Source organism: Flavobacterium sp. PS2, from assembly GCF_046250155.1.
GTDB lineage: Bacteria > Bacteroidota > Bacteroidia > Flavobacteriales > Flavobacteriaceae > Flavobacterium.
The window spans coordinates 3,748,647-3,863,989 of sequence record NZ_CP176426.1 but is presented as its reverse complement, the minus strand read 5'-3'; the positions used below and the strand labels follow the sequence as shown (position 1 = coordinate 3,863,989).

General features: G+C 32.6%; 110 protein-coding genes and 3 tRNA genes (2 of these 113 cut by a window edge). 64 read left to right on the top strand and 49 right to left on the bottom strand.

Annotated elements, in window-relative coordinates; genetic code table 11:
• The 13 genes from ACJ6WR_RS17065 to ACJ6WR_RS17005 form a co-directional block, all read right to left on the bottom strand.
• On the bottom strand, nucleotides 1-648 hold the 5' portion of the coding sequence (locus tag ACJ6WR_RS17065) for a multicopper oxidase domain-containing protein (protein ID WP_039115991.1). It extends 1,605 nt beyond the left edge of the window; 648 of the gene's 2,253 nt are visible here — the first part of the coding sequence; it begins with the start codon at nucleotides 646-648; the stop codon falls past the left edge of the window.
• Nucleotides 649-658: 10 nt separating this feature from the next.
• Entirely contained in the window at nucleotides 659-3,385 is a 2,727-nt protein-coding gene (locus ACJ6WR_RS17060) for a heavy metal translocating P-type ATPase (RefSeq protein WP_409415912.1), read from the bottom strand.
• A 90-nt stretch (nucleotides 3,386-3,475) separates the two neighbouring features.
• A complete protein-coding gene (locus tag ACJ6WR_RS17055; RefSeq protein ID WP_039115993.1) occupies nucleotides 3,476-4,036 on the bottom strand; it encodes a helix-turn-helix domain-containing protein in 561 nt (186 codons plus the stop codon).
• Nucleotides 4,037-4,900, bottom strand: coding sequence for a DUF3347 domain-containing protein (locus ACJ6WR_RS17050; protein WP_409415911.1), 864 nt, complete (start codon nucleotides 4,898-4,900; stop codon nucleotides 4,037-4,039).
• 119 nt (nucleotides 4,901-5,019) lie between these two features.
• Nucleotides 5,020-5,388, bottom strand: coding sequence for a hypothetical protein (locus ACJ6WR_RS17045; protein WP_323491065.1), 369 nt, complete (start codon nucleotides 5,386-5,388; stop codon nucleotides 5,020-5,022).
• Nucleotides 5,389-5,753: 365 nt separating this feature from the next.
• On the bottom strand, nucleotides 5,754-7,013 hold the full coding sequence (locus tag ACJ6WR_RS17040) for a Y-family DNA polymerase (RefSeq protein WP_409415910.1): 1,260 nt from the start codon (nucleotides 7,011-7,013) through the stop codon (nucleotides 5,754-5,756).
• A gap of 141 nt (nucleotides 7,014-7,154) precedes the next feature.
• Complete coding sequence (locus ACJ6WR_RS17035) at nucleotides 7,155-7,607, bottom strand: LexA family protein (RefSeq protein ID WP_409415909.1); 453 nt, start codon at nucleotides 7,605-7,607, stop codon at nucleotides 7,155-7,157.
• 75 nt (nucleotides 7,608-7,682) lie between these two features.
• Complete coding sequence (locus ACJ6WR_RS17030) at nucleotides 7,683-8,300, bottom strand: HPP family protein (RefSeq protein WP_039115999.1); 618 nt, start codon at nucleotides 8,298-8,300, stop codon at nucleotides 7,683-7,685.
• Nucleotides 8,301-8,308: 8 nt separating this feature from the next.
• Entirely contained in the window at nucleotides 8,309-9,586 is a 1,278-nt protein-coding gene (locus ACJ6WR_RS17025) for a chloride channel protein (RefSeq protein WP_052259557.1), read from the bottom strand.
• Between the two features lie 117 nt (nucleotides 9,587-9,703).
• The gene (locus tag ACJ6WR_RS17020) at nucleotides 9,704-10,093 is read right to left on the bottom strand and encodes a VOC family protein (protein WP_409415908.1); all 390 of its coding nucleotides are present in this window, start codon (nucleotides 10,091-10,093) and stop codon (nucleotides 9,704-9,706) included.
• Entirely contained in the window at nucleotides 10,093-10,668 is a 576-nt protein-coding gene (locus ACJ6WR_RS17015) for a sugar O-acetyltransferase (RefSeq protein WP_409415907.1), read from the bottom strand. The genes ACJ6WR_RS17020 and ACJ6WR_RS17015 overlap by 1 nt, the downstream gene beginning before the upstream one ends.
• 8 nt (nucleotides 10,669-10,676) lie before the next feature.
• Nucleotides 10,677-11,135 (bottom strand): YciI family protein, encoded by a 459-nt coding sequence (locus ACJ6WR_RS17010; RefSeq protein WP_409415906.1) that lies wholly within the window; start codon nucleotides 11,133-11,135, stop codon nucleotides 10,677-10,679.
• Between the two features lie 8 nt (nucleotides 11,136-11,143).
• Nucleotides 11,144-11,611, bottom strand: coding sequence for a DinB family protein (locus ACJ6WR_RS17005; RefSeq protein WP_409415905.1), 468 nt, complete (start codon nucleotides 11,609-11,611; stop codon nucleotides 11,144-11,146).
• 140 nt (nucleotides 11,612-11,751) lie between these two features.
• Between ACJ6WR_RS17005 and ACJ6WR_RS17000 the strand changes: the two genes are divergently transcribed.
• The 6 genes from ACJ6WR_RS17000 to ACJ6WR_RS16975 all read left to right on the top strand — a co-directional run bounded on the left by ACJ6WR_RS17000 (nucleotide 11,752) and on the right by ACJ6WR_RS16975 (nucleotide 17,860).
• Nucleotides 11,752-13,959: a TonB-dependent receptor gene (locus ACJ6WR_RS17000; RefSeq protein WP_409415904.1), complete on the top strand. Its 2,208-nt coding sequence runs from the start codon at nucleotides 11,752-11,754 to the stop codon at nucleotides 13,957-13,959.
• A gap of 329 nt (nucleotides 13,960-14,288) precedes the next feature.
• Nucleotides 14,289-14,909 carry a hypothetical protein gene (locus ACJ6WR_RS16995; protein WP_039117807.1) on the top strand — a complete coding sequence of 207 codons (621 nt, stop codon included), beginning with the start codon at nucleotides 14,289-14,291 and terminating at the stop codon, nucleotides 14,907-14,909.
• A 75-nt stretch (nucleotides 14,910-14,984) separates the two neighbouring features.
• Nucleotides 14,985-16,322, top strand: a complete 1,338-nt coding sequence (locus ACJ6WR_RS16990; RefSeq protein WP_409415903.1) for a 2TM domain-containing protein — start codon at nucleotides 14,985-14,987, stop codon at nucleotides 16,320-16,322.
• A complete protein-coding gene (locus tag ACJ6WR_RS16985; RefSeq protein ID WP_039116006.1) occupies nucleotides 16,322-16,627 on the top strand; it encodes a 2TM domain-containing protein in 306 nt (101 codons plus the stop codon). Before ACJ6WR_RS16990 ends, ACJ6WR_RS16985 begins: the two co-directional genes overlap by 1 nt.
• A 17-nt stretch (nucleotides 16,628-16,644) precedes the next feature.
• The gene (locus ACJ6WR_RS16980; RefSeq protein ID WP_039116007.1) at nucleotides 16,645-17,004 is read left to right on the top strand and encodes a 2TM domain-containing protein; all 360 of its coding nucleotides are present in this window, start codon (nucleotides 16,645-16,647) and stop codon (nucleotides 17,002-17,004) included.
• An 88-nt stretch (nucleotides 17,005-17,092) separates the two neighbouring features.
• Entirely contained in the window at nucleotides 17,093-17,860 is a 768-nt protein-coding gene (locus ACJ6WR_RS16975) for a LytR/AlgR family response regulator transcription factor (RefSeq protein WP_409415902.1), read from the top strand.
• A gap of 147 nt (nucleotides 17,861-18,007) precedes the next feature.
• Here the strand turns inward: ACJ6WR_RS16975 and ACJ6WR_RS16970 are convergent, their stop codons facing one another.
• The 4 genes from ACJ6WR_RS16970 to ACJ6WR_RS16955 all read right to left on the bottom strand — a co-directional run bounded on the left by ACJ6WR_RS16970 (nucleotide 18,008) and on the right by ACJ6WR_RS16955 (nucleotide 22,287).
• The gene (locus ACJ6WR_RS16970; RefSeq protein WP_409415901.1) at nucleotides 18,008-18,808 is read right to left on the bottom strand and encodes a CDP-alcohol phosphatidyltransferase family protein; all 801 of its coding nucleotides are present in this window, start codon (nucleotides 18,806-18,808) and stop codon (nucleotides 18,008-18,010) included.
• A 252-nt stretch (nucleotides 18,809-19,060) separates the two neighbouring features.
• Nucleotides 19,061-19,570 carry a TonB-dependent receptor gene (locus ACJ6WR_RS16965; RefSeq protein ID WP_409415900.1) on the bottom strand — a complete coding sequence of 170 codons (510 nt, stop codon included), beginning with the start codon at nucleotides 19,568-19,570 and terminating at the stop codon, nucleotides 19,061-19,063.
• 19 nt (nucleotides 19,571-19,589) lie between these two features.
• Nucleotides 19,590-20,618 (bottom strand): COX15/CtaA family protein, encoded by a 1,029-nt coding sequence (locus ACJ6WR_RS16960; RefSeq protein ID WP_039116011.1) that lies wholly within the window; start codon nucleotides 20,616-20,618, stop codon nucleotides 19,590-19,592.
• Between the two features lie 235 nt (nucleotides 20,619-20,853).
• On the bottom strand, nucleotides 20,854-22,287 hold the full coding sequence (locus tag ACJ6WR_RS16955; protein ID WP_409415899.1) for a CCA tRNA nucleotidyltransferase: 1,434 nt from the start codon (nucleotides 22,285-22,287) through the stop codon (nucleotides 20,854-20,856).
• Nucleotides 22,288-22,831: 544 nt separating this feature from the next.
• Here ACJ6WR_RS16955 and yaaA point away from each other — a divergent pair.
• Entirely contained in the window at nucleotides 22,832-23,590 is a 759-nt protein-coding gene (yaaA, locus tag ACJ6WR_RS16950) for a peroxide stress protein YaaA (RefSeq protein ID WP_409415898.1), read from the top strand.
• A gap of 81 nt (nucleotides 23,591-23,671) precedes the next feature.
• On the opposite strand, the gene ACJ6WR_RS16945 is transcribed toward yaaA, so the two are convergent.
• The 4 genes from ACJ6WR_RS16945 to ACJ6WR_RS16930 all read right to left on the bottom strand — a co-directional run bounded on the left by ACJ6WR_RS16945 (nucleotide 23,672) and on the right by ACJ6WR_RS16930 (nucleotide 28,495).
• On the bottom strand, nucleotides 23,672-25,555 hold the full coding sequence (locus ACJ6WR_RS16945) for a M1 family metallopeptidase (protein WP_409415897.1): 1,884 nt from the start codon (nucleotides 25,553-25,555) through the stop codon (nucleotides 23,672-23,674).
• Between the two features lie 217 nt (nucleotides 25,556-25,772).
• Entirely contained in the window at nucleotides 25,773-26,396 is a 624-nt protein-coding gene (locus ACJ6WR_RS16940; protein WP_409415896.1) for a hypothetical protein, read from the bottom strand.
• Between the two features lie 134 nt (nucleotides 26,397-26,530).
• Entirely contained in the window at nucleotides 26,531-28,111 is a 1,581-nt protein-coding gene (locus ACJ6WR_RS16935; RefSeq protein ID WP_409415895.1) for an NADP-dependent glyceraldehyde-3-phosphate dehydrogenase, read from the bottom strand.
• 72 nt (nucleotides 28,112-28,183) lie between these two features.
• Nucleotides 28,184-28,495: a rhodanese-like domain-containing protein gene (locus ACJ6WR_RS16930; RefSeq protein WP_039116017.1), complete on the bottom strand. Its 312-nt coding sequence runs from the start codon at nucleotides 28,493-28,495 to the stop codon at nucleotides 28,184-28,186.
• Nucleotides 28,496-28,808: 313 nt separating this feature from the next.
• Here ACJ6WR_RS16930 and ACJ6WR_RS16925 point away from each other — a divergent pair, with 313 nt between their 5' ends.
• The 4 genes from ACJ6WR_RS16925 (at nucleotide 28,809) to ACJ6WR_RS16910 (ending at nucleotide 32,564) form a co-directional block, all read left to right on the top strand.
• Entirely contained in the window at nucleotides 28,809-29,609 is an 801-nt protein-coding gene (locus ACJ6WR_RS16925; RefSeq protein ID WP_409415894.1) for a hypothetical protein, read from the top strand.
• A 33-nt stretch (nucleotides 29,610-29,642) separates the two neighbouring features.
• Nucleotides 29,643-30,269 carry a Crp/Fnr family transcriptional regulator gene (locus ACJ6WR_RS16920; RefSeq protein ID WP_323491052.1) on the top strand — a complete coding sequence of 209 codons (627 nt, stop codon included), beginning with the start codon at nucleotides 29,643-29,645 and terminating at the stop codon, nucleotides 30,267-30,269.
• Nucleotides 30,270-30,599: 330 nt separating this feature from the next.
• The gene (locus ACJ6WR_RS16915) at nucleotides 30,600-31,385 is read left to right on the top strand and encodes a sulfite exporter TauE/SafE family protein (RefSeq protein WP_039117818.1); all 786 of its coding nucleotides are present in this window, start codon (nucleotides 30,600-30,602) and stop codon (nucleotides 31,383-31,385) included.
• A 141-nt stretch (nucleotides 31,386-31,526) separates the two neighbouring features.
• Nucleotides 31,527-32,564, top strand: a complete 1,038-nt coding sequence (locus ACJ6WR_RS16910; RefSeq protein ID WP_409415893.1) for an SMI1/KNR4 family protein — start codon at nucleotides 31,527-31,529, stop codon at nucleotides 32,562-32,564.
• Nucleotides 32,565-32,808: 244 nt separating this feature from the next.
• On the opposite strand, the gene cydB is transcribed toward ACJ6WR_RS16910, so the two are convergent.
• Nucleotides 32,809-33,885, bottom strand: coding sequence for a cytochrome d ubiquinol oxidase subunit II (gene cydB / locus ACJ6WR_RS16905; protein ID WP_409415892.1), 1,077 nt, complete (start codon nucleotides 33,883-33,885; stop codon nucleotides 32,809-32,811).
• Between the two features lie 2 nt (nucleotides 33,886-33,887).
• Nucleotides 33,888-35,219 (bottom strand): cytochrome ubiquinol oxidase subunit I, encoded by a 1,332-nt coding sequence (locus ACJ6WR_RS16900; protein WP_039117822.1) that lies wholly within the window; start codon nucleotides 35,217-35,219, stop codon nucleotides 33,888-33,890.
• A 498-nt stretch (nucleotides 35,220-35,717) separates the two neighbouring features.
• Here ACJ6WR_RS16900 and ACJ6WR_RS16895 point away from each other — a divergent pair, with 498 nt between their 5' ends.
• The 29 genes from ACJ6WR_RS16895 (at nucleotide 35,718) to ACJ6WR_RS16755 (ending at nucleotide 63,509) form a co-directional block, all read left to right on the top strand.
• Entirely contained in the window at nucleotides 35,718-37,133 is a 1,416-nt protein-coding gene (locus tag ACJ6WR_RS16895) for an MBL fold metallo-hydrolase (RefSeq protein WP_409415891.1), read from the top strand.
• Nucleotides 37,134-37,298: 165 nt separating this feature from the next.
• Complete coding sequence (locus ACJ6WR_RS16890) at nucleotides 37,299-37,868, top strand: YeeE/YedE family protein (protein WP_039116026.1); 570 nt, start codon at nucleotides 37,299-37,301, stop codon at nucleotides 37,866-37,868.
• 10 nt (nucleotides 37,869-37,878) lie between these two features.
• Nucleotides 37,879-38,295 carry a DUF6691 family protein gene (locus tag ACJ6WR_RS16885; protein WP_081912428.1) on the top strand — a complete coding sequence of 139 codons (417 nt, stop codon included), beginning with the start codon at nucleotides 37,879-37,881 and terminating at the stop codon, nucleotides 38,293-38,295.
• 62 nt (nucleotides 38,296-38,357) lie between these two features.
• Nucleotides 38,358-39,134, top strand: a complete 777-nt coding sequence (locus ACJ6WR_RS16880; protein WP_409415890.1) for an alpha/beta hydrolase family protein — start codon at nucleotides 38,358-38,360, stop codon at nucleotides 39,132-39,134.
• A gap of 323 nt (nucleotides 39,135-39,457) precedes the next feature.
• A complete protein-coding gene (locus ACJ6WR_RS16875) occupies nucleotides 39,458-39,919 on the top strand; it encodes a MarR family winged helix-turn-helix transcriptional regulator (RefSeq protein ID WP_039116029.1) in 462 nt (153 codons plus the stop codon).
• A gap of 14 nt (nucleotides 39,920-39,933) precedes the next feature.
• Nucleotides 39,934-40,566 (top strand): NAD(P)H-dependent oxidoreductase, encoded by a 633-nt coding sequence (locus ACJ6WR_RS16870; protein WP_323491045.1) that lies wholly within the window; start codon nucleotides 39,934-39,936, stop codon nucleotides 40,564-40,566.
• A 32-nt stretch (nucleotides 40,567-40,598) separates the two neighbouring features.
• Entirely contained in the window at nucleotides 40,599-41,165 is a 567-nt protein-coding gene (locus tag ACJ6WR_RS16865; protein ID WP_409415889.1) for a YceI family protein, read from the top strand.
• A gap of 260 nt (nucleotides 41,166-41,425) precedes the next feature.
• Nucleotides 41,426-42,703 (top strand): hypothetical protein, encoded by a 1,278-nt coding sequence (locus ACJ6WR_RS16860; protein WP_039116032.1) that lies wholly within the window; start codon nucleotides 41,426-41,428, stop codon nucleotides 42,701-42,703.
• Between the two features lie 302 nt (nucleotides 42,704-43,005).
• Entirely contained in the window at nucleotides 43,006-44,406 is a 1,401-nt protein-coding gene (locus ACJ6WR_RS16855; RefSeq protein WP_039116114.1) for an anthranilate synthase component I family protein, read from the top strand.
• A gap of 100 nt (nucleotides 44,407-44,506) precedes the next feature.
• Nucleotides 44,507-44,965, top strand: a complete 459-nt coding sequence (locus ACJ6WR_RS16850; protein ID WP_409415888.1) for a hypothetical protein — start codon at nucleotides 44,507-44,509, stop codon at nucleotides 44,963-44,965.
• 97 nt (nucleotides 44,966-45,062) lie between these two features.
• Nucleotides 45,063-45,629 (top strand): aminodeoxychorismate/anthranilate synthase component II, encoded by a 567-nt coding sequence (locus ACJ6WR_RS16845; RefSeq protein ID WP_039117830.1) that lies wholly within the window; start codon nucleotides 45,063-45,065, stop codon nucleotides 45,627-45,629.
• 93 nt (nucleotides 45,630-45,722) lie between these two features.
• Complete coding sequence (locus ACJ6WR_RS16840) at nucleotides 45,723-46,130, top strand: GNAT family N-acetyltransferase (RefSeq protein ID WP_039117831.1); 408 nt, start codon at nucleotides 45,723-45,725, stop codon at nucleotides 46,128-46,130.
• 57 nt (nucleotides 46,131-46,187) lie between these two features.
• A complete protein-coding gene (trpD, locus tag ACJ6WR_RS16835; RefSeq protein ID WP_409415887.1) occupies nucleotides 46,188-47,198 on the top strand; it encodes an anthranilate phosphoribosyltransferase in 1,011 nt (336 codons plus the stop codon).
• Nucleotides 47,199-47,209: 11 nt separating this feature from the next.
• Nucleotides 47,210-47,671, top strand: coding sequence for a four helix bundle protein (locus ACJ6WR_RS16830; protein WP_409415886.1), 462 nt, complete (start codon nucleotides 47,210-47,212; stop codon nucleotides 47,669-47,671).
• A gap of 64 nt (nucleotides 47,672-47,735) precedes the next feature.
• On the top strand, nucleotides 47,736-48,515 hold the full coding sequence (gene trpC, locus ACJ6WR_RS16825) for an indole-3-glycerol phosphate synthase TrpC (RefSeq protein ID WP_409415885.1): 780 nt from the start codon (nucleotides 47,736-47,738) through the stop codon (nucleotides 48,513-48,515).
• A gap of 83 nt (nucleotides 48,516-48,598) precedes the next feature.
• Nucleotides 48,599-49,222, top strand: coding sequence for a phosphoribosylanthranilate isomerase (locus ACJ6WR_RS16820; protein WP_039117834.1), 624 nt, complete (start codon nucleotides 48,599-48,601; stop codon nucleotides 49,220-49,222).
• Between the two features lie 55 nt (nucleotides 49,223-49,277).
• Nucleotides 49,278-50,459: a tryptophan synthase subunit beta gene (gene trpB, locus ACJ6WR_RS16815; protein WP_039116046.1), complete on the top strand. Its 1,182-nt coding sequence runs from the start codon at nucleotides 49,278-49,280 to the stop codon at nucleotides 50,457-50,459.
• Nucleotides 50,460-50,624: 165 nt separating this feature from the next.
• Nucleotides 50,625-51,260: a LysE family translocator gene (locus tag ACJ6WR_RS16810; RefSeq protein WP_409415884.1), complete on the top strand. Its 636-nt coding sequence runs from the start codon at nucleotides 50,625-50,627 to the stop codon at nucleotides 51,258-51,260.
• A gap of 18 nt (nucleotides 51,261-51,278) precedes the next feature.
• A complete protein-coding gene (locus tag ACJ6WR_RS16805) occupies nucleotides 51,279-52,016 on the top strand; it encodes a carbon-nitrogen hydrolase family protein (RefSeq protein ID WP_409415883.1) in 738 nt (245 codons plus the stop codon).
• 58 nt (nucleotides 52,017-52,074) lie between these two features.
• On the top strand, nucleotides 52,075-52,836 hold the full coding sequence (trpA, locus tag ACJ6WR_RS16800) for a tryptophan synthase subunit alpha (RefSeq protein ID WP_039117836.1): 762 nt from the start codon (nucleotides 52,075-52,077) through the stop codon (nucleotides 52,834-52,836).
• A 229-nt stretch (nucleotides 52,837-53,065) separates the two neighbouring features.
• On the top strand, nucleotides 53,066-53,746 hold the full coding sequence (locus ACJ6WR_RS16795) for a 2'-5' RNA ligase family protein (RefSeq protein ID WP_409415882.1): 681 nt from the start codon (nucleotides 53,066-53,068) through the stop codon (nucleotides 53,744-53,746).
• Nucleotides 53,747-53,933: 187 nt separating this feature from the next.
• Complete coding sequence (locus ACJ6WR_RS16790; RefSeq protein WP_039116052.1) at nucleotides 53,934-54,563, top strand: TetR/AcrR family transcriptional regulator; 630 nt, start codon at nucleotides 53,934-53,936, stop codon at nucleotides 54,561-54,563.
• Nucleotides 54,553-55,884, top strand: coding sequence for a TolC family protein (locus ACJ6WR_RS16785; RefSeq protein WP_039116054.1), 1,332 nt, complete (start codon nucleotides 54,553-54,555; stop codon nucleotides 55,882-55,884). The genes ACJ6WR_RS16790 and ACJ6WR_RS16785 overlap by 11 nt, the downstream gene beginning before the upstream one ends.
• 12 nt (nucleotides 55,885-55,896) lie before the next feature.
• A complete protein-coding gene (locus ACJ6WR_RS16780; RefSeq protein WP_039116055.1) occupies nucleotides 55,897-56,976 on the top strand; it encodes an HlyD family secretion protein in 1,080 nt (359 codons plus the stop codon).
• Between the two features lie 76 nt (nucleotides 56,977-57,052).
• Nucleotides 57,053-58,633, top strand: coding sequence for an MDR family MFS transporter (locus tag ACJ6WR_RS16775; protein ID WP_409415881.1), 1,581 nt, complete (start codon nucleotides 57,053-57,055; stop codon nucleotides 58,631-58,633).
• Between the two features lie 272 nt (nucleotides 58,634-58,905).
• Nucleotides 58,906-59,445 carry an IS1096 element passenger TnpR family protein gene (locus ACJ6WR_RS16770; RefSeq protein ID WP_409415880.1) on the top strand — a complete coding sequence of 180 codons (540 nt, stop codon included), beginning with the start codon at nucleotides 58,906-58,908 and terminating at the stop codon, nucleotides 59,443-59,445.
• A 93-nt stretch (nucleotides 59,446-59,538) separates the two neighbouring features.
• Nucleotides 59,539-59,898 (top strand): four helix bundle protein, encoded by a 360-nt coding sequence (locus ACJ6WR_RS16765; protein WP_039116060.1) that lies wholly within the window; start codon nucleotides 59,539-59,541, stop codon nucleotides 59,896-59,898.
• Nucleotides 59,899-59,941: 43 nt separating this feature from the next.
• Nucleotides 59,942-61,000 (top strand): nucleoid-associated protein, encoded by a 1,059-nt coding sequence (locus tag ACJ6WR_RS16760; protein WP_039116062.1) that lies wholly within the window; start codon nucleotides 59,942-59,944, stop codon nucleotides 60,998-61,000.
• A 145-nt stretch (nucleotides 61,001-61,145) separates the two neighbouring features.
• Nucleotides 61,146-63,509: a GAF domain-containing protein gene (locus ACJ6WR_RS16755; protein ID WP_039116064.1), complete on the top strand. Its 2,364-nt coding sequence runs from the start codon at nucleotides 61,146-61,148 to the stop codon at nucleotides 63,507-63,509.
• A 187-nt stretch (nucleotides 63,510-63,696) separates the two neighbouring features.
• Here the strand turns inward: ACJ6WR_RS16755 and ACJ6WR_RS16750 are convergent, their stop codons facing one another.
• The gene (locus ACJ6WR_RS16750) at nucleotides 63,697-64,878 is read right to left on the bottom strand and encodes a Pycsar system effector family protein (RefSeq protein ID WP_409415879.1); all 1,182 of its coding nucleotides are present in this window, start codon (nucleotides 64,876-64,878) and stop codon (nucleotides 63,697-63,699) included.
• Between the two features lie 25 nt (nucleotides 64,879-64,903).
• Here ACJ6WR_RS16750 and ACJ6WR_RS16745 point away from each other — a divergent pair, with 25 nt between their 5' ends.
• A complete protein-coding gene (locus tag ACJ6WR_RS16745) occupies nucleotides 64,904-68,638 on the top strand; it encodes a metallophosphoesterase (protein ID WP_409415878.1) in 3,735 nt (1,244 codons plus the stop codon).
• Here ACJ6WR_RS16745 and ACJ6WR_RS16740 read toward each other — a convergent pair whose 3' ends face one another.
• Nucleotides 68,639-69,499 (bottom strand): hypothetical protein, encoded by an 861-nt coding sequence (locus ACJ6WR_RS16740; RefSeq protein ID WP_409415877.1) that lies wholly within the window; start codon nucleotides 69,497-69,499, stop codon nucleotides 68,639-68,641.
• Nucleotides 69,500-69,519: 20 nt separating this feature from the next.
• Nucleotides 69,520-70,572: a hypothetical protein gene (locus tag ACJ6WR_RS16735; protein WP_409415876.1), complete on the bottom strand. Its 1,053-nt coding sequence runs from the start codon at nucleotides 70,570-70,572 to the stop codon at nucleotides 69,520-69,522.
• 98 nt (nucleotides 70,573-70,670) lie between these two features.
• Here ACJ6WR_RS16735 and ACJ6WR_RS16730 point away from each other — a divergent pair, with 98 nt between their 5' ends.
• From ACJ6WR_RS16730 to ACJ6WR_RS16720, 3 genes are read left to right on the top strand one after another with little or no spacing between them, the layout of a single operon-like run.
• Nucleotides 70,671-71,582, top strand: a complete 912-nt coding sequence (locus tag ACJ6WR_RS16730; RefSeq protein WP_039116072.1) for an ABC transporter ATP-binding protein — start codon at nucleotides 70,671-70,673, stop codon at nucleotides 71,580-71,582.
• 3 nt (nucleotides 71,583-71,585) lie between these two features.
• On the top strand, nucleotides 71,586-72,422 hold the full coding sequence (locus ACJ6WR_RS16725; protein WP_039116074.1) for an ABC transporter permease: 837 nt from the start codon (nucleotides 71,586-71,588) through the stop codon (nucleotides 72,420-72,422).
• 26 nt (nucleotides 72,423-72,448) lie between these two features.
• Nucleotides 72,449-74,824, top strand: coding sequence for a choice-of-anchor L domain-containing protein (locus ACJ6WR_RS16720; RefSeq protein WP_409415875.1), 2,376 nt, complete (start codon nucleotides 72,449-72,451; stop codon nucleotides 74,822-74,824).
• Nucleotides 74,825-74,983: 159 nt separating this feature from the next.
• On the opposite strand, the gene typA is transcribed toward ACJ6WR_RS16720, so the two are convergent.
• Entirely contained in the window at nucleotides 74,984-76,780 is a 1,797-nt protein-coding gene (gene typA, locus ACJ6WR_RS16715; RefSeq protein WP_039116078.1) for a translational GTPase TypA, read from the bottom strand.
• A gap of 172 nt (nucleotides 76,781-76,952) precedes the next feature.
• Here typA and ACJ6WR_RS16710 point away from each other — a divergent pair, with 172 nt between their 5' ends.
• A complete protein-coding gene (locus ACJ6WR_RS16710) occupies nucleotides 76,953-78,665 on the top strand; it encodes a PAS domain-containing protein (protein ID WP_039116079.1) in 1,713 nt (570 codons plus the stop codon).
• Nucleotide 78,666: 1 nt separating this feature from the next.
• Complete coding sequence (locus ACJ6WR_RS16705; protein WP_039116081.1) at nucleotides 78,667-79,083, top strand: response regulator; 417 nt, start codon at nucleotides 78,667-78,669, stop codon at nucleotides 79,081-79,083.
• A 106-nt stretch (nucleotides 79,084-79,189) separates the two neighbouring features.
• Here the strand turns inward: ACJ6WR_RS16705 and rpsT are convergent, their stop codons facing one another.
• The 5 genes from rpsT to proS all read right to left on the bottom strand — a co-directional run bounded on the left by rpsT (nucleotide 79,190) and on the right by proS (nucleotide 81,457).
• Complete coding sequence (gene rpsT, locus ACJ6WR_RS16700) at nucleotides 79,190-79,441, bottom strand: 30S ribosomal protein S20 (RefSeq protein ID WP_035622425.1); 252 nt, start codon at nucleotides 79,439-79,441, stop codon at nucleotides 79,190-79,192.
• 154 nt (nucleotides 79,442-79,595) lie between these two features.
• Nucleotides 79,596-79,667, bottom strand: a tRNA-Glu gene (locus ACJ6WR_RS16695).
• Nucleotides 79,668-79,712: 45 nt separating this feature from the next.
• A tRNA-Glu gene (locus tag ACJ6WR_RS16690) sits at nucleotides 79,713-79,784 on the bottom strand.
• A 46-nt stretch (nucleotides 79,785-79,830) separates the two neighbouring features.
• Nucleotides 79,831-79,902, bottom strand: a tRNA-Glu gene (locus ACJ6WR_RS16685).
• A gap of 76 nt (nucleotides 79,903-79,978) precedes the next feature.
• Nucleotides 79,979-81,457, bottom strand: a complete 1,479-nt coding sequence (gene proS, locus ACJ6WR_RS16680; RefSeq protein WP_039116082.1) for a proline--tRNA ligase — start codon at nucleotides 81,455-81,457, stop codon at nucleotides 79,979-79,981.
• Nucleotides 81,458-81,558: 101 nt separating this feature from the next.
• Here proS and ACJ6WR_RS16675 point away from each other — a divergent pair, with 101 nt between their 5' ends.
• The 5 genes from ACJ6WR_RS16675 to ACJ6WR_RS16655 all read left to right on the top strand — a co-directional run bounded on the left by ACJ6WR_RS16675 (nucleotide 81,559) and on the right by ACJ6WR_RS16655 (nucleotide 87,283).
• Complete coding sequence (locus ACJ6WR_RS16675; protein WP_409415874.1) at nucleotides 81,559-82,635, top strand: hypothetical protein; 1,077 nt, start codon at nucleotides 81,559-81,561, stop codon at nucleotides 82,633-82,635.
• Nucleotides 82,636-82,678: 43 nt separating this feature from the next.
• Nucleotides 82,679-84,259, top strand: coding sequence for an OmpP1/FadL family transporter (locus ACJ6WR_RS16670; RefSeq protein WP_409415873.1), 1,581 nt, complete (start codon nucleotides 82,679-82,681; stop codon nucleotides 84,257-84,259).
• A 226-nt stretch (nucleotides 84,260-84,485) separates the two neighbouring features.
• The gene (gene rimO / locus ACJ6WR_RS16665) at nucleotides 84,486-85,799 is read left to right on the top strand and encodes a 30S ribosomal protein S12 methylthiotransferase RimO (RefSeq protein ID WP_409415872.1); all 1,314 of its coding nucleotides are present in this window, start codon (nucleotides 84,486-84,488) and stop codon (nucleotides 85,797-85,799) included.
• A gap of 46 nt (nucleotides 85,800-85,845) precedes the next feature.
• Nucleotides 85,846-86,349, top strand: coding sequence for a hypothetical protein (locus ACJ6WR_RS16660; RefSeq protein ID WP_039116094.1), 504 nt, complete (start codon nucleotides 85,846-85,848; stop codon nucleotides 86,347-86,349).
• A 34-nt stretch (nucleotides 86,350-86,383) separates the two neighbouring features.
• Nucleotides 86,384-87,283: an N-acetylmuramoyl-L-alanine amidase gene (locus ACJ6WR_RS16655; RefSeq protein ID WP_039117584.1), complete on the top strand. Its 900-nt coding sequence runs from the start codon at nucleotides 86,384-86,386 to the stop codon at nucleotides 87,281-87,283.
• 150 nt (nucleotides 87,284-87,433) lie between these two features.
• Here ACJ6WR_RS16655 and ACJ6WR_RS16650 read toward each other — a convergent pair whose 3' ends face one another.
• The 4 genes from ACJ6WR_RS16650 to ACJ6WR_RS16635 form a co-directional block, all read right to left on the bottom strand.
• Nucleotides 87,434-88,519 carry an outer membrane beta-barrel protein gene (locus tag ACJ6WR_RS16650; protein ID WP_409415871.1) on the bottom strand — a complete coding sequence of 362 codons (1,086 nt, stop codon included), beginning with the start codon at nucleotides 88,517-88,519 and terminating at the stop codon, nucleotides 87,434-87,436.
• A 788-nt stretch (nucleotides 88,520-89,307) separates the two neighbouring features.
• Complete coding sequence (gene yajC / locus ACJ6WR_RS16645; RefSeq protein WP_039115484.1) at nucleotides 89,308-89,580, bottom strand: preprotein translocase subunit YajC; 273 nt, start codon at nucleotides 89,578-89,580, stop codon at nucleotides 89,308-89,310.
• Nucleotides 89,581-89,611: 31 nt separating this feature from the next.
• The gene (gene nusB / locus ACJ6WR_RS16640) at nucleotides 89,612-90,523 is read right to left on the bottom strand and encodes a transcription antitermination factor NusB (protein ID WP_086895232.1); all 912 of its coding nucleotides are present in this window, start codon (nucleotides 90,521-90,523) and stop codon (nucleotides 89,612-89,614) included.
• Between the two features lie 255 nt (nucleotides 90,524-90,778).
• A complete protein-coding gene (locus tag ACJ6WR_RS16635) occupies nucleotides 90,779-91,885 on the bottom strand; it encodes a Glu/Leu/Phe/Val family dehydrogenase (protein ID WP_409415870.1) in 1,107 nt (368 codons plus the stop codon).
• 202 nt (nucleotides 91,886-92,087) lie between these two features.
• On the opposite strand from ACJ6WR_RS16635, the gene ACJ6WR_RS16630 reads away from it, so the two are divergent.
• From ACJ6WR_RS16630 to ACJ6WR_RS16620, 3 genes are all read left to right on the top strand, one after another.
• Nucleotides 92,088-93,866: an ABC transporter ATP-binding protein gene (locus ACJ6WR_RS16630; RefSeq protein ID WP_039117586.1), complete on the top strand. Its 1,779-nt coding sequence runs from the start codon at nucleotides 92,088-92,090 to the stop codon at nucleotides 93,864-93,866.
• A 69-nt stretch (nucleotides 93,867-93,935) separates the two neighbouring features.
• Nucleotides 93,936-94,310: a PUR family DNA/RNA-binding protein gene (locus ACJ6WR_RS16625; RefSeq protein WP_039115487.1), complete on the top strand. Its 375-nt coding sequence runs from the start codon at nucleotides 93,936-93,938 to the stop codon at nucleotides 94,308-94,310.
• An 87-nt stretch (nucleotides 94,311-94,397) separates the two neighbouring features.
• A complete protein-coding gene (locus ACJ6WR_RS16620) occupies nucleotides 94,398-94,949 on the top strand; it encodes an RBBP9/YdeN family alpha/beta hydrolase (protein ID WP_039117587.1) in 552 nt (183 codons plus the stop codon).
• Between the two features lie 92 nt (nucleotides 94,950-95,041).
• Here ACJ6WR_RS16620 and ACJ6WR_RS16615 read toward each other — a convergent pair whose 3' ends face one another.
• Entirely contained in the window at nucleotides 95,042-95,377 is a 336-nt protein-coding gene (locus tag ACJ6WR_RS16615; RefSeq protein WP_409415869.1) for a tRNA-binding protein, read from the bottom strand.
• Between the two features lie 131 nt (nucleotides 95,378-95,508).
• Here ACJ6WR_RS16615 and ACJ6WR_RS16610 point away from each other — a divergent pair, with 131 nt between their 5' ends.
• The 3 genes from ACJ6WR_RS16610 to ACJ6WR_RS16600 all read left to right on the top strand — a co-directional run bounded on the left by ACJ6WR_RS16610 (nucleotide 95,509) and on the right by ACJ6WR_RS16600 (nucleotide 97,879).
• Entirely contained in the window at nucleotides 95,509-96,402 is an 894-nt protein-coding gene (locus tag ACJ6WR_RS16610; protein ID WP_039115492.1) for an alpha/beta fold hydrolase, read from the top strand.
• 125 nt (nucleotides 96,403-96,527) lie between these two features.
• Nucleotides 96,528-97,082, top strand: a complete 555-nt coding sequence (locus ACJ6WR_RS16605) for a thioredoxin family protein (RefSeq protein WP_039115493.1) — start codon at nucleotides 96,528-96,530, stop codon at nucleotides 97,080-97,082.
• A gap of 401 nt (nucleotides 97,083-97,483) precedes the next feature.
• Nucleotides 97,484-97,879 (top strand): GreA/GreB family elongation factor, encoded by a 396-nt coding sequence (locus ACJ6WR_RS16600; protein WP_039115494.1) that lies wholly within the window; start codon nucleotides 97,484-97,486, stop codon nucleotides 97,877-97,879.
• A 114-nt stretch (nucleotides 97,880-97,993) separates the two neighbouring features.
• Here the strand turns inward: ACJ6WR_RS16600 and ACJ6WR_RS16595 are convergent, their stop codons facing one another.
• The 12 genes from ACJ6WR_RS16595 to ACJ6WR_RS16540 form a co-directional block, all read right to left on the bottom strand.
• Entirely contained in the window at nucleotides 97,994-98,296 is a 303-nt protein-coding gene (locus tag ACJ6WR_RS16595; protein WP_409415868.1) for a c-type cytochrome, read from the bottom strand.
• A gap of 91 nt (nucleotides 98,297-98,387) precedes the next feature.
• The gene (locus tag ACJ6WR_RS16590; RefSeq protein WP_409415867.1) at nucleotides 98,388-99,320 is read right to left on the bottom strand and encodes a peptidylprolyl isomerase; all 933 of its coding nucleotides are present in this window, start codon (nucleotides 99,318-99,320) and stop codon (nucleotides 98,388-98,390) included.
• A 60-nt stretch (nucleotides 99,321-99,380) separates the two neighbouring features.
• Nucleotides 99,381-100,511: an MFS transporter gene (locus tag ACJ6WR_RS16585; RefSeq protein ID WP_409415866.1), complete on the bottom strand. Its 1,131-nt coding sequence runs from the start codon at nucleotides 100,509-100,511 to the stop codon at nucleotides 99,381-99,383.
• Nucleotides 100,512-100,642: 131 nt separating this feature from the next.
• Nucleotides 100,643-101,515 (bottom strand): sugar phosphate isomerase/epimerase family protein, encoded by an 873-nt coding sequence (locus tag ACJ6WR_RS16580; RefSeq protein WP_409415865.1) that lies wholly within the window; start codon nucleotides 101,513-101,515, stop codon nucleotides 100,643-100,645.
• 34 nt (nucleotides 101,516-101,549) lie between these two features.
• Nucleotides 101,550-101,897: a cupin domain-containing protein gene (locus ACJ6WR_RS16575; RefSeq protein ID WP_409415864.1), complete on the bottom strand. Its 348-nt coding sequence runs from the start codon at nucleotides 101,895-101,897 to the stop codon at nucleotides 101,550-101,552.
• 19 nt (nucleotides 101,898-101,916) lie between these two features.
• The gene (locus tag ACJ6WR_RS16570; RefSeq protein ID WP_409415863.1) at nucleotides 101,917-102,453 is read right to left on the bottom strand and encodes an NADPH-dependent FMN reductase; all 537 of its coding nucleotides are present in this window, start codon (nucleotides 102,451-102,453) and stop codon (nucleotides 101,917-101,919) included.
• Nucleotides 102,454-102,466: 13 nt separating this feature from the next.
• Complete coding sequence (locus tag ACJ6WR_RS16565) at nucleotides 102,467-103,165, bottom strand: aspartate/glutamate racemase family protein (RefSeq protein WP_039115501.1); 699 nt, start codon at nucleotides 103,163-103,165, stop codon at nucleotides 102,467-102,469.
• A gap of 117 nt (nucleotides 103,166-103,282) precedes the next feature.
• Nucleotides 103,283-103,675, bottom strand: a complete 393-nt coding sequence (yiaA, locus tag ACJ6WR_RS16560; RefSeq protein ID WP_035622373.1) for an inner membrane protein YiaA — start codon at nucleotides 103,673-103,675, stop codon at nucleotides 103,283-103,285.
• A gap of 30 nt (nucleotides 103,676-103,705) precedes the next feature.
• Entirely contained in the window at nucleotides 103,706-104,386 is a 681-nt protein-coding gene (locus ACJ6WR_RS16555) for a TIGR02117 family protein (RefSeq protein ID WP_039117593.1), read from the bottom strand.
• 133 nt (nucleotides 104,387-104,519) lie between these two features.
• On the bottom strand, nucleotides 104,520-105,374 hold the full coding sequence (gene blaOXA / locus ACJ6WR_RS16550; protein ID WP_409415862.1) for a class D beta-lactamase: 855 nt from the start codon (nucleotides 105,372-105,374) through the stop codon (nucleotides 104,520-104,522).
• Between the two features lie 105 nt (nucleotides 105,375-105,479).
• Nucleotides 105,480-106,346 (bottom strand): archaemetzincin, encoded by an 867-nt coding sequence (locus tag ACJ6WR_RS16545; RefSeq protein WP_409415861.1) that lies wholly within the window; start codon nucleotides 106,344-106,346, stop codon nucleotides 105,480-105,482.
• A 45-nt stretch (nucleotides 106,347-106,391) separates the two neighbouring features.
• A complete protein-coding gene (locus ACJ6WR_RS16540; protein ID WP_409415860.1) occupies nucleotides 106,392-107,126 on the bottom strand; it encodes a hypothetical protein in 735 nt (244 codons plus the stop codon).
• A 463-nt stretch (nucleotides 107,127-107,589) separates the two neighbouring features.
• On the opposite strand from ACJ6WR_RS16540, the gene trmD reads away from it, so the two are divergent.
• From trmD to ACJ6WR_RS16505, 7 genes are all read left to right on the top strand, one after another.
• The gene (gene trmD, locus ACJ6WR_RS16535) at nucleotides 107,590-108,264 is read left to right on the top strand and encodes a tRNA (guanosine(37)-N1)-methyltransferase TrmD (RefSeq protein ID WP_039115508.1); all 675 of its coding nucleotides are present in this window, start codon (nucleotides 107,590-107,592) and stop codon (nucleotides 108,262-108,264) included.
• A gap of 175 nt (nucleotides 108,265-108,439) precedes the next feature.
• Nucleotides 108,440-108,790, top strand: coding sequence for a 50S ribosomal protein L19 (rplS, locus tag ACJ6WR_RS16530; protein ID WP_039115571.1), 351 nt, complete (start codon nucleotides 108,440-108,442; stop codon nucleotides 108,788-108,790).
• 278 nt (nucleotides 108,791-109,068) lie between these two features.
• Nucleotides 109,069-111,297, top strand: a complete 2,229-nt coding sequence (locus ACJ6WR_RS16525; protein ID WP_409415859.1) for an NADP-dependent isocitrate dehydrogenase — start codon at nucleotides 109,069-109,071, stop codon at nucleotides 111,295-111,297.
• Between the two features lie 128 nt (nucleotides 111,298-111,425).
• Nucleotides 111,426-113,807 carry a TonB-dependent receptor gene (locus tag ACJ6WR_RS16520; protein ID WP_409415858.1) on the top strand — a complete coding sequence of 794 codons (2,382 nt, stop codon included), beginning with the start codon at nucleotides 111,426-111,428 and terminating at the stop codon, nucleotides 113,805-113,807.
• A gap of 36 nt (nucleotides 113,808-113,843) precedes the next feature.
• Nucleotides 113,844-114,665 carry a DUF4249 domain-containing protein gene (locus ACJ6WR_RS16515; protein WP_409415857.1) on the top strand — a complete coding sequence of 274 codons (822 nt, stop codon included), beginning with the start codon at nucleotides 113,844-113,846 and terminating at the stop codon, nucleotides 114,663-114,665.
• An 8-nt stretch (nucleotides 114,666-114,673) separates the two neighbouring features.
• Nucleotides 114,674-115,156 carry a GyrI-like domain-containing protein gene (locus ACJ6WR_RS16510; protein ID WP_409415856.1) on the top strand — a complete coding sequence of 161 codons (483 nt, stop codon included), beginning with the start codon at nucleotides 114,674-114,676 and terminating at the stop codon, nucleotides 115,154-115,156.
• Nucleotides 115,157-115,294: 138 nt separating this feature from the next.
• Nucleotides 115,295-115,343: the start of a RidA family protein gene (locus tag ACJ6WR_RS16505; RefSeq protein WP_409415855.1), read on the top strand. It continues 410 nt past the right edge of the window; the window shows 49 of its 459 coding nt (coding positions 1-49); the start codon lies at nucleotides 115,295-115,297; its stop codon lies off the right edge, out of view.

Below are 115,343 nucleotides of genomic sequence, written 5' to 3'. Positions count from 1 at the left end.
TACATCCATTGCCATCATACGTTTCCATTCGTTGTTGACTTTAGTTTTAAAATGACCTGCTTTTATAGCCTCAGTATAACTTTGGGTTGTTCCTTTTTTAATCGCAAACCAGTCCGAAGCATTATGTAGCATTCGGTGTACATTATCTGGATTGTAATCTGTCCATTCGCTTATCATTACAGGGATTGTAGGCAAATCATCGATTCCTTTTCTAAAATCAGGATCATCTATTTTCTTCTTCATTATCAAAGAACCATACATCCCTATTTGCTCCTGCAAACCACTATGACTATGATACCAATGTGTACCATTTTGGACAACAGGGAATTTATACACATAAGTTTCCCCTGGCTTTATAGGCATTTGTGTAAGGAAAGGAACTCCATCTTCCTGATTTGGCAAAAAGATACCGTGCCAATGCAAAGATGTACTTTCCTTTAACTGATTATGCACATGAATATCGGCGATATCTCCCTCGGTAAAAGTGAGCGTCGGCATCGGGATTTGTCCATTTACAGCAATTGCTCTTTTGGACTTTCCTGTAAAATTCACCAACGTATCTTTTACGTATAAATCATACCTCACAATTTTTTGTGCAGTCGTGCTTATCGCAAAAAGCAACAATATGAGTATTGAATAAATTTTCATTTTTTAGTTTTTAAAGTTTCAAACTTCTTAATCGCAATGCATTCACAATAACAGATACAGAACTAAAACTCATTGCCAAAGCAGCAATCATAGGAGAAAGCAATATTCCGAAAAACGGATATAAAACTCCCGCAGCAACAGGCACACCTAATACGTTGTATATAAAAGCAAAAAATAGATTTTGTTTGATGTTTGCCATTACAGCGTGGCTCAGGTTTTTTGCTTTTACAATTCCTTGCAAATCTCCTTTTACCAAAGTAATCTTGGCACTTTCTATCGCAACATCGGTTCCTGTTCCCATCGCAATCCCAATATCCGATTGTGCCAGAGCTGGCGCATCATTGATACCATCTCCCGCCATGGCTACAATTTTTCCTTCGGCTTGTAATTTCTCAATTACTTTTAGTTTATCTTCTGGCAAACAACCTGCCTGAAATGAAGTTAAATGCAGTTCGTCGGCAACCGCTTTAGCAGTATTTATATTATCTCCCGTAAGCATAATTACCTCAACTCCTTGTCGCATTAATTCTTTTATAGCGGCAGCACTGGTTGCTTTTATAGCATCGTTTATAGTAACAAATCCTACTACATTTTTATCTACAGCGATATAAGAAACTGTTTTTCCTAATTTCTGTTCAGCAATAATTTTCTCTTCGATAGCTCCAGAAACAATTACTCCTACTTGCTCCATTAATTTTTTATTCCCTAATGCAACCTTTTTATCAATCGCAGTTCCAATAACTCCTTTTCCTGCAATGTTTTCAAAATCATCTACTTTTATTAAAGAGATGTTTTTAGCTTTTGCAAATTTTACTACGGCTTCCGCCAAAGGATGTTCGCTATACTGATTTAAAGAAGCAATGTATTGTAACAATTCATCCTCTGAATATTGCAACGCAACAATTTTCTCTACCGAAGGTTTTCCCTCAGTAATTGTTCCCGTTTTATCAGTAATCAGAACATTTACTTTGTCCATTTTTTCTAAAGCTTCTGCATTTTTTATCAGAATTCCCGATTGGGCTCCTTTTCCAACTCCTACCATTACAGACATTGGTGTTGCTAAACCCAATGCACACGGACAAGCAATTATCAATACTGCAATTGCATTAATAAATCCGTAAACCATTGCTGGTTCAGGACCAAATTTTGCCCAGATAAAAAAGGTAAGTACAGAAATAATAACCACAATTGGCACAAAGTATTTAGCAATACTATCGGCTAGTTTCTGGATTGGTGCTCTGGAACGACTGGCATTATTTACCATTTGTATAATTTGCGAAAGCAAAGTTTCTGAACCTACTTTTTCAGCAATCATAACAAATGATTTGTTTCCGTTTATAGTTCCCGAAGACACCACATCACCTGTTTTTTTATCAACAGGAATAGGCTCTCCAGTAATCATCGATTCGTCTATCGTACTTTCCCCATCGGTAATTTTTCCGTCTACAGGAATTTTATCTCCGGGTTTTACTCTAAGTAAATCTCCTTTTTTAATATCGTGAATTGCAATTACTTTATCGACTCCATCAATTACCAGAGTCGCTTCTGTAGGAGCGAGTTTTAATAATTCTTTTATCGCACCACTAGTCTGGCTATGTGCTCTTGCTTCTAGTAATTGCCCTAATAAAACCAATGTAATAATTACTGTTGCAGCTTCAAAATAAAGATGAATTGTTCCGTGTCCCGATTTAAATTCTTCTGGAAATATATCAGGAAAAAACATTCCTACGATACTAAATAAAAATGCCATCCCAGTACCAATCGCGATAAGGGTAAACATATTTAAGTTCCAAGTCACGATTGATTTCCATCCGCGAACGAAAAACATCCAACCTGCATAAAAAATTACAGGAAGCGAGAAAAGCAGTTGCACCCAATTCCATTTCCCAACATCCATTATTTTTAGCAAAGGATTGTCATGCATCATTTCAATCATGGCTATAAAAAAGATAGGAACAGTAAAGAGTATTGCTATTTTCATTTTTCGCAATAACTCTTTATAGACCTTATTCTCTTCGCTATCTGTTGGTTCCATTGGTACTAAATCCATACCGCAAATTGGGCACGAACCTGGCATATTACTTATAACCTCTGGATGCATCGGGCATGTATATTGCTGAACCTGAATAGCTGCTGGCTCTTGTATTAAATCCATTCCGCACACAGGACAATCTCCCGCTTTGTCATACATTTTATCGCCTTCACAATGCATCGGGCAATAATATTTTCCTCCTACATGATTATGTGGTACAGCTTCTTTTTTATGCTCATGTTTATGTCCGTCAGCACTGCAACACGATTTCTCGGCTGGCTTTTCGTGTGCCTGAACTGTTACTGGTTCTTGTACTAAATGCATTCCGCACACAGGACAATCTCCCGCTTTGTCATACATTTTATCGCCTTCGCAATGCATCGGGCAATAATATTTTCCTCCAGCATGATTATGCGCTACAGCTTCTTTTTTATGCTCATGTTTATGTCCGTCAGCACTACAGCATGATTTCTCGGCTGGCTTTTCGTGTCCATGATTCATAGTCATTTCAATGGTGTACTTTCCAACCGCAGTTAATGCTTCTTGCAGTTGCTCCGTCGGAATATGCTTTTCCATCGTAATCGTTGCCAATGGTGGTTCCAAAGTAACACGTGCCTCGATTCCCTCGATAGCATTTAATGTTTTTTCTACTTTAGTACGACATCCATCGCAAGTCATTCCTGTGATTGTATAAGTATGAGTCATTGCTTTATTTTTTTTATGAATTTTTCTTTAACAAATTTCTAAAATAACGCTTCAATAAGCTTGTACAATTTTGGTTATGATTTATAAGATTTACAAATCCTCGATTTGTTTTCGCTTTTTGTCTTTCAACTTTTTATAATAACTTGGTGAAAATCCGGTTACTTTTTTAAATTGATTACTCAAATGTGCCACACTACTATATTGAAGCTGATAAGCAATTTCGCTCAGACTTAATTCATCGTATATAAGTAACTCTTTTACCTTCTCAATTTTCTGAGAGATAAAATATTTTTCAATAGTTGTCCCTTCTACTTCCGTAAAAAGATTACTTAACGAGTTATAATCGTGTTGTAAATTAGTCGATAAATAATGGGATAAATTAGTGCTGAGGTCGTTATTTTTATAATGAACCAATTCGATGATTAAGGTTTTAGTTTTCTCAATAGTCAAACTTTTTTTATCATCTATAAGTTCAAATCCCAAAGAATGCAAGACATTTACTAAATCTTCTTTTAATGAATTTATCTCTTTTTCTTCTATTTCTACCTCACCCAGCTCTACTGCAATCGGATGAAGCCCGAGTTTTTCCAACTCAGACTTCACGACCATTTTACAGCGACTGCAAACCATGTTTTTAATGTATAGCTTCATTTACTTGATAGTTTCTACAGTATTACCACAGCTCAACATTTTCGAACCATAATATGGGTTTTTAATGGTACTTTCTTTACTCAACCAGTTGGCACCTTTTCCGTTATTTGCCATTGGGCAAAACTGATAATAAGTTGGTGTTTCCCCTTTTGAAACTTTTAATAACGCATATACATTTTTAGATAATGTTCCAAAATGGTCTCTTTGATGTGTTGCATCTTTTGTATCAGCAATATGTTCGGCATCTTCTTTTAAGTCTTTCAAAACTTTCATCCAAACCATGTGAACATCCATTGGTAAACTTTCCATTTTTACCCCATCAATAGCTGTTACTAATGTTTTGGCTTTCGCCGAAGCAGTAGCACCGTCTGTTTTTACCAATGCATCTTTGATTCCGAAATACGCATCAAAAACTGGTTTTAGAATATTTGCTTTTTGATCCACATCCGAAGAAGTCATTTCGTGACCAGAATGCGCTTCATGGTTCATTTTCTCAGCAGGAACAACCATTGCCATTTTTTTATTATTTCGCTCATATTGGCAACATTCAGGAAGTTTAGCATACGCATCATTTGGTGCTAAAAACTCATTGCTATCATATCCCGCTAAAGCAATACGTTTTAATATCTCCTCTTTGTTTGTTTTGGTAGCATCATAAGTAAGCGTTGCCATTTTAGAATCTTTATTCCAATCTACTTCGGCACTATTTTTTAAGTTACCTGCTTTCTCGATTGTTTTTTTACACATTTCGCAATTACCAAATATTTTTACAGTTTCGGTTTTTGCGTTTTTTATTTTTGCATCACATGCAGTAAATGATAACAATGCAACGATTGCTACCAATAAAGTTTTTATCGATCTCATTTTTTTATAGATTATCTGTCAAGAATGTAAAACTCCTGAACGTTATTTGATATTTATTTTTTGAATACTTAAAGTTAACATTTTCTATTAGACGCACTTATGGCTATCACAGAAAACTTTTAGCTTATTTTTGGCGGAGACCAGATACTATAAAAGCCTGAAGATAAAGCGGCTTCATGAGACTGAAAGAATTGTTTTTTATTCGAAAAATTAAAACAATTTAATGTAGTTTCATTCCATTTTTCGGAAGTAAACATCGAAATAACTGTAACACAACGGCAATTAGAATGATTGCATTTATCGGCACAACCATCTTTTCCTTTTTTATTAGAGCTTGAATCACAACAACCATCAGTTGATTTTGTTTGCGATTTTTCGGTTGTATGCTTCTTTTTTTCAGATTTCATACCGCACGCTTCTACTTGCGTTGGCATCAAAAAGAAACCAAGCAAGAAAACAAAAAATAATATGTGCGTTTTTGAAATCATCTAAAATTTTGAAATTCAAAGATACAATATATTTTTTTTAATGATAAAATTATGTGGTTGCTGTGAAAATGGAACGCGGATGACGCGGATTTACTAAAGTAAAGACGCGGATAAAAACGGATTTTTAAAGTAATCCGTAAAGAAAAAAATCCGTTTTTATCCGTGTTTTCGCGATAGCGAATCCGCGTCATCCGTGTTCCGTGTTTTTTTTTGCCACAGATTAAAAGATTAAAATGATTCCTCTCGAAATTTAAAACTTTAAAAATCCGTTTTAATCCGTGTTTTCGCGATAGCGAATCCGTATCATCCGCGTTCCCTTTTTAGACAATCAAAAGAAACACAATACAATTTGAAATTAAAAAAAACTAAACCTCAATCGTAATAACATCTTTAAGTTTTGTAGAGAATTTGGGAGATAATCGTTCTTGTTTCATTTTCCATTGTCTGCCTAATGATTGTACTCCAAATTTGACTTTGTTATCGCCATAACTTAAATTCATCTTATCGATAACACTCATCAATGGCTGATGTTTCGGGTTGGATGTACTGAATAAATTAAGCTGTGTTTCGTCATTTGGCGTTAAGCCCATAACAACAACTCCGGCTCTTTTATAGGAATATCCAGTTTTATAAATTTCCTTTAATCCTCTTTGTGCGGCTTGATTTAGCTCGATTGTAGAGTTGGTCGGAAAGTCGGTATTTATAGTAATACTACGCGAATATTGTGATTGGTCGTTTGCTAAATAATTCGTCTGAATAAAAACCGTCACCATATTGCAATGGCAACCTTGGCGTCTTAATTTCTCGGCACACGAAGCTGTAAAGGTGCTTACTCGTTCCGAAATCTCATCGTAAGTAGCATATTTAGTTTCGAATGAGCGTGTAGTCGCAATCATTTTTTTATTTCGAGGTGCCTCTAAATCTAATGTTGGTTTTCCTTCTAGCTCATGTTTTAGTCGAAGTCCCACAACAGCCATTTCTTTACGCACCCAAGCATCAGATAATTGTGTAAACTGATACGCTGTCAGGATATTTTTTTGTTTCAGGCGTTTGGCATGCTTTCTTCCTATTCCCCAAACATCTTCTATTTTTGTCCATTTAAGCGCTTTGATTCTTTTCTCATCGTTATCAATCGAATACACATTCTGAGTTCGTTCAGAAAATTTCCTGGCAATTTTATTTGCCACTTTTGCCAAAACTTTCGTTGGAGCAAAACCTACACTTACTGGAATTCCTGTACCTCTTGTAATCTTTTTTCGCATGTCGAGTCCCAAATTATGCAAATCGAATAATTCGAAACCTGAGAATTTCAAGAAAGCTTCGTCGATACTATACAGTTCAATATCGGGAGTATACGTTCTAAGCATATTCATTACCCGATTGCTCATATCGCCATACAAAGCATAATTAGAAGAATACACATAAATATTCTTTTCTTTAAACAATGCTTCAAATTTAAATGCGGGCGCTCCCATCGGAACTCCTGCTAACTTTGCTTCATCAGAACGCGCAATAACGCAACCATCATTATTAGAAAGGATAACGACTGGTTTTCCTATCAAATGTGGTTCGAATACCCTTTGGCAAGAGGCATAAAAATTATTACAATCAACTAAAGCAAACATTGTTTATTATTTGAGGTTAAAACTACACCTATAAATGGCACGCGGATTAAACAGATTCGCTATCGCGAAAGCGCTGAAAAAAAACGGATTTTTTTAGAATATTAATAAAATCCGTTTAATCCGCGTTCTATTTCAATACAATTAAAAAGATTTTATCGAATGAACTACAATTCCCCAAATCAAAAGTTCATTTTCGGCTGTCACTTTTATAGGTTCGTAATCTTCATTTTCGGCGATAAGCCAAACAATATCTTTTTCTATTTTAATACGTTTTACTGTGAATTTACCATCGACTTGGCAAACTGCAATTTTGTTATTTTGTGGTTCTAAACTTTTATCAATAATCAACAAATCACCATCATTTATCCCGACATCTTTCATGGAATGTCCTTTTACTTTGGCAAAAAAAGTAGTGTCTTTGTTTTTAATAAATTCTTTGTTGAGGTCTATCGTTAGCTCGATAAAATCATCGGCTGGAGATGGAAATCCTGCGCTAATTCCCACATCAAAAAAAGGAATTTCTAATTTTGATGAGTAATCCGGAATATAAAATTCTAGGGTTGTGTCGTCGTTATTTAAACTTCGTAATTTCATAGTTTCACAAAATTACGGAAGTTATATTTTCGCTGTTAGTATTTAACACTAAATAGTTATCAACGATACCTATCTTTAATTATTTGGAGATGTTTTCTTGCTTAATCTTCTTCGGAATTTATGATACGTATTATGGTATTTATTATGACTTGGATATTTACGATATGAAGTAAGATTATTAAATATCAAAGCTATAATAAGCAATACTGTAACTCCTGTTAATACTGGCGAGATAACATACCAATACCCCAAATCTTTTATCTGGCTGGAACCTGTAACGGCGATAAGTGCAGTTGCTCCTCCTGGTGGATGTAATGTTTTGGTTACTTGCATACAAACAATAGAAAGTGATACTGCCAATGGTGCTGTAATCCAGATAATATCTGGTGCTAGTTGTTGTACTGTTACTCCTATAATTGCCGAAATAACATGTCCTCCTACAAGGTTACGAGGTTGTGAGAACGGACTTCTAACTTCTCCATAAACCAAAACACTCGAAGCTCCAAACGAACCAATTAAGTACACTAAATCTGATCCTGTAAAATGTTGGGTTTGGGTATAAGCAATCAATCCGATACCTACAAATGAGCCTAAGAATGACCAGAATATCTCTTTAGAATTAACTAAAGTTTCTTTGTAAAGTATATATCTTGTTTTGCGGTAGCTTCTTTTTATTTTGGTAACACCCCCCATAAATTATTTTATTTTGATATGCTTGGTAAAAATGTATAAACTGTATGCGGATAAATCATTTTTGCTGTGTACTTAGAAATCAAGCAAACAACTAAGATTGGCAAAAATAAAGTGTAATCATTCGTTAGTCCGCAAACTAAGAATATTGCTGTAAATGGTGCATGAATACTAGCGCTTAAAACGGCTGCCATACCAATTACCATAAAATTTAACGGAATTACTTGTGCATTAAAAAACGTATTTAAAACTGATGCCAAAAGCAATCCCAAAAATGCCCCGATAAAAAGACTTGGTGCAAAAACACCTCCGTCGCCACCAGAAGCCAATGTTATAGAAGTTACGATAGGTTTTAAAAGTAAGATCCCGATAAAGGTGAAAGTTAATGTAAGCGTTAACGGAATTGCTGAATTTGTAAAAATTCCATTTATTGCATGATATCCTTCTCCATAAAGTTGTGGAAATATAAATAAGGAAACGCTAAGAACAATCGAACCTAAAATGATTTTATAATAATGTGTTTCTATCTTAGAGAACTGCCCTTTAAAAAACAAAACGCAACGAGTTAAATAAACTGAATTTATTCCTGCTAGAATACCTAAAAGGATAAAATACGGAATCGCCTTTAAGTGCCAAGTTGTAATATTTACAGCAAATAATGGTCCTTCGTTTAAAATTGTAATTAATCCGAAAGCAATAGAAACTGCAATTAAATTGGAGATTATAAAAGCTCGGGTTACTTTTCTTGAAATTACTTCGATTGCAAATAAAATCCCTGCAATCGGGCTGCTAAATAATGCTGTAACTCCTGCCGCAACTCCCGCACAAATTAATTCAGTTTTATATTGGCGAAAAATATTTTCTTTTTGTTGTGCTACCGAACCAATCGTTGCTGTTGCGACAACGGTAGAAACTTCGATTCCTGTAGAACCTCCAAAAATAACCGTCAATAATCCATTAATAAAATGTGATGGAATTTTATAATTAGGTAAGTTTTTAGACTTTGATTGGGTACTTTCAAAAACTTCTTTGATCCCTTTATTTTCTTTTTTCTTGAATAAATACTGACGCAAGAAATAAATTACCGAAAGTCCAAAAACAGGGAAAATCACATAAAAAATCGGATTTACCGTAGCTTGGTGAAAAAATATTTCTTCGTAATACTCCGTTATTTTCTTGAGAGAAATCCCTAAAAATGCCGAGAGAAAACCAATTAAAACAGAAACAATAACTAATTTTCGAAATTTAATAAATTGATGATTCTTTTTGATTTGCGCCGTTTTGTTCATCAGAAGTTTGAAGTTTAAACTCACTTTTTATAAGTGGTTTGCAAATTTAGAGAAACAGAACCATATTCGATTTAAAACATACGAATATTGCATTTTTTTAACAGTAAAGTAAGAAAATTACCTTTCATAAAATTCTAACGGTAAATCATCTGGGTCGGCGATAAAAATAAATCTTTTTTGGGTAGTTTCGTCAATTCGTATTGCTTCATAAGCGACATTCTTTGATGCTAAAAATGCAATTGTTTCGTCTAGATCAGACACCTCAAAAGCCAAATGCCGTAAGCCTGCTCCTTCTGGTCTAGAAGTTCTTGCTGGCGGATTTGGGAACGAAAATAACTCGACAATATACTCTCCATTTAATGCTAAATCAAGTTTATACGACTGGCGTTCTTCGCGATAAATTTCTCTGATTATAGTTAAACCCATAATCTCGGTATAAAACAATTTGGACTTATTATAATCACTACAAATAATAGCAATATGGTGTACTTTATTTAATGAAAGCATTATTTATTATTTTCTGATTCTTGATTTAATTTTCGGATAATTTTTGCCGGATTCCCAACTGCAAGCGAATTATCAGGAATATCTTTTGTAACAACCGATCCCGCTCCTATTACGCAACCTTTCCCGATGGTTACTCCCGGACATATTACTGAGTTTCCTCCAATCCAGCAATCATCTCCTATAGAAATTGGCAACGCATTTTCGAGTGTTTTTCTTAATTCTGCGTCAAGCGGATGTGTAGCCGTATAAATTTGAACATTGGGTGCAAAAAATACATTCGACCCTATAGTTACCGGAGCACAATCCAGAACAACACAATTTACATTAAAGTAAACATTATCGCCACAAGTAATATTGTATCCATAATCGCAATGAAACGGTGGTTCTATATAAAAACTCTTGCCTGTATTGGGGATTAATTCTTCTAAAATTAGTTTGGCTTTTTTAGTCAAACGGTATTCTGTTACATTTAAACGATGCAGTAAATTTTTAGCTCTTCTACGATCTTTTACTAAAATTGAATCACCAGCTAAGTAGTAATCTCCTGCAATCATTTTTTCTTTTTCAGTTTTCATAAATAGTATTACATTTTTTTCTTGGCGATTTTTTCATGAATCTTTAATGTTTCCTGCAAAGCTGCAGTTGCGTACCAAGGTACTAATTCGGCTTCAAGCAAATTTGCATTTATTGCGGGATCTGTTGCTACAAGTGCTTTTGCCTCTTCGATAGTTGCTACATTAAAAATATAAATCCCTCTATAATTTTTATCGTTCTTCATAAAAGGTCCAGCTACAACTAATTTTCCTTCTTTGGCTAATTTGCCAATATTAGCCATATGTCCTTCAAATAATTTCTTGGTTTCTTCTTTTGAAGCTGTTGTATTTGTTCCTGATTTTAAAAGACAGAATACGTATTTCTTCATTCCGTAATCGTCCGCATTTAGAGATTTTGCTAAATTCTCATCAAACTTAACTTCCGTTTCCTGCGAAAATACGATAACATTCATAAATAAAAACACGAGTAATACTATTGCTTTTTTCATAAAGTGGATTATAACGTTTTGAGCATTTTTTTAAGAATAACAATTTGACCTAAATGATAAACATCATGCTGAATGATTCCATGAATATGCTCATAATAGGTATGATTATTATTGACATATATTTTATCTAAATCGGCATCATCAAAATCATCTAAAAATGAATTCCATAATTCTTGCGATTTTGCCAGACTTTGAAGTGATTGCTCCCAAGCTGCTTCAGATGAATCTAAAACAGGTACAAAATAATTATGATCAGGAGTAGTGACTGTTTCTCCCTGAACGCGTCTTAAAATGTTTCTTCTCCATTGTATAAGATGATTGACAATTTCCCAAATCGTATTTAAATTAGGATTTATTTTCCTGTATGCCTGATCTGCACTTACATCTTTTAATGTATTTGCTAAATTAACTTCTAGCCAAGGATTTCCATTATAAATAGACTGATATAGATTTGAAATTCTTTTATTTTCTGACATAATAAAACGTTTTTTGAAATACAGAAGCTAAGATACAAATAAGTATTTTACAACTCATCCTCAAAATTCTACAATTGGGTTACTTAATATTTTAATGTTAAAATTAACAAAATATATTTGTCTCATCAAAATCAAAAAACATGAAAACCAAGTGTCTAGAATTAAATAAAAACGGAATAGGATTAAAAATCAAATCCCTTTTTACAATCTTATTTTTAGTAATAAGTTCAGTTATTTTTGCCCAAAATACACTTTCGGGAAAAGTAGTTGACGGAAAAGGAAAGCCAATCGCTGGGGCAAACATATATATAGATGGTACTTACGATGGTGCTACAAGTGCCGAAAATGGAGAGTTTTCATTTACAACCGAAACTTCAGGAAATCAAATATTAATAGTAAGTTTTTTAATTTATGAAACTTCAACTACATCAATAGATCCTGCCAATTTTAAAAATCAAACTATAAAGCTAAAGGAAAACGTAAATTCATTAGATGCCGTTGTTATTACTGCCGGAACTATGGAGTCTGGCGATAAAGCCAGGGTTTCGGTCTTAAAACCTTTGGACATTGTTACCACTGCTGGTTCTGCAGGAAATATTATTGCTGCACTACAAACCTTACCAGGAACTCAAAGTGTGGGCGAAGATGGGCGTTTATTCGTTCGTGGTGGAGAAGCCAACGAAACACAAACATTTGTTGATGGTATTAGAGTTTCTCAGCCATATGGCGCAACGGTTCAGAACTTACCTACTCGTGGTCGTTTCTCTCCTTTCTTATTTAGCGGAATTGCTTTTTCTACAGGAGGTTATTCGGCAGAATATGGCGAAGCTTTATCGAGTGTATTATTATTAAATACTCAGGATGAACCTGACCAAAATAAAACAGACATCGCTATGATGACTGTAGGATTGGGAGTTGGACATACAAAAAAATGGGATAAAAGCTCTTTAAGCGTAAATGTGAGCTACATCAATCTGGCACCTTATCAGGCGGTTATAAAACAAGATGTCGATTGGAACCAACCCTATCAATCTATATCTGGAGAAAGTGTATATCGTTATCATTTTGCTAACGGAACTCTGAAATTATATGCCGCTTTTGATACTGAAAAAATCGACCTTAACCAGAAAAACATCAATTTTGAAGATAAAATAAGAGTCAATTTAGTAAACAACAACTTTTACTTAAACACAGTTTATAATGGAACATTTGGTAGTAACTGGCAAATTACTTCGGGATTGAGTTATGGGTATAGCAACAATAAAAAAGATATTGATATTGATCATTTAAACGATGATGAAAATGCTGCTCATCTTAAATTAAAATTAAAAAAGAGCCTTTCCAACAGAGTGAAACTATCATTTGGTGCTGATTATTTTATTACTAAATACAGCGAAGATTTTCAGGATAATGTAACACCTACAATTACTAATGGTTACGACTCTAACATTGCTGCTATTTATGCCGAAACTGAAATTTCGTTCTCTAGCAAACTAGCTGCAAAAGTTGGACTTAGAGCTTCTAACAATAGTTTACTTGATGAAACTGCATTAGCTCCAAGAGTTTCATTAGGATATAAAGTGGCAAAAAACAGTCAGTTTTCTCTTGCTTATGGAGACTTTACACAAACTCCAGTTGTTGATTACATCAAATATTCAAAATATCATCAGTTTGAAAGCGAAAAAGCAGCGCATTATATTTTAAACTTTCAATACAATAAAACGGGACGCACTTTTAGAGCCGAAGCCTATTACAAAGATTACAGCAATTTGGTCAAATACGACACGCAAAACATTCAATACAATTCGGTTTTTAATAACAATGGTTCTGGTTATGCTAAAGGAATCGATATATTCTGGAGAGATAGTAAATTATACAAAAATCTGGAATACTGGATTTCCTACTCCTACATTGACACCAAAAGAGATTATAAAAATTTCCCAACAAGTGTAACTCCCGATTTTGTTGCCGACCAAAACTTATCGGTTGTAACTAAATATTTTATTACCGATTGGAAATCGCAAGTTGGCTTAACAAATAGTTTTAGCACAGGAAGACCTTACAACAACCCAAATGAAACAAAATTCATGAACGGAAAAACAAAATCATACAATAGTTTAAGCCTTAGCTGGGCGTATTTATTAACAACTCAAAAGATTTTATACTTCTCGGTTTCGAATGTATTAGGAACTCAAAATGTATTTGGATACGATTATGCCAAAAATCCAGATGCAACCGGAGTTTATAACCGACAAGCCGTAACGCCTACAGCAGACCGTTTTTTCTTTATTGGTTTCTTCTGGACTATTAGTGATAATAAAAATGAGAATCAGTTGAAGAATCTTTAGAGGAAAGCTACTGAGGTTCTGAGAGGCAAAGGTTCAAAGGTTTTACCAATATTGTGTAGAAGAGGTTCTGAGAAACTAAGTGACTAAGTTACTCAGAATCTAAAAAACTTAGTACCTCAGAACCTTAGCCACTTAGAACCTTAAAGAAAACCTTTGAACCTTTGAACCTCTCTTTTAAACCTTTGAACCTTCCTCAAACAACTCATCCCTAAAAATCAACAACTCAGTAACATAAAATTTAAAGAGAATAAAATCTATAATACTTTTGAAGTATAAATTAACAAACGTTTCAATCATCAAAAAACAACTAAACCTTAAAACAAGAAATCATGACAAAATTTATTACCGCGATTACATTATTTATTTGCAGCTTTTTATCTGCTCAAACTCAATTTGAACAAGGAATGGGAAAAGCTTTTGGGCTTTGGAAAGAAGGAAAAAATACGGAAGCATCAGATTTGTTTGAAAGAATCGCTGCTGCGGAAAAAACAAGCTGGTTGCCTAATTATTATGTTGCATTAGTAAATACAACATCGGCTTTTAAAACTCAAGATAAAACACAAATAGATTTGTTACTTACAAAAGCGCAAAATGCATTGAATATCGAAATGATAAAAGATCAAAACAATGCAGAACTTTACGTTTTACAAGCTTTAATTTACACTGCTTGGGTTGTAGCTGATCCTATGACTAACGGAATGAAATATTCGGCTAAAACGATGGAAACATATAACAAAGCTGAAGCATTGGCTCCAGATAATCCTAGAGTTGTTTTTGGCAAAGCCGATTTTCAATTGGGTGGTGCAAAATGGACAGGAGTTGACACGAAACCTTTGTGTGCTCAGGTTGAAAAAGCTATCGGACTTTTTGCTACTTTTAAACCTGAAACTCCTTTTTCTCCAAAATGGGGTTTAGACAGAGCGCTTGAAGTTCAAAAAACTTGTAAATAAAATTTTAGCATAAAATATTGGGAAGGAAGTTAATCTGTTCGCTATTCTTCCTTCCAAATTTATTAAAAAAACAAAATGAATAAAATATATAAAGACTTCCCCAGAGTACTGTACTTATCAATTGCAATTTTTGTAGTTGTTCAATTTATAGGTTTCCTATCTGGTCAAACTATTCATTTTGATTTACAATTGTTCATTTACTTTCTGTTTACATTTCTTTATACGCTCTCATTATATATTGCAAACACAACCTTATTCAGTTATTTAGATGTAGTATTTGAAAAAAACAGGTTCTCGGCAAAAAGGATAATAATTGGTTTTATTGGCTCTTTTCTAGTCACTTTGTTTGTGATTTTTTTACTTCGAATTCTTGAAGAGGTTATTATCAATAAAAAGTCTTTTGAAGTTTTCTTAACAAATGAAAACCTCTCCAATTATATCGGTTCTATTATTATTACTTTTTTTATAACCTTATCATTATACGCCTTTTATTTTTACAAATTATATAATGAAAATAGAGTTAAGGAACAGAAAATTATTGCGGGAACAGCTTCTGCAAAATTCGAAAGCTTAAAGAATCAAATCGATCCACATTTTCTTTTTAATAGTTTAAATGTACTAAGTTCTCTGATAGAAGAAAACCCAGATAATGCGCAACGTTTTACGACATCATTGTCTAAAATTTATCGTTACGTTTTAGAACAAAAAGACAAAGAACTGGTATCGGTAGAAGATGAATTGGCTTTTGCCAAAACGTATATGAATTTGTTAAAAATGCGTTTTGAGAACAGTTTGTTTTATGAACTACCAACTAAAGATATTAATCCAGAAGCAAAAGTAGTTCCGCTATCCTTACAACTTTTACTAGAAAACACGGTAAAACATAATGTAGTAAGCGAACAGAAACCGTTACATATCCGAATATTCATTGAGAAAGATTATTTAGTCGTTCAAAATGATTTTCAAAAGAAAGAAGTATTGCAAGACCGCCAAGGTGTAGGATTGCAAAATATTGTAAACCGCTACGGCATTATTACCAATCGAAAAGTATTGATTGAGCAAAATGCAGCAACATTTACCGTTAGAATACCAATTTTAACAAAACAAATTACTGTTATGGAAACAACATCCGATTATAGCGAAAATAGTGCTTATTACAGAGCCAAAAAAAGAGTGGAACAACTTAAAGGTTTTTATGGAAACTTGATTTCCTATTGTTGTGTAATTCCGTTTCTAATTTTTGTAAACTTACAATTTTCACCAGGATTTCAATGGTTTTGGTTCTCTGCCTTAGGTTGGGGATTTGGATTACTTATGCATGCTTTCAAAGTATTTGGATATAGTACTAATTGGGAAGAAAGAAAAATTCAGGAGATTCTAAGAAAACAAGAGAACAAACAAAACTGGAAATAATGGAAGATAATAATCAACATGACGACCGTTATCTAAAAGCTAAAAAAAGAGTTGAGGACATTAAAGGATTCTATAGTAATCTGGCTTCATTTATAATAGTCAACCTTATTTTACTTTTTATTAATTTAAACTACAGCCCTAATCATTTATGGTTTTATTGGCCATTACTATGGTGGGGATTAGGAGTATTATTTCACGGATTAAAAGTTTTTAATTGTTTTCCTGTTTTTGGTAAAGAATGGGAAAAACAAAAAATAAAAGAATTAATGGATAAAGAAAAATCCAAAAATGAAAAATGGCAATAACATTAAATTAGATCAAGATGGGACGATTTAGAAAACGCATGTTTGAAGATTACGATGATTATGACGGAAACATAACAAATGACGAACGTTATAATTTAGCATACAAAAGAATGAAAAGGATAAAAGGTTTTTACTCTCACCTAATGATATATGTTCTGGTAAATATATTCATTCTTATCGCTAGTGCAAATCGAGGTATTATAGGTAATGAAGAGTTCTGGAGATGGGAAACATTCTCTACAGCAATATTTTGGGGTATCGGTCTGGTAATTCATGCTTTTACAGTATTTGGAAGAAACATATTCTTTAGCATAGACTGGGAAGAACGAAAAATAAAAGAATTTATGAAAAAAGAAGCCAACCAAAAATGGGAATAATCCTCATTTAAATAAAAAGATAAAAATATTTTCTGATTAAATTTTAACTACTACTTTTAACCAACCAAAACTTTTGCCAAACCAAAAAATGAGAACAATAATTATAGAAGACGAAAAGCCAGCCGCGCGGTTATTACAACGTAAGCTTGATAAAATAAATGTTCCCGTAGCTGTAATGCTTCACTCAGTTGTAGAGGCAATTGATTGGTTTTCGCAAAACGAACATCCAGATTTAATATTTCTTGATATTCAGTTATCCGATGGATTATCGTTTGAAATTTTTGAAAAGATTGATATCAAAAGTGCCGTAATTTTCACAACTGCTTATGATGAATATGCCTTAAAAGCTTTTAAACTCAATAGTATTGATTATCTCTTGAAACCAATAGACGAAGATGATTTAGAAGTGGCAATTTCTAAATTTAAATCTCGGTTGCCAAAAGTAGAAAACACTCCCCAAAACCTTGAAATAGATTTTGAGCAGATTAAAAAAATGCTTTCGAATCCATTCGAGAAAATCTATAAAAAAAGATTCACCGTTAAAATTGGACAGCATTTAAAAGTAATAGGAACTGATGAAGTAGAATGTTTTTTTAGCGAAAACAAAGGCACTTATTTACATACTACAGATAATAGAAATTACTTAATCGATTCTACTCTAGAAATTCTGGAACAAGAACTTGATCCAAAAGATTTTTATCGCGTAAGCCGTAAGTTTATTATTCCGCTTCCTGCAATCAAAGAAATTGTGTTGTATAGTAATTCACGCCTGAAAATAATTTTACCAACTTATAAAGACGATGAGGTAATTGTAAGCCGCGAGAAAGTTTCTGATTTTAAAAACTGGATTGGGTAATTTTTCTAGTCACAGATTTAAAAGGTACAGAGGTTCATAGGTACAAAGGTTCAAAGGATAAAACTTTGCGCTCTTTGCGGCTAATTTTTTTTGCCACAGATTAAAAGGATTAAATGGATTTTAAACTTTGCGAACTTTGCGTAAATCTTAGTGCCCTTTGCGGTTAAATTTCTCAACCACTGGATAAAAATATTTTCTAATTCCTATCATTACAAAAATCAGGATAGAATATCCGATAAAAAAGGGTGCGATATATTCAATGCCATCCATTGCCAGCATAAGTGCGATGAGCAATAACTGAAAACCTAAACCGTATAAAGAAACAAAGGTCATAAACCAGTTCGGAAATGTTTTAACCTTATAAGCATCACTATCAAGTGCATGAATTATTTTATCAAAAAGCCCATATACAATAATATAAACCTGATGCAAAAAAACGACCGATTTTTGACTTTCACCTGGTAATGCTTTAGGTATTTTATCTTCGAAAATCTTACTAGTTCTATCTCCTCCTACCGATTTATTTCGCAGAATCACATAGTAATAGTTATATAATGTACCTTGTAATTGTATGCATAAAAAGGCAAGGATTGTAATAGGAAGAGTCGTTTTAGAAACGTAACATATACTTATTAAGAACAAAAAATTCAAAATAATATCAAATATACTATCGAGATATCTTCCTGTATAAGATGGTGTGTTTTTTATACGTGCTAATTCTCCGTCGGCAGCATCAATAATAGATTTTAATATTATAAAAAATCCTGCCCAATAAAAGTGTTTTTCCAGAATACAATAAATCGCAACCAACCCCGAAATTCCAAAAAGCAAGGTTACATCTATAGGTGTAAATCGTGTATTTTGTAACTTTTTCGCAAAAAACCTTCCAAAAGGTCTTCCATAATCTGATAAATCATAAAATTTATCTTGTGCTGCAAGTTTAGACATCTATGTTATTATAAACAAAAGAGTTGCGACAATATAGTCAGTGTAATTTACGAAAAAAAATATTATTTATTAATCTATTGATTACAAATTAATAACATTTAAAATCTTTCTAATCTGTGGTAAAAATTTAACTGCAAAGGCCACAAAGCTTTCGGTCTTAGCGACTCAGAAGCTTAGCAACTTAGCACCTTTAAAAAAAACCTTTGTAGCTATAAACCTCTGTTCCTTTTCTTTAAAGTAACCTCTGTAACTTTATTCTGCTGGAGTAATCTCTATTGCTCCAAATTTCCAATCGGGATTTAATTTCTGAGAATCCGCAGGTTTTATAAAAACTATCGATTCTATTTTTTCAATTTTATTATTGATTGTATTTGTATCAATATACCTCAACAATTCATCATAAGTCTGATTCTTACTCTTTGGTTTATCTGATACAACTCCTATTTTTGATAGATATTCAGCTGATGGAATTTCTAATTTCAGTGGAGAATTTTCGATATTGTTTTTATAAAAAGTATCCAGAATAAATTTCTTGGTGGTGATTATAATTACTCCAGAATCTGATCCATATTTCTTTGAATTAGCATCTTTATATACTGTCATTGTCGAAATATCATTTGGATTTATTGGTTCCAAAATATTTTGTACCTCATTCATATAGCCTATTTTTTTTGCATCCAAAATAACTAAAGGCTGAGGTTTCTTTTGACCATATGCAAAACATACAAAAACAAGAGAAAGGAATAGATATACTTTTTTCATGAGATCGAATATTGGGCTATTACTTACTTAATCTGTGTAAAGTATAAGTCATCGCGCTTAAAAGGAAAAATGCCATTATTTGGTGAATCAAACCTAATGCAAGTGGCACATGATATAAAAGTGTAAAAACACCTAAAATAAACTGTAAAAACACAAAAACAACCAAAGTTTTAATTCCATTTGATTGTGTTTTGCTAAGAGCAAATTGTGTGCTTTTAAAATATAAGAAAAGAATAATAGCAACAACTACATAAGCAAATGTTCTGTGTACAAACTGTACACCACTTTTACCTTCTATTAAATTTTTCACAAGTGTAGATTGTTCGATAAAAACTGAATCATGAATAAATTGTCCGTCACTCATTAATGGCCAATGATTGTGGATTAATCCAGCGTTTAAACCTGCTACAAATCCTCCATAAATAATTTGTATTAAAAGGAGAACCAAGGCAATCCTTGCAATATTACGAAGGGTAACATTAATGGTAATTTTATTTCTTTCAGGATAAATTAAATCTAATGCAACCCATAATGTATAAGCAAAGGTTACAAAAGCAAAAGTTAAATGCAGCGAAAGTCTAAAATGACTTACATCTGGATTATCTATTAATCCGCTACGTACCATAAACCATCCCAAGAAACCCTGAAAAGCTCCCATTGCCAGAAGAACAATACATTTTTTTATTGTCGAACTGTCTAATCTCTTCTTTATTAGAAAATAAACAAAAGGAATAAAGAAAACCAAACCAATGATACGACCGATAAAGCGGTGAAACCATTCCCAGAAATAAATCATTTTATAATCTGAAAGTTGGAAATCATTATGAATATTAATTTTTTGATATTCTGGAAACTTCTTGTATTGCTCAAAAGCTTCGTTCCATTTTGCCTCACTCATAGGCGGAAAAGTATCTGTTACCAAATGCCAATCGGTCATTGATAATCCAGAGTTTGTTAGTCGGGTAATCCCTCCTACTACAACCATTAAAAACAATAAAAAACATCCTGACAAAAGCCAAATGATTACTGATTTATTTTCTCTTTTCATTTTTTTTACTTGAGGTGCAAAATTACAGAACCTCTATTTTTAGTTAATAAATGAACTTAAAAAAGCTCGTTACTATGTTTATTTAAAAAAGGTGCTGAGGCACTGAGAATCTATCCCGTCCCGACGGTTCGGGATCGGGACTAAGTTTCTAAAAACCTATGCATTCCTTAATTTTCTTAACAAAGACGCACTGCGGTGCGTCTCTACGAAAAACCTTTGTGCCTTTGAACCTTAGTTACTTTGAAGCTTTTGTTAATCCAAGCTTTTCACCTCTTTTGAGCATAAAATCATAAGCCGCTTGATATTCATTTGGAATTTCACCTTCTAGAATAGCTTCTTTAATGGCTTCTTTTAAAACTCCTATTTCTCTGGAAGGTTTTAGATTATAAATTTCCATAATCTCTTCTCCCGAAATTGGTGGCTGAAAATTACGAACGTGATCACGCTCTTCTACCTCAACGATTTTCTTTCGTACAACCTCAAAATTCTTATGGTATTTCTTGAATTTACTTGGATTTTTGGTTGTGATATCGGCTTCACATAAAATCATTAAATTTTCTACATCTTCTCCCGCATCAAAAACCAAACGACGAACGGCGCTATCTGTCACAATATCTTGCGATAAAACAATAGGTCGCGAACTCATGATTACCATTTTTTGCACAAATTTCATTTTGTGATTTAATGGCATATGCAAACGTTCGAATATCTTCTTGGCCATTTTTCCTCCTAAAAACTCATGTCCGTGAAACGTCCATCCTTGTTTTTTACTGAAACGTTTTGTTGGAGCTTTCCCAATATCATGCAATAAAGCAGACCAACGCAACCAAACATCATCAGTATTTGGGCAAATATTATCGACAACCTCTAAGGTGTGGTAAAAATTATTCTTGTGTGTATGTCCTTCTATTTCTTCTACTTGATTTAATGCCGTTAATTCGGGCAAAATAATATCAAGAAGTCCTGTTTGGAATAACAATAAAAATCCAACTGAAGGTTTATCTGTAGAAAGGATTTTGTTTAATTCATCGACAATACGCTCACCCGAAATAATATTAATTCGCTCTGCGTTTTTAGTAATTGCCTGTAATGATTTTTCTTCAATTTCAAATCCTAATTGATTTGCAAAACGAATAGCACGCAACATACGCAATGGATCATCCGAATAAGTAATATCTGGATCTAAAGGAGTTTTAATAATTTTATTTTCTAAATCACTCAATCCATCAAAGGGATCTGACAAATCTCCGAAAGTAGCAGGATTTAAAGATAATGCTAATGCATTTATAGTAAAGTCACGACGATTCTGGTCATCTTCTAGCGTTCCGTTTTCTACAACAGGATTACGGCTATCAAAATGATAGGATTCTTTTCTTGCACCAACGAATTCAATGTCTGTATCTTCAAAACGCAACATTGCGGTTCCGTAAGTTTTAAAAACCTGTACTTTGGGTTGTTTTGGAAGTAATTCTGAAACTTTTAATGCCAATTCGATTCCGCTTCCTACGGCAACGACATCAATATCTTTTTTAAAATCTCGTTTTAAAAGTAAGTCTCTTACGAAACCTCCAATTACGTAACTATCTACATTAAGTTCTTGAGAGGCTTGCGAAATAATTTCGAAGATTTTATTTTGCAAAGCACCTTTATAATTTGTTTTTTTAGCCACGAATTCTCTAATTTTTATAAAATAACAGTAAAATAATATATTGATAATTTTACCGTGCGCAAATTTACAACATACTGTACGCCTTTTACAATCTAGAGCGTATTTTTTTTAGTATTTAGCATTTTCAACTTCATAATTTCGTCAAAAACTATCCGTTACAAATAGCAAACTGTTTTTTATCCACAATTTTTCTCTTATTTATTCTATTAAAACAACCCGCTGAGTACAATTACTTCGTGTATTAACCCTACTTGCATCACAAAAGTTTCATTTAACACATAGAAACATAGATTTTATGTGTGATAAAGAATACTAAAAGAAATACATTTCTTTCACATAGCCAGCTTTGTGCTTTTAGAATAAGTGAAACGCCTTTTTTGAGAGTGCCAAAATCTATGTTACTATGTGTTAAAATAGTCCCCGCTAAAGGGTTAAAATAGCTTTTTAATATGATGTCTTTATGATAGTATCAAACAAATCAATCTGTATCTGTTATTCTTTTGATTTCAATTTGTACTTTTGAATCTGTACAAAAAAGTAGAAAATGAAAATTGTTATATCGCCTGCAAAGTCTTTAAATTTCGAAAAAGAATTACCAACTTCTCAATATACCGAAGCTAGCTTACTAAAAGAAGCCAGACAAGTTCATAAAGTTTTAAAACACAAAAACCCTGCAGAATTATCTGAATTAATGGATATTTCGGATAAATTAGCTCAGTTAAACTGGCAACGCAATCAGGATTGGAAAACTCCTTTTACGCCAGAAAATGCACGTCCTGCAGTATTTACTTTTGATGGTGATGTATATACTGGTTTAGATGCTTATACAATTCCAGTAGAGAAACTAGATGTTTTGCAAGATAAATTACGAATACTATCTGGTTTATATGGAATTTTAAAACCATTGGATTTAATTCAGGCTTACCGATTAGAAATGGGAACTAAATTATCTATTGGCGAAGCAAAAAATCTATATGAATTCTGGAAAGAAACGGTTACTAAAACATTAAACAAGGAACTTAAAAAAGGTGAATTGTTTGTAAATCTTGCCAGTAATGAATATTTCTCGGCTGTAGATGTTAAGGCTTTAAAAGTGCCTGTAATTACTCCTGACTTTAAAGATTATAAAAACGGAAAACTAAAAATAATTAGTTTCTTCGCCAAGAAAGCAAGAGGAATGATGGTGCGTTATATTATAGATACTAATGCCGAAACTATTGATGATTTAAAAGGTTTTAATTACGAAGGATATCAATTTGATGCTAATCTTTCTAAAGGAAATCATTTGGTTTTTACCCGATAAAAAAGAAAACTTATTATAAAACAAAACCGTCTCATTCTATAAAAGAAAGAGACGGTTTTTTATTTTCTGGTCTTAAAATTATTATTTAGCTGACCAAGTATTATTTTTTGGTGTTGCATCTACAAAAATTCCACCATCTATAGTTACAGATTTTACTTCTTTGGTTGTATTAAAATTGACAGAAGTTTTCTTTTGGTTACTTTTCCATGTTGCAGGAGTTTCATGTAATGTTTCTTTTGTACCATCTGCATACACAACATTTACATCAAAAGGGATTGCAAATCCTCCTTTATTTTTAATATAAACCACTGTATTTTTAGCTTTTACATCAACTTTATCAATTGAGATATCAATATAATTATTTGTAAAGAACCAATTATCAAAAAACCAATTCAGATTTTTACCCGAAGCTGTATTAAATGAATTAAAATAATCCCAAGGAATAGGATGTTTACCATTCCAATTATCCATATAAGCATGTAGTGATTTCTTAAAAAGATCATCTCCCAGCAAATCTTTTAAGGCGATATAAGATAATGACGCTTTACCATAAGAATTGTTTCCATATCCTGCACCCGAAACTTGTGTAGACATGGAGATTATCGGCTGATCTTCTTCTGTAGATGGATCATTTATATAATTATTTACTCTAAATTTTTTATAAAATTCATCGGCTGCTTCTTTACCGTGTTGCGAAATACCTATTAAATATTCGAATGTGGTTGCCCAACCTTCATCCATAAACGCATAACGTGTTTCATTTATTCCCATATAAAAAGGAAAATAAGTATGTGCCACTTCATGATCCTGCACTAATTGTGCGAAAATAGGATCTCCCATTTGAGAATCATTACACATCATTGGGTATTCCATATCGGCAAAACCTTGAAACGCTGTCATTTTAGAAAATGGATATGGAACTCCTGGCCAATTGTTAGAAAACCAATCCAGCGCATATCTGTTATTTTTTACAGAAACTACAAAATCAGTTCCTTTTATATCGTAAGCCGCCTGAACGCTTGCACGACGATTTGTTTTTTTATCTACAACAACGCTACTTGCATCCCATAAATAATGATCACTTAAACCGAAACATACATCTGAAATATTTTTGGCTTCAAATTTCCAGATATTCCAATCGTTTTGTTTGGTAACCGAACCACTTTTCATCTCTTGTTCATTTGCTATATGCAAAATCTCATCTGTAGTATATGATTTTTTTAATCGTGCCGAAAATTCTGGTTGCAAAACCTCATCTGGATTTAATAAATCTCCTGTTCCATAAACCACATAGTTTTTGGGTGCTTTTACTGAATATACATAATCATTAAAATCATTATAAAATTCCTGACGATCAGTATGTGGCAATCTATCCCAATTGTTGTAATCATCAAAAACTGTGACACGAGGATAACTATATGCAACAAAGAATGTTGTATTATCTATTTGTCCTTCCCTGCCGCTTTCTTTAGATAAAGGATAATTCCAATCGATATTAATTGTGATTTTAGAATGAGGAAGCATTGGCTTATTCATTTTTACATTCCCTACTGTTCCCCAACTTCTTCCATCTTCTTTATATATTTCTCCTTCTATTTTTAAAGATGTAATTGTTAATCCATCACTCAAGAAATCATTACTAACGTCTCCGCTTCTTGGCGAAGATGGTTTATGAAGATTATTTACAAACCTAATTGGTAAATTCTGCAATGTATCATTACTATTGTTTTCGTAAATAATAGTTTCTGTACCGCTTACAATTTTAGTATCAGGATTTACTGTTACATCAATTGTATATTTTCCATGATTCTGCCAATAGTTTTTCCCAGGTTTCCCATCCATAGAACGAGTTCCTTTTGCATAAGCTTCTTTTATATTTCTTGGCATATATAGTTCTTGTGCAAAACTATATTGTGCCATACCTATAAATGCAAATAGCAGTAATTGAGATATTTTTCTTTTCATAGTTGGTTATTTTTTGATGATTATCAATAGTATTCTTGATTAGTTATGAATAGCATAAAGTTGTTACAATTATTCTTCAAATTTATTCTATTATCTTATATTTCAACCAAATAATCATCTTAAATCACTCAAATAAAACAACTTATAACTCTTTTTTTTAATAGAATAAAAAACCGCCTTATTCCAAATGGATTAAGACGGTTTAAAATACTATCGTTTATTTTGTATCCTGATTGATTCGCTCATAATATATTTCTTCATTATCTAAATCAATTTTAGCTTTACCCGAATCTGTTATTTTTCCAGTATTAATAGCTCGGAGATTTTTTGAATATTCATCTATATAGTAACTCCATAATCGCTTATCCGAAGTCAACATTTCTGTTATGTGATTATTTTTTTCAAAAGAATCATAAAAAATAATCTCTTCTGTTTTAATCAATTTCATTTCTTTCGTACTCTTATTCTGCAAATAATACGAAATTTTATCGGCATCAATAATCATCAACTCATTTTCAATCTTATCACTTTTTAAATTCTTATGTGACCAACTCGGAATATTTCCGTTCATTTTCCATGTTCCAACCAATTTATCGATTAGTTTTTTTCTGATAACTGGTTTTAACGAATCAAATTTATTTTTAGAAATTTTCCCTAATTCAGAATCTGGTTTTATTTTATAAGCAAATAAAAAAAAGTCTGCCGCTGCAGCAAATTCATTTTTATCAAAATAAGAAATAGCCGAATCATATTTATTCTTTTGGAGCCACATTTTTTGATCTGACTGTGACCAAGACTGAAATGAAAATAAAAAGAGAAAAAGGAACGTAAAATTTTTCATGGTATTTTTTGTAATTCTAAATAATAATTTGAAGCAAAAATACTACAATTAAAACAAAGTCTCTTTATATAAAATAAAAAAAACCGCCTTACTCCAAATGGATTAAGACGGCTTTAAACATTAAAAAATAGCTACTACAAGATATAATCGGTATTTATAAAATTCGATTCTTTACTATTTAATAATTCTTGCAAAATGGCATTATTGTAATCATTATCTTTTGATGCTACGAATGTTCTAATAGAAAACGAACGCAATGCATCGTGAATACTTAAGGTTCCTACAGCCGAATCTTTACGACCCGTAAATGGGAAAACGTCTGGTCCTCTCTGGCAAGAACTATTCAGGTTTACCCTGCACACTAAATTTACCAAAGTATCTATAAGTGGTGCAATCGTTTTGATGTCTTTACCAAACAAACTTACTTGTTGTCCGTAATTAGACTCAGCCATATCATTTAACGGTTCTTGAATATCCTTAAAGGTCAAGATAGGTACAACTGGTCCAAATTGTTCTTCGTGATATACACGCATTTTTTTATTTATTGGGAATAAAACCGCTGGAAATATGTAATTATCCGTGCGTAATCCTCCTTTTTCATTAATTACTTTAGCTCCTTTACTAGTTGCATCATGAATTAATTCGTGAATATAATGTGGTTTTTCTGGCTCTGGAAGTGGTGTAAGCGAAACTGACTTATCCCATGGATTCCCAAAAACCAACGAATCTACTTTTGCTGCAAAGCGTTTATTAAATTCTTCGGCTATAGATTCGTGTACATATAAAATCTTTAGTGCTGTACAACGTTGTCCGTTAAAAGACAATGTTCCAACGATACATTCCTGAATAGCCAAATCTAAATCGGCATCTGGTAAAATTATCGCAGGATTTTTTGCTTCTAATCCTAATACCAAACGTAATCTGTTTTTATTCGGGTGCTGATCTTGCAATGCAATTGCCGATTTACTATTTCCGATTAAAGCCAGGATATCGACTTTTCCAGATTTCATTATTGGCGATGCTACTTCTCTACCTCTACCATATACAATATTAATTGCTCCGCTCGGAAAACTACTTCTAAAGGCTTCTAATAAAGGGGATAATAACAAAACACCGTGTTTAGCTGGTTTAAAGATTACAGGATTACCCATAATCAATGCCGGAATAAGTAATGAGAATGTTTCGTTTAATGGATAATTGTATGGTCCAAGACACAATACAACTCCTAGAGGACCTCTACGTACCATAGCGTTTATACCTTGTACTTTGGTAAAACTTGCTCCACTAGTATTTAACTCTTTATAGCTTTCGATAGTATCGTAAATATACTCTACAGTTCTGTCAAACTCTTTCTCTGAATCTCCTAATGATTTCCCGATTTCCCACATCAATAATTTTACAACTTCGGTACGGGTGGTTTTCATCTGGGAAACAAAATTCTCCATACATTTTATACGATCCACAACTTTCATTGTAGGCCATAAACCTTGTCCTTTATTATAAGCAGCAGTTGCAGACTCTACAGCTTCCATAGCTTCGGCTTCTCCCATAAAAGGAATAGATCCTAATAAAGTAGGCGTATAATTTTCGGTAGATGATATGGTAGAAAAAACAGGTGTAGTTTGCCCTGTCCATTTTTTTAACTCTCCGTTTACAAGATAGGTATCCTGTACCAATGGAGTATTTATTTGGTATTCCTCTGGTATAAAACTCATTATTTGGTTGTTTTGTTTTTTGGTTATTTAGTTTTTAGAAAATAAAAAAGAGGCACGCGCCTCTTCTTATTTTTATGGTGTTACTGTTTCTCCATCCCAGTCCAGTATACCTCCTAATAAATTATAGGCGTTATCAAACCCCATCTCATTCATTATTTGGCACGCTTTTGCACTTCTGGCTCCAGAACGACAGTACACATAATAATTTTTATTTTTATCTAACTCCTCTAGCTCATAAATAAAAGCCTGTCCTTTATTGATATCAATATTAAGAGCATTTTCTATATAGCCATCATTGTATTCGTCTTCAGTTCTTACATCAAGTATAACTGCATTTTCGTCAGCTTCAAATTGAGCTACCCAATCTTCTTGTGATAAATTCATGATATCGTATTTTTAGGTAAAATTACAACGTTTTTGGCAAACTATAAACCTCCTATTTGTGATTTATATTATAATTCGTAGAAAACGTTTTAGCAAAGATATAATAATCAATGAATTCTGTTTTCTACAAATAATTTTCAAAAATACAGTCTACAAAACCCATAGAAAATAGGATATTATTATTTGAGTAAATTGGCATTTAAACATAAACTCTATATAATTAATACCATAATAATCGGTTATCTTTGTAATTAAGTTACCAAAATTTAGATTTTATTACAAAAACTTTTCTACTTATAATTAGCATATTAAAATGAAATTAATAATAACAATACTTTTATTTTGCGGTTTATCTGTTACAGCACAGAACGAAAAAAATAATCTGAGAACCGAAGAAATTAAAATTGAAAGTGGAGAAATTATTAAAAAATATAATAATGATAAACTCGAAAGTTTTGCGGTACAAATTTATGCCAATAGCTACTATAACTCCTTTTTCTTTACCAAAGAGAATGATACAATTGTGGTTAAAAATTTAAACGAGCAAGATGCCATTATCAAAATATATGTAAAAAATAAAAAGAAGGTTAGCGAATTTATTTATAAAGGCAAACAAATTTTCTATCTCGAAGTAATCGATTTTAACATCAACAACTTACCCGAAAAAAGTAAAATTTCGAATAGAATATATGATAATGAAAAAACCAGCTATCTCTATAAAAACAATATGGCTAATGCCGATGGAGATGATTTCGAAAAAAGCTATAAGTTATTTCTCTTCTTAAAAACATCAGAAAACAATGTAACTGTAGACTCCATTTTTAATCAAATTGCCGATTTTTTCTCTAAAGAAGATGCTATTTACAGAATTTATATGAGCAAATATCGAGACAAAATAAATGCTGAATCAGCAACAAATACAACTGCTTATCTGATTACAGATGAATCAGGAAAAATAAAAAACGGAATTTTATGGACTGAAAAACCATCTAATAACGGAGAATATCATATTTATAAAAACGGAAAAATCATTAAATCCGAAAATATAAAATTAGAATCTTTTCAAAAAATAATCAATACCTATTATATCGAAAGCGCTGATTTTAATGAATAAAACCATTACTAATTAGTACAAAAAACAACATCAATGCAAACTCCTTTAAAAAATATCTTTCCGAACTTTTCCAACGAATTAATTTCAGCTATCGAAAGCAATGCCAGTATGCAGGATTTTGAAACTGGAACTATTTTAATGCGAACTGGACAATACATAAAAAACACTGTTTTAATAACCAAAGGTAAAATCAAAATTTACCGTGAAGGCGAAGATGGTGGCGAATTTTTCATGTATTATTTACAACCAGGTCAAGCTTGTGCCATATCGATGATTTGCGCAACCAAGAGCGAGAAAAGTCAGATAATGGCAAAAGTAGTCGAAGATGTTTCGGTAGTCATGATTCCGTTAAACTTAATGGATAAATGGATGATGGAACACCGTACTTGGTACGAATTTGTGATTGAAACCTATAGAAGTCGTTTTGAAGAAGTCTTAGAAGTTGTCGATAGTATTGCTTTCCGTTCTATGGATGAACGATTAGAATTTTACCTAAAACGTCATAAAGACGCTTGTGGTTGCACCGAATTAAAAGTATCACATCAGGAAATTGCTACCGAACTTAATACCTCACGAGAAGTAATATCGCGCTTATTAAAAAAAATGGAACAACGTGGTTTGGTAAAACTAAACCGAAACCAAATTGAACTTTTAAAATAGAATGTTTGATTTTTTTTTTACCATTAAGAGATTAAGAAAAATTAAGGTTTGAATTTAATGGAACTAAATTTCTTAATGGTAATATTTTTTAACGTTGAAACTAATAGCAAATCTTGTGTGATAAATGTATTGCGCTTATTTAAAAAAAACATTTTTTTTTCACCATTAAGAGATTAAGAAAAATTAAGGTTTGAAGTTAATGGAACTTAATCTCTTAATGGTAAATATTTTTTAACGTTGAAACGAAATTCGCATTTAAAAAACCCAATGTGATAAATGTTACTGTGCCTTACGTTTTAAGAAACAACCTTTGTATCAAAAAAAACATCAATGGAATATTTAGGTTATTTTGCTTCAATTATTATAGGACTTTCGTTAGGCTTAATTGGCGGAGGAGGCTCAATCCTTACTATTCCTATTTTAGTTTATTTATTTAAGATAAATCCAGAGCAAGCAACAACTTATTCATTGTTTATAGTCGGAATCACTGCTTTATTTGGTAGTTATAGCCATTACAAAATGGGGAATCTTAAACTGAAATCGGCATTGTATTTTGCTATTCCATCGGTAGTTTCTATTTTAATTATACGAGAAGTAATTTTCCCTCAAATCGCATCAACATTATTTTCTGTTGCTTCCTATACCGTTTCCAAAGACTTTTTAATCATGCTTATTTTTTCTGTATTGATGATAGCAGCTGCAATCTCTATGATTAGAAAAAACAAAGCCGAACTAAAACCTACAACAACAAACTACACCCAACTAAGTATAATCGGGTTTGTTGTGGGTATTGTAACAGGATTTCTGGGTGCTGGCGGTGGATTTTTAATTATTCCAGCGCTAATATTTTTTGCCAATTTACCTATGAAGCAAGCCGTAGGAACATCATTGCTTATTATATTCATTAATTCATCTATAGGTTTTGGAGGAGATTTATATATCGGAACTCCTGTAAATTATATCTTCTTATTAGAAATTTCTGGAATCGCACTTTTAGGAATGCTCATAGGAACACAGCTTTCTAAAAAAATCGACGGAACTAAACTAAAACCAATGTTTGGTTGGTTTGTACTAATAATGGGATTTTATATTATTACAAAGGAAGTTTTCTTTTAAGATTTTAAGTTTAAGCCAATCTTTGCCAAAGTTTTTTTTACTTTGACAAAAATTAAAACCCATAATTCACTAAGCAAAAGTAGAATTGAGGATTTTATTTTAGTACGTTTAGAATAATGATATTCATTACGAATCACCCTTATGGCAAAAACAATCAAACACTTCGAAGAAAGTTTATTTACAGAAGATGACGGAAGTAAATTTTCTAAAATAAAAGACAAACTAATAAAAAGTTTCTCCACTACAGACAGAGAAAAAGTTATCGAAATTTTAATCCAATATTCAAAAGATGGCAAAATGCTACATTGGAGAAATTTCTTGTTGACTGATATTATTGACCTTGTACAAGAAGATGAAACAAATTATAGTGACTTCTTCGAGTGGACAATTACAAAACCAGAACTTACCTATTGGGGAATCGACGGACTTATAAAAACAAAAGGAATAAAAGCATATAAAACTCTCATTGAGTTAGCTCAAAACGAAAGCTTACCAACAGAAGTTCGTGCAAAAGCAATCAAAAGTATTGCAATACACAGCAAGCAGCCTTTTGATCGTGATTTACCAAAAGATCCTGGCTATTGGAAAATTGAAAACTTTAGGATTGATGAATTATTAGATTGGCAAAGCAAAGCGTACAAACAAGGCTCAGGCCATAAAGAACCTCAAATTCATCCCACACTAAAAAATCCAAAAACTGAACTAGAAAAAGCAGTTTCTAAACTAGACGACAAATTAAAAATAGAAAGAGATAAGCAACAAGATTTATCAAATCCATCAAATTGGCTTGCAATTGCCGCCGAAAACAAAATTGCTGAAATAGAGAAAAAGTGGAAACTACCCGAGAATTATTTGCTGTTTCTTAAAAGCTATTCTCCTATCAGAGTTTTTATCGACGATGAAAAATTCTTTCAGGGATTAAATTTATATGGAGCCGATGATTTAATCAAATCTCAAAATGGTTATTCTTTCAACTCAATAACAAACGAAATTCTCGAAGATTGGCCATCAAATTATATTGTAATAGCCGACGCTGGTGCTGACCCATATTGTATTGATATTACAAACATCACAAACAATGATGCACCAATCTATACAAGTATGCACGGAAATGGAAAATGGGAATTCGAAAAATACTCAGATTCATTCATTGATTTCATAAAAGACATCGTAGAGTAATCTTTGTCAAAGTTCTTTTTACTTTGACAAAGATTAAAATACTTTTGAATCCTTTAATCTGAGGTAATAAAATGAATTGCCACTGGTTTTAACCAGTGGAATATATAGATTTCTTTTGTTGGCTTTAGCCGAATATAGACATTCGGCTAAAGCCAACTAGCATTCATTATTTATCCGTTGGTTAAAACCAACGGCTATTCAAAGAAAAACTGATGAATCAATTCGTTGATTTGAAACTAAAAACTTAATGTTCTCCATATCCAATATCATCCATTTTACCACTAAAAACTCTATATTGAATAATAAAATATACAATAACAAGAGCCAAGGCTATAAAAAACCAACTCATTCCTGCTTCTAATCCGTATTCGTGTGCTGCGGTATTATAAATCGTTAATGAAGGATTTACATTATTGGTTGATGGCAAAACATTTGGAAAAATTGAAACTGCTGTAGAAGCAAAACCTCCCACAAGAAACAATGTTGAAAATACAAACCCCATTCCGTCTTTTTTATACGTGCGCACCTTAAACAATCCTACAATCCCAATAAAGGTAATTAAGGGGAATATCCAAAGTATTGGAGTTTCAATAAAATTATGAAAAGGTTTTGGCTCAATAAAATGCCAGATTTGCAAAGAAATAAATACCAAAATCAGTAATACTATATTGAGTCTAAAAACTACCTTTTTAAGCTTTTCATTTAATGAAGAATTGGTTTTAAAAATAATCCAGTTTGCGCCATGAATCGTAAGTGCTACAACGCTCACAATCCCCAAAAACAACGTAAACCAATCGATAATCCCTAATTCATGGGCTTGCGGACTAAAAGTCGGATTCCATAAAGGCAAAAAGAAAAAATGAGCCTCCTGAGTCGAAACACCATTTACAACCATACCTAGATTCACACCACGAACAATATTCCCTAAAGCAATCCCAAAGAATAAAGCCAATAGTAGACTCGCAATTCCGAATGCTTTATCCCAAACTACTTCCCACATCGGGTGATGAATCTGTCCACGCATTTCTAGTCCGATTGCTCTAAAAATAAGCAACCATAAAATCATAATCAATGGCAAATAAAATCCACTGAATGATGATGCATATAAAATCGGGAAAGCAAAAAATAATACACCTCCCGCGGCAATAATCCATACCTCATTGGCATCCCAAAAAGGACCAATCGCATTAGTTATCGCTTTTTTATCTTTTTCTGTTTTGGCAAAAAATAAATGAATAATTCCTGCACCAAAATCATAACCGTCTAACACAATGTAAACAGCTAGAATTCCCATTAAAACTACGTACCAAAAAAACTCCATAATTATATTTTTTCTGTGTGAGGTCCTTTATTGATGATTTTTCCAACCATAAGCAAAAACAACATGCCCAATAAAAGATACAATCCTATAAATCCTAATAATGTAAATAATGTATTCCCTGAGGAAACCGTTGGCGAAGCACCCTCGGCAGTGCGTAATAAATTATAAACCAACCACGGCTGACGTCCTAATTCGGCAGTGTACCATCCTGTAGTATTGGCGATATAAGGAAACGGAAGCATAAAAAGTAGCGACCATAAAATCCATTTGGTTTCGAATAGTTTTTTTCGGCAAAGTTGTAAAACCGCCATAGCCATCAATCCTATAAAAATTGTCCCTAGTCCTACCATAATATGATAAGCATAATACAATCCAGATATATTAGTAGGATGAACACTTTCGTCAAACTGATCTAATCCTTTTATTTCTTCATGCCAGCTTCCGTAAGTTAAGAAACTCAATATATTAGGAACGGCTATTTTATTATCTAGTTTTTTATCTTTTACATCGGGCTGACCGATAAGAACAATTTCAGAACCTTTTTTCTCAGTATGAAAAATTCCTTCCATAGCTGCAAAAGTTACAGGCTGATATTTTACCACATTTTTAGCCAGTAAATCACCTGTAGGAACTGCAACTATTACACACGAAATCAATCCGAAGATAACACCCGTTTTCACGAATAGTTTTCCGTAAGTCAAATTCTTTTTACTCAAAATATAAAAAGCACCAATTCCTGCAACAACAAATGAACTTGTTACCATCGAAGCTGCCTGATTGTGTAAATATGAAGGCCATAACCAAGGATTAAGGAACAAAGCTTGAAAATTGGTTAATACAAATCTTCCGTTTTCAAGAATTTCATATCCCACAGGATTTTGCATCCACGAATGTGTTGCAATAATTAAAAAGCCACTTGCCCACGAACCAATGCATATCAATAATCCAGTAACAAAATGCCATTTATGTCCGAGTAGTTTTTCTCCAAATAAAAATATTCCAAGAAACGATGATTCTAAGAAAAAGGAAAACATCCCTTCCATTGCAAGAGTTTGCCCAATAATCCCACCTGTTAATTCCGAGAACTTAGCCCAATTGGTTCCAAACTGAAACTCCATCGGAATCCCCGTTACAACACCCATTGCAAAATTCAACGCAAAGATTCTCATCCAAAAATGAGTGGCATGATTGTATTGTTCGTTTTGAGTTTTTAAATATTTCCATTTAAAATATACAATGATTAAGGAAAGTCCCATTGTAAGTTGCGGAAAGAGGTAGTGAAAAGTTATTGTAAATGCGAATTGCATTCGGTCATAAAAAAGCATTTCTTCCATACTAGCGTATTTTATTTTATTATGAGGTTTCGCAAATTTACCTATTAAATGTAACATTTAATGACATAAAAAAAACTTTATCACCTTGCCTTTATAAAAATTTTTAGTTAGTTCAAAAACAGCTAAAACACTAATTACATAAAAACCACACAACTAAAAACAAGCATTACTTACTTAAACACTATTCCATTATTTTTTTAAACCATTTAAGTCATTTAAGCCCATTTAAGTTTCACTCAAATAGCTTAACTTACATTTACTTATATCACTTATATGGTGAATTACTTACTTAACTACCCTACCATTATTTTTTTTAGATTATAAGTGATCTAAGTTAATTTAACTTTTATATAAATAGGCTGACTACTATTTACTTATATCACTCATACAGTTCAATTTTTCTTTTTTTTAGCTCAAAAAAAATTCTGTAACATTAGTCACTTATTTTCCAAAAAAACAAAGTTACCTTTGTAAAACATTATTTAAGATTACACAACAATGAAAATTGAACAAATTTATACCGGATGTTTAGCACAGGGCGCCTATTACATTACTTCAAATGGCGAAGCTGCGATTATAGATCCACTTAGAGAAATACAACCCTACTTAGACCGTTTAAATCGTGACCAAGTAAAATTAAAATACATCTTCGAAACTCATTTCCATGCCGATTTCGTTTCAGGACACGTTGATTTAAGTAAAGAAACTGGTGCACCGATTATTTATGGTCCAAACGCCGAATGTGGATTCGATTGTGTTTCTGCAACCGACGGACAAGAGTTTAAATTAGGAAACATCACAATAAAAGCGTTGCATACTCCTGGGCATACCATGGAAAGCACTACTTATTTATTAATTGATGAAAGCGGAAAAGATTATGCGATTTTTTCTGGAGATACTTTATTTATTGGAGATGTTGGTCGTCCCGATTTAGCTCAAAAAGCCACTTCGATGACACAAGAACAATTGGCAGCCATATTATTTAATTCGTTACGAACTAAAATAATGACTTTGGCAGATGATGTTATTGTATATCCAGCTCACGGTGCAGGAAGTGCTTGTGGTAAAAACATGAGTAAAGAAACGGTATCGACAATTGGAAACCAAAAAGCAACCAATTATGCCTTGCGTGCTAATATGACCGAAGCTGAATTTATTACCGAAGTAACCGATGGTTTACTACCTCCTCCTGCTTATTTTAGCATGAATGTGGCTATGAACAAAAGCGGTTATGAAAGTTTTGAATCTGTTTTAGATAACGGAATGAAAACTATAAAAGTTGACGAATTTGAAGCAGTAGTAGAAGAAACTGGTGCTTTGATTTTGGATACTAGAAATAATGGCGATTTTAGCAAAGGATTTATTCCGCAATCGGTAAATATTGGAATCAACGGTGATTTTGCTCCTTGGGTAGGAACTTTAATTGCCGATGTAAAACAACCTATTGTATTAGTAACCGAAAAAGGTCTGGAAGAAGAAGCTGTAACCCGATTAAGTCGTGTAGGTTTTGATTCGATTATCGGACATCTTGAAGGTGGTTTTGATGCCTGGAAAAATGCAGGTTACGAAACTGATACGGTAAACAGAATTACACCTGACCAATTTGCAAATGAATTTAAGGTTGAAGAAAACAAAGTAATCGACATTCGTAAAGAAACCGAATATAGTGCCGAACATATAGAAGAGGCTTACAACAAACCATTAGCTTATATTAATGACTGGGTAAAAGATATCGATCCAAAAGAGCATTTTTATTTGCATTGCGCTGGCGGATACAGAAGTATGATTGCTGCATCGATATTACAAGCACGCGGATTTAGAAACTTCACCGAAGTTGAAGGTGGTTTTAATGCTATTGCAAAAACTACAATTCCAAAATCAGATTTCGTTTGTCAAAGCAAAGTTTTAAAGTAAATAAGTAACAAAGGTACAGAGGTACAAAGCAACAAAGATTTTAGCCTTTGTATCTTTGCCACTCCAAACCTAAATAAAAAAGTAACAAAGACACAAAACGACAAAGATTTCAACCTTTGAACCTCTGAACCTTTGCCGCTTTGAACCTAAATAAAAAAGTAACAAATGAATTTAATTGAAATCATAAAAGAACCTTGGCCTTGGTACGTTTCAGGTCCGTTAATTGGATTGACTGTACCGATATTATTAATTTTTGGTAACAAAGCATTTGGTATTAGTTCATCATTACGCCATATATGTGCTATGTGCATTCCTGCAAATATTTCATTCTTTAAATATGATTGGAAAAAAGAAAGCTGGAATTTATTCTTTGTCTTCGGAATATTCTTAGGCGGAATAATAGCAACTGTTTTCTTATCGAATCCAAATGCTATCGAAATAAACTCAAAACTTACAACTGAGTTAGCAACTTATGGTATTACCGATAATTCGGGATTAATGCCAGTTCAGCTTTTTTCATGGGAAAGTTTATTAACCCTACGTGGTTTTATAATGATTGTAGTAGGTGGTTTTCTTGTAGGTTTCGGAACGCGTTATGCGGGAGGATGCACAAGCGGACACGCAATCATGGGGATTTCTAATTTGCAATGGCCTTCGCTGGTAGCAACTATTTGCTTTATGATTGGCGGATTTGTTATGGCAAACCTGATTCTTCCTTATATACTTTCACTTTAAAACTTTAAAAATGAAAATTTCAAACTTAAAATATATGCTTGTCGGAATTGTATTCGGCATAGTATTCGTAAAAGCCGAAATCATCAGTTGGTATCGTATTCAGGAAATGTTCCGTTTACAATCTTTCTTTATGTACGGCGTAATCGGAAGTGCAGTTGCAGTAGGAATGCTATCTGTTTTTTTGATAAAAAAATTCAAGGTAAAAACTATTCAGGGAGAAGAAATCAAGATTGAGCCTAAAACATTTAGTAAAGGTCAGATTTATGGCGGATTATTATTTGGATTTGGTTGGGCAATTACCGGAGCTTGTCCTGGTCCCCTATTTGCACAAATAGGAACTGGAGTTACTGTAATTGCAGTAACTTTGGTAAGCGCAATATTAGGAACTTGGGTTTATGGTTATTTTAAAGATAATTTGCCTCATTAATATTTTTCCTAAACTTAATTATTAGATATCCTCGCAAACCAATTTTATAGAAGCATAGCTAAATGACCAAAATATATTCTCAGATTTTACTTTGCTTACTATTGATAAGTTGTTCAGGCAATAAGAAAACGAATAGTCAAGTATCAAATACAACTTATGACCTTAAGTTAGACAACATAGAAATATTTGATAATTCAAGGGATAGAAAAATTCCTGTTGCCATATATCATCCAAATACAGACAAGAAAATAAATAACCAACAGGTAATAATTTTCAGTCATGGATACGGAGAAAACAAAGGTGGAGATAATATGATTTATTCCCATTTAACTGAAAATCTAGCGTCAAAAGGATATTTTGTTGTCAGTATTCAACACGAATTACCAACAGATGATCTTCTTGCAATGGAAGGAGATTTAAAAATTACCAGAAGACCTAATTGGGATCGAGGCGTTGAAAACATTCGATATGTATTGAATGAATTTAAAAAAACAAATCCTGAGTTAGATTTCAAACATCTAACCTTAATAGGACATTCGAATGGCGGAGATATGACAGCTCTATTTGCTGATAAATATCCTGAATCGGTTTATAGAATTATAACAATGGATAACCGAAGAATGCCTCTTCCCAGAGTTTATAAACCTAGAGTATATACGTTGCGCTCTAAAAACTATAGTGCAGACGAAGGTGTATTACCTACGGAGCAAGAACAAAAAAAATATGGAATCAAAGTTCTATTCACAACTATTAATCATAGTGATATGGACAATGACGCAACAATCGAAGAACAAGAAACAATAAATACCTTTATAGAAGAATCCTTAAGTGAAAAATAACTTATATTATATTTCACTTATTTAAGACAGTAAACCCGACAGATTTTAAAAATTTGTCGGGTTTCTTTTTTGTACTTCAATCAGAAATCTTTGTCTAAATTCAAGCCCCACGCAAAGTCTCACGCCACTTTAAGAAACAATTAAACTTCAATTAATCAATACCTTAAATTCAAATTATAAATTAAATTTCCCTAATTTTAAACTCGATTTCCAACCACGAAAAAATCCCCTTCAATAATATTAACGTAAATTTAACAGCACATTTGTATATACAACAATAAAAACATACTACATTTGTATATACAAATTATACACTGACGACTATGACAATTGAAGATGTAATAAAAAGTACCGTTAAGATGGATAATCCAAAAAGAGTTATTCTGAATATCATGTACACACAAAATGTACTTCAGGATAAATTTAATGAGGTTTTAAAACCTTATGATTTATCAGGAGAACAATATAATGTGTTACGTATATTAAGAGGTCAAAAAGGAAATCCAGCTAACATGTGTGTTATACAGGATCGAATGCTGGCAAAAACAAGCAATACAACCCGATTAGTCGATAAATTATTACTTAAAGATTTTGTCACCAGAAATGTATGCCCAAATAATAGAAGAAAAATAGAAGTATCGATTACAGAAAAAGGTTTGGGTGTTTTAAAAGAACTAGATCCAAAAGTAATTGAACACGAAACTGTTTTTTCTGAAAACCTGACAACAGAAGAATTAGAATTATTAAATGAATTATTAGAGAAATTTAGAAATCAAAAAAATTAATACAAACAAATAACATGAATACTTTCCTAGAAAATCAAAATTGGAGATACGCAACCAAAAAGTTTGATGCGACCAAAAAAATCTCAACAGAAGATTTAAATATACTTAAAGAAGCGATACGTTTAAGTTCGTCTTCATACGGATTACAACCATATAAAGTAATTTTTGTTGAGTCACCAGAATTAAGAGCAAAATTACAACCAGTTGCTTGGGGACAATCTCAAATTGTTGAAGCATCTCATTTGGTTGTTTTTGCAAATGACACTAATATTGGTGATGCTGAAATTGATGGTTTTATCAAAAATATTAGCGAAACAAGAGGAATCCCAGCTGAATCATTATCTGGATATAGCGATTTTATGAAATCTAAAATCTCTACGCTTCCAGCAGATGTAAAAAATACCTGGGCATCTAAACAAACTTATTTAGCTTTAGGTAATTTATTGAATGCTGCCGCTGAATTAAAAATTGACGTTACGCCAATGGAAGGTTTTGACCCAGCTGCATTTAATGAAATCTTAGGCTTAGATGCTTTAAATTTAAACGCTTCTGTTATCGCAACTGTAGGATACAGACACGAAGAAGATGCAACACAGCATCATAAAAAAGTAAGAAAATCTCAAGAAGAATTATTTATCACACTATAATTATTAATCCAAATTTATTAAAATCAAACAAAATGAAAAATTTAAAATCAATCGCTTTAGCTCTAGTAGTAGCTTTATCATCAGTTTCAATGAACGCTCAAACTAAAAAAGTTGACGTTAAAACAAGTACTGTTAAATGGGTAGGAAAAAAAGTAACTGGAGAACACTCTGGGACTGTAAACCTAAAAGATGGTGCTTTAGTATTTAAAGGAAAAAAATTAGCTGGTGGAACTTTCACTGTAGATATGACATCTATTAACGCAACTGACCTTTCTGGTGAATACCAAGGAAAATTAAACGGTCACTTAAAAGCAGATGATTTCTTTGGAACTGAAAAATTCCCAACTGCTAAATTAGTTTTCAAAACTATCGGAGCAAAAGCAACTGATATTTATACTGTAACTGCAGATTTAACTATCAAAGGAATTACTAAACCAGTAACTTTTGATATTACTGTAAATGGTAACACTGCTACAACTGCATTTAAAGTTGACAGAACTAAATATGATATTAAATACAACTCAGGAAACTTCTTTGAAAACTTAGGAGACAAAACTATCAATGATGATTTTGAATTAACTGTAGCTTTGAAATTCTAATATCACACGCTTACTAATTCTTAAAATCCCATTCGTCGCGGCGAATGGGATTTTTTTATGCCTTAATTTTTGATATTTAAATACAACAATCGCTTTACGAACAAATAAAATAACGTTCTTAAAGTTATAATAACACTTTCATAATATCTTACCATTCTTTGATTAACAAACCACTTTTACTTTTGGGACAATTAAAAAAGAGTCTTTGTCGCAACCAAAAGACTTTTATCCAAAAATCAAATTTTGCTAAAGACACCACTATGAAAAAAAATTTACACCTTGTAATTATTTGTTTAGTAAGTAGTATTATAGTCAATGCACAACAACAAAAAGGGATTGTTGGCGCATCAAACTGGATGAATAAATGGACCAATTTTAAACCAGCTTCTATCGAATATAATGAAGCAACAAATATTCTGGCAGGAACTATCGATAAGGATACCAAATTATATAAACGAAATACATATCAATTAGTTGGCGTTGTATATTTAACCAATAATGCCGTTTTAACGATTGAACCCGGAACAGTAATAAGAGGAGATGATAAAACTTGTGGTACACTGGTAATAACAAATGGCTCTAAGATAATGGCAGAAGGGTTAGAAACTGACCCAATTATCTTTACATCTAACAAGAATGTTGCCGAAAGAAAACCTGGAGATTGGGGCGGAATAATCCTTCTGGGAAAAGCACCGATTAATAAAATGGGTGGAGTTAGTTTCTTAGATTTTAATCTAGATCCTGTTGTAAATCACTATGGCGGACAAGATGCTGACGATAACTCTGGTATTTTAAAATACATACGTATCGAATACTCTGGTAGAAAATTAAATGCTCTAAAAGAAATTAATGGTTTATCATTGGCTGGAGTTGGTCGTAAAACCAAGTTAGAATATATTCAGATCAGTTATTCAAATGATGATTCTTTTGAATCTTATGGCGGAGATGTCGTTATGAATAACTTAGTTTCCTACCGAGCTACCGATGATGATTTTGATTTTACACAAGGAGTACAATGCACTATAAATAATAGTATTGCCATTCGTCATCCCTACTCTTCGGATATTTCAGGTTCAAGATGCTTTGAAATCGATTCGTATGACAAAATAGAAAGTACAGATACAAGCAAAAAACTAACCAAGATAACTGCCAATAATATTACCTTGGTAAATCTGGAAGAAAGCAATCAAGGACTTGTTCGCGAAGCTGCACATATAGGAGAAAATAGTTATTTTACCTTAAATAATAGTGTAATCTCAGGTTTTACACCCTTTATGGTTTTTCAAGGAAAAATTGGAGATGGAATAGTTAACCTTGAAAAAATTAAACTAAACGGATTAATAATTAATAACTGTCAAGGTGCTATTTTAAGCGAAAATTCTAACTTCGATTCGGGCATCAAAAACTGGTATCAAAACCCAGCATTTAACTTAGAATATACAACTATAAGAAATGTCGCATTATTTACAGAGCCTAATATTAAAGCAAATCCAGATTTTAGAATGAACTTAAATAATACATTAGTCAGTGGAAATTAAGCCATTAAAATGGACTACTTAAATTAAATTTAACAAAAAACTCAAAAAAATAGAGATTTTTTTTAAAACAATGTATACGAATACTCAAATTACATTTATATATTTGTACCAACAAAAAAGTTTATGAAAACAATTACAAATAATACTTGGTGGTGGAACAATTTACGTCAGACGTCGTGAACTAAGCTTCCTATGGTATTATTCAAACTATAAATATGAAAGGCTTGTCATCACGACAAGTCTTTTTTTTTGTTCATAATTTTCCGGAAAATAATATATTAAATCTTAAAAAAATCAACACATTGAAACCTTTTATACTCAACACACACTACAAACAAATCCTTGCAGACACTGTAACGCCTGTGAGCATTTACTTTAAAATTAGAGATAAATTCCCTAATAGTTTATTGCTGGAAAGTAGCGATTATCACGGAAACGATAATAGTTTCTCTTACATATGCTGCAACCCAATTGCAAGTATTAAAATCGAGAACGAAACTATTTCTAAGGCTTATCCAGATGGAACTACAGAAAAAATAGCAATTGATGATTCGACTAATATTCCAGAAATTATTCAGGAATTTTCAGGACAATTTAAATCGGAGAAGAACGATTTCAAATTTATCAACAACGGTTTATTTGGATATATCTCTTACGATGCCGTTCGTTATTTCGAAAAAGTAACTATTGCAAAAAAAGACAATAGCATTTCTATTCCAGATGTATATTATGCAGTATATCAAAATATAATAGCTATTAACCATTTTAAAAATGAGGCGTATATCTTTTGTCATAGCGTAGACGGAAGAAATAATATTTCGGAAATAGAACAATTATTACAATCAAGAAATATTGCTTCATACCAATTCTCTAAAGAAGGCGAAGGATTCTCAAATCTAACAGATGAAGAATTTAAGCATAATGTAGCTTTAGCAAAAAAACATTGTTTCCGTGGCGATGTATTCCAATTAGTTCTATCTCGTAGATTCACACAAGGATTTAAAGGTGATGAATTTAATGTCTACAGAGCATTACGAAGCATCAACCCTTCCCCCTATTTATTCTTTTTTGATTATGGCGATTTCAAAATATTTGGTTCTTCGCCCGAAGCACAAATTATTGTAAAAAATCGTAAAGCCGAAATTCATCCTATTGCCGGAACTTTCAAAAGAACAGGAAATGATGAACAAGACGCCATTCTTGCCAAACAATTATCTGAAGATAAAAAAGAAAATAGTGAGCACGTAATGTTGGTCGATTTAGCCAGAAATGATTTAAGCCGAAACGGACATGATGTAAACGTAGAGAAATATCGTGAAGTACAATTCTTCTCTCATGTAATACACTTAGTATCAAAAGTTACAGGACATTTACATGAAAAAGCAACTACAATGCAAGTCGTAGCCGATACTTTTCCGGCAGGAACATTAAGCGGAGCACCAAAACACAGAGCCATGCAACTTATAGAAGAATACGAAAAAACCAATCGTACTTTTTATGGTGGTGCTATCGGTGTTATGGATTTTGAAGGCAACTTTAACCATGCCATCATGATTCGAACTTTCCTGAGCAAAAACCATCAATTGCATTGCCAGGCTGGAGCTGGAATCGTAGCAAACTCAGACGAAGAAAGCGAAATGCAAGAAGTATATAATAAATTAAGAGCATTAAATACCGCTCTTGAAATGGCAGAGAAAATTTAGTATTCGGTCACAGTTTTTCAGTCTTAAGTTCCGAACGAAAAGCTTAAAAATTACAACTTAACAAACCAAACATTAAATAAAAATTAAACAACTAAAAACTATGAAAAACACTATTGGATTATTATTGGTTATGGTATTTTTAACTTCTTGCAACGAGAAAAACAAGCAAGAAACTACAAGTATTAAAAAAGACATTGAAGGAACCTGGCGACTTATATCGGCAGAGACAACCGAAAAAGATTCAACTTTTTCAACATTCAATCCAAAAACCAAAATGATTAAAATTATAAATGACTCCCACTTTGCATTCTTTAACCATGACTTAAATAACGGGAAAAAAGCAGATGCACTATTCTTCGGAGGTGGAGGAAAATATACTTTAAAAGATAGTACATACACAGAGAATTTAGAATATTTCAATAATAGAGACTGGGAGAACAACAAATTTGAATTTACGGTAAAAATTAAAAACGATACCTTAATTCAAAAAGGAGTTGAAAAAATTGAAAAACTTGGAATAGATAGAATAATTATCGAAAAATACGTTCGAGAAAAATAAATAAAAAATTAGTTGCCAGTTTCAGTATTCAGTCACAGCTTAAAACTTAGCTCCTCAGTCCCGAAACTTCGGGATAGCAACTTAGAACCTCAAAAAAATGAAAAAAATACTAGTAATAGATAACTACGATAGCTTCACTTATAATCTTGTACATTATCTGGAAGATTTAAATTGCGAAGTAACCGTGTACAGAAATGATGAATTTGATATTGATGAAATTGCAAGTTTCGATAAAATATTACTTTCACCAGGACCAGGAATTCCAGACGAAGCAGGTTTACTAAAAGCTGTTATTCAAAAATATGCACCAACCAAAAGCATACTAGGCGTTTGTTTAGGACAACAAGCCATAGGAGAAGTTTTTGGAGGAACATTATCAAACCTTGACAAAGTATATCATGGTGTAGCTACCAATGTAAAAACGGTTGTAGATGATGAACTTTTATTTGAAGGTTTAGGAAAAGAATTTGAAGTAGGGCGTTATCACTCATGGGTTGTCGATGCTACTTTACCCGATGTTCTCGAAGCTACATCTTACGACGAAAACGGACAAGTAATGTCATTAAGACACAGAACCTATGATGTACGTGGAGTACAATTTCATCCTGAAAGTGTATTAACACCAAACGGGAAAAAAATGTTGGAGAATTGGGTTAAGAGTTAGTCTTTAGTTTACAGTAATCTGTCACAGTATTCAGTCGCAGCTTACTATTTAAAGAAAAAACTTAGTAACTCAGAACCTTAGCAACTTAAAAAAATAAATATCAGAATTTTAGAAACCAAAGAAATTAATATCGAAGATATAATAACATTGTATAAAGCCAATGAATGGAGTTCGGCAGAAAAACCTGATTTATTATATAAAGCACTTTTAAATTCAGAAACTTTAATTACTGCTTGGGATGACACAAAACTTGTTGGACTTGGAAATGCAATTTCCGACGGTTATCTAACTGTTTATTATCCACATTTATTAGTACTCCCAGAATATCAAGGAAAAGGAATAGGCAAAATGATTTGTGATAAAATGCAGGAAAAATATCGTGACTTCCATATGCAAATGTTAACCGCCGATGGAAAATCAATAGAGTTCTATACCAAAAATGGATTTGAACGAGCAGGACAAACGGAACCAATGTGGATTTATCAAGGAAATGAACATTAAATCAGTATTCAGTAAGCAGTACTCAGTCCCAGTAAAAAACTTAGAGCCTTAAAAAAAATGAAAAATATATTAAACAAATTAACCAATCACGAAGTCCTTACTAAAGATGAGGCTAAAAACGTATTGATTAATATATCAAATGGTGATTATAACCCAAGTCAGATATCAGCATTCTTGACCATATTTATGATGCGAAGTATTAACATCGAAGAATTAGCAGGCTTTCGCGAAGCCTTATTAGACTTATGCATTCGCGTAGATTTATCGGCTTACAATACCATCGATTTAGTTGGAACTGGTGGAGATGGAAAAGATACTTTCAATATTTCGACTCTGGCTTCATTTGTTACGGCTGGTGCAGGAATAAAAGTAGCCAAACATGGTAATTACGGAGTTTCTTCGATTTCTGGTTCTAGTAACGTCATGGAAAAAATGGGAATCAAATTCTCTAATGATGCTGAGTACATTGAAAAATGCATCGACAAAGCAGGAATTGCCATACTTCACGCCCCATTATTTCACCCCGCAATGAAAAATGTGGGTTCAATAAGAAAAGAATTAGCTGTAAAAACATTCTTTAATATGCTGGGACCAATGGTAAATCCATCGTTTCCAAAAAACCAATTATTAGGTGTATTTAACCTTGAATTGGCTAGAATGTATGCGTATTTATATCAAAATACCGATGTAAATTTCACGATATTACATTCGCTAGATGGTTATGATGAGGTTTCATTAACCGGACCAACAAAGATTATTACAAACACGATGGAAGGCATGTTAAATCCAAGTGATTTTGGCGTTCGTCTTTTAGCGCAAAGCGAAATACACGGAGGAAATTCTATCGAAGAATCAGCTGAAATCTTTGCATCTATCATTTCTGGAAAAGGAACCGAAGCTCAAAATAATGTGGTTTGTGCTAATGCAGCATTGGCAATTGCAACGGTTACAAAATGTACACCGCTAGACGGTTTTGAATTAGCAAAAGAAAGTTTACTTTCTGGAAACGCACACAAAGCGTTAAAGAAATTGCAAGAATTAAGTAAATTGAAAGATTTAATGATTTAAAAATTAAAAAATTGCTAGACGAAATAAAACCATTTAAAATTTTGAAAACATTAAAATATCAACCCTACATATTTTTAAATCTTTCATTATTAAATAAAAAAATTATGACAAAATCTTTCGAAGAATTTGAAGTTTATAAAAAAGGTATTCAATTAGCAAAATTAATTTTTCAATTATTAAATCACAAACCGTTTGAAAAGGAATTTGGTTTTAAAGATCAGATAAAACGAGCCGTAATTTCTATTACAAACAACATTACAGAAGGCTCTGAATATAACAATAACAAACAATTGATAAGGTATTTAAAAATTTCAAAAGGAAGTTGTGCAGAAGTAAGAAGTATGTTGATATTATCTCGCGAACTTGGTTTTTGTAACCAAACAGAAATTCAAGAAAGCTATCAAATAAGCATTGAGATTTCACAAAATTTATCAAATTTTATAAAATATCTAAGCACAAAAATTAAAGATTAATTTATAAACACACAGAATTTTTAAATTATTAAATCTTTCAATTTTAAATAAAAAAATAACAATCATGAATATTTTAGACAAAATAATTTTCGATAAAAAAAGAGAAATTGTTCTTAAAAAATCAATAATTCCAGTTTTGCAATTGGAAAGTTCTGTGTTTTTTGAAAGAAAAACTATTTCTTTAAGTCAAAAACTAAAAGTAAGCTCAACAGGAATCATTGCCGAACACAAACGTCGTTCTCCATCTAAATCTGTAATAAACCAAAGTTTTACGGTAGAAGAAGTGGTAAAAGGATACGAAAATGCAGGCGCTTGCGGAATTTCAGTTTTAACCGATGGGAAATATTTTGGCGGTTCACTCGATGATTTACTTTTGGCAAGAGCATCGGTAAATATTCCGTTATTGCGAAAAGAATTTATTGTTGATGAATATCAAATTCTAGAAGCCAAAGCTTATGGGGCCGATTTAATTTTGCTTATCGCTGCGGTTTTAACAAGAGAAGAAATCAAGTCATTATCTGAATTCGCAAAAAGCTTAGGATTAGAAGTTTTACTAGAAGTTCATAATCAGGAAGAATTAGAGAAATCGATTATGCCAACGCTGGATATGATTGGGGTTAATAACAGAAACCTAAAAACGTTTGAAGTTAGTCTGGATTTCAGCAAACAATTGGCAGCACAAATTCCTGATGATTTTGTAAAAGTTTCCGAAAGCGGAATCTCCTCTGTCGAAGCCATTAACGAATTAAAACCTTATGGTTACAAAGGTTTCTTAATTGGTGAAAACTTTATGAAAACCGATAACGCAGGACAAGCAGCTATTGACTTTATTAGTCAGCTATAAGCTTTATGCTGTAAGCAATAAGTCTTCTTAACATTACTAATTTAGCTTAAAGCCTAAAGCTTAAAGCTTAAAGCATCAAAAAAATGAAATTAAAAATCTGCGGTATGAAATATCCCGACAATATAACCGAAGTAGGTTCGCTCCTACCCGATTATATGGGATTTATATTCTGGGAGAAATCGGCTAGATATTTTGACGGAATCATTCCCGATTTACCAAAGTCGATTAAGAAAGTTGGTGTTTTTGTGAATCAAAGTCAGGAAGATATTCTAGCTAAAATTTCAAAATACGATTTGCAAGCCATTCAATTACACGGTCATGAATCTGTTGAATTTTGTCAGGAATTAAAAAATAAAATTGATCCTAAAATCGAACTTATCAAAGTATTCTCTGCCGATGAAAATTTTGATTTTGAAGTATTAAAACCATACGAATCCGTTTGTGATTATTTCCTTTTTGACACCAAAGGAAAATTACCCGGCGGAAACGGAACCACATTCGATTGGAGCATATTAAACAAATACAATTCGAAAAAACCATTCTTCCTTAGTGGCGGAATCGGAATAGAAGAAGTAGCAACAATAAAAGAGATTTCGAAAACCAATTTACCTATTTATGCCATCGATGTAAACAGTAAATTCGAAATCGAACCAGGATTAAAAGATAAAAACATATTATATAGTTTCAAGCAAAACTTGAATCTTTAAACAGTAAAGACGCACCAAATGCATCTCTACACATAACATTATAAAAAAATAAACTATGTCATACAACGTTAACGAAAAAGGCTATTATGGAGAGTTTGGAGGAGCCTACATTCCAGAAATGTTATATCCAAATGTAGAAGAATTACGCCAGAACTATCTTAAAATTACTGCCGACCCAAGCTTTCAAGCCGAGTTCGATGCACTATTAAAAGATTATGTAGGTCGTCCTACTCCACTATATTTTGCCGAAAGACTTTCGAAAAAATACAATACCAAAATCTACTTAAAAAGAGAAGATTTATGTCATACAGGAGCACATAAAGTAAACAATACCATTGGACAAATTTTGCTTGCAAAACGTCTTGGTAAAAACCGAATTATTGCCGAAACCGGTGCTGGTCAGCATGGAGTTGCAACTGCTACAGTTTGTGCATTAATGGGATTGCAATGTATTGTATATATGGGCGAAATCGACATTAAGCGTCAAGCGCCAAATGTGGCTCGTATGAAAATGTTAGGTGCCGAAGTTCGTCCGGCACTTTCAGGTTCTAAAACCTTAAAAGATGCTACAAACGAAGCCATTCGCGATTGGATCAATAATCCTGTAGATACCTATTATATCATCGGTTCTGTGGTTGGTCCACATCCTTATCCCGATATGGTAGCTCGTTTTCAGAGTGTAATTTCAGCTGAGATAAAAACGCAATTATTAGAAAAAGAAGGACGCGAAAACCCAGATCACGTTATTGCTTGTGTTGGTGGAGGAAGTAATGCTGCCGGAGCTTTTTACCATTTCTTAGACGAAAAAAACGTAAATATTATTGCTGTCGAAGCAGCAGGTTTAGGAGTTGATTCAGGCGAAAGTGCTGCAACATCGGCATTAGGAAAAATCGGAATCATTCACGGAAGTAAAACATTATTAATGCAAACTCCCGACGGACAAATTACCGAGCCCTATTCTATCTCGGCAGGTTTAGATTACCCAGGAGTTGGACCAATGCATGCTCATTTATTTGCATCTGGCAGAGCCGAATTTATCTCGATTACCGATGATGAAGCAATGCAATTTGGTTTGCAATTATCCAAAACCGAAGGAATTATTCCAGCAATCGAAAGCGCGCATGCCTTTGCCGTTCTGGAAAAAAAGAAATTTGGACCAGACGAAATCGTAGTTATTAATTTATCAGGTCGTGGCGATAAAGATTTAAATACATATATCGATTATTTCAAGTTATAGTTGGGCGTTACCGTCAGAAAAAGACAGTCGGGCTTCCCGATAGCTATCGGGACGCTATATCTTTTTAAGGCTAAAAAAAAGCCTAAAAAGGATGTCGCTTTTATCTCTAACGCAAATCGAACATCAGTAGAATTAGTTCCCAAAAAACAATTAAAAATTAAGAATATGAACGGTATAATTCATTATGAAACTTTTATTTTAACGGGATTACTTTTAAATATAACTCCTGGTAATGATACTATTTTCATATTAAGCAGAAGTATGGCACAAGGAAAAAAAGCTGGATTTATGTCTGTACTAGGAATTGCCACAGGCTCCTTAATACACACAATCCTTGCTGCATTTGGACTTTCTATTATTATTGCCAAATCTATACTCGTTTTTAGTATTATTAAATATGCCAGTGCCGCTTACTTATTATATATTGGCTACCAAATGCTCACGGACAAAACTCGACTTAATACTGATGTTTCTTTTTCAGAGAAATCAATTAATCTAAAAAAAATATACAGAGACGGAGTAATAACAAATGTATTGAATCCAAAAGTAGCATTGTTTTTCATTTCGTTTCTACCACAATTTATAGATTCTGGTTTAAAAAATACTATTGTCCCTTTTATAACACTTGGAATAACATTTACAATTACAGGAACAATATGGTGCTTATTTTTAGCGAACTTTTCTTCTATAATTTTTGCAAAACTAAAGTATAACAAGAAACTTTCAAATTATATAAACAAAAGTTGTGGAGCTGTTTTAATAGGTTTAGGAATAAAAGTAGCACTAACAAATAAGAACTAAATAACACAAATTATTAAAATGATATTAGCAGCAGCTCAGACCAAACCAAAACGAGGAGATATCGATTCAAATTTATTGGATCATTATCGTCTTATAGAATTGGCAATAACAAAAAATGCCGATTTAATCGTATTTCCAGAACTATCGATTACAGGTTATGAAAGAGAAAATGCAAGTGAACTTACTTTCACAGAAAATGATTCACGATTAGAGCATTTAAAAAAATTAGCTGTAGATAATAAGATTGTAATTGTTGCTGGAGCACCTATAAAAATTAAAGACCAATTGTTTATTGGAGAATTTATTATTTCTCCAGACAATTCGGTTTCTATTTATACAAAGCAATTTCTTCATGAAGGCGAAGATGTTTATTATCAATCGTCTTTTGATTATAATCCAACAATCGAATTAGAGAACAAAAAAATCTCTTTTGCCATTTGTGCCGATATTGATAATCCGCTGCACCCAAAAAATGCAAGCGAGAATAAAACTGCAATTTATATTGCCAGTATTTTCTTTACGCCAAACGGAATTCCTGTTGCGTATAAAGCGCTACAAGATTACGCCAGCACCTACAAAATGAATGTGCTTATGTCTAACTTTAGTGGTGAATCATGGGGATATCCTTCGGGCGGAAAAAGTGCATTTTGGAATAATAAAGGTGAATTAATCGCTCAAATAAATGATTCAGATGCTGGATTATTGATTGTAAAAAATCAAAATGATACTTGGACAAGTGAGATTGTTATAGATTAAAAAAACTTAATAATATACCTAACAGGCTTAAAAACCTGTTAGACTAAAAAATAAAAAAATGAACAGAATAAATCAAAAATTACAAGAAGATAAAAAGATACTTTCTATCTATTTTTCTGCGGGATATCCTAATCTTAGTGACACCGTGCAAATCATTCAGGATTTAGAAAAAAGCGGAATCGACATGATCGAAATCGGATTACCATTTAGTGATCCTTTGGCCGATGGACCAACAATTCAGGCAAGTTCTACTCAGGCATTGCATAACGGAATGACAACTCAGGTTTTATTTAACCAACTAGAAAAAATTCGCGAAAGCGTAACAATTCCGTTGGTAATAATGGGCTATTTTAACCCGATTCTACAATATGGAGTCGAAGAGTTTTGCAAAAAATGTGCTGCAATAGGAATCGATGGATTAATTATTCCTGATCTTCCTGTAGATGTTTATGCAGAACAATACAAAGAGATTTTCGAAAAACACGGCTTAATAAATGTATTCTTAATCACGCCACAAACGTCTGATGATCGTATAAAATTTATCGATAGCGTTTCTAACGGATTTATATACATGGTAAGTTCTGCAAGTGTTACTGGTTCTCAATCTGGTTTTGGTAGCACGCAAGAATCATATTTTAAACGTATTGCCGATATGAACCTTAAAAATCCACAGGTTATTGGTTTTGGAATTAATAATGCTGAAACATTTAATCAGGCAACTCAATTTGCAAAAGGAGCCATTATCGGAAGTGCTTTTATCAAACATTTATCTGAAAAAGGAACAGGAAATATTGCTGAGTTTGTAAAGGCTATTAGATAACATATTAATCTTTTTAATTTTATCTCTCTTTGTGAGCTTGGATTATCTATATGAAGGAACGCGGATGATACGGATTTACTAAAGTAAAGACGCAGATAAAAACGGATTTTTTAAAAGGAATAGAAAGAAATCTGTTTTTATCTGCGTTTTCACCCTGGCGAATCCGCGTCATCCGCGTTCCCTTCGCAAAGAATTAAACACAATTTATTCTGAATAACGTCGATACAAAATGGATTTAGCCTCTCATTACAACAATTTGTTCACGGAATCCTGTGAGAAAATATCGAATGACAATTATGTTATCGATACGCAAATTGATGATTTGAGTGATAACCGTTTAGGAATTACGTTATTAATTAGACCTTCAGAAGATATTAAAAATAGCATTCAACTTTTTTTAAATGAATTAAAAGGAGTTGATGCTTCTCAATATTATTATCCTAATTCGGATATTCATATTACAATACTATCTATTATATCTTGTTATGATGGATTTGATTTAAACAACATTACAATACAAGATTATGTTGCTGTAATTAATAAATGTATTGCTGGTTTAAATAAATCAGTAATTAATTTACACGGAATTACTGCCTCCCCTTCGGCAGTTATGATTCAGGGATTCCCAAGCGATACAAGTATAAACGATTTACGAGATAATCTTCGTACAGCGTTTAAAGAAACTACTCTCGAACAAAGTATCGATAAACGATACTCTTTATTTACTACACATTTAACGGTTGTACGGTTCAGAAAACCCATAAAAAACAAGGATTTATTCTTAAAAACACTACACAAATACCGTGATTATAACTTCGGAAAATTTGAAATAAAAAACCTCGAATTGGTACATAATGATTGGTATCAAAGAGCTGAATTTGTCAAAACTTTATCTGATTTTAAAATCTAATAATTCCTTAAACCCTAAATATTCTATATCGTTATAATTAACCTAATCAATTAATAACCAATACAATATAACAAAATAAACATTCACTTATAAAGAAATATTTTAGTTAAAATTATGTTAAATAAAAACTAAACGACTGTTTAAATTAAACACTTGTTTAATTTTGTACCCGATTAGAAACTCACTCATGTCACACATCGAATTAAACGAGAAAAAAATTCAAATTCTCAAGGTTGCAGAAAAGCTTTTTTCTGATAAAGGATTTGAAGGAACTTCGATACGAAATATTGCCAAAGAAGCAAAAATTAACATTGCCATGGTGTCGTATTATTTTGGTTCCAAAGAACGATTACTCGAATCGTTGATTATATATCGAACATCGGATCTGAAACTACAATTAGAAAATTTACTACAAGAAGATTTAGAACCTATCGATAAAGTAAATAAGTTAATAGAACTTTATATCAACAAGATTAACTGCAATGGAGGAATTTTCAGAATTATGCATTTTGAATTGACATCTAAAAAAAGAGAAAAAACTTTAAATCACTTCACCGAATTAAAGAAAGGCAATCTTAAATCATTGGAAAGCATTATCCATGAAGGTCAGGAAAAAGGTGTTTTCCGAAAAGATGTTATTATCCCATTAATCACTCCTACTATTCTTGGAACTTTTTTTCATTTCCATATGAATAAAGTCTTCTTCGAAAAAATATTGAATTTAAATACCGAAGCTTTATATAACGATTACATAAAAACACACTTAACAAAACACATTCAACAAACTATAAAAGCCTTACTTGTTTATGAAAATTAATCCAATTATGCTCTTTGGGATTTTCCTAGTCGGAATTTCCTCATTAGAAGCTCAAGAAAAAACGAGTCTTACCCTAGATGATGCTGTACGAATAGCATGGGAGAAGAGTGACGAAGTCACGTTGGCTAACACAAAAGTCAACACTAAAAAGTATGAACTTAGATCTATTAAAAACAACCAATATCCAGATTTAAAAGCTTCTGGACAATACCAAAGGTTGGCTGGTGCTGAAGTAGATTTAAAAATGAATCAAGAAAGTGGTTCTGGCTCTGGATCAATGCCAAATCCTGATCAATTAATGTTAGGTCAACTTAGCGCAAGTTTACCAATATTTGCAGGTTTTAAAATTCAGAATAGTATTAAAATATCTGAAAATTTATACCAAGCCGAAATTGCTACTTCATTAAAAACTAAAGAAGACATTGCTTTAAGGGTTGTAAATTACTATGCTGATTTATACAAAGCTCAGAAGACAATTGACCTTTTAAATGAAGATCAAAAACAAGCTAAACAGCGTGTAACTGATTTTATCGAATTAGAGAAAAACGGAATTATTCCGAGAAATGATTTATTGAAATCTCAATTGTTAGTTTCTAAAATCCAATTATCTATAGATGAAGCAAATAAAAATTTAAATATTTTGAATTATTATTTGATAACCTTACTTAAATTAGATCCTACAACTAAGCTTTATGTTAGAGAAAGTGATTTTATCAACTATAAAATGGATAATATCCCTACAAATGAGCAACCTGCTTTAGAGAATCGTAAAGATCTGGAAGCATTACGTTACCAAGAAAAAGCAAGCGAGTCTAACATAAAAATGGCAAAAAGTGCTTACTATCCTTCAGTTTCATTATTAGGTGGTTATGCTGCTGTAGATGTTAGAAATATTCTTACGGTACAAAATGCAATGAACTTTGGTGTTGGCGTTTCTTATGACCTTAGCGGTATATTAAAAAAAGGAGCTGATATAAAACAAGCTCAAAGCAAAGCAGATGAAGTAAAAAGCTCTGAAGAAATCTTGACAAATTATATTAAAGTCGAAGTACAACAATCTATCGAAAACTATAATCTGGCTGTAAAACAAAGTGCTGTTTATGACTTAGCATTAGAGCAAGCATCTGAAAATTATAGAATCCTGAAAGATAAATTCGACAATGGTCTTGCTGATACCAACGATTTACTTGAAGCTGATGTAGAACATCTTAGTGCCAAAGTAAATACAGCAACATCTAAAGCCGATATCATCCAGAGATATTATGAGATGCTTTCAAAAACAGGACAATTATCACAATCATTCAATCTTACAAAAATATAATCGACAGCCCACATGGAAAAGAAAAAAACAAATACCAAATTTATAATTATACTAGCACTTTTGGTTCTAGTTGGTGGAACTTACGGGATCTACAAATACATGCACTCTCTTGCTCACGAAGAAACGGATGATGCTCAAATAGAGAAAAAAATGAATCCAATTATCCCAAGAGTATCGGGATATATTAGTAAGGTTTATGTAAAAGATAATGACTTTGTAAAAAAAGGAGATACTTTATTTACAATAGACAAAAGAGATTACCAATTAAAAATTGATGAAGCTAATGCTGCTTTATTAGGTGCTGAAGGTTCATTTGAAGCTGCAAAAGCAGATATCGGAAGTGCTTTGGCAAATATCTCGGTTTCGGATGCAAATGTAAGATCTGCTAGTGGTAATATCGAAAGTGCTAAAATTAGATTAGTACAAATAACTAATGACTACAACCGTTACAATAACTTGTACAAAAGTCATACGATTACAAAACAACAGTACGAAAAAGCATTAACTGCAAAAGAAGAAGCAGAAAGTCAAGTACGTGTTTTACAACAACAAGAAAAAGCAAGTTCTTACCAAAAATCAGTTATTCAGGCAAAATCTAAAGCTACTGATAAGCAAACTGAAGTTGCTGCTGCAAATATCAAAAAAGCAAAAACATTATTAGATGTTGCACATTTAAACTTGTCTTATACTGTGGTTACTGCAGCAATTGACGGTCAGGTTTCTAAAGTAGATATCCAACCAGGACAATTAGTTCAGCCAGGGCAATCTTTATTTTATATCATCAATAACTCTGAAGCTTGGGTTGTAGCTAATTTTAAAGAAACTCAACTTAACAAAATGATTGTTGGTCAAAAAGTAACTTTAAAAGTAGATGCTTATCCTAATCATGAATTTAAAGGAACTCTTACTTCATTTTCTCCAGCAACAGGATCACGTTTTTCTTTACTTCCTCCTGATAACGCAACTGGAAACTTTGTAAAAACAATTCAAAGATTACCAGTAAAAATCAACTTGGACGCTGATAATGATATCGAAAAAGTAAAATTATTGAGACCAGGAATGAACGTGGATGTAGATGTACATATAAAATAAAATTGCACTTATCCAGGATTAAACATCCTGGAAAGGATTATACATTCATTTTAGAAAAGTATTCTAATACAACAAAATGGTAAAAGTAGAAGATGATTTAGTAGAATATGGCTACAGACGAGTTTTAATTACGATAACCGCAGTACTTTGTGCTTTGCTGGAAATCGTAGATACAACTATCGTAAACGTAGCTTTAACCGACATGAGAGGAAGTCTCGGTGCTACATTAACAGACGTTGCGTGGGTTATTACAGCTTATGCTATTGCAAATGTTATTGTAATCCCAATGACGAGTTGGTTGTCACAACAATTTGGAAGACGAAATTATTTTGTAACGTCGATTATAATTTTCACCTTATCTTCTTTTTTATGTGGTAATGCCTCCAATATTTGGGAACTTATTGCATTCCGATTTATTCAGGGGCTTGGTGGTGGAGCATTATTAGTTACTGCTCAAACCATTATAACCGAGAGTTATCCTATTGCCAAACGAGGAATGGCTCAGGCAATTTACGGAATGGGAGTTATTGTAGGTCCAACTTTAGGTCCGCCTTTGGGAGGATATTTAGTAGATAATTATTCTTGGCCGTATATTTTTTATATCAATATTCCATTAGGAATTATTGCTACAATTTTGGCAATTTCCTTCGTAAGAAGTCCAAAATATGGTGAGAAACTAAAAGCCAATCAAGTCGATTGGTGGGGAATAATATTCTTAGCGTCCTTTATTGGTTCTTTACAATTTGTTCTGGAACACGGACAACAAGACGATTGGTTTAATGATTCATTGATTGTAACATTAAGTGTTGTAACTGTTTTTGGATTAATATTATTTATCTGGCGAGAACTCACCTATAAACATCCAATTGTAAATTTGAGTGTACTTAAAGATGGAAATCTCCGTATTGGTACCATAATGTGTTTCATTCTTGGGTTTGGACTTTATGGATCAACATTGATTATCCCGATTTATACACAATCTGTCTTAGGATGGACAGCGACCGATGCCGGATTATTACTTATCCCGGGGTCGATTACAACCGCTTTTATGATGCCTATTATTGGTAAATTAATTCAGAGAGGAGTTCCGCAAGGATATATGGTAGGAGTTGGATTCTTGATTTTCTTTTTCTTCACCTTTATGATGTATAATAATATGACTCCCGACACAGGAGTTGAACATTTATACTGGCCATTAATTTTAAGAGGTATTGGTTTAGGATTACTTTTTGTTCCTATAACAACATTATCACTTTCGACCTTACAAGGAAAACATATTGGTGAGGGAGCTGCATTTACAGGAATGATGCGACAATTAGGAGGATCATTTGGTATTGCGATTATCACCACCTTTATTACGAGATTCAGTCAGAAACATCGTGTAGATTTAGTATCTCATTTAGACACAACTAAATTTGAAGTACAACAAAGAGTTGTCTTGCTACAAAAAGGTTTTATGTCTAAAGGATTTAGTAGTAACGAAGCATTAAATAAAGCCTATCAGGTAATCGATTATTCGGTAATGAAACAAAGTACTGTTTTAGCATACATGGATATATTTATGTACTTAGGTATTATGTTTTTATGCTGTATTCCTATTATCCTTTTGATTAAAAAAGGAAAAAATAAAATCAACCCTGCTGATGCAATGCATTAATAAAGCAGACCTGAAATAAACAATCTTAAGTATATATATTTAAAGCCGTTGCGAAAGTTTTTTTGCAACGGCTTTTTATTTTCACGTACATTATTTAGGATAAAAAACTATCTTTATTATTAAATACGAACCACATAATATAAAACTTTCTTACGAATAATTATGCTGTATTACCAAACACAATAAAGATTTATTTCATTGCGAAATAATATTTATAGAGTATATTTGCACTTGCTTTTTAGCAGCAATAAAAACAAAAAAATAGTTAAGTTATGGTTTATAAATTTAGAGTAATTCTAGATGCAGAAGAAGATATTTTTAGAGATATAGCAATTCTTGAAGAAGATACTTTAGAAGATTTACACAACGCCATCTTCAATTCTTTTGGTTTTGACGGAATGGAAGTAGCTTCATTTTATACCTGCGATGAAACTTGGAATCAAGAAGATGAAATTCCACTTTTTGATACCGGAGATGTTCCTGGCGAACAAAAAACAATGAGTGATTATACTTTATCAGATATACTAGATAAAGAAAACACTAAAATTATATATGTCTACGATTTTATCCATATGTGGACATTTTTGGTTGAACTAGCTGCAGTAGAAGACCAAGTTGCTGGTAATCTTTATCCAGAAACACTTTTCTCTCATGGTGAAATGCCAGATGATTCAGGAGAAAAAAACTTCGAAACAGATATGCATGATGATATCTATGGAGAATTTGAAGATGATTTAGACGAAGACGATTTAGATATGTTCGAAGGAGACGATAGTTTCGAAGATTATGGATTTGAAGAGAATTGGAATTAAATTCTTGAGGTACTAAGGTTCTAAGTTGCAAAGATTCTAAGTTTTAAAAAATTAAAGATTTTTCTTATATTTATTGAAATTAAATTTTCAAATATGAGTAATTTCAAAAAGCTTTTAATCTGGCAAAAATCGATGTCCTTAATTACCAAAATCTATATTTCAACAAATAATTTTCCAAAAGAAGAAGTCTTCGGATTAACTTCACAAATAAGACGAAGCTCGATTTCAATTCCAAGCAATATTGCTGAAGGATTTGGACGAGAAAGCAACAAAGATTTTTTACGCTTTTTAAACATTTCAATAGGTTCTTTATTTGAAATGCAAACACAATTAGAAATTGCTAAAAATATAGCATATCTAAACGAAGACGAATTTAATAATTTATATGAGGATAGTCGAGAAGTAGAAAGAATGTTAGTTTCTTTTATTAATAAATTAAAAGAAAGAAGCTAAATCTCAGTACCTTTAAAACTTAGCACCTCAGAACCTAAAAAAAATGATAAACCTTTTCAACACCCACATCGACACGCTTGCGATTCACCGCGTAGGAAACAAGAGCAGAAACGAAGCTATTTTTTTATCAGACCAGCCATTTAATTTAAATGACGAAATCGTTCCTCTGATAAAAGAATACTTTTTCAAGCCTTTTAGAGAGAAAGAAGAAAACTATTATCAGTTTGCACACGAAGTCGATTTGGATTATAACGACATGTTTAAATATGCTACTGAGATTTTTGACAATCCAGGAAATTTACAAGAAGTTTCAAAAAGAATTACGACACATTTATACGAGCAATCAAACCACCCGCACATTAAAAACGGTGAGGTTTATGTAACGTATTTAACCAATTTAAGTATCGATAATAATGTTGTTGATGCAATTGGAATTTTTAAAAGCGAATTACAAGCAGACTTTTTACAATTTGAAGAAAAAGACAGCAACCTTGAAATGATTTTGCAACAAGGTATCAACCTTAATAAATTAGACAAAGGGTGTTTGATTTTTAATTATAAAAAAGACGAAGGGTATAAAATCCTAACTGTAGATAGCAACCGTTATGACGCACGTTACTGGTTAGAGCACTTTTTATCTGTAGATGCCTTTGAAGATGAAAACTTCATCACCAAGAAATACTTAAAATTCTGCCAGAGCTTCGCAAAAGATGTAGTATTGCCAGCAGAAGATAAAAAAGAAGAAGTAATGTTCATGAACCGTTCTGTGAATTATTTTGCAAAGAACGATCAGTTTGAAGAGCAAAATTTCCTAAACGAAGTATTAGACAATCCAGATTTAATTCCTGAATTTAAAAACTACAAAGTTGATAAAGGAGAGAAATACAGTATCGAAGATATTACAACCTTCCCTATTGCTAACTCTGCAGTTTCTGATGCAAGAAAATCAATCAAAAACGTTATCAACTTAGACACACATATACAAATCAAGATGGATTTTATTAATCCTGAAAGTGCCGAAAAATTTGTAGAAAAAGGTTGGGATGAAGAAAAACAAATGTATTATTACTTAGTTTATTTCAACAAAGAAGAGAAGAGTTAACATTAATTCTTATTCAATTTCACACTTACTCAAAATCAAAGCCTCAACTGCCATAGTTGAGGCTTTTTTTATAAAAATAAAGGCAAAAATAAAGGGCTTAGATTCTGTTTATTAGTAATTTTGTATACTAATAAATAATACTCCTATGAAATATCATTTATTCAACGAAAGCCCTTTTAAGACTCTAATCTCATTTCATAAAATTATTGAAGTTTTAGAGCAAATTGCACAATCAGATATCGATTATCGTTCTAATTATGCCAAGGCGCTTTTGAAAGAAGTAGAGAACTTTCCAGAATTTAGAACAGGAATTGAAGATTTCTCAGTGATTAAAAAGAATGAAACTTTAATCAGTCATTTATTAGCCGATTTATTCCCAACAGCATTAACCAATAATGAAATTAAAGCTGTTACGGTACCATTTCAGAACTTCACCTTCAATTATACCGAAAGATTCAAAAAGATACTTAAAGACGCAGGTACAAATTTTGACGTAACCATACGCGACTTTGATGAACAGGAATTTTATATAACTAATTGTTGCCTAATTTTGGGAGTTTACTACAAACAAAATATAGACTTTAATAAACCTTTCTTTTATGATATTCCAGATGCTAACGGAATCATAAATCATTATCGTATTTTGTATAATGCTGATTTCATGGAAATCATTCCTTCTGATAACGCTCCAAAACTAACACAAGAAGACATCGATCTATTGATTGATAATTACGATGATATTGCTTTGTGGAAAGAGAAATTTCCTGTTGGGAGCTGGACACTAAAAGGTTTTGGTATTATTGTTTTATTTGATGCTACTACAGAGAATGCTATTTCTAATTTTAAAAGTAATCTATTAAAATCAGATGCAAAAACTGTTGCAACCGACGAAATCATAACAAGCATCTTCAAATCAATCTTTAAGGTTCCTAATTTAAAAGTAGGTTTCATCATTTATAATCCTGAAGAAGAAAAATTTATTAGACCGATGAAATTTGAAAATAAACTGCAAAGTTTTTTACTTTCAAAAGATCAGGAAATAGATTGTAAAAATGCTTTTTTTGGATGTTCATTTGAAAATCTATTAAGTAAAAAAGAACCTCTTGTAATTTCTAATGTCAAAAAATTTATTGAGGAATCAGAAAATAAAAAACTTGGTGAACATTTACTAAAACAAAACATAAACAGTTGTGTTTTCGCACCAATTATAAAAGATGGTCATTTATTAGGCGTTGTCGAATTGGTTTCTTCTGATCCAAGAGTGCTTAATACAATAAATGCAAACAAACTAAACTTGGTAATCCCCTATTTAGTCGATACTATTGAAAGATATAATATCGATATGCAACACCAGATAGAAGCAGTAATTCAGAGAGAATATACTACTATCCACCCGAGTGTTTATTGGAAATTTAGAAAAGAATCCGAAAAATATTTCCAAAACAGCAATCAGACAAAAGATTATATTTTTAAAGAAATTGTTTTTAAAGAAGTTTTTCCTTTATACGGACAAATTGATATTAAAGGTTCATCGGAACACCGAAATGAAACAGTAAAATGTGATTTGAAAAATCAATTAGAAATGTTACTGGAAATCTTTGAAAATCAAAAAGAAAATTCAAATCTAATTCTTCTGGAGCAACGCAAGTTCGAATTACATTCCCTTCTGGAAGAACTTGATTCGCCATTAAAAGCAGATTCTGAACAACACATTCAGCGATATATTGAAGACGAAATACATCCGATTTTAAAAAACACTAAAAGCAATTCTAAAGCAGAAAAACTTGAACAAAAATACTTTGAAAGTCTAGACGAAAAAACGGGTTTATTTTATCAGGAAAGAAAGAAATTTGATAATGCAATGTCTATTATCAATAAAAAGCTTGCTGCCATTCTTGACAAAAAACAAATTGAAGCACAACAAATATATCCGCATTATTACGAACGTTTCAAAACGGATGGTGTTGAACACAATTTATATATAGGAGCTTCTATTGCACCTACAAAACCATTTGATGTCATGTACCTGCATAATTTAAGATTGTGGCAGTTACAAACATTATGCGAAATGGAATTAGAGCATCATCAGCTTAAAACTTCATTACCGTATGACCTTGATGTTACCTCGTTAATTTTGGTCTTTAGCTCCCCTATTTCTATCCGTTTTAGAATGGACGAGAAACGTTTTGATGTAGACGGAACTTATAATGCACGATATGAAGTTGTAAAGAAACGTATAGACAAAGCACACATCAAGGATAGCAAAGAGCGTATTACCGAAAAAGAAAAAATAACAATTGTATATTCTCATAATAGTGAAGAAGCAGAGTATTTAAAATACATTAAATACCTACAATTCAAGAAAATTCTAGAACCTCAAATAGAACAATTTGAGGTAGAAGATTTACAAGGTGTATCTGGTCTAAGAGCTATTCGTGTAAAAGTGGTAAACAACGTACCAGCTGCTCTAAAAATCACATATCAAGATTTATTAGATGAATTAAAATAAACCACTATTGACTAAAAGTCCAAGATTTGGTTGGCAGACTCAAAGTCTGCAAGGCTACAGTACCTATTTATTAACCACAAATTAGCGCTAATTAATTTGTGTAATTTGTGGCTAAAATTTTTTTTTAGAAGCGAAAGCGAAATGCACTAAAGCACATAGTTTTAAACTATATATAAGACCAATAAACCTAAAGCGTTCTAAAAGCAATAACGAATGCTAAGACTGTAATGATAATACCAATCATAAAAAGATTGTAAGCAACTCTTAGCAAGCGGTATTTTCTTTCGAGTACAACTCCTAGATAATATAAATCTTTGATCATTGTACCGTATAGATAATCTTTGTCTTTCATCATTTCGTTCATTGCCCACTCGTACTCGTGTAAAGGCATTTTATAAAAATTCCCGAAGAACAATAAATTGATTTTTTTTGCTTCGATATCTTCACGCGTAAAAACTCCAGTTGTAACTTTCGGTCTTGTCGAAAGTATGGCAAAAATTATAGTAATAACACTCGATATCAACATTATAAAAGTGGGAATTACTAAATGTGCATTCTTAGGACTATCTAATTTGGGAATAATTGTAGAAAGTGCTATCGAAATAATAATAGCATTTACAGACAAAAGAATATTGGCTTTGCTATCGGCAATACCACTTAATCGGGTATGATTACCAAGTGTTACTCTAAAAAGAGTATCAATTCCTCTATCAGGTTTTTCTAATTTATTTTTCTTCTTTTTAGTTACTTCTCCTAACTCTTCGCTAATTTTCGATTCTTGCTTATCCATTTTTTTATGAATCTTTTTTAAATTTTTTTCTTTCAAAGGTTGCCATTTTTCTTTGGCATAATCAGTATAAAAATGATGTTTATTTTCTAAAAAGTCCAAATTTACGATTGCCCATTCTTCATCCGAAAACACTTTGTTTTCAGTATTTTGCCACTCCATTCTTAAACATTCACAACTGCTAACATACTCGCTGGTTGTAATATGAACATAATCAGCATCTTTTATAATTTTTTCTAAATGAGTATTAGGCTCATAACATTTTGTAGTTGCTGCTATTAAATCTGAAACATTTTTGATAAACTCAAGAGATTTATTTTTATCACTTAAAAAATCGGTTACTATTCTTACACTCTCTTTTTCATGATTGTTATTCCCTTTAATATACCCCGTATCATGAAACCAAGCCGCAACCAAAAGCATCTCTTTATCATCTACCCCTACATTTTCATTGGCACACAGCTCTTTAACAGCATTTACAACATTCGTTGTGTGGTTAAAATTATGGTATGAATATAAAATAGAAAGTTTATCTTTGAGTAAGTTATAAACAAAATCTTCGGACTGCTCTAATAGGGTCATAAACATATTTTTATACTACTAAATTATGAAATTGTTTTCGGATAATCATTTTATAAATAAGATTAACGCTTATTTAATTGGAATTTCAGGTTTATTTTTAATTCAATCTTGTGCAACACATCACGCCCAATTAGGTAAAGATGTCAAAAATCCTATTTCACAAAACGCATTAGATACTTCAAAAATTGCCCATACTTTATATTTAGTTGGAGATGCAGGAAATGCTGACGAAGAACAAGCGCAACAAACGCTTGAGCTTTTGCATAAAAGACTTCAAAATTCAAATACAAACTCAACCCTTTTATTTTTGGGCGATAATATTTACCCTAAAGGTTTTCCTAATACTGACAATCCTGAAGCAAAAGCTCTCGCCGAAAAAAAACTAACAAACCAGCTAGAATTAACTAAAGGTTACAAAGGAAAAACAATCTTTATTCCTGGTAATCACGATTGGTATAGTGGAATTAAAGGAATGGAACGTCAATCAAAATTTGTGACTACCTACCTAAACGATAAAAAAGCATTCTTGCCACAAAAAACTTGTGCTATCGAAGAATTAAAAATCAATAAAAAAACTACATTAATTGTTATAGATAGCCAGTGGTTTCTGGAAGATTGGGATGATAATCCAACTATCAATGACAATTGCGACATTAAAACTCGTGAAGCCTTTTTTGATGAACTGGAAAGTATCTTAAACAAAAATCAAGACAAAACTGTTCTTATTGCAGTTCATCATCCTTTAATGAGTAATGGTACGCATGGAGGTCAATTTTCTTTAGAGAAACAATTATTCCCTTTAGAACAAAAAATTCCGCTACCAGTAATTGGTTCAGTAATAAACTTAATCCGAAAAACATCCGGAGTAAGTCCGCAAGACATCCAAAATAAAACTTATACACAGTTTATAAAAAGAGTAAAAACGCTTTTACAAAGTCAAGATAATGTTATTGTAATTTCTGGTCATGACCATAACCTACAATACATTAACAATAGTAGTATTAAGCAAATTATAAGTGGTGCAGGTTCAAAATCTGAAGCTGCAAAAGCTGTATTCCCTAATGATTTTTCATACGGCGGAAATGGTTATGCTACATTGTCACTTTACAAAAATGGAGATACAAGACTTGCTTTTTTTGGTAACGAGAACAACAAAGAAAAGCTCTTGTTTGATCAGAATATTATAACAGTAAAAGATACTGTTTATCATGAGAATCTGCCAAGTAAGTTTAATGCAATTACCAAAGCTTCTATTTACTCGCCTGAAATGACTAAAAAAAGTATATTTCATAAATTCTTATTTGGAAAACATTACCGAAAATATTACAGCATGCCAATTGATGCTAAAACTGTTTCTTTAGATACTCTTTTTGGAGGTATAAAACCAAAACGCGAAGGCGGAGGACATCAATCTAAATCCTTACGAATTGTAGATAAAGACGGTAAAGAGTATGTAATGCGTGCTCTGAAAAAAAGTGCCTCCCGTTTTATTCAGGCCGTAGCATTTAAGGATCAATTTGTCGAAAATCAATTTGATAAAACCTATGCCGAGAACTTTCTATTCGACTTTTATACCACTTCTCACCCATATACTCCATTTGCAGTAGGTAATCTGGCAGATAAAATAGGTGTTTCTCATACAAATCCCGAATTATATTACATCCCTAAGCAAGAAACACTTAAAGGGTATAATTATAATTTTGGAGATGAATTATACATGGTCGAAGAACGCCCATCTAGTAGTCAGATAACTCAAAAAACTTTTGGTAATCCACTGGATATTATCAGTACCGATGATGTAATGAAAAATCTTCATAAGGATGAAAAATATACCATCGACGAAAAAGAATACATAAAAGCAAGATTATTTGATATGCTTATTGGCGATTGGGACAGACATAATGATCAATGGCGTTGGGGCGAATATCATCAAGGTGATAAAATAGTTTACAAACCAATTCCCAGAGATAGAGACCAAGCTTTTACAAAATATGATGGAGCATTACTTTCTCTTTTAATGCATATGCCTGCATTACGCCATATGCAAACGTTTAAAGATGATATTAAAAATGTAAAATGGTTTAATCGTGAACCTTATCCACAAGACATTGCTTTCCTTAAAACGGCTCATGAAAAAGACTGGATTGATCAAGCCAAATACATTCAGGAGAATCTTAGCGATGCCGATATTGATGCAGCTTTTAATAATTTACCGAAAGAAGTACAAGATGGAACTATTACTGACATTAAACGCAAATTAAAACTAAGAAAAAAAGAACTTCAAAAATATGCGACTGAATATTATAAGGTTTTAGAAAAAACTGTTTTAATAGTTGGAACTGATAAAAAAGATAAATTTATAATCACGCATAAAGCAAAAAACAAACTCGATGTAGATGTATATCGCATCAAGAAAACAGGAGAAGAATTTCTTTATACCAAAAATTTCACTGCAGGAAAAACTAAAAACCTTTGGATTTACGGATTAGATGATGACGATGTTTTTGAAGTAAAAGGAGATTATAATTCTCGAATAAATATTCGTTTAATCGGCGGACAAAATAATGATACCTATGCTGTAACTAACGGAAAAAGGGTGAAAATTTATGATTTTAAATCAAAAAACAATACATACGATTTAGATTCTAAAACCAAAACAGTGCTTACAGATGATTATGATACAAACCTTTATGACTATCAAAAAGTAAAATACAATGCTTTCTCTGGTTTGCCTTTTGGGGGTTATAATCCAGATGACGGGGTAAAACTGGGCATTATTGCAAACTATACTGTAAACAGATTCAAGCAAAATCCATATACTCAAAAACACATATTAAAGGCTAATTACTTTTTTGCAACCAATGGGTACGAACTTATTTATGATGGGCATTTTCCTAAAGTTTTAGGCAAATGGGATTTTGATATCCAATCGATTTTAACCAGCCCTAATTTTACGATTAACTATTTTGGTTATGGTAATGAAACCGTTAATAACGATGAGGATTTAGGTATGGATTATAACCGTGTTCGTATGCGAGCTCTAAAAGTAACCCCATCTATTAAAAAAGTAGGTAAATATGGTAGTGAAATAAACTTTGCCACAACTTTTGAAAAAATCAGAATCGAAGAAACCTCTGGAAGATTTATAAATGTTCCAGGAGCTGCTAATCCTGATGTTTTTCAGAGTCAGCAATTTGCTGGTGCAACAGTAAAATATAGTTTTGAGAATTACGACCTAGTGTCATTCCCATCTATGGGATTTGGATTTTCGGTAGCCGGAAGCTGGAAAATGAATCTGGATGATAGCAAACAAAATTTCCCAACATTAGAAAGTAAAATCAACTTTAATCATAAAATTGATTCTAATGGAAAGTTTGTTTTTGCAACTATTATTAAATCAAAAATTCTCTTTAATAATAATTTCGACTTTTATCAAGGAGCAACTTTGGGCGGAGATTACGATTTAAGAGGTTACAGAAACCAACGTTTTTTAGGAAACCAATCTTTTTATCAAAGTAGTGATATCCGTTGGAATTTAGGAAAAATAAGAAAAAGTATTTTACCTATGTCTTACGGAATTCTTGGCGGATTTGATTATGGTCGTGTTTGGGTTACAGGAGAAGATTCTAACAAGTGGCACCAATCCTTTGGGGGCGGTTTATGGCTCAACGGATTGGATGTGATCACTGCTAGACTTACTTATTTTAAAAGTGTAGACGAAAGAGCTAGAATTGCGTTTGGTATAGGGTTTGGGTTTTAATTATTTTTTAAAACTATACTCATATACCTTACCTCCTATTTTTTTTGTTTTTTCATCAGCTATTAATAACGTTTTATTATCCTTAAAGGCAACAGCTTCTTTTTGAGAAAAATGATCTAGATCAATTTCTGTTTGTGTTCCTTTAAGGAAATTATCTCCTTGAAAACCTTGAAAAAGTATTATTTTATCATGACATAGAATAACTACTTTTTTAGCATCTGGACTAATTGCAGCACTAGTAATTGCACAATGATTGTAATTACTGCATGTTTTAAACTTGCCTAGTAAAGTCGCTTTTTGCTTTCCGGCTGCATTTGGTATTTTATAAATAGAAGCTGTTCCGTCAAAATTCTTGCTTCGGTTTTTAGTAAATAGATAGAAGTTATTATTAAATTCGAAAAAACCTTCGACATCGTAAAACATTTCGGTTTTCTTAGGAGGAAAATCTTTTTGTTCAGGATATGCAAATGAAATTTTATAACTAGAAACAGCATTTTCTTTTCCTAAAGTCGATTTATCGATTTTATAAATACATAAATCTTTACGAATGTTATCGTTGTTTCCAAAATCGCCAATGTATAAATTCCCTGCTTTATCTTTGGTAATATCTTCCCAATCTACATTTGTTGCATTTGTAATAGTTACCGTTTTTGCTATTTCGCCTTGAGCGTTTAGTCCATAAATTTCATTAGCATTACCACTATCTTCTAATGTCCAAAGTGTACTATTTTCAGGAGAATAAATTATTCCTGAAACTTCTTTTAATTTTTTAGGCAAAGAATACAATGTTTTTAATACAGTAGAATCTTGCTGACAAGCCAACAAAATAAATGCAACAATAATTGAGATATAATTTTTCATATAATAAGTAATTTAAGATTCTAGATTAAATTAGTGTTTTTAAAATTCCTAGTGATAAAACCAAATGCAGCCGACATAATATGCCCCATTGATTTTGCATTTTTAAAATTCAAATCATTAGTATAACGATACAATTCCATTTTTAGTTGATTCAAATTTGCTTCAGGCGAAATATTATCTTCGCACATAATATGCAATAATTTTTTGATTCTGTTATCTGCCGAGTGAATACGCTTGGCCAAAATAGCCCGCTCTTCATCTTTATACTGAACAATTGAACGCTCTTCCAATTTATCTTTGACTAACAAAATCATTGGGTAATTCTCCTTGAAAAACTGAGGACGATAAACTTTAAAATTCCCTTCGTAACATTGTTGATCAAAATCGATTGGGCGAATTTTATATACTACTTGGTCAAAATCATGAATTGGGACAATTACATAATTATATGCCCGCATATCTCCCAAAAGCCTAATCATACAACGCTCATTAAACTTCACAAACTCTTTGGCGATTTGAGATTTTTCGGTTTCCGTACAATTTTTAAGCAATGTGCTCATAAAAATATCCCCAGGAATACCAATTATATGTTCCTCGATTAAAGTGTCTTTATAAACCAAAAAATTTATTTTATCCGGGGATAATATTTCTTCTAATTCAAGACCATAGATTCGAGAAGCATCTGCCTTTTTTATATAAAAATGCACATAATTATCATTTAATATATTTCGCACTTTAATCCTGAAAGGCTTTGAATTTCCAAACGTACAGTAATCTATCGCATCTACATTTAAGAACTGAATAATATCTGTATTACCATCGGAATGCAAAAGAGAGTAGATTTTTTTTAGATTTAAATCAATTTCATTTCTTTCAAACTCATTATAATAAACCCGAATCCACAAAGTATCTTTATCATTTTTATCATACACCGTTACAGATCCGGAAAACCGCAATAAGTCATCATAAAAAACCGAAACTTTTGAGATTCGTTCATAACGCTCTAAATAATCCAAAAGCGAATTTGTTAATGGATAAGATGGTTTTTTAAAAAACATTAAAGGCTCACTCATTTTGAATATATTTGATACAAATTTACATTAAATAAAAATTGAACAGTAACAAAAACTAAACTCACACGTCTTACTAAAAACTAAAACCTCAAATAATTTTGGAAACAATACTCACAATACAGAACCTTCATAAAAGATATGGGCGTATTCAGGCCCTTAAAGATATTTCTTTTGAGATTCAAAAAGGCCGCGTTTATGGAATTCTAGGCCCTAACGGAAGCGGAAAATCTACCACTTTAGGAATTGTTTTAAATGTTGTAAACAAAACTTCTGGTCAATACAGTTGGTTTGGTGGACAAGTGCAAACTCATGAAGCATTAAAAAAAGTAGGAGCCATTATCGAAAGACCTAATTTTTATCCATACATGACTGCCGAAGAAAACCTGAAATTGGTTTGTAAAATTAAGAGTATCGATTATTCTAAGATAAACGAAAAATTAGAGTTGGTAGGTTTAAACGAAAGGAAAAACAGCAAGTTCAGTACTTTTTCGTTAGGAATGAAACAACGTTTGGCTATTGCATCGGCTTTATTAAATGACCCTGAGATATTAATTCTGGATGAACCTACTAACGGTTTAGATCCGCAGGGAATTCATCAGATTCGTGATATTATCAAAAAAATAGCTTCACAGGGCACAACAATTTTACTTGCTTCCCACTTATTAGATGAGGTTGAAAAAGTATGTTCTCATGTTGTTGTTTTAAGAAAAGGCGAAATTTTATATTCTGGTCCTGTTGGCGGAATGTCAGCAAATGAAGGTTTCTTTGAGGTTCAATCAGACGATACTGAAAAATTAATTACTGTAATCGAAACTCACCCTGCAGTAGACCGTGTTGCTAAAGAAGAAGGAAAAGTTTTAGTTTACTTAAAAAATGATTTAAGCGCAACAGACTTAAATAAATTTTTATTTTCACAAAACATTACTCTAAGTCATTTAGTAAAACGTAAAAATAGTTTAGAAGAACAATTCCTAGAACTAACCAATAACGCTTCTGCAAAAAATAATTAAACCATGAACAGACTTCTCTCTATAGAACTACAAAAAATCTGGAAAAATAAAGCCAGTCGTATATTAACATTAGCCTATTTTATCCTTCTTTCATTTATCGCATTAATTGCCTCAATAAAATTTGATTTAGGTGTTTTTAAATTTCATTTGGCCGAAATGGGAATTTTTAATTTTCCTTTTATTTGGCATTTCAACACTTACATTGCTGCTTGGCTAAAGTTTTTCTTAGCAATTGTAATCGTATCTATGATGGCCAATGAGTATAGTTACGGGACATTAAAACAAAATCTTATCGATGGATTAAGCAAGAAAGAATTTATTTTATCAAAATTCCTAACAGTAGTTTTATTTGCTTTTTGCTCAACCGTTTTTGTATTTATAATGAGCTTAATACTTGGATTATGCTTTTCTTCTTATACTGAAATTGGAATCATATTTTCAGGAATGGAATATCTTTTGGCCTTTTTTGTAAAACTAACAGGCTTCTTTTCTTTCTGTTTATTTTTAGGCATATTAGTAAAACGTTCAGCATTCGCTTTAGGATTTCTGTTAGTTTGGAGTATTCTAGAAGGTATTTTAAAAACTGTGTTTGCTTTTATACTCTTTCCTGGAAGCAAAATTGCTGATTATTTAATTAGATTACTTCCTCTAGAAGCCATGTCTAATTTAATTATTGAGCCATTTTCCCGATTATCAGTTATAAAAAGCATTGGAGAACAGATAGGTGTTGAAAACACAAAAAACTATAGTGTAGACTATATTTCGGTTATAATCGTTCTAATCTGGACATTACTATTTGTTTTCTTCTCTTATAAACTACTAAAGAGTCGAGATTTGTAGTATATTTGCTATATTTTTAGCAAATCATGGAATCAAAAAAATTAATAATAGCGAGTTTATTTATATTTTGCTTTGGAATAAAAGCCAATGCACAATACATAACTGTTGATGATACAAGAACCGCACAAGACTTAGTAGAGAGAGTATTAGTTAATAGTTCTTGTGCGACTACATCGGATCCTAAAGCATCGGGAGATAATTATACTACTGGAAGAAAAAGTTATGCTTACTTTACTGCTGGTACAAGTAACTTCCCTTTTAAAGATGGTGTCCTACTTAGTACCGGAACTAGCCGAAACTCTGTGGGGCCTTTTAACAAAAGTAATGGTGGTAACTCAAGCCCCTTGTGGGCGGGAGATGCAGATTTAAATCAGGCATTGGGTATAACTACCTCCATAAATGCTACCGTTTTAGAATTTGATTTCACACCATTAACAAACTTTATAAGCTTCAACTATATTTTTGCTTCAGATGAATACCAATCTTACTACCCATGTGAATATTCAGATGGGTTTGCCTTTCTTATAAAAGAAGCAGAAAGTACAGGCCCTTATAAAAACTTGGCAGTGTTACCCAACACCGATTTTCCTGTTTCATCTACTACAGTTCACCCAAAAATAGATCCTGCCGAGGGAAGAAAAGGATGTCCTCCTGAAAATGACAAATACTTCAATGGATACAACTCAACAAATCCAATTTCCAGCCCTGTAAATTATGCTGCACAAACTGTTGTAATGAAGTCAGAAAGCGATGTAATTGCTGGAAAAACATATCATATAAAATTAGTAATTGCCGATGATAGAAACATATATTATGATTCTGCTATTTTTCTTGAGGCCGGTAGTTTTACTTCTAAAATCAACTTGGGTATAGATCGAGATTCAAGCACAGACAATCCTGTATGTTATGGCGAAGAAGTAATACTAGACACAAAACTTGGTTCGCCTGCAGGAACAAACTACGCTTACGAATGGTATAAAGATGGTATAAAAGATGCTGCTGCAACAGGTCCTACCTACACCGTTAAAGAGGGTGGCACATATAGAGTAAATGTTCTTATGCATCCAACAACCTGTGAAGCTGATTCCGAAATAAAAATAGAATATGCTCCAGAAATTGTAGTTACTAATAGCACATTGGTTCAATGCGACATAGACACTGATGGATTTACAACCTTTAATTTAACCAAAGCGGATGCACTAATAAAAAACAACGACCCAAAGGTAACTGTTGTATATTATGAATCATTATCTGATGCTGAGGCTAAACTAAATCCGATTCTCAATCCTACAAATTACACCAACACACAACATATTGATGCGCTACCAGCTAATGGAGTAGATCAACAAATTCTTTACGCAAGAGTCGAAAACAAATATGGTTGTAGTAAATATGCCGAACTTTCTTTAAAAATTGCTGGTAACATTGTACTCTCTCCACCTCCTATTGAAGTATGTGATCAAGATACTGATGGGATATATGAATTTAATTTAAACACACAGGTTACCCCACAGCTTTTAATTGGATTGCCTACCGGATTATTGGTCAATTATTATTTGAGTAGCAACAATGCTATCACTGAAACAAATCCTTTACCGAATAATTTTAAAAACACAATTCCTTTTGGTCAAACAATATATGCTCGCATCCTTAATGGTCCTGATTGTTATGCTGTAACTCCAATAGAATTGATAGTACATGTATTTGATCCCGTTAATTTTGGTGATGAAACTGAGTATTTATGTAAAAATGCTACAATCTATTTATCTGTAGCAAATGGATTTGAAACTTATCAATGGAATGGTCCATCAGGCCCAATATCTACCTCTGCATCTATTCCGGTAAACACCCCAGGTAATTACTCTGTAACAGTATCAGATGTAAATGGATGTTTGAAAACAAAGAAGTTTAAAGTCATAGCTTCTGATGTAGCAGTAATTACAGGAACACAAGTCAAAGATTTTTCTGCAAATGAAAATTCAGTTTTAATAGAATATACAGGAATAGGAAATTATGAATTCTCATTAGACGGAGAAAACTATCAAGCTGAGCCTTTATTCAAAGGTACTCCTGCGGGGATTTACAATGCCTTTGCAAGAGATAAAAATGGCTGTGGAACAACAATGTCTGCTCCTTTTTACGTTCTTGACTACCCAAGATTCTTCACCCCTAACGGAGATGGCTATAATGATACCTGGAGAGTTAAGTATCTGGAGCATTTACCTGACTATACTATTTCTATTTTTGATCGTTATGGCAAATTATTAAAACAAATGAATACCCTTAGCATGGGATGGGATGGAACTTACGGAGGTCGCCAACTACCATCAGATGATTATTGGTTTACATTGAAATTTGTAGATGGAAAAGAAGTTAAGGGACACTTTAGTTTAAAGAGGTAAAAAAGAAAGGAGATTTCAATCAAAAAAATCCAAATTCCAATACTTGACAATGCAAAGAATTTCAAATATTAAATTCTAAATTCCAAAAAATTTTTAATCAAAAAAAATCCCAAACTCCTTAATTGGAATTTGGGATTTTTATATTGAAATTTAAATCTTTTAGATTTTAAATCTTTTTCTATCAGTTTCAGTCAAATAGATTTTTCTCAAACGAATAGATTTTGGAGTTACCTCTACATATTCATCTTTTTGAATGTACTCTAAAGCTTCCTCTAATGAGAAAATAATTGGAGGGATGATTCTTGCTTTTTCATCATTTCCAGATGAACGAACGTTAGATTGTTTTTTCTCTTTAGTTACGTTCACACACATATCATCAGCACGAGAGTTTTCTCCAATTACCTGACCTTCGTAAATTTCAGCATTTGGTTCAACAAAAAACTTACCACGATCTTGTAATTTATCAATAGAATAAGGAATAGCTTTTCCTTTTTCCATAGAAATCAATGAACCTTTGTTACGTCCAGCAATTTCTCCTTTGTAAGGCTCATATCCAATAAAACGGTGAGACATAATAGCTTCACCAGCAGTAGCTGTAAGTAATTGATTTCTTAAACCAATAATTCCACGAGATGGAATATTGAATTTAATAATCATACGCTCGCCCTTAGTCTCCATACTCAACATTTCACCTTTACGAAGTGTTACAAACTCAACTGCTCTACCTGAAAGATTTTCTGGTAAATCGATTGTTAACTCCTCAATTGGCTCACATTTTTTACCATCAATTTCTTTGATGATAACTTGTGGTTGACCGATTTGTAATTCGTAACCTTCTCTTCTCATTGTTTCAATAAGAACAGATAAGTGAAGTACTCCACGACCAAAAACCATGAATTTATCAGCAGAATCAGTTTCACCTAACTTCATAGCTAAGTTTTTCTCTAATTCTTTTGTCAATCTTTCTCTAATATGACGAGAAGTTACAAATTTACCCTCTTTACCAAAGAAAGGAGAGTCATTAATTGTAAACAACATACTCATTGTAGGCTCATCAATAGCAATTGTTTGTAAAGCTTCTGGATTTTCAATATCAGCGATAGTATCACCAATCTCAAAACCTTCAACTCCAATAATCGCACAGATATCACCTGCAATAACTTCTTCTACTTTTTTACGACCAAGTCCTTCAAAAGTGTGTAATTCTTTAATTCTTGATTTTATAACTTTACCATCTCTTTTTACCAAAGAAACTGCCATACCTTCTTTTAAAACTCCTCTTTCAAGACGACCAATAGCGATACGACCTGTAAATGCAGAGAAATCTAAAGATGTAATCAACATTTGTGGAGTTCCTTCAGAAACTTTAGGAGCAGGTACATTTTTGATTACCATGTCCAATAAAGGCTCAATGTTTTCAGTTTGGTTTTTCCAATCGTCAGACATCCAGTTGTTTTTAGCAGAACCATAAACAGTTGGGAAATCCAATTGCTCTTCAGTAGCTCCTAATTCAAACATTAAGTCAAAAACTTTTTCATGTACTTCTTCTGGAGTACAGTTTTCTTTATCAACTTTATTGATAACCACACAAGGCTTCAATCCTAAATCAATTGCCTTTTGTAATACAAAACGAGTTTGTGGCATTGGTCCTTCAAAAGCATCTACTAGCAAACATACACCATCGGCCATGTTTAGTACACGTTCTACTTCACCACCAAAATCGGCGTGACCAGGAGTATCAATAATATTGATTTTTGTTCCTTTATATTGAACTGATACGTTTTTAGAAGTAATAGTAATACCTCTCTCACGCTCTAAATCATTATTATCAAGAATTAAATCACCTGTGTTTTCGTTGTCACGAAATAACTGACAGTGATACATAATTTTATCAACCAAAGTGGTTTTACCGTGATCGACGTGGGCAATAATTGCAATATTTCTAATAGATTCCATCTGAGATTTTTAATGGGTGCAAAGGTACACTTTTTTTTAATATAAAAACTATTTAGACAATAGTTTACATATTCTTAACTGATTACACCCAAAAAATAGTTTTAAATCAAGGCTTTTAAATATCTTATAATTGATGTTTAATAATTTGGTAATTATTAATTATATTTGAGTAATGAAAAACAAAACCAATCAAATTACATTAATTTACTTTGTCATTTCTCTATTTCTGGCAATCATTTGCCATAAATACCTGCTTAACAATATCTCAAACACGCAATACTACTACTTCAGCTTCATAAAAGACCTAGTTTTCATCATTTTAACAGGTTTACTTTACAGGTTTATCCTATCAAAAAACGACGCCAGAAACATTACAGTGTTCGAAAAACTAAAGAAATCGAATGATGAAATCAAAGAATCAAATGAGAAATATAATATAGTTGCAAAAGCAACCAGCGACACTATTTGGGACTGGAAAATTCAAGAAGACAACATCACCTGGAATAAAGGAATTGAAAATGTGTTTGGGTACAAACCTGAAGAAGTTGGAGACAATTCCAGATGGTGGTTTGACAAAATTCACCCAGAAGACAGCATCAGAATGTCAGTAAAACTATATTCATTTATAGAACAAAAAACCGAAAAATGGCAAGACCAATATCGTTTTAGATGTGCCGATTCTACTTACAAATATGTTCTTCACCGAAGTTTTCTCTTAAAAGACGAAAACGGAAGAGCCATTAGAATGATTGGAGCTATACAGGATATCACAAAGCAAAAAGAAGAAGAACAACGACTAAAATTACTAGAAACAGTAATTACTCAATCCCGAGATTCTATACTAATTACCGAAGCAGATTCTCATGACGGTAAAATCCCACGAATCGTATATGTAAACCCATCTTTTACCAGAATGTCAGGATACCAATCCGAAGAAGTAGTAGGCAAATCTCCTAATATCTTTAAAGGCCCTAATTCTGACTCAAGCGAGCTTCAAAAATTAATAAAAGCAATAAAAAACAAAGAAGAATGCTTAATAGAAACCATTAGCTATACCAAAAGCAAACAAGAATACTGGGTTCGTTACTCCATGATACCTATTTTTAATGCCGAAAATATAGTTTCGCACTGGATCTCAATACAAAGAGACATAACTGAAGAGAAAAAACTTGAAAAAGAAAAAGAACACCTTATTCGAGAACTAACTCAGAACAATAAAGACTTAAAACAATTCTCATATATAACCTCACACAACCTTAGATCCCCTTTATCAAATCTAACTGGACTACTAAACCTTATAGAAGATATTCCAATTGAAAACGAAGAATTAAAAGAAATCTTAAATGGCTTCAACAAATCGACTCATTTACTAAACGAAACAATCAACGATTTAGTAAAAGTTATCATAATCAAAGACAATCCATCGATACAAAAAGAAGAAGTTTTACTAAATGAAGTTTTCGAAAATGTCTTCAATCAGCTAAACTTTCAAATTGAATTATACAAGCCAATCATAAAACTAAAGTTTGAAAAAGTAACCGTATTAAACATAAACAAAGCATACATAGAAAGCATACTACTAAACCTATTAACCAATTCTATCAAATACAGATCTGAAGACCGTAAATTAAAAATTACCATTTCGGCCAATCAAATTGATGACAGTATAAGTTTAATATTTAAAGACAACGGAATTGGAATTGACCTTGAAAGAAACAGAGATAAAGTTTTCGGACTTTACCAAAGATTCCACAACTATCCCGACAGTAAAGGACTTGGCTTGTACCTTGTAAAATCTCAAGTCGAAACAATGGGAGGCACAATTAGCATAGATAGCGAAGTCAATAAAGGAACTTCATTTACTCTAATATTCAAAAATAAATAAAATGTTTGATCAAATTTTATGCATAGACGACGACCCCATAGCACTAATGCTATGCAAAAAAGTAATCACCAAAGCTGCATTTTCTAATGAAATAATAACCGCACAAAACGGAGAAGAGGCTTTATTATACTTCAACACCCTTAAGTACAACACCAAACCCAACGATCTTAACAGCAAAAAACCAAGACTTATCTTCTTGGATTTAAATATGCCCGTAATGGGAGGCTGGGAATTTCTAGACCATTTCTCTACAGCTAACTACTCAGACTTCAACACCATCAACATAATCATACTATCCTCTACTATAGATCCAGATGACCTGGAAAAAGCAAAAAAATACCCCATGATACTTGACTTCCTATCAAAACCCATCACCCTACAAATGCTTGAATACATAAAAGACAAAATGGGTATTTAAACGAAAAACTCCTTAATAATTAAATTACTAAGGAGTTTTTTTTTTAGAGCATAAAAAAAGCTCTCCAAAAGAGAGCTTTTTAATATATTTTAAGCAAATTGTATGATTACAATTTAGCTACATGTTTCGTTAATTTAGATTTTAAATTAGACGCTTTGTTATCATGAATGATATTCTTTTTCGCTAATTTATCAATCATAGAAATTACAGTTGATAATTTTGAAGTAGCATCTTGCTTATCAGTAGCTATTCTTAATGCTTTAATAGCATTACGAGTAGTTTTATGTTGATATCTGTTAAGAACTCTTCTTTTTTCGTTACTTCTGATTCTTTTTAACGCTGACTTATGATTTGCCATTTTTTTTTAATTTTAGATGTAATAATTATTATAAATACTAGTTAAAAAAGAAAAGCCTCCCACAATTGTAAAACAATCACTTTAGCTTTAACTAATAAAACAAAAACCGAGACACCAGCTTCTATTTTACAAAACTTATTTACAACTAATTTAGTAGTCCGTAAGGGAATCGAACCCCTGTTACCAGGACGAAATCCTGAAGTCCTAACCCCTAGACGAACGGACCAGTATTCTTCTAAGTTTTTAATAAATTATTCAAAAGTTGAAATTGTAGCCCGTAGCGGAATCGAACCGCTCTTACATGGATGAAAACCATGCGTCCTAACCGATAGACGAACGGGCCATTTTATTTTCAATATTCAAATAACTTTTAACCTGCAAAAAAGTAGTAGCCCGTAGCGGAATCGAACCGCTCTTACATGGATGAAAACCATGCGTCCTAACCGATAGACGAACGGGCCTGCTTCTGTATTGCGGTTGCAAAGATACAACTGTTTTTTAGATGCACAATAGCTGAAGCAAAAAAAATTAAAAAAATTAATATGCCTTAGCAAAAAGCACTCTTCTTGAAGAAGAATTACCAGTAAACACACAGGTTCCCGCCTCTTCTACTCCATCCAAAGGAATACATCTAATTGTTGCTTTCGTTAAATCTTTAATCTTCTCTTCTGTAGCCGCAGTACCATCCCAATGAGCTGATACAAAGCCACCTTTATTCTCTAAAACATCTTTAAACTCATCAAAATTATTTACCTCTGTAATATGAGTATTTCGATAATCTAATGCTTTATTATACAAATCAACTTGAATTTGACTCAATAAATCGTTCACATAAGTCACAATTCCATCTTTCGAAACTGTTTCTTTAGTTAACGTATCTCTTCTTGCAATTTCAAAAGTTCCATTTTCTAAATCTTTAGGACCAACCGCAATTCGAATCGGCACTCCTTTTAATTCATATTCATTAAACTTAAATCCTGGCTTTTGTGTAGTTCTATCATCATACTTCACAGCTATATTCAGTTTTCTTAACTGAGAAACTAATTCATTTACCACAACAGTAATTTCACCTAGCTGCTCATCTGTTTTATGAATAGGAACAATCACTACTTGTATAGGTGCTAAATTTGGAGGCAAGACCAATCCTTTATCATCTGAGTGCGTCATTACTAAAGCTCCCATTAATCTCGTAGAAACTCCCCAAGAAGTTCCCCACACATATTCCTGCTTCCCTTCGGCATTTGCAAACTTCACATCAAATGCTTTTGCAAAGTTTTGTCCTAAGAAATGAGAAGTTCCTGCTTGCAACGCTTTACCATCTTGCATTAATGCTTCAATACAATAAGTTTCTTCAGCACCTGCAAATCGTTCCGTTTCTGTTTTTATTCCTTTTACAACTGGAATCGCCATAAAATTTTCAGCAAAATCAGCATATACATTCATCATTTTCTCTGACTCTTCAACAGCTTCACTTTTCGTAGCGTGGGCTGTATGACCTTCCTGCCACAAGAATTCGGCTGTTCTTAAAAACAATCGAGTTCTCATTTCCCAACGAACCACATTTGCCCATTGATTAATTAATAAAGGCAAATCACGATATGACTGTACCCATCCTTTATAGGTAGACCATATAATAGCCTCACTTGTAGGACGAACAATTAACTCTTCTTCTAGTTTCGCATTAGGATCAACCATAAGCTTTCCTGGCTTATCGGGATCATTCTTTAATCTATAATGAGTAACAATAGCACATTCTTTTGCAAATCCTTCTGCATTTTTCTCCTCAGCTTCAAACATGCTTTTTGGAACAAATAACGGAAAGTAGGCATTTTGATGTCCTGTTTCTTTAAATTTTCGATCTAACTCAGCCTGCATTTTTTCCCAAATAGCATATCCGTACGGCTTAATAACCATACATCCTCTAACTCCTGAATTCTCGGCTAAATCCGCTTTTACAACCAGCTCGTTATACCATTTTGAATAATCTTCTGATCTTGTAGTAAGGTTCTTACTCATATTGAATAGTTTGGCACAAATTTTGTTTAACTTATTTTAACTAAATAGTTCCACAAAACTAACTATTTTTGTATTGTCCAACAATAAAAAAATCCACAGATATGAAAACTAATATTTTTTTCCAAAAAAACACGGCTCTTTTTTCCATTACAGCCTTATTGTGTTTTCTAGTAACTTCGTGTGGTTCTTATCAAAATAGTTCTTATTATGACAACGATGGCATATATAGAACATCATCTAATAATTACACAGAAAGAGTTACTACTAGCAGCACCAATAATCAATACAAAGATTATTTTAGCTCCCTACAAAACAATGACGAACCTACAGAAATCTTTACAAATGTTGACAATTATGGTTCTTATAACGAATCTGATGACAGCATAGCAAACTCAAGCATTAGTTATGCAGGTTGGGGAAGCAATGTTCAAGACGTATCTGTAAACATATACCCTAATACTTGGGGATTGTCTTTTGGTTTTGGTTACCCTTATTATGGTGGCTTTGGTTACGGTTACGGTTGGGGTTACCCATATTATGGTGGCGGATGGGGCTACCCATCGTACTATCCTTATTATGGATACAGACCTTATTATGGCGGATACCGATACAACGACTACTCTTATAACTATGGCCGCAGAGGTTCTTACTATAATAATAGCGTAGGCCGTAATAATAGTTATTACAACAATAGAAGTTATTCTAGAAACTCTAACTACTCTGTAAACAGAAGAGGAAGTAGCGATTATACTAATTCCCGAACTACAAACTTTACCAACAGAAGAGGAAACAGTAACTATACCGACTACAGAAGAAGTGATTCTCAGAACTCTAACTACAACACTAACAGAAGAGGAAATACCAACTCAAATTATACAGATTACAGAAGAAACGACTCTTACAATACAACAAGAAATACCAACGGTAATTCTAATTATACTAGAAGAGATCAATCTTCGGGTTCACAAAACAGCACTTACACCCCAACACGAAGAGATAACAGCGGTAGCACTCCAACCAGAAGCTATAATCCTGGTTCATCTAGTCCAACTAGAACCTATACCCCTTCTAGCTCTCCATCCAGATCATACAGCCCTAGCTCATCAGGAGGCAGCGGAGGAAGAATGTCTGGCGGTGGCGGAGGCGGCGGAAGATCTTCTGGCGGCGGAAGAAGATAATTTACATCTTCTTTAAAACGAATTAAAACCTATTTATCTGAACATGAAAAAGTATATATTCCTAATCCTTACTGGACTATCTATTAACGCAATACACTCTCAGGGTATTTCTGACGCAATGCGTTATTCACAAGACAACCTAAACGGAACTGCTCGTTTCCGCGCTATGGGTGGTGCATTTGGAGCGCTTGGTGGTGATTTATCATCTTTAAATATCAACCCTGCCGGTTCTGCTGTATTTGCAAATAACCAGTTTGGTGTAACATTAAGTAATTACAACACAAAGAACAACTCTAATTATTTTGGCGCAAAAACTAACGAAAGCAATAATTCATTTATACTGAATCAAGCTGGAGGAGTTTTAGTTTTTAATAATTATCATTCAAAAAGTAACTGGAAAAAAATATCCGTAGCTGTTAATTACGAAAACACTAACAACTACAACAACGATATATTTTCTGCTGGAGTAAACCCAACAAATTCTATAGACCAATACTTTTTAGACTATGCTAACACAGGTAATGGTGGCGCGCCAGTGCCTCAAGAATTTGTTAGAACAAATAAAGGAGAAAGTATAAGTAGCCTATATCGATATCTAGGCAATAGCTTACCTAGCTACCAATACCCTGGCCTAAGCGGATATTCAGCACAGCAAGCCATGTTAGGTTACCAAGGATTCATAATCGACCCAATGGACGCTAATAATCCAAATAGCCAATACCTATCTCTTGTCCCTGCTGGAGGAAATTATTATCAAGAAAATGAAATTCATACCAATGGCTATAATGGCAAGCTATCCTTTAATGCTGCAACATCCTATAAAGACAAACTATACGTAGGAATAAACTTAAACTCTCATTTTACTGATTATACAAGAAATACAAGTTTTTACGAACACAATAACAACAACACAAGCGCAAATTACAAGATAGACAGAGCCTTTTTTGACAATCAACTATATACGTACGGAACAGGTTTCTCTTTCCAAGTAGGTGCTATTGCCAAAGTAACTGACCAAGTACGATTAGGTCTTGCTTACGAATCGAATACTTGGTACAAACTCTACGATGAAACGACTCAATCATTAGTAACTGTACAAAGCAATAACACTGGAGAATTAGATCCTACTATAGTTGACCCACAAATAGTGAACATATATGAATCATACAAACTGCAAACTCCAGGAAAATGGACCGCAAGTTTTGCATACGTGTTTGGAAAAACTGGTTTATTAAGTGTTGATTATGCGATTAAAGATTATGGCAACACTAAGTTTAAACCAACAAACGACAGTTTTTTTAGAGGAGTAAATAATACTATGAGCGACCAATTGACCAATAGTAGCGAAGTACGAATTGGTGCGGAATATAAAATAAAACTACTTAGCTTAAGAGCTGGTTACAGATTTGAACAAAGCCCATACAAAAACAGCTCTACAATTGGTGATTTAAATGGATATTCAGGAGGTTTAGGATATAACTTTGGCTCTACTAAGGTAGATCTAGCTTATTCTTATGCTAAGAGAAATTCTCATCAAGCATTCTTTAGTCAAGGATTTACTGATGGCGCTAATATTAACACAAAATTCAATAACGTTTCATTGACTATGTTATTTGAATTATAATTAGCACAAACAAAACATATAAAAATCCGTCTCGATAAGAATCAGACGGATTTTTTTTAGCCCTGATAGAAGCGGCATCCTTTTTCTGGCTTCTTTAGACAGAAAAAGATATAGCGGACAGCAGGTTCCAGCTCCTAGAACTCACAACAACAACTTCAGAAAAAAGAAGGAATCATGGTGTTTCTAGGAATAAAAAATGTAATTTTGCACTCCAATTTATAAAAGTATGAGAACCAAGTCTTTAAAAAAGAATAAAATCAACGTAATCACTCTTGGGTGTTCGAAAAATGTATATGATAGTGAAGTACTTATGGGTCAACTTCGCGCCAGCGGAAAGGAAGTAACACATGAAGCTCCTGCTGCCGAAGAAGGCAATATTATTGTAATAAACACTTGTGGTTTTATTGATAATGCTAAAGCAGAATCAGTAAACATGATTTTAGAGTACGCAGATAAGAAAGAAAAAGGATTAGTAGATAAAGTTTTCGTGACAGGATGTCTGTCTGAACGTTACAGACCTGACTTAGAAAAAGAAATCCCAAATGTTGACCAATATTTTGGTACAACTGAGTTACCTCAATTATTAAAAGCACTAGGGGCTGATTATAAACATGAATTATTAGGTGAACGTTTAACTACAACTCCTAAAAATTACGCTTATTTAAAAATTGCTGAAGGTTGCGACAGACCTTGTAGTTTTTGTGCTATTCCGCTTATGCGTGGAAAACACGTATCGCAAACTATTGAAAAATTAGTAAAAGAAGCTGAAGGCTTAGCTAAAAATGGTGTAAAAGAATTAATCTTGATTGCTCAGGATTTAACTTATTATGGTCTTGACATATACAAGAAAAGAAATTTAGGCGAATTACTTGAAGCTTTAGTAAAAGTAGAAGGAATTGAATGGATTCGTTTGCATTACGCCTTCCCTACTGGCTTCCCGATGGATGTTCTTGAAATCATGAAACGCGAGCCAAAGATTTGTAACTATATTGATATTCCGTTGCAGCACATTTCGGATTCGGTTTTAAAATCAATGCGTCGTGGTACAACTCAAGAAAAAACAACAAAATTATTAAAAGATTTCCGTAATGCTGTTCCAGGAATGGCTATTAGAACTACACTTATTGTAGGTTACCCAGGAGAAACTCAAGAGGATTTTAATATTCTTAAAGATTTTGTTCAGGAAATGAAATTTGACAGAATGGGTTGTTTTGCTTATTCTCATGAAGAAAACACACACGCTTATTTACTTGAAGACGATGTTCCAGATGATGTTAAACAAGCTCGTGCTAATGAAATCATGGAATTACAATCTCAAATTTCATGGGATTTAAACCAAGAGAAAGTAGGACAAACTTTTAAATGTATTATTGACAGAAAAGAAGGTAGTCATTTTGTTGGAAGAACAGAGTTCGATAGCCCAGATGTTGATAATGAAGTATTAATTGATGCGTCTAAAAACTATCTAAAAACTGGAGAATTTGTTAATATTAAAATAATAGAAGCTACAGAATTTGATTTATACGGTGAACCTGTTTAAATTTACAATACATTTTTTTTGAATATTTGATTTTAAAACATAAGACATGAAAACAATTCAAACAGCAATAGTATTTGCCTTTATGTTATTTTTTGCAAACTCTGTTTCTGCTCAATACGGAAATGGGTATGGTAATGGCTATGGTGGCGGTGGCTACGGTGGTGGTGGCTACGGCGGCGGCAGAATGAACGGTAGTATGAGCCAAGGTATGGGTCAGATGGGTAATACCAGCAAACCCAAAGAGACTCCTGTTGAGGAAATTGTTGCCACAATAATGGAAGAACTAAAGCCTGAACTTAACCTTGATGCATTACAAGAAATTGCAGTATCGAATGTTTTGATTGAAAGTATAAAAGAACAAGGTATACTTTTGAAAAACGAAAGTAGCAGCCAAGATGATAAAATAAAACAAATCCAAGCTCTTTCTGAAGTTACCAATAAACGAGTATCTGATTTTTTAAACAAAGATCAAAAAGAGAAGTACACTGTTTTTATGGAGCAACGCAAAAATCAAACTGGTTCCAAGAAAGCTAAGAAAAAGAAAAAATAATTGTTTTCTCTAAACATAAAAACAATTTCAAGATATGAAAAAGTATTTTTACTGTCTGATTACAGCAATTGCAATTACTTCTTGCTCAACGAATCCTTATAAAAGTAGCGAAAAAGTATACGACCAGCAACTTAAGACTCTTGAAGACAAAATTACTAGCAAAGAAGCTCAGCCTATACCAGCACCAACTGTAGCTGTAAGTATAGATACTTCGTACGCTAAGCAATTACACATTTACAGAGACTCACTTTCGATAACTGGATCAACTCCATTACAAAATGGTATTAATACAGAATGGATTGGCACCGTAAATTTTAATTTACGCAAACCAAACTTCATCATTATTCACCATACAGCACAGGATTCTTTGCAACAAACTGTAAATACTTTTACTAAAGTAAAAACGCAAGTAAGTGCTCACTATATTATTTCCAGAGATGGTAAAGTGGTACAAATGCTAAACGATTATTTACGTGCTTGGCATGCTGGTAACTCGACTTGGGGAAAAAACACCGATCTTAATTCTTCTTCGTTAGGTATCGAATTAGATAATAACGGAACTGAGCCTTTCTCTGAAACACAAATTAGTAGCTTAATTGCTCTATTAACGAGATTGAAAAAAGAGTACAATGTCCCTGCACAAAATATTTTAGGACATGGAGATATTGCTCCGGGAAGAAAACAAGACCCTAGCAAATTATTTCCTTGGAAAACACTAGCTGGTCTAGGTTTTGGGATTTGGCAAGATGAGATTCTGGAAGAAGCTCCGTTTGATTTTAAAATAGAACCTGCTTTACGCATCATAGGTTACAATACAAAGAATCTTACATCGGCAATTACCGCTTTTAAACTCCATTATATTCAAACCGAAGTTGATGGCGTATTAGATAGAAAAACAATAAATACTATTTATTCTATCTACAAAAAACAATAAAAAAGAGATTATATAATATACAAAAACACGTTTTAGCCTTTCTAAAACGTGTTTCTTTTTATAGAAACAATTCTAAATAAAAAAACTGCCAAAACATAGTTATGTTTTGACAGCTTTAAAAAAAAAAAAAAAAATATCAATCTTAATATCTTAAAAAGAATAAGTAGCAGCTACCAATGCGAAGACCATCTTGCCAGTTGGGGCAGAATTACTGTCAAGAAAAACATCTTCGGAAGCGCTATCTAATCTTACCTCTGGAATTATCGTCATATTTCCAACTTTATAATTAAGTGATAACGTATTTGCAAAAACACTAGAACCCGCAAGCGTTCCTAAACTTACGGCAGCATCTTTAGCATCAAAATATTCTATTCTGTAAGCTAGTCCAAGATTATCCTTGAACTTATAATATGCATATCCTACTAATGAAAACCACTCTCCATCAAGATCACTATCAAAATCGTTTGTAGTTTTTGCATAAGTAGCATTAAATCCTAAAGAAAATGCATCGTTAATTGCCTTTGTTCCCACAAAATCAATTTGCGTTTTATTTTCCCCAGTTGGCACAACTGTAGTTCCCGGAGTTGGATTTGTACTTCCTGAAGTAAAATTCAAATAAGCACTTCCAGTATCAGCTATATATGCCAATTGTCCAATATACGTTTTCTGACTAGAACCCGCTTCCATTGCCGATTTAAAATCTGTTGGGTTAGTGATACCAAACATAGCACTGAATTCTCCGTTTGTATATTGTGCTTTTACTCCTGTATTAAAGAACGGCCCGTATGAAAACGCGTAAGACATACTGTAATTTTTATTATCTACGGCATCTAATAACTCATATCCTATATGAGTACCAAAACTACCTGCTGTTATTGAAAAACTATCCGATAAATCATATTTAAGGAATAACTGTTTAATTAAAAAAGACGGTTCATTATTATTATACTCATTATAAGAGAACTCAGCCGCTCTTGTTCCAAATCCTAAATCGACAAAAGCAGAAGCCTTTCCAAATTTATGCGAGGCTTCAAGTGACGCCATTCCTAGTTCGAATGAGTCCTGAGAATTTGTAAAACTAGTTAAACCGTTTTGTTGTTTAGAAAAATCATATTTGTAATAAACATCTGCTGACCCTCCAAATGTAGTTGCTGGAGCAGTAGTTTCTTTATCTTCTTGGGCAAAAGCAAAAGAACTCGTTAACATCAAAGCTAAAATATGTATTACTTTTTTCATGTTTAAGATGGTTTTAGTTAATAATTTGGTTATAGTTAATAATTGGTTTGGTTATTTTATAAATGCCATTTATATTCTATATGATATCAAAGAACTGCAGTAACTTAAAACATGTTTCTGAGGCGAATTTATTAACTTTTAGATTAGATAATCATATAAAAATTATTTTTTTGATTCGTTTTTGAAAGAATTACGGATTACAAAAATTACACTACTTAATTATTGTTATTTTACATTTTACAGGTACGTTTTTAAAAAATATAATAATCACCAAAAGCAAAAAATATCAACTTAAACACAAAAAACAAAAATATACCCAAAAACAAATAGGGGTTATTATAAAAAATAAACACTATAAATACTATACACCCATAAAAAACATAGGTAAAAGAATTTTAAATTAAAAAACGACAAAAACAATCAATCTAAACATAAACAGAAAAACACTTAACCATAATTCTTACAAAAATAAAAGACCAAAATATACAATCACACCTCTAAAAATGTATTTTAAAAGAGTGAAACCTAACTAACTAAAAAGGAGAAAATCCTACCTATTAAATATTATAGATAATAAAAATCCAAAAACGCTCACAGATACAGCATCACAACTATGCATTAATAAAACAACCTAAGAGATCTATTAATAGACAAAAACACTATCTAAAAAGATCAAAAGAGAATATCTCCCAGAATGGGAATTACAAAAAGAAGAGGATTATTTTTGAGCAAAAAAAAGTCCCAATCCGAAAATTCGGATTGGGACTTTACTATTTATTTAAAGCTGACTATTTCTTAGCTAAAGCTGCACTCATTTCCATAGAAATTGCTGAACGCTCCATCTTTAATTTTCCTGACATTGTTTCGATAACTACAGTTGTTTCTGCAAGTTCTGAAACTTTACCATGAAGACCACTTTTTGTTATTATCTTATCACCTACTTTTAGGCTACTTTCGAATTCTTTTTCATTTTTTGCACGTTTTTGTTGCGGTCTAATCATAAAGAAATAGATTACCACAAACATTAATAGAAACGGTGCAAATTGAGTTAATTGTTCCATAATTTAAATTCTGTTTTTATTTAATTGATTATTACATTAAACCACGACCAGCTTTAATTAGCTTTTTGCTAGCCTCTAGTTCTTTTACAAGATTATCTAAAATCCCGTTGATAAAAATACTACTTTTTGGTGTAGAATACTCTTTTGCAATTTCTAAATATTCGTTAAGAGTTACTTTTACTGGAATTGAAGGGAATTTTAAAAATTCACAAATTGCCATCTTCAAGATAATAGTATCAATTTCGGCAATACGATCACTATCCCAGTTTGGTGTTTTATCTACATATTCTTTAGCAAATTCGGTTTCGTTTAAAACTGTTTTTCTAAACAAGTCTTTTACAAAATCTCTATCCTCATTGTCTTTATACAATTTCGGAACTCTAAAATTATCATCTTCTCCAGCCGTAATCGCTTTTAATTGTTTGATAATATGTGTATTTACAACAGGAATATCATCTACCCAAGTAAGCTTATCATCTTCTAGATACTCATATAATTTTTCATTAGGAACGATTACTTCTGTAAATAAATCAACAATAAACTGTTTGTCTTCTTCAAACGTATTTACTGTATTACTCATGTATTTAGCATACTGCTTACTCGCTTTTATATCGTTAAGAAGTAATAAAATATAATCGTCATTTAATGACCAATTATCAATTTTACGATTCTCCATCGCTATACTAAAAGAATTATTTTCGGCTAGGATTTGAAAAATTGCATTTTTAACGAATTTTTCATTTGGATTACGCTCTTGAGGAGTTGCAAGATGTTTTTTGCTTGATAAGTGTAAAAATATAGTTTCTTTTTTACAAATTTCGATTAACGAAGAAAGCATCACAAGATATAAATCCTGAATATTGTCAATACTATAAAAAAGAAACTTTTCTTCTTTTTCAAGATTATCAGAACCGTTTTGATGCATCGCATAAATGGACTGCATTACTTTAACGCGTATGTGTCTTCTATTTACCACCTTGTAAGAACATTTAAAAATTAGTTTGCAAAAATAAGAATTTCATGCCTTATAATAAAATTTATATTTACTTTATTTAAGAATAGTTTTCAGCCGCAGTCGCAGTTTGTACCAATAAAAAAGAGTCGCAGTTTTCAGTACAAAAAAAAAGTCTCAGTTTTCAGTCTCAGTTTACACTTAGGCACTGAGACTGAAAACTGAGACTATAAACCAAACTAGCTTTTATTTTTTGCTATTCTCAATTTTTCTTAAATCGATACGATTTTGAGCAATTGTTAACGCAGCTTGATGTGTAGTTATACCATTTTTAATAGCATAATCAAAAATCTCAAGTGTTGTATTGTAAATATTTTCTGTCTTACGCATGATCTCAGCTTTGTCATAATGCTCTAACTCAGCGTAAACATTAATAATTCCACCAGCATTAATCAAGAAATCCGGAGCATAAAGTATTCCTCTTTCTTGTAATATTAAACCGTGAACATTCTCGTTTGCCAATTGGTTATTAGCCGCACCAGCAATAACTTTAGCTTTTATTTTCTTTACAGTATCATCGTTTAATGTTGCTCCCATTGCACATGGTGCATAAACATCAACATCTGCACTATATATATCATCTCCTGCAAAAATAGTCGCACCGTGTTTAGCCGCTACTTCATACAATTTTTCTTCGTTGATATCTGTAATAGTAACGATAGCACCTTCTTTAGTTAAATAATCAACCAAAGTTTCTCCTACGTGTCCAATTCCTTGTACTAATACTTTTTTACCAGCTACACTATCCGAACCAAATTGTTGTTTTACTGCAGCTTTCATTCCTAAAAACACACCGTAAGCTGTAACAGGAGAAGGGTTTCCTGAACCACCTCTTTCTTCAGAAATTCCAGTAACATAAGGAGTAACATCTCTTACAATGTCCATATCTCTGGTTTCCATACCAACATCTTCGGCAGTAATATATCTTCCGCTTAAAGAATGTACAAATTCTCCAAACTTACGCATCAATTCTGGTGTTTTCTGAGTTTTAGCATCCCCGATAATAACGGCTTTACCTCCACCAATGTTTAATCCTGTAATAGCTGCTTTGTAAGTCATCCCTCTAGAAAGACGCAAAACATCGTTTAATGCTTCCCATTCGTTAGCATAATTAAACATCCTTGTTCCTCCCAAAGCAGGTCCCATAACTGAATTATGAATACCAATAATTGCTTTTAAACCTGTATCTTTGTCGTTGCAAAATACAATTTGTTCGTGATCATCAAACGATAGTTGACCAAAAACGGGATCCATTTTTTGAAGTTCCTTTCCAGTTGCAAAAGCTGCATTCATAGCAATAATTTTTATTAGTTAAAATTACGAATTTGTCAAAAAGACATTTCAAATTTATACAAAAAATATACATACAGCATTTTTTTAATTAAAAAATAACAATCCAACAATTAAATATTTTCTAACGAAAATCCTGTAAATTGCTTTAAATCGACACTTATTAGCAAAATAATTTTATTTCAACATAGAATATCTTAAAAAAATGAAAGAATTACGTTATTTAAACAAATATTTTATTAAATATAAATACAGTTTTTCCTTAGGAATTTTTATCACAATAATCGCACAAATATTTTCGTTATTTACGCCTAAACTTATAAGTAAATCATTAAGTGCTATTGAGAAGTTTGATAAACTCCCAAAAGCCGAGAAAGCATCTGAAGCTGTATTGTCTTTCTACAGAGAAGAACTCATACACAACGTTTTACTAATTATCGCTACAACTATTGTTGCCGGTTTCCTTACTTTTTTAATGAGACAAACCTTAATTGTTATGTCTCGTCATATCGAATTTGACCTGAAAAATGAGGTATTTCAGCAATACGAAAAACTATCCCAGAATTTCTACAAACAAAACCGAACCGGAGATTTAATGAATCGTATCAGCGAGGATGTTTCTAAAGTACGTATGTATGTAGGTCCAGCGGTAATGTACACGATTAACACCTTTATTCGTTTTGCAATCGTAATTATATATATGTATAATGTTTCGCCTCTTTTAACCTTATACACCATTTTACCATTACCAATATTATCGTATTGTATTTTTAAATTAAGCACCGAAATCAATAAACGAAGTACTGTTTTTCAACAATATTTATCGAAAGTTTCGAGCTTTACTCAAGAAATTTTCTCAGGGATTCGAGTTATTAAAGCCTATTCACTAGAAAATCAACACCAAAACAATATGGTTGATTTAGCAAATGAAAGCAAAAGCAAAAGTTTAAACCTTGCCAAAGTACAATCCTTATTTGGCCCATTAATGATTGCTTTAATAGGAATCAGTAATCTTGTCGTAATTTATTTTGGTGGGGTAATGTACATTAACGGAAGCATCAAAAGCCTTGGGACAATAGCTGAGTTTATTTTATATGTAAACATGCTTACCTGGCCCGTAGCTTCTCTTGGTTGGGTTTCATCAATGGTACAAGAAGCCGAAGCATCACAAAAAAGATTAAATGAGTTCCTGAAAATCGAACCAGAGATCAAGAACAATAATCCAAACCATTCACCTATCGATGGTACAATTGCTTTTGAGAACGTGACCTATACTTACGAAGATACTAATATAACTGCTCTTAAAGATGTATCGTTTACAGTAAAAAAAGGCGAAACCTTGGCTATTTTAGGTAAAACTGGCTCAGGAAAATCAACGATATTATCTTTAATTTCACGCTTATATGATGTTCCTCAAGGACAAATCACGATAGACGGTAACGAAATAAGCAAATTAAACCTCAACGATTTACGCAACAACATTGGGATTGTACCTCAGGATGCATTCTTGTTTTCGGATAGTATTAAAAACAACATTAAGTTTGGTAACCAAAACGCAACCGACGAACAAGTTATTGAGGCTGCAAAAAATGCTGTTGTTCATGATAATATTATTGGTTTTAACAAACAGTACGACACAATATTAGGAGAAAGAGGAATTACTCTTTCGGGCGGACAAAAACAACGTGTTTCTATCGCTAGAGCTATCATCAAGAACCCAGCTATCTTACTTTTTGACGACTGTTTATCTGCTGTAGATACTGAAACCGAAGAAACGATTTTAAACAACTTATTTGAGATTTGTAAAGACAAAACTACCATAATTGTGAGTCACCGTGTGTCGTCTGCCAAAAACGCAGATAGAATTATTATACTAGAGGAAGGAAAAATCATTCAACAAGGTTCTCATAATCAATTGATAAATCAAGAAGGGTATTATTCGGCACTATATTTAAAACAACTTTCCGAAAAAGAATTACTTTAATTGTTGTATAATAGATATTTTTTTAAGATTTTTGATTGCTATTAAATAAAAAAATTGATAGAACGGATTATGAGAGAAAATGACATGTTAGAAAAAGAAGAGATTTTTTCTAAAGTACTACGAGCAGGAAGAAGGACCTATTTCTTTGATGTAAGAGCTACAAAAGCAGACGATTACTATATCACGATTACCGAAAGCAAAAAATTTACAGAAGAAGACGGTTCTTTCCATTTTAAGAAACATAAAATTTACTTGTATAAAGAAGATTTTAACGCTTTCGCTGAAATTCTAGGAGAAATGACTTCTTATGTTTTAAACCATAAAGGAGAAGAAGTAATCTCAGAAAGACATCAGAAAGATTTCAAAAAAGAATACAGTTCTGAAAAAGAAGAAGTTGTATCTCACAGGTCGAGTTTTACAGATATTGATTTTGATGATATTTAATCAAATCACTGATAAGAAGTAGAAAGTCCAAAATCTAGTCAATTTTTGGACTTTTTTTATATCTTTTAAATTTCAAAAACATCTACAATGGAAGCAAATCTATTAATATTACCAGGTCTTGGTGATTCTGGCGAAAAACATTGGCAAATTTATTGGCTTAAAAAATTTAAAAATGCTACTAAACTCGTTCAGGATAATTGGGATGAACCTGTATTAAAAGATTGGCTCGAAAGATTAAATGAAATAATTTCTAAAATAGATAGTCCAACTATTTTAGTTGCTCATAGCCTTGCAGTTTCTCTTGTTATGCATTGGGCAAAGACTAATAATAACCCACACATTATAGGCGCTTTACTTGTTGCTCCTGCCGATGTAGATTCTCCTATACATACACCCGATTCTATACGTAATTTCTCTCCAATACCAACTACAAAATTACAATTCCCGTCTATTGTCGTAGGAAGCCAAAATGACGAATATGCTACTATAGAAAGAACCGCCTATTTTGCCGAAATGTGGGGAAGTGACTTTATCGACGTTGGCTTAAAAGGACATATCAATTCAGCATCAGACCTGGAATATTGGGAAGAAGGACAAGAAATATTAAAGCAATTGATTGCGAAGATTAACTTGAGTTAAGTATTTAATTTTCAGTCGCAGTTTTGGTTTACAATAACTCAAACTGAGATTACAAACCTAAAATGCAAACTCAAACTGCGACTGAAAACTAATTACCCAATTCTTAACCCGTTTTCAATTTTAAAATCTGGCGCTAATAAAATAACGTCACCGTCCTCACCTACTGCACCAATTACTAGACATTCGCTCATAAATTTCCCTATTTGTTTTCTCGGAAAATTAACCACACCAACTATTTGTCTGTTTAGTAAATCTCCTTTTGAATATCGTTTGGTAATTTGTGCCGATGATTTTCGGATTCCGATTTCTGTTCCAAAATCTATTGTAAGCTGATACGCAGGTTTACGAGCTTCGGGAAAATCATCTACTTGCGTAATTGTTCCCACTCTCATTTCTACTCTTTCAAATTCTGACCAAGTTAAATCCATATTTTATTGAATTATTATTTTACAACCTATTAATATTGTAAGCATTACAATTAATTATATAACATATTTTTTTTTATAGCTTTTACTTTTACTAAAATCAAATAACAAGCTCTAATTTAAAAAATATAAAAATGGAAAATATTCAAATTAGCCCTAACCAATCTCTTAGAGATTCTCAGTTTAACTTAACTCAACCATCTACAGACAAATATATAGAAACCGCATCAAATGTAAAACTATATGTAAAAGATTATGGACAAGGAAAACCCGTTATTCTTATTCATGGTTGGCCCCTTTCTAATGAAATGTGGGAATACCAAATAGACTTTTTAGTTCAAAACAATTGTCGGGTAATTGCCTATGATCGTAGAGGGTTTGGTAAATCTTCGCAGCCTTGGGACGGATATGATTATGATACCCTGACTGATGATTTAAAAGAAATTATCGAACAACTGGAATTGGAAGACGCAACTCTTGTCGGTTTTTCTATGGGTGGTGGCGAAGTAGTCCGTTATTTTAGTCGTCACGGCGGAAAAGGAGTAACTAAAGCTGCTTTAATTTCTTCGGTTATACCTTATCTACCAAAAACCGATGATAATCCTGAAGGTCGTCCGAAAGAAAAAAGTGAAGCAACGGCAAGCGCAATCAAAGAGGACAGAATAGAATTTCTAGATAATTTTGGAAAAACTTTTTTTGGGATAACAATTATCAACCGTCCATTAAGTAATTCCTTATTAGATTATTACAAGATGTTATGTTCCTTTGCTTCTCCGAGAGCCACCTTAAAATGTGCTGAATCGTTTTCTACAACTGATTTTAGAGATGAACTTGACTCTATAAATGTACCTACTTTAATTATTCATGGTGATGCCGACAAAATAGTTCCTATTGAACTTACGTCAAAAAAAGCAGCCGAATCAATTAATGATACTACTTATATTATTTATGAAGGCGCACCTCACGGATTATTTTATACGGAAAAAGATAAACTAAATGCCGATTTATTAAGTTTTTTAAATTCATAAATTACACATAAATATCCAAAGAGCTAAATACTAACAAATAAAAGCTTCTTTGGATATTTTTTTGATAGTTATGCCCTCTTATGCAGAATTTTAAAGTTAAATTTGAATACTAAATTTTCTACAAAATGGCACGAACTCTTTCAAATATGTTACCATTAGGTACTTTGGCACCTCAATTTAAATTAAAAGATACCAATTCTAATTTTGAATACTCTTATAATGATTTAAAAGGCACAAAGGGAACTCTTGTTATGTTTATATGTAATCATTGCCCATTTGTGCTTCATGTAATCGAGGAGGTTGTTATGATTGCCAATGACTATCGTGTACAAGGAATAGGCGTTATAGCTATTTCTAGCAATGATGCCAATGCATATCCTCAAGATGGTCCTGATTTTATGACTGAGTTTGCTTTTACTCATAAAATAGATTTCCCATATCTATATGATGAAACCCAAGAAGTTGCCAAAGCTTTTGACGCTGCTTGTACTCCAGATTTTTTCTTATTTGATAATCAGGATAAATTGTTCTATCGCGGACAACTAGACGATTCAAGACCTGGTAACGGAATTACTCTTAGCGGAAGCGATTTAAGAAACGCCATAGACTCCCTAATTTATAACCGAAATATCAAAAATCCGCAGAAGCCAAGCATCGGTTGCAATATTAAATGGAAATAAAAACCAATCATTAAAAAAGATTGATTAACTTTGCAAATCACAATAATTCATCTCATGTTGAGCATTATACAATTGACAATCATTTCGTTGTTGTTTTCTTCTACAAGAAAACCACGTGTCGTTGTATTAAATTCGCACACCAAGGCCTTCGTAAATTAGGCCTCCGTCTATTTCAATTTCTTCTTTCAGGCGGAGGATTACATTTTAAAATTTAATTATTTATTTTATTTACAATAGGATTTTCCTTTGTATTAAAATTTACTTTTTCCACGCCTTTTACATTTTTACATTTTTCAGATTTACAATAAACATTAATCCTGTATTTTAAATTAAAACAAATACAAGGCTTTTGAGATTGCCTAAAACAAAAATCTCATTCTAATAAAAATAATATAATAGATATGAAACCAACACCCACTTTCTGTTCAACAGATTATCAACTCTTAAGGGAATTGATACTAAAGAGTAAAAACTCTACAAATTCTAAAGAAGCTGGACAACTTGCTCAAGAATTAGACCGAGCTGTTATTAGCAAAGGCGATACTCTAGACGAATCGATTATAAGAATTAATTCGCATGTTACGATTGAAGATGTTAAGGCAAAAAAACAAATGAAAATTCAGATTGTTCTACCTTCACACGCTGACGTAAAAGAAGGAAGAATTTCTATCCTGGCACCTTTAAGTGTAGCTATAATTGGCTTTAAAGAAAATGACGAAGTTGATTGGGAACTACCAGCTGGAATAAAGACTTTAAAAATAATTGCTGTATCTAACGTACTACCTGTAAGCAATTAATATTTTTTAAACACCTCACTCGTGAAGGTGTTTTTTTATGCCTGATTTAAAACAAAAAAACTATCCAGATATCTCACCGAATAGTTTTACAATATTGATTATATATAAATACTTTTACAACTGAGAAGTGATATAATCTGAAACCGATGCCATTTGTGCATCATCAAGATGTGCTTTCTTTTGCATACGAACTAAAATAGGTTTCCAATCTTCTTTTGTAAAATCTGTTGCTTTGAATAATTTATGGCATTTACCGCAATTGTTATCATAAAGATTTTGTCCTGTAGCTACTGCCGGAGTCAATTCTATCATTTTTACAGGTTCGGCTGTCTCCACAACTTTAGGAGCATCCTTTTTGGCAGCACACGAAAATACTATTACAGCTAGAGCCGCTACGATTAAAATTCTTGATTTCATTTTTAGTTTTTTTGTAGTAAATATAAAAAAAATCCCAAAACTCTCGCTTTGGGATTCTGATATTACAAAATATAATTTTGAATATTTTTTATTATTTAACGTCCATTAATTCAACGTCGAAAATTAAGTTTGCGTTTGGTGGAATAACTCCTCCTGCTCCTGCTGGACCATATCCTAAATGAGATGGAATTACAAAACGTGCTTTGTCTCCAACTTTCAATAAAGCAATACCTTCATCCCAACCTTCGATAACCTGACCTTGACCTAATCTAAATTCGATTGGTTTTTTTCTTGGGTAAGAAGAATCAAATACTTTACCGTTATCTAATGAACCTTCGTAGTGAACTGCAACAGTTTTTCCGCTCTCAGCTTGTTTACCATCACCTCTTTGGATAAATTGGTAACGTAAACCACTTTCAGTTTTTTCGAAACCTGCAGCAAGTTTTTCTATAGCAGCTTCTGCTTCAGCTTTCATAGCAGCATCACGTTTGTTACGTTCTCCTTTAAAAGCAATAAAAGCTTCGATAGCATTCCATTTTTCAGCTTCTTCACCTACTCTTACAATTTCTATATTAGTCAAATCATCTCCTTGTGCAATTGCATCAACGATATCCTGACCTTCTACAACATGACCAAAAACAGTATGTTTTCCGTCTAACCAGCTTGTAGGAACGTGAGTAATGTAAAATTGAGAACCATTTGTTCCAGGTCCAGAATTTGCCATTGCCAAAACTCCTGGACGATCATGTTTTAAACTTGGGTGAAATTCATCATCAAATTTATAACCAGGACTACCTGTTCCAGTTCCTTGTGGACAACCACCTTGAATCATGAAATCAGGAATTACTCTATGAAATTTTAATCCATCATAAAATTTATTTCCTTGTGGTTTAATTTTATTCTCTAAATTTCCTTCAGCTAATCCTACGAAGTTACCAACTGTTCCAGGTGTTAAATCGTGAGCTAATTTTACTAAAATCGAACCTTTACTAGTGTTGAATTTAGCGTATATTCCGTTTTCCATTGTATATTTTTTTTATTGATGAGCAAATTTACGAATTAATTTGATATTCGTTTATCCTTTCTATTTTTTAGATTTATATGTAAGTCCGTAAACTGTTAATGATAATAGTGCCAAAACTGCACATCCTATAGTTACTGCGTGCCAACCTCCTAGTTTCCATAAAAACAATCCGTAAGCTGAACCTGCCGCTGTACCTAAAAAGCTAAATGACATAAATACTGTATTTAATCTATTTCTTGCTTCTGGTAATAACGAATATACTCTTGTTTGGTTTGAAATGTGTACGCCTTGAATCCCTATATCTATACAAACAATTCCTATAATAATTCCAACAATACTACTTCCTGAAAAGTAGAAAATAATAAAGCTTATTAACATTAATAAACAACCATAACCTACTGCAATTCTTGAGCTTCCTTTATCTCCTAACTTCCCTACCAATGGTGCTGCCAAAGCTCCTGTAGCTCCTACAATACCAAAAAGCCCGATTGTAGAACTACTAAAATTAAAAGGAGAATCTGATAGCAATAATACCATTGTTGTCCAGAAAGCACCAAATTGCGCAAAACAAAATGCATTAATTAATGTTGCTTCTCTTAATAATGGCTGTGTTTTTATAAGTGTAAAAAGTGACTGTAGTAATTGCCCGTATGAACCATGAAATACTGGTTTATTGTATGGGAATTGTTTTTGCATAACAAAAAACATAAGCAAACATATTCCGGCAGCAATCCAAAACATGGATCTCCAACCCCAAATATCGCCTATAATTCCGCTTAAAGTTCTTGATAATAAAATCCCGACAAGCAAACCACTCATAATGGTCCCGACCACTTTACCACGCTGGCTAGGTTCACTTAACGAAGCTGCCAAGGGCAAAATTAACTGAGGAACTATAGAGGTGATTCCGATAAGAAGTGAGGCTATTTCTAATACAAAAAAACTTTGGGCAGTAGCCGCAATTACTAAGGCAATTACAGTTGCAAGAGTGGTAATCAAAATCTGTTTTTTTCGTTCGATTTTGTCGCCAAGTGGCACCATAAAGAAAAGTCCGATAGCGTAACCTGCTTGAGTAAGATAGGTTATTGTTCCTGCATCGGCTTCGGGAATCTTAAATTCGTTGGCAATTAAAACAATTAAAGGCTGACAATAATAAAGGTTTGCAACTATAAGTCCAGTGCAAACTGCCATAAACATGACACTAGTTTTGGATAAATTCATTTTGCAAAAATACCATTCTCCTTTTTATCAAAACTTAAAAAAAAGTATAATTTTTTCCTAACAAACCTCAACTGCATTGTAATCTTTTGTAAACTACTAGTCTAAACTAGCTTTTTTGCTATAAACTCACAGCTGGTTTTTATAGACTCAATAGCATTCGGTTTATAGTTTGTTTCTTGTTCTACAAAAAAATGCTTCATACCCGAAAGTTTCGCTTCTGCAAAAATAGATTTGAAATCAATAACACCAGAACCTATCTCTGCATTTAAAGTCTTAGTGTTTTTATCCATGTCTTTTACATGCCACATCGTAAAACGTCCCGGATTTTGTTTAAACAATTCTACGGGATTAATTTTTGAATATGCAATCCAATATAAATCCATTTCAAAAAAGACTAAATTTTTATCTGTCTCTTTTAGCAGAATTTCATAACCTGTTATATCTCCTAGTTTCTTAAATTCAAAATCATGATTATGATAGGCTAATTTTAAACCAGCCGCTTTACACATTTCACCTGCTTTATTTAATAATGAAGTAATTTTTCTGTAATCGTCGGCATTCTTCCTCAAACTTTCATCGAGCCAAGGAATAGTAATATATTCACTCTTTAAAACTTTGGCGGCTTTTATCGCAGCTTCGAGTTCGGTTGTATTTCCGTCAGACAAATACGTTCCTAATCCGTAATGTCCACTTACTGCTTTTAATTTATTTGTGTCTAATATTTTCTTTAATTCCTGAGGTTCTAATCCCCAAAATTTATCTTTAATCGAGAATCCATATAATTCAACTTCTGTATATCCTGCTAGTGCTACTTTCTCCAGAATTCCTTTTACATCTTTTGGCAATTCATCCCTTAAAGTATACAACTGCAATCCAATTGTTTTTTTATTAGATGCAAATGCCAATGACGGAACTAAACAAATCGTAGCCGCAGCTATACTTGTATTGATTATAAATTTTCTTCTTGAAACCATATTTAGATAAATACTTTGAATTAAAACTATCTTATTATTTCAAAAAATCTTCACGAATCGGACTAAAAACATCTGTTAAAAGTCCGCTTTCTAAACAAACAACTCCATGTATTGCATGCGGCGGAATATAAAAACTATCTCCTCCTTTTAATGTTTTTGTTTCGTTATCAATGGTTACTTCAAATTTTCCACTTGCGACATAGGTTACCTGCGAATGATAATGTTCGTGTAAAACTCCAATGCCTCCTTTTTCAAACTGAACATTAACTAACATTATTTTGTCATCGTATGCCATTATCTTACGTTTAATTCCTTCACCGACAATTTCCCACTCAATTTCATCATTAAAGAGAAATTTTTCACTTGCTCCAAAACTTTGCATAATCTCTATATTTTTGGTTCTACTCTTCTACTTGTTTTTCAAAACTTCTGATGAATGTCAAAAGACTAACTAACGTCTTTTCATCAATAATATTTCCATCTGAATCTAATTTCCCTCGAATTCCCTGTATCAAAAGTTGAGTATCATTATCAAACTTAGCTTCGATAGTTTTCATGATTAAGCTTAATTGCTCCTGTCCCTTTTCTCCAGACGCAGAAGCTGTTATTAAACCCACTTTTTTATTCGAGAAAACCGTTGTCGAGACACACCATTCTAATACATTCTTTAAACTCCCTGGCAAACTAAAAACATATTCTGGCGTACAAATTACTACTCCAGCTGCTGCTATAATTTTATTTCTAAAAACGGTTATAATCTCTGGAACATTCTCATTATCTAAATCTGGATTAAAATGAGGAATACTCTCTAAGTCTTCGAATATCTCAATTTCAAATTGATCATTAATATGTTCCGAAATAAATTTCAAAATTTTAAAATTGCTTGAATTCTTTCTCGTACTTCCAGATACAGCAAAGATCTTTTTCTTTTTATCCATCATCATTTAATATTTAATCCAATGATAAAGCAAATTTTACAGCTGCAGCCGAATGAATTTTTGTTGTATCAAAAACTGGCACGGAGATATCATCCTGACTTATAATCATTGGGATTTCGGTACAACCAAGAATAATTCCTTCGGCACCATTTTCTATTAATTTATTGATGACCATAATATAAGCTCTTTTGGTTTGCTCATTGATTATTCCTCTTCCCAATTCTTCTTTTAATGTGTGCTGAATATAATCTCGCTCATCCTGAAGAAAAGGAACGATCGTCTCGATGTTATGTTCGGCTAGTTTGTCTTTGTAAAAATCCATTTCCATCGTGAACTTTGTTCCCAACAAACCTACTTTTTTTAATCCTTTCTTATTTATTTCGTTTGCTGTAGCTGTTGCAACATGAATAATAGGTAAAGAAATTTCTTTTTCGACTCTTTCTACAACGGCATGTGCTGTATTGGCGCACAAAACAATTGCTTCTGCTCCACTTTTCTCTAAGCTTTTGCAAGCATTAGTAATCAGTTCGAATGTTAAGTCCCAATTATTGGCTGTATTGTTTCTTTGAAAATCATCAAAGTTCAAGGAATAAATTATGCACTCTGCAAAATTAAGTCCACCAAGTTTTTCATTTATTCCTTCGTTTATAAAACGATAATAATCTATTGTCGAAACCCAACTAATACCACCAACAAGCCCAATTTTTTTCATGACTACATATTTATTTATCTAATTATAGCTTATCGCCAAAGCAAAACGGTTTCAAACGATTATAAAATAAGTCTAAGACTCAAATCGTTTGAAACCGCTATTGTAAAAGTATTTTTTTTATTCCTTAATTGCTAAATTATCTCTGGTGTTTTTTTGAACTGCAATTGCACCAAAAATCCCTAATAAAAATGCAAAAGCATAAAATCCTTTTTCGCTAGGTAAAATAGTAGCATTCCAAAGTCCAATCGTTAATAATGCAATTGACAAAATTGTTCCAAACCAACAAATTCCGTAGTAAATATCGGTCACTGGAAATCCTTCTAATCTATCTCGCACACTTTTTTGTAATGAGATTACTGCAAACAATCCGAACATTAAAACTGTAAAGTAATATCCTTTTTCATTTAATAACATTTCGGCTCTGGCAAGTCCTACTAAATAACCAATAATTCCTGCTCCCATAGCAATCCATGAAGCTGCGACAAACGCATTCGACGTTTTTTGTACCATTTTTTGATTTTAATTTATAGTTGAGTTAATTTATTTATTACTGTATTTCGCAAAAATAGCTGAGTCTATTGGTGTCCAAAAGCAGCATTTTTGCCCGCTTACTTTTAATGCATTGTTTGCCCAAGTATTGCACGTATGAAGCAAACTATAACTTCCGGTTGCTTCATAAAAAGCATCTCTTTTTCCATAGTTCTGGTCTGTCTTTATATGTATAAATTGCCCTTTTTCATCTTTCTTGAAACTGTTTTTTATATAATCTGCCAAGCGAACGTATTGCTCTTTACTAATTATGATTTTTTTGCAGCTTTCGTTTTCCTTTATATTCGAAAAATAGGTTGCATGTATTGCAGTATTGCTCAATCCAGATGCGGCTTTAAGAGCTGTAGATGCTCTAAGGTCTGACCAGTTTGGAGTTTCCAGATAAAACCCTTTGTCTCCCCAACCCATTGCCAGGTATTGATAGGTTGTATCTTTAGAAATCGTGTTCTCATACTTTACCTCTTTGCTCCAGTCCATAAATTCATTACGGGTTGGAACTACAATGTCTGTATGAACACCATTTGTCATGATATAAATAGTAACTTCTTCTTTGGTGTTTGGTTCTCTTTCGACTGTAATTTTCGAAATAGAATAAGCAAGGACGATATACAGTAAAATAAATGCTACGAATGCAAGTAGTATTTTACCAATAATTTTAAGGACTTTTTTCAATGTGGTTTATGCGGTTAGTTAATTTTCTAATTTTTTGCTAAAATAGTAGTATTATATTTAATAAAACAAAAATATTTTTAAATAATAATTCACTCGTTAATCCTGAATATTTAGCAAAAAGAAGACCAAAAACTTATCTCTTTTGAAGATTTTTTAATGCCGCTTTTGTTGCATTAAGTCGGATTGCTATAAAATCATCCTGATTAGTCTCTTTACTTGGTTCTATATTTGTTGCAAAAAAGTAAACTCCATTCTTGTTTTCAAGATAACCTACAAACCAACCATTCCTAATTCCGCCATTATTAGATAAACCTGTCTTTCCTCTTAAAACAAAATCATTAGTTTTTTCAACTTCCATGATGTCTTTCATTATCGATTCGGTTCTTTTAGAAATAGGCAATTCAGATAAATACAGTCTTTTTAAGAAATCAATTTGTTGGAATTGAGATATTCTAGATTTTCCTTCTAACCAAAAATTATCAATCGTCAAGGTGTCAAAAACCATTGTATTGTAATCTAGCTTTTTTAGATAGGCTTTCATTCTTTTCACACCAACTTTTCTTGCGATTTCCTGATAACAAGGAACACACGAAACTCGAAAGGCTTGCTTGAGTGTTAAATCCTGCTCCCAAGCTTTCATCCATCGTTTTTCTCCATTCCATTTAAAAACTGTCGAATCGCTTTTTACCACGCCAGTCTCTAGCGCAATAATCGAATTAGGAATTTTGAATGTCGATGCCGGAATATGTCCTTCTTTACCCCAAGCAAAATCATTGGAATAATAGGTCTTTTTATTAAGATCATAAATTAATATTGAACCTTTTACTTTTAAGCTATCTAAGGTTTTACCAAATTCAGCCACAATGACTTCTTTGTCTTTTCCTGTTTCTTTGTTAGTTTCGGTCTTAGTTTCTTTGTTTTTAGATTGACAACTTACGGTTAGGTTTATCAATAAAAAAAGAGATAGGATTAGTGCGGGAGTTTTCATTTTGGGCAGTTTTTGTGATTTTTTAATTGTTAACTTATTATTTTTACGATGCGGGAATAGATACGAGCGGGACGCTCGCGCTAGCAAAGGGGATTTGATTTATTTTTATTGAATCTTTTCAAGATCTTTCTTCATTAATTGAGTAGCATCGTTGAGTTTAACATGCTCAAAATATTTTTCTAATTCGATTAATCTTTTCTTATTATCATACTTTATACTCGAATTTAATTTTCTTTGACAAGATGAACATAGCCTAATTGTGCTGTTGTCTGTTTCTGGCAAACTAATCGTTCCATTCATTACACAATCCGCTTCAATACAATGATACAATCCGAACATATGCCCTATTTCATGGGAACACGTTTTAAGTAATCGAGATAAACATAAATCAAAATTAGTTGGCGTTAATACCTCATCTTGTAATCTATAAATTGAACTCACTCCTATTTTATCTCTGTAAGATGCTAATCCAAAAACATAATTCCACTCGGGTTTAGGATATAAATCTACTTCTGTTAATGCCATTAAAGCAATTCTATTTAATGGCTTTTCTTTTTTAAGTACGCTGTCTAAAATATAACCTGCTAAGAACTGTTCATTATCTTCATGTCCAATTCGTCTGGCTGAACTAGGGATTATATCATTAGAAAGTTTTTCTAAAGTTTTAGTTTTTAATTGAAAGAAAATCTCAAGATATTCTCTAACTAATTCAATTTGTTTCTTTTGTAAGACATTAAAATCTCCAATAGGTCTTATATAAATAATATTAGAATTATTTGTTGGAACTACGTGCCTGGAATTTATAAATTGCTCGAAGCTCTGTCCTTTTTCTTTATGCGTAAAGAGCCATTCCCCTTCAACTGGTCTTGATAATTTTACATCATTATCTGCTATATCATCAAAGTATTGATCTTCCTTGTTCTGATTACACGAACAGATAGTCAGGAATAATAAGAGTATTAGTTTTTTCATAAAAGTCTAGCTATAATTTTACTGTTGTAAACATATCAATATTCTTTACCCGTTATAATTCATTGATGTTATTACATCGTTGGTTATTTCTATATCTAATAAATGGTCTTGATAAAAATCATCTCCTCCTGAAATTGTACAAAAAATAGCTTCTGATTCTTCTATTATTATTCTTGTGCTATAAATTACTAACGTATCGTACCAATCTTCATTTGCTTTGTCTTCATCATATTCTTTATTATAAAAATCGATTAAATCTGTTTTGCAATCATTTAACCAATTAATATAATGGATAATTTTAACTGAGTAATCTTCAATATGCTCGCTAGGAATCTGAATTGAAATTGTATCCTCTTTGATTGTTTTATTAAATATGACAATTTCTTTATTAACGATTCCAAATTGGGTTTTATGATTCTTTGATGCTACAAAATCGCTCAGCTCTAGTTTGGGTTGTATTTTCTTTTCCCGATACTTTCTAATATCTTTTATGATGAAATTATCTTTATGTGATTTGGCCTTTTGTTCCATCACATACATTTTGGTTGCATCTTTTCTATTAGTTAAATCGGCAACTGTCTTAAAAACTTCATAAGCTGACTTATGAAACCCAAACAAACTATAAATATTAGAGAGAACTATATCATTCTGTTTTGTTCTATTTGCATTTTCTAATTCGTAAAGTAAATCATAAATCTTCTCGACACTTTCTGTTGAGGCATTAGATTTTCTGAATTCATTAGATAACGCTATATAATCTTTTGTGTAATCGCTATTCATTTTTATTTTTAATATAAGTCGCTTCTCCTTTCTTCAATCGAAAATACAATTAAAAACAATATATCCGTATATCCGTTCAAAAATCATGATTCCTGATAGGCCTAGCCCTGATGGAAGCGGCATCCTTTTTCTTGTCATCCTGACGGAGGAAGGATCTCAAGAAAAAGATATAGCGGACAGCAGGAAATAGCTCCTTATTTTAATTGTTAGTTATTAATGATTGATTGTTGATTTGGTTAATCGTTTAATTGTTAAATGCTGATTTAAAAAAGTTTAATCGGTTAATCGGTAATTTGTTTAATCGCAAGATGCATAATATTGATTTGATTAATCGTTTAATTGTGAAATGTAAAAAGTGACATACTTAATTCAAGAATCTTTAAATCCTTCAATTTTTAATTCTTTAAATTTCTCAAATATTTACTTTGTATCTTTGCAGCCTTAAACCTTTTGAAGAGAAAAAATGCGCATAGATATTATTACTGTTTTACCTGAGTTATTGCGAAGCCCGTTTGAAGCTTCGATTATGAAACGTGCTATTGACAAGGGAATTGTTGAGGTTCATTTTCATAATTTACGCGATTATACAACCAATAAACAGAAGAGTGTTGATGATTACCCTTTTGGTGGTGGTGCCGGAATGGTTATGACGGTTCAGCCAATTGACGCTTGCATCACGCATTTAAAAAGCGAGAGAGAGTACGATGAAATTATATATATGTCTCCGGATGGTGAAACACTAAACCAGAAAATGGCAAACACGATGTCGATGCTAAAAAATATTATCATTTTGTGCGGTCATTATAAAGGAGTTGATCAGCGTGTACGTGATCATTTTATTACTAAAGAAATTTCGATTGGCGATTATGTTTTATCTGGTGGCGAATTGGGTGCTTTGGTTTTATCTGATGCTTTGATTCGTTTGATTCCTGGTGTTTTAAGCGACGAAACTTCGGCTCTGACGGATAGTTTTCAGGATAATTTATTGTCGGGACCTATTTATACACGTCCTGCCGATTATAAAGGCTGGAAAGTTCCTGAGGTTTTAACCAGCGGTCATTTTGCCAAAATTGATAAATGGAGGGAAGATATGGCGTATGAACATACTAAAAATAGAAGACCGGATTTATTAGAATAAATTTCAAATTTCTAAAACTCCAAATTCCAATTAATCAAGTAGTTAATAAATTGGAATTTGGAATTCAATTTTATTGGAATTCAATTTTTTTTATCTACATTTGCAGCCAAATTAGACCAACCTCTGGCGAAGTCCGTGTATGTTGCTCTATCACAAAACCATAATTAAAGATATCATGGCAGATTTAATGAAATTCGTTAAAGACGAATTTGTTGCAAAAAAAGATTTCCCAGTTTTCGCAGCTGGAGATACTATCACTGTTTTCTACGAAATTAGAGAGGGTGAAAAAACAAGAACTCAGTTTTTTAAAGGAGTTGTTATTCAAAGAAGAGGTTCTGGTAACACAGAAACTTTTACTATTCGTAAAATGTCTGGTGCTATTGGTGTTGAGCGTATCTTCCCAGTTAACTTACCTGCTTTACAAAAAGTTGAAATCAACAAAAAAGGTGCTGTACGTAGAGCTAGAATTTTCTACTTCAGAGAACTTACTGGTAAAAAAGCTAAGATTAGAGACAAAAGAAGATAATTATTTATCTCTTTACCATAAAGATCCCGATTCATTATTTGTGAATCGGGATTTTTTTTGTTCTAAACAAAATAACAAAACAATAATTCTTTGGCTTGAAAACCACCGATTTGTTAATTATAACTCCTTTAAATAGCAATCTGTTAATTTAAGGAATTCTAAGAAAAACGCAACCGTTTTCGGACTGTTTTTCTTATATTTGCTCCGCTCGTTTTGAGCCAACCATACCTTTTACATCGCCGTTCCTAGCGATACGATTATATTAAAAAAGAAAAAAAATGACACAGAATTCAAAGATTGTTTACACCTTAACTGATGAGGCGCCGTTATTAGCGACTTATTCTTTCTTGCCTATTGTACAAGAATTTACTGCTACAGCGGGTATTGCTATTGAAACTAGAGACATTTCGTTGGTGTCTCGAATTTTATCTAATTTTCCGGAGTACTTGACCGATTCTCAAAAAACAGGGGACGCCTTGGCTGAGTTAGGACAACTTGCTACTAAACCGGAGGCAAACATTATTAAGTTGCCAAACATCTCGGCTTCGGTTCCGCAATTAAAAGCGGCTATTGCTGAGTTACAATCTCATGGGTATAAAATTCCAAATTTTCCTGAGGATCCTCAAAACGATACTGAAAAAGAAATTAAAGCTAAATACGCTAAAGTATTAGGTTCTGCAGTAAACCCAGTTTTGCGTGAAGGTAACTCTGATCGTAGAGCTCCAAGAGCAGTGAAGAATTTTGCTAAAGCAAATCCTCACTCTATGGGTGCTTGGTCTGCTGACTCTAAAACTCGTGTAGCATCTATGCCAAATGGTGATTTTTACGGAAGTGAAAAATCGCTTACTGTTCCTAATGCTACTGATGTAAAAATTGAATTTGTTGCTAAAGACGGAACATCTACTGTTTTAAAAGAAAGTACTCCTCTTAAAGCTGGAGAAATTATTGATAGTGCTGTATTAAACGTAAATGCTTTAAAAAGCTTTGTTGCTACAACTATCGAAGAAGCAAGAAAAGAAAACTTATTACTTTCGGTTCACCTGAAAGCTACAATGATGAAAGTTTCTGATCCAATTATTTTTGGTGCTATTGTAGAAGTTTACTTTAAAGATGTATTCGAAAAATACGCTACTTTATTTAGCGAATTAAATATTGATACAAGAAACGGATTGGGTGATGTTTATGCAAAAATTGCAGGAACTCCTCAACAAGCCGAAGTTGAAGCAGCTCTAGACGCAGCTATTGCTAACGGTCCTGCATTGGCAATGGTAAACTCTGATAAAGGGATTACTAACCTACACGTTCCATCGGATGTAATTGTAGATGCTTCTATGCCTGCTATGATTCGTACTTCTGGACAGATGTATAACAAAGAAGGAAAACAACAAGATACTGTTGCTCTTATTCCAGACCGCTCTTATGCTGGTGTTTATACTGCAACAATCGATTTTTGTAAAAAACATGGTGCTTTTGACCCAACTACAATGGGAAGTGTACCAAACGTAGGTTTGATGGCTCAAAAAGCTGAAGAGTACGGATCTCATGACAAAACTTTCCAAATGAAAGCTGATGGTGTTGTACGTGTTGTTGATGCTAACGGAACTATCTTAATGGAACAAGCTGTTGAAGATAAAGATATCTTCAGAATGTGTCAGGCAAAAGATGCTCCTATTCAGGACTGGGTAAAACTAGCTGTAAACAGAGCTCGTTTATCTAATACTCCTGCTGTTTTCTGGTTAGACGAAAACAGAGCACACGATAGAGAATTAATTCAAAAAGTAAAAAGATACCTTACAGATTATGAAACTACTGGTTTAGATATTCGTATCATGAACCCTATCGAAGCTACAAACTTTACTCTTGACAGAATCATTAAAGGATTAGATACTATCTCTGTAACTGGAAACGTATTACGTGATTACCTTACAGATTTGTTCCCAATTCTTGAAGTTGGTACTTCTGCCAAAATGTTATCTATCGTTCCTTTAATGAATGGTGGTGGTTTGTTTGAAACTGGTGCTGGAGGTTCTGCTCCTAAACATGTTGAGCAATTTACTCAAGAAGGTTACTTACGTTGGGATTCATTAGGAGAATTTTTGGCTCTTGGTGCTTCATTAGAGCATTTAGGTCAAACATTAAACAACTCTAAAGCTATGGTTCTTGCTGAAACTCTTGATGAGGCAAATGACAAGTTCCTTGCAAACGATAAATCTCCAGCTCGTAAAATTGGACAAATCGATAACCGTGGTTCTCATTTTTACTTAGCGTTCTATTGGGCTCAAGCTTTGGCTGCTCAAAATAAAGATGCTGAGTTAAAAGCTATCTTCACTCCTATTGCAGCAGAATTTGCTGAGAATGAAGATAAAATAAACGCTGAATTAATTGCTGCTCAAGGAAAACCTCAAGACATTGGTGGATATTACCAACCAAATCCTGAATTAACTAGTAAAGCAATGCGTCCTAGTCCAACATTTAATGCAATCTTGGCTAAAATAGCTAAAATATAAGTTCTCATTATATTTCTCACATTAAAGACAGCCCGAAACGGCTGTCTTTTTTTTAACGCACATTTAACATTAGTTTTGTAATATTTCCCACCTTCTACCGTCATACTAGGGAATTCAAAATTTAAACAATGATCACAAAAAAAGTTAGCTCGTTTCTTATTGTATTTCTCATTGCTTTTTCTTCATTCGCGCAAGAAAAATTTACCTTAAGCGGTACCATTTCTGACTCTAAAAATAATGAAACCCTAATCGGAGTCAACATTTACATCCCTTCATTAAAAATTGGCACTACAACAAACGAATATGGTTTTTACTCTATTACTGCTCCAAAGGGAGAGTATCAGGTAGAAATAAGTTACGTTGGTTACCAGTCTTTTCAAAACACCATTTCTTTAACGAAAAATGTTAAAAATAATTTCTCATTAAAAGAAGGTGGCGAAGAACTCCAAGAGGTAGTTATTACCGATAATAGAGGAAGAGCAAATACACGTACTCCCGAGATGAGTGTAAATAAACTTTCTATTTCGGCAATAAAGAAAATGCCTGTTGTTATGGGTGAAGTCGATGTATTAAAATCTATTTTATTACTTCCTGGTGTTACTAATGCCGGCGAAGGTGCATCTGGTTTTAACGTGCGTGGTGGTGGTGCCGATCAGAATTTAATTCTTCTTGATGAAGCTACTATTTTTAACTCTTCTCACGTATTTGGTTTCTTCTCAGTATTTAATCCTGATGCTATTAAAGATTTAAAATTATACAAAGGTGGAATTCCTGCTCGTTACGGTGGTAGAGCATCTTCTGTTTTGGATATTTATCAAAAAGATGGAAATAGTAAAGATTTCCATATGAATGGTGGAATCGGATTAATTTCGAGTCGTCTTCTTGCCGAAGGGCCATTAGTAAAAGATAAAGGATCATTCTTAATTGGTGGTAGAGCTTCTTATGCACATTTATTCTTAAAACTAACGGATGATATGAAAGACAACTCTGCTTATTTTTATGATTTGAATGCTAAATTCAGTTATAAATTAAATGACAATAACAGCTTGTATTTATCTGGTTATTTTGGACGTGATGTTTTTAAAATAAGTAAAATATTTTCTAATACTTACGGTAACACTACTTTCAACCTGCGTTGGAATCATTTATACTCTGATAAATTATTTTCTAATCTATCTTTAATTTATAGTGATTATTATTACGGGCTTGATCTGGATACTGCAGGATTTAAATGGGATTCTGGTATCAAGAATTACAATATTAAATATGACTTCAAAAATTATATTTCAGATAAATTCAAATTGAATTATGGTTTAAATGGTATTTACTATGAATTTAACCCTGGAACTATTAAACCAACAGATGAAACCTCTGGAGTTAACCCTGATCAATTAGATAAAAAATATGCTTTTGAACCAGCTATTTATATTGAAGCTGAAAATCAAATTGCAAAAAAACTAACGCTTTCATACGGACTCCGTTTTAGTTTATTTTATCGTTTAGGAGCTTCGACTCTTAATCTTTACGAAAACAATAATCCTGTTCTTTTTAACCCTGCTCAACAAATCTATGAGAAAGCAACTCCTATAGGAACGGAATATTATGGTAAAAACAAATCAATGTTTAGCTATAATAATTTAGAACCTCGTTTCTCTATTGGATATCAAATTGACGAAAATCAAGCTGTAAAAGCTAGTTATAACAGAATGGCTCAGTATTTACAATTAATATCGAATACCTCATCTCCTACTCCTCTTGATGTATGGATGCCAAGTGATGAGTATATTAAACCTCAACTTGCCGATCAGGTTGCCTTGGGTTATTTTAGAAACTTTAGAGATGGAGACTATTCTCTTGAAGTAGAAACCTACTATAAGAAAATTAAAAACAGACTGGACTATATTGATGGTGCCGATTTAATAGCAAATGATGCCATTGAGCAAGTTATCTTAAACGGAAGAATGCGTTCTTATGGTGTAGAGTTAATGCTTAAAAAGAATGCAGGAAAACTTACTGGATGGGTTTCTTATACTTTATCAAAATCAGAACAACAAACCCCTGGAAGAACTCCGGAAGAAACTGGTATCAATAACGGACAATGGTATAATTCAGCTTATGACAAACTACATAATCTAGCTGTTACAGCTGCTTATTCGCTAAACGAAAAATGGTCATTTGGTGCTAATTTCGCATTACAATCAGGACAACCTGTAACGTATCCAACTGGATATTATGAATATCGTGGTGTAAAAGTTCCTAGTTATGGTTTACGAAATGAAAACAGATTACCTGCTTACCATCACTTAGATATTTCGGCAACATTAACCCCGAGATCTAACAAAGACAGAAATTGGAAAGGCGAATGGGTATTTAGTATTTATAACCTATATAATAGACAAAATGCAGCTTCTATTAATTTTAGACAGAACAGCGATACAGGATACAATGAAGCTGTTAAGACTTCTATTTTCGGAATGGTTCCTGCTGTTAGTTATAATTTCAAATTTTAATTCACTTCTCTCAAAGAGAAATAAAAATATACTGATATGAAAAAAATAAGCTTATTAATTGTGTTTTTCTCCGCATTATTTTTTACAAGTTGCGAAGAAGTTGTTGAAGTTGACTTAAAAACACAACCTCCTAAATTGGTCGTTGAAGCTGATATTAGTTGGCTAAAAGGAACTACAGGAAACCAACAAATGATAAAATTAACCACTACAACTGATTATTACAATCCTGTAATTCCTGTTGTTTCCGGAGCTACCATTACTATAAGAAACAGTGCCAATAAAGTATTCACTTTTATAGAAGTTCCTCAAACAGGAAAATACGTTTGTACTAATTTTGAACCTGTTATTAACGAAACCTATGTCTTAACTGTTATTAGTGGTGGTAATACATATGTTGCGACTGAAACTTTAAAATCGGTAGCGCCAATCACTCGAATTGTGCAAACTAATGATGGTGGTATTTCCAAAGATGAAATCGAAGTAAAAGCATATTATAATGACCCTGCTGAAGAAACAAATTATTATTTATACCATTATACTTACTCCAATCAAGTCTTGTCAAGCTATTCTTCTGTAGATGATAGATTCTTTAACGGAAATGAGTTTTTTAGTACTTCACACAATGAAGATTTAAAACCTGGAGATCAAGTAGAAATAAGTCACATCGGAACATCTAAAAGCTATTATAATTACATGAATATATTAACTAGTATTTCAGGTGATAATAGTGGTGGTCCTTTTCAATCTCCACCAGCAACTTTAAGAGGAAATGTTATAAACACAACCAACGCAAATGACTATCCTTTAGGTTATTTTTCTATTGGAGAAGTTGATACTAAAAAATATACGATTGAGTAATATTTAATATGAAACCAAGAATAGAAAATTTAACAGAAAAGAAAATTGTTGGAAAACGAATAACAACATCTTTCACAGCCAATAGAACAAAAGAGCTATGGCAAGGATTTATGCCAAACCGAAAAGAGATAAAAAACAATATCGGTTCAGAATTATATTCTATTGAAGTTTATCCAGAAACACATTTTCTTAATTTCAATCCAAGTAATGAATTCGAAAAATGGGCAGGCATCGAAGTAACAGATTTTCTTTCCGTTCCTCAAAATATGGAAACCATCACAATTCCAAACGGACTTTATGCAGTTTTCATACATAAAGGGCCAGCGAGTAATGGCAACGAAACCTATCAATACATTTTTACCGATTGGTTACCTAAGTCCGAGTATGTGTTAGAGAACAGACCGCATTTTGCCGTGATGGGAGAAAAATACAAACACGAAGACCCAACATCCGAAGAGGAAATTTGGATTCCTATTAAACATAAAAACTAAAACCAATAAAAAATGCTCTCCATTACGAGAGCATTTTTTTATGCATTACTCTGAAAAAATACCACCTCTCAACATATGTAAATGTTTAGGAATTAGAATTGAGCAACCTTTGCCAATAATTAATTCAAATTTCAAGACATGAAACAAATACTTCTTACCTTATTTTCACTTTGTGCATTTAGTGCAA

What these genes read in the sequence shown, in the direction of transcription:
- rplS (WP_039115571.1), top strand. Translation starts at nt 108,440, where the DNA reads ATGGCAGATTTAATGAAATTCGTTAAAGACGAATTTGTTGCAAAAAAA.
- ACJ6WR_RS16630 (WP_039117586.1), top strand. Translation starts at nt 92,088, where the DNA reads ATGAAAGAATTACGTTATTTAAACAAATATTTTATTAAATATAAATAC.
- ACJ6WR_RS16740 (WP_409415877.1), bottom strand. Translation starts at nt 69,499, where the DNA reads ATGAAAAATTATATCTCAATTATTGTTGCATTTATTTTGTTGGCTTGT.
- rimO (WP_409415872.1), top strand. Translation starts at nt 84,486, where the DNA reads ATGAGAACCAAGTCTTTAAAAAAGAATAAAATCAACGTAATCACTCTT.
- ACJ6WR_RS16885 (WP_081912428.1), top strand. Translation starts at nt 37,879, where the DNA reads ATGAAAATTTCAAACTTAAAATATATGCTTGTCGGAATTGTATTCGGC.
- ACJ6WR_RS16810 (WP_409415884.1), top strand. Translation starts at nt 50,625, where the DNA reads ATGAACGGTATAATTCATTATGAAACTTTTATTTTAACGGGATTACTT.
- ACJ6WR_RS17025 (WP_052259557.1), bottom strand. Translation starts at nt 9,586, where the DNA reads ATGAACAAAACGGCGCAAATCAAAAAGAATCATCAATTTATTAAATTT.
- ACJ6WR_RS16655 (WP_039117584.1), top strand. Translation starts at nt 86,384, where the DNA reads ATGAAAAAGTATTTTTACTGTCTGATTACAGCAATTGCAATTACTTCT.
- ACJ6WR_RS16575 (WP_409415864.1), bottom strand. Translation starts at nt 101,897, where the DNA reads ATGCAAAGTTTTGGAGCAAGTGAAAAATTTCTCTTTAATGATGAAATT.
- ACJ6WR_RS16985 (WP_039116006.1), top strand. Translation starts at nt 16,322, where the DNA reads ATGGAAGATAATAATCAACATGACGACCGTTATCTAAAAGCTAAAAAA.
- ACJ6WR_RS16935 (WP_409415895.1), bottom strand. Translation starts at nt 28,111, where the DNA reads ATGAGTTTTATACCAGAGGAATACCAAATAAATACTCCATTGGTACAG.
- ACJ6WR_RS16965 (WP_409415900.1), bottom strand. Translation starts at nt 19,570, where the DNA reads ATGAAAAAAGTATATCTATTCCTTTCTCTTGTTTTTGTATGTTTTGCA.
- ACJ6WR_RS17055 (WP_039115993.1), bottom strand. Translation starts at nt 4,036, where the DNA reads ATGAAGCTATACATTAAAAACATGGTTTGCAGTCGCTGTAAAATGGTC.
- ACJ6WR_RS16845 (WP_039117830.1), top strand. Translation starts at nt 45,063, where the DNA reads ATGAAAAAAATACTAGTAATAGATAACTACGATAGCTTCACTTATAAT.
- ACJ6WR_RS16780 (WP_039116055.1), top strand. Translation starts at nt 55,897, where the DNA reads ATGGAAAAGAAAAAAACAAATACCAAATTTATAATTATACTAGCACTT.
- ACJ6WR_RS16980 (WP_039116007.1), top strand. Translation starts at nt 16,645, where the DNA reads ATGGGACGATTTAGAAAACGCATGTTTGAAGATTACGATGATTATGAC.
- ACJ6WR_RS16770 (WP_409415880.1), top strand. Translation starts at nt 58,906, where the DNA reads ATGGTTTATAAATTTAGAGTAATTCTAGATGCAGAAGAAGATATTTTT.
- ACJ6WR_RS16525 (WP_409415859.1), top strand. Translation starts at nt 109,069, where the DNA reads ATGACACAGAATTCAAAGATTGTTTACACCTTAACTGATGAGGCGCCG.
- ACJ6WR_RS17000 (WP_409415904.1), top strand. Translation starts at nt 11,752, where the DNA reads ATGAAAACCAAGTGTCTAGAATTAAATAAAAACGGAATAGGATTAAAA.
- ACJ6WR_RS16890 (WP_039116026.1), top strand. Translation starts at nt 37,299, where the DNA reads ATGAATTTAATTGAAATCATAAAAGAACCTTGGCCTTGGTACGTTTCA.
- ACJ6WR_RS16745 (WP_409415878.1), top strand. Translation starts at nt 64,904, where the DNA reads ATGAAATTGTTTTCGGATAATCATTTTATAAATAAGATTAACGCTTAT.
- ACJ6WR_RS16995 (WP_039117807.1), top strand. Translation starts at nt 14,289, where the DNA reads ATGACAAAATTTATTACCGCGATTACATTATTTATTTGCAGCTTTTTA.
- ACJ6WR_RS16590 (WP_409415867.1), bottom strand. Translation starts at nt 99,320, where the DNA reads ATGGAAAACGGAATATACGCTAAATTCAACACTAGTAAAGGTTCGATT.
- ACJ6WR_RS16565 (WP_039115501.1), bottom strand. Translation starts at nt 103,165, where the DNA reads ATGAAAAAAATTGGGCTTGTTGGTGGTATTAGTTGGGTTTCGACAATA.
- ACJ6WR_RS16675 (WP_409415874.1), top strand. Translation starts at nt 81,559, where the DNA reads ATGAAAACTAATATTTTTTTCCAAAAAAACACGGCTCTTTTTTCCATT.
- ACJ6WR_RS17045 (WP_323491065.1), bottom strand. Translation starts at nt 5,388, where the DNA reads ATGATTTCAAAAACGCACATATTATTTTTTGTTTTCTTGCTTGGTTTC.
- ACJ6WR_RS16650 (WP_409415871.1), bottom strand. Translation starts at nt 88,519, where the DNA reads ATGAAAAAAGTAATACATATTTTAGCTTTGATGTTAACGAGTTCTTTT.
- ACJ6WR_RS16875 (WP_039116029.1), top strand. Translation starts at nt 39,458, where the DNA reads ATGACAATTGAAGATGTAATAAAAAGTACCGTTAAGATGGATAATCCA.
- ACJ6WR_RS16580 (WP_409415865.1), bottom strand. Translation starts at nt 101,515, where the DNA reads ATGGTTTCAAGAAGAAAATTTATAATCAATACAAGTATAGCTGCGGCT.
- ACJ6WR_RS16880 (WP_409415890.1), top strand. Translation starts at nt 38,358, where the DNA reads ATGACCAAAATATATTCTCAGATTTTACTTTGCTTACTATTGATAAGT.
- ACJ6WR_RS16805 (WP_409415883.1), top strand. Translation starts at nt 51,279, where the DNA reads ATGATATTAGCAGCAGCTCAGACCAAACCAAAACGAGGAGATATCGAT.
- yaaA (WP_409415898.1), top strand. Translation starts at nt 22,832, where the DNA reads ATGAAAATTGTTATATCGCCTGCAAAGTCTTTAAATTTCGAAAAAGAA.
- ACJ6WR_RS17010 (WP_409415906.1), bottom strand. Translation starts at nt 11,135, where the DNA reads ATGAAAAAAGCAATAGTATTACTCGTGTTTTTATTTATGAATGTTATC.
- trpC (WP_409415885.1), top strand. Translation starts at nt 47,736, where the DNA reads ATGAATATTTTAGACAAAATAATTTTCGATAAAAAAAGAGAAATTGTT.
- ACJ6WR_RS16990 (WP_409415903.1), top strand. Translation starts at nt 14,985, where the DNA reads ATGAATAAAATATATAAAGACTTCCCCAGAGTACTGTACTTATCAATT.
- cydB (WP_409415892.1), bottom strand. Translation starts at nt 33,885, where the DNA reads ATGGAGTTTTTTTGGTACGTAGTTTTAATGGGAATTCTAGCTGTTTAC.
- ACJ6WR_RS17060 (WP_409415912.1), bottom strand. Translation starts at nt 3,385, where the DNA reads ATGACTCATACTTATACAATCACAGGAATGACTTGCGATGGATGTCGT.
- ACJ6WR_RS16725 (WP_039116074.1), top strand. Translation starts at nt 71,586, where the DNA reads ATGAACAGACTTCTCTCTATAGAACTACAAAAAATCTGGAAAAATAAA.
- ACJ6WR_RS16515 (WP_409415857.1), top strand. Translation starts at nt 113,844, where the DNA reads ATGAAAAAAATAAGCTTATTAATTGTGTTTTTCTCCGCATTATTTTTT.
- ACJ6WR_RS16820 (WP_039117834.1), top strand. Translation starts at nt 48,599, where the DNA reads ATGAAATTAAAAATCTGCGGTATGAAATATCCCGACAATATAACCGAA.
- proS (WP_039116082.1), bottom strand. Translation starts at nt 81,457, where the DNA reads ATGAGTAAGAACCTTACTACAAGATCAGAAGATTATTCAAAATGGTAT.
- ACJ6WR_RS16660 (WP_039116094.1), top strand. Translation starts at nt 85,846, where the DNA reads ATGAAAACAATTCAAACAGCAATAGTATTTGCCTTTATGTTATTTTTT.
- trpD (WP_409415887.1), top strand. Translation starts at nt 46,188, where the DNA reads ATGAAAAATATATTAAACAAATTAACCAATCACGAAGTCCTTACTAAA.
- ACJ6WR_RS16795 (WP_409415882.1), top strand. Translation starts at nt 53,066, where the DNA reads ATGGATTTAGCCTCTCATTACAACAATTTGTTCACGGAATCCTGTGAG.
- ACJ6WR_RS16595 (WP_409415868.1), bottom strand. Translation starts at nt 98,296, where the DNA reads ATGAAATCAAGAATTTTAATCGTAGCGGCTCTAGCTGTAATAGTATTT.
- ACJ6WR_RS16600 (WP_039115494.1), top strand. Translation starts at nt 97,484, where the DNA reads ATGAAACCAACACCCACTTTCTGTTCAACAGATTATCAACTCTTAAGG.
- ACJ6WR_RS16865 (WP_409415889.1), top strand. Translation starts at nt 40,599, where the DNA reads ATGAAAAATTTAAAATCAATCGCTTTAGCTCTAGTAGTAGCTTTATCA.
- ACJ6WR_RS16570 (WP_409415863.1), bottom strand. Translation starts at nt 102,453, where the DNA reads ATGGATAAAAAGAAAAAGATCTTTGCTGTATCTGGAAGTACGAGAAAG.
- ACJ6WR_RS16925 (WP_409415894.1), top strand. Translation starts at nt 28,809, where the DNA reads ATGAAATTAATAATAACAATACTTTTATTTTGCGGTTTATCTGTTACA.
- ACJ6WR_RS16785 (WP_039116054.1), top strand. Translation starts at nt 54,553, where the DNA reads ATGAAAATTAATCCAATTATGCTCTTTGGGATTTTCCTAGTCGGAATT.
- ACJ6WR_RS17005 (WP_409415905.1), bottom strand. Translation starts at nt 11,611, where the DNA reads ATGTCAGAAAATAAAAGAATTTCAAATCTATATCAGTCTATTTATAAT.
- ACJ6WR_RS16510 (WP_409415856.1), top strand. Translation starts at nt 114,674, where the DNA reads ATGAAACCAAGAATAGAAAATTTAACAGAAAAGAAAATTGTTGGAAAA.
- ACJ6WR_RS16900 (WP_039117822.1), bottom strand. Translation starts at nt 35,219, where the DNA reads ATGGAAGAAATGCTTTTTTATGACCGAATGCAATTCGCATTTACAATA.
- ACJ6WR_RS16705 (WP_039116081.1), top strand. Translation starts at nt 78,667, where the DNA reads ATGTTTGATCAAATTTTATGCATAGACGACGACCCCATAGCACTAATG.
- ACJ6WR_RS16520 (WP_409415858.1), top strand. Translation starts at nt 111,426, where the DNA reads ATGATCACAAAAAAAGTTAGCTCGTTTCTTATTGTATTTCTCATTGCT.
- ACJ6WR_RS17015 (WP_409415907.1), bottom strand. Translation starts at nt 10,668, where the DNA reads ATGAAAACTGAAAAAGAAAAAATGATTGCAGGAGATTACTACTTAGCT.
- nusB (WP_086895232.1), bottom strand. Translation starts at nt 90,523, where the DNA reads ATGCAGTCCATTTATGCGATGCATCAAAACGGTTCTGATAATCTTGAA.
- ACJ6WR_RS17040 (WP_409415910.1), bottom strand. Translation starts at nt 7,013, where the DNA reads ATGTTTGCTTTAGTTGATTGTAATAATTTTTATGCCTCTTGCCAAAGG.
- ACJ6WR_RS16960 (WP_039116011.1), bottom strand. Translation starts at nt 20,618, where the DNA reads ATGAAAAGAGAAAATAAATCAGTAATCATTTGGCTTTTGTCAGGATGT.
- ACJ6WR_RS16765 (WP_039116060.1), top strand. Translation starts at nt 59,539, where the DNA reads ATGAGTAATTTCAAAAAGCTTTTAATCTGGCAAAAATCGATGTCCTTA.
- ACJ6WR_RS16975 (WP_409415902.1), top strand. Translation starts at nt 17,093, where the DNA reads ATGAGAACAATAATTATAGAAGACGAAAAGCCAGCCGCGCGGTTATTA.
- ACJ6WR_RS16610 (WP_039115492.1), top strand. Translation starts at nt 95,509, where the DNA reads ATGGAAAATATTCAAATTAGCCCTAACCAATCTCTTAGAGATTCTCAG.
- ACJ6WR_RS16735 (WP_409415876.1), bottom strand. Translation starts at nt 70,572, where the DNA reads ATGAGTGAGCCTTTAATGTTTTTTAAAAAACCATCTTATCCATTAACA.
- ACJ6WR_RS16915 (WP_039117818.1), top strand. Translation starts at nt 30,600, where the DNA reads ATGGAATATTTAGGTTATTTTGCTTCAATTATTATAGGACTTTCGTTA.
- ACJ6WR_RS16940 (WP_409415896.1), bottom strand. Translation starts at nt 26,396, where the DNA reads ATGAAAAATTTTACGTTCCTTTTTCTCTTTTTATTTTCATTTCAGTCT.
- ACJ6WR_RS16850 (WP_409415888.1), top strand. Translation starts at nt 44,507, where the DNA reads ATGAAAAACACTATTGGATTATTATTGGTTATGGTATTTTTAACTTCT.
- ACJ6WR_RS16870 (WP_323491045.1), top strand. Translation starts at nt 39,934, where the DNA reads ATGAATACTTTCCTAGAAAATCAAAATTGGAGATACGCAACCAAAAAG.
- ACJ6WR_RS16750 (WP_409415879.1), bottom strand. Translation starts at nt 64,878, where the DNA reads ATGACCCTATTAGAGCAGTCCGAAGATTTTGTTTATAACTTACTCAAA.
- ACJ6WR_RS16945 (WP_409415897.1), bottom strand. Translation starts at nt 25,555, where the DNA reads ATGAAAAGAAAAATATCTCAATTACTGCTATTTGCATTTATAGGTATG.
- ACJ6WR_RS16920 (WP_323491052.1), top strand. Translation starts at nt 29,643, where the DNA reads ATGCAAACTCCTTTAAAAAATATCTTTCCGAACTTTTCCAACGAATTA.
- ACJ6WR_RS16545 (WP_409415861.1), bottom strand. Translation starts at nt 106,346, where the DNA reads ATGAAAAAACTAATACTCTTATTATTCCTGACTATCTGTTCGTGTAAT.
- ACJ6WR_RS16775 (WP_409415881.1), top strand. Translation starts at nt 57,053, where the DNA reads ATGGTAAAAGTAGAAGATGATTTAGTAGAATATGGCTACAGACGAGTT.
- ACJ6WR_RS16635 (WP_409415870.1), bottom strand. Translation starts at nt 91,885, where the DNA reads ATGAATGCAGCTTTTGCAACTGGAAAGGAACTTCAAAAAATGGATCCC.
- ACJ6WR_RS16540 (WP_409415860.1), bottom strand. Translation starts at nt 107,126, where the DNA reads ATGAATAGCGATTACACAAAAGATTATATAGCGTTATCTAATGAATTC.
- ACJ6WR_RS17035 (WP_409415909.1), bottom strand. Translation starts at nt 7,607, where the DNA reads ATGAAATTACGAAGTTTAAATAACGACGACACAACCCTAGAATTTTAT.
- typA (WP_039116078.1), bottom strand. Translation starts at nt 76,780, where the DNA reads ATGGAATCTATTAGAAATATTGCAATTATTGCCCACGTCGATCACGGT.
- yiaA (WP_035622373.1), bottom strand. Translation starts at nt 103,675, where the DNA reads ATGGTACAAAAAACGTCGAATGCGTTTGTCGCAGCTTCATGGATTGCT.
- ACJ6WR_RS16760 (WP_039116062.1), top strand. Translation starts at nt 59,942, where the DNA reads ATGATAAACCTTTTCAACACCCACATCGACACGCTTGCGATTCACCGC.
- ACJ6WR_RS16910 (WP_409415893.1), top strand. Translation starts at nt 31,527, where the DNA reads ATGGCAAAAACAATCAAACACTTCGAAGAAAGTTTATTTACAGAAGAT.
- ACJ6WR_RS16710 (WP_039116079.1), top strand. Translation starts at nt 76,953, where the DNA reads ATGAAAAACAAAACCAATCAAATTACATTAATTTACTTTGTCATTTCT.
- ACJ6WR_RS16860 (WP_039116032.1), top strand. Translation starts at nt 41,426, where the DNA reads ATGAAAAAAAATTTACACCTTGTAATTATTTGTTTAGTAAGTAGTATT.
- ACJ6WR_RS16605 (WP_039115493.1), top strand. Translation starts at nt 96,528, where the DNA reads ATGGCACGAACTCTTTCAAATATGTTACCATTAGGTACTTTGGCACCT.
- rpsT (WP_035622425.1), bottom strand. Translation starts at nt 79,441, where the DNA reads ATGGCAAATCATAAGTCAGCGTTAAAAAGAATCAGAAGTAACGAAAAA.
- ACJ6WR_RS16755 (WP_039116064.1), top strand. Translation starts at nt 61,146, where the DNA reads ATGAAATATCATTTATTCAACGAAAGCCCTTTTAAGACTCTAATCTCA.
- ACJ6WR_RS16670 (WP_409415873.1), top strand. Translation starts at nt 82,679, where the DNA reads ATGAAAAAGTATATATTCCTAATCCTTACTGGACTATCTATTAACGCA.
- ACJ6WR_RS17030 (WP_039115999.1), bottom strand. Translation starts at nt 8,300, where the DNA reads ATGGGGGGTGTTACCAAAATAAAAAGAAGCTACCGCAAAACAAGATAT.
- ACJ6WR_RS16615 (WP_409415869.1), bottom strand. Translation starts at nt 95,377, where the DNA reads ATGGATTTAACTTGGTCAGAATTTGAAAGAGTAGAAATGAGAGTGGGA.
- ACJ6WR_RS16790 (WP_039116052.1), top strand. Translation starts at nt 53,934, where the DNA reads ATGTCACACATCGAATTAAACGAGAAAAAAATTCAAATTCTCAAGGTT.
- ACJ6WR_RS16620 (WP_039117587.1), top strand. Translation starts at nt 94,398, where the DNA reads ATGGAAGCAAATCTATTAATATTACCAGGTCTTGGTGATTCTGGCGAA.
- ACJ6WR_RS16970 (WP_409415901.1), bottom strand. Translation starts at nt 18,808, where the DNA reads ATGTCTAAACTTGCAGCACAAGATAAATTTTATGATTTATCAGATTAT.
- trmD (WP_039115508.1), top strand. Translation starts at nt 107,590, where the DNA reads ATGCGCATAGATATTATTACTGTTTTACCTGAGTTATTGCGAAGCCCG.
- ACJ6WR_RS16930 (WP_039116017.1), bottom strand. Translation starts at nt 28,495, where the DNA reads ATGAATTTATCACAAGAAGATTGGGTAGCTCAATTTGAAGCTGACGAA.
- ACJ6WR_RS16720 (WP_409415875.1), top strand. Translation starts at nt 72,449, where the DNA reads ATGGAATCAAAAAAATTAATAATAGCGAGTTTATTTATATTTTGCTTT.
- trpA (WP_039117836.1), top strand. Translation starts at nt 52,075, where the DNA reads ATGAACAGAATAAATCAAAAATTACAAGAAGATAAAAAGATACTTTCT.
- ACJ6WR_RS16895 (WP_409415891.1), top strand. Translation starts at nt 35,718, where the DNA reads ATGAAAATTGAACAAATTTATACCGGATGTTTAGCACAGGGCGCCTAT.
- ACJ6WR_RS16625 (WP_039115487.1), top strand. Translation starts at nt 93,936, where the DNA reads ATGAGAGAAAATGACATGTTAGAAAAAGAAGAGATTTTTTCTAAAGTA.
- yajC (WP_039115484.1), bottom strand. Translation starts at nt 89,580, where the DNA reads ATGGAACAATTAACTCAATTTGCACCGTTTCTATTAATGTTTGTGGTA.
- blaOXA (WP_409415862.1), bottom strand. Translation starts at nt 105,374, where the DNA reads ATGAAAACTCCCGCACTAATCCTATCTCTTTTTTTATTGATAAACCTA.
- ACJ6WR_RS17020 (WP_409415908.1), bottom strand. Translation starts at nt 10,093, where the DNA reads ATGCTTTCATTAAATAAAGTACACCATATTGCTATTATTTGTAGTGAT.
- trpB (WP_039116046.1), top strand. Translation starts at nt 49,278, where the DNA reads ATGTCATACAACGTTAACGAAAAAGGCTATTATGGAGAGTTTGGAGGA.
- ACJ6WR_RS16585 (WP_409415866.1), bottom strand. Translation starts at nt 100,511, where the DNA reads ATGGCAGTTTGCACTGGACTTATAGTTGCAAACCTTTATTATTGTCAG.
- ACJ6WR_RS17050 (WP_409415911.1), bottom strand. Translation starts at nt 4,900, where the DNA reads ATGAGATCGATAAAAACTTTATTGGTAGCAATCGTTGCATTGTTATCA.